Annotated in this window: 150 protein-coding genes, 5 tRNA genes, 1 pseudogene and 1 riboswitch (1 of these 157 only partly in view); of the genes and pseudogenes, 105 read left to right on the top strand and 51 right to left on the bottom strand. The window is 29.3% G+C overall.

What is annotated here, in order from left to right; all coding sequences use genetic code 11:
• Positions 1-17 precede the first annotated feature (17 nt).
• From AB8B22_RS09070 to AB8B22_RS09050, 5 genes are all read left to right on the top strand, one after another.
• The gene (locus AB8B22_RS09070) at positions 18-713 is read left to right on the top strand and encodes an ABC transporter ATP-binding protein (RefSeq protein WP_369710868.1); all 696 of its coding nucleotides are present in this window, start codon (positions 18-20) and stop codon (positions 711-713) included.
• Positions 713-1,558 (top strand): ABC-2 transporter permease, encoded by an 846-nt coding sequence (locus AB8B22_RS09065; protein ID WP_369710867.1) that lies wholly within the window; start codon positions 713-715, stop codon positions 1,556-1,558. Before AB8B22_RS09070 ends, AB8B22_RS09065 begins: the two co-directional genes overlap by 1 nt.
• Positions 1,559-1,629: 71 nt before the next feature.
• A complete protein-coding gene (locus tag AB8B22_RS09060) occupies positions 1,630-3,432 on the top strand; it encodes a peptidylprolyl isomerase (protein WP_094079755.1) in 1,803 nt (600 codons plus the stop codon).
• 278 nt (positions 3,433-3,710) lie between these two features.
• Positions 3,711-4,268 carry a hypothetical protein gene (locus AB8B22_RS09055; protein ID WP_094079756.1) on the top strand — a complete coding sequence of 186 codons (558 nt, stop codon included), beginning with the start codon at positions 3,711-3,713 and terminating at the stop codon, positions 4,266-4,268.
• A gap of 55 nt (positions 4,269-4,323) precedes the next feature.
• Positions 4,324-5,262 (top strand): DUF4300 family protein, encoded by a 939-nt coding sequence (locus AB8B22_RS09050; protein WP_369710866.1) that lies wholly within the window; start codon positions 4,324-4,326, stop codon positions 5,260-5,262.
• 99 nt (positions 5,263-5,361) lie between these two features.
• Here the strand turns inward: AB8B22_RS09050 and AB8B22_RS09045 are convergent, their stop codons facing one another.
• The 13 genes from AB8B22_RS09045 to AB8B22_RS08985 all read right to left on the bottom strand — a co-directional run bounded on the left by AB8B22_RS09045 (position 5,362) and on the right by AB8B22_RS08985 (position 17,230).
• A complete protein-coding gene (locus AB8B22_RS09045; RefSeq protein WP_369710865.1) occupies positions 5,362-6,975 on the bottom strand; it encodes an Rqc2 family fibronectin-binding protein in 1,614 nt (537 codons plus the stop codon).
• 134 nt (positions 6,976-7,109) lie between these two features.
• A complete protein-coding gene (gene sppA / locus AB8B22_RS09040) occupies positions 7,110-8,900 on the bottom strand; it encodes a signal peptide peptidase SppA (RefSeq protein WP_369710864.1) in 1,791 nt (596 codons plus the stop codon).
• A gap of 69 nt (positions 8,901-8,969) precedes the next feature.
• The gene (locus AB8B22_RS09035) at positions 8,970-9,746 is read right to left on the bottom strand and encodes a polyphenol oxidase family protein (protein WP_369710863.1); all 777 of its coding nucleotides are present in this window, start codon (positions 9,744-9,746) and stop codon (positions 8,970-8,972) included.
• 11 nt (positions 9,747-9,757) lie between these two features.
• Entirely contained in the window at positions 9,758-10,459 is a 702-nt protein-coding gene (locus AB8B22_RS09030) for a hypothetical protein (protein ID WP_369710862.1), read from the bottom strand.
• 33 nt (positions 10,460-10,492) lie between these two features.
• On the bottom strand, positions 10,493-11,410 hold the full coding sequence (locus tag AB8B22_RS09025) for a polyprenyl synthetase family protein (protein WP_369710861.1): 918 nt from the start codon (positions 11,408-11,410) through the stop codon (positions 10,493-10,495).
• Positions 11,411-11,495: 85 nt separating this feature from the next.
• Positions 11,496-11,717, bottom strand: coding sequence for an exodeoxyribonuclease VII small subunit (gene xseB / locus AB8B22_RS09020; RefSeq protein ID WP_094079763.1), 222 nt, complete (start codon positions 11,715-11,717; stop codon positions 11,496-11,498).
• 36 nt (positions 11,718-11,753) lie between these two features.
• Entirely contained in the window at positions 11,754-12,305 is a 552-nt protein-coding gene (gene rsmD / locus AB8B22_RS09015; protein WP_369710860.1) for a 16S rRNA (guanine(966)-N(2))-methyltransferase RsmD, read from the bottom strand.
• A gap of 21 nt (positions 12,306-12,326) precedes the next feature.
• Entirely contained in the window at positions 12,327-13,064 is a 738-nt protein-coding gene (locus AB8B22_RS09010) for a hypothetical protein (protein ID WP_314082129.1), read from the bottom strand.
• A gap of 95 nt (positions 13,065-13,159) precedes the next feature.
• Positions 13,160-13,888, bottom strand: a complete 729-nt coding sequence (locus AB8B22_RS09005) for a tRNA1(Val) (adenine(37)-N6)-methyltransferase (protein ID WP_369710859.1) — start codon at positions 13,886-13,888, stop codon at positions 13,160-13,162.
• A gap of 163 nt (positions 13,889-14,051) precedes the next feature.
• Positions 14,052-14,714, bottom strand: coding sequence for a MarR family transcriptional regulator (locus AB8B22_RS09000; protein ID WP_094079767.1), 663 nt, complete (start codon positions 14,712-14,714; stop codon positions 14,052-14,054).
• A 16-nt stretch (positions 14,715-14,730) separates the two neighbouring features.
• Positions 14,731-15,366 carry a ribulose-phosphate 3-epimerase gene (gene rpe / locus AB8B22_RS08995; protein ID WP_369710858.1) on the bottom strand — a complete coding sequence of 212 codons (636 nt, stop codon included), beginning with the start codon at positions 15,364-15,366 and terminating at the stop codon, positions 14,731-14,733.
• Positions 15,367-15,392: 26 nt separating this feature from the next.
• Complete coding sequence (gene rsgA, locus AB8B22_RS08990) at positions 15,393-16,268, bottom strand: ribosome small subunit-dependent GTPase A (protein WP_369711951.1); 876 nt, start codon at positions 16,266-16,268, stop codon at positions 15,393-15,395.
• A 47-nt stretch (positions 16,269-16,315) separates the two neighbouring features.
• A complete protein-coding gene (locus tag AB8B22_RS08985) occupies positions 16,316-17,230 on the bottom strand; it encodes a PASTA domain-containing protein (protein WP_369711950.1) in 915 nt (304 codons plus the stop codon).
• Positions 17,231-17,498: 268 nt separating this feature from the next.
• On the opposite strand from AB8B22_RS08985, the gene AB8B22_RS08980 reads away from it, so the two are divergent.
• From AB8B22_RS08980 to AB8B22_RS08945, 8 genes and pseudogenes are all read left to right on the top strand, one after another.
• Entirely contained in the window at positions 17,499-18,623 is a 1,125-nt protein-coding gene (locus AB8B22_RS08980; RefSeq protein WP_369710857.1) for an SIMPL domain-containing protein, read from the top strand.
• 89 nt (positions 18,624-18,712) lie between these two features.
• A complete protein-coding gene (locus AB8B22_RS08975) occupies positions 18,713-19,795 on the top strand; it encodes an SIMPL domain-containing protein (RefSeq protein WP_369710856.1) in 1,083 nt (360 codons plus the stop codon).
• 46 nt (positions 19,796-19,841) lie between these two features.
• The gene (locus AB8B22_RS08970; protein WP_094079775.1) at positions 19,842-20,891 is read left to right on the top strand and encodes an SIMPL domain-containing protein; all 1,050 of its coding nucleotides are present in this window, start codon (positions 19,842-19,844) and stop codon (positions 20,889-20,891) included.
• A 104-nt stretch (positions 20,892-20,995) separates the two neighbouring features.
• Entirely contained in the window at positions 20,996-22,687 is a 1,692-nt protein-coding gene (treC, locus tag AB8B22_RS08965) for an alpha,alpha-phosphotrehalase (RefSeq protein ID WP_369710855.1), read from the top strand.
• 123 nt (positions 22,688-22,810) lie between these two features.
• Positions 22,811-24,061: pseudogene (locus AB8B22_RS08960) on the top strand (Glu/Leu/Phe/Val family dehydrogenase).
• Positions 24,062-24,211: 150 nt separating this feature from the next.
• Positions 24,212-25,888: a sensor histidine kinase gene (locus tag AB8B22_RS08955; RefSeq protein WP_094079778.1), complete on the top strand. Its 1,677-nt coding sequence runs from the start codon at positions 24,212-24,214 to the stop codon at positions 25,886-25,888.
• A gap of 132 nt (positions 25,889-26,020) precedes the next feature.
• Entirely contained in the window at positions 26,021-26,434 is a 414-nt protein-coding gene (locus AB8B22_RS08950; RefSeq protein WP_314082148.1) for a Fur family transcriptional regulator, read from the top strand.
• Between the two features lie 23 nt (positions 26,435-26,457).
• On the top strand, positions 26,458-26,955 hold the full coding sequence (locus tag AB8B22_RS08945) for a ferritin (RefSeq protein ID WP_314082151.1): 498 nt from the start codon (positions 26,458-26,460) through the stop codon (positions 26,953-26,955).
• A gap of 110 nt (positions 26,956-27,065) precedes the next feature.
• On the opposite strand, the gene AB8B22_RS08940 is transcribed toward AB8B22_RS08945, so the two are convergent.
• From AB8B22_RS08940 to AB8B22_RS08870, 15 genes are all read right to left on the bottom strand, one after another.
• Entirely contained in the window at positions 27,066-29,528 is a 2,463-nt protein-coding gene (locus tag AB8B22_RS08940; protein WP_094079781.1) for a glycogen/starch/alpha-glucan phosphorylase, read from the bottom strand.
• Between the two features lie 115 nt (positions 29,529-29,643).
• Positions 29,644-30,528 (bottom strand): 4-hydroxy-tetrahydrodipicolinate synthase, encoded by an 885-nt coding sequence (dapA, locus tag AB8B22_RS08935; RefSeq protein ID WP_094079782.1) that lies wholly within the window; start codon positions 30,526-30,528, stop codon positions 29,644-29,646.
• Positions 30,529-30,625: 97 nt separating this feature from the next.
• Entirely contained in the window at positions 30,626-31,390 is a 765-nt protein-coding gene (gene dapF, locus AB8B22_RS08930) for a diaminopimelate epimerase (protein ID WP_369710854.1), read from the bottom strand.
• A 40-nt stretch (positions 31,391-31,430) separates the two neighbouring features.
• The gene (locus AB8B22_RS08925; RefSeq protein ID WP_369710853.1) at positions 31,431-31,877 is read right to left on the bottom strand and encodes a hypothetical protein; all 447 of its coding nucleotides are present in this window, start codon (positions 31,875-31,877) and stop codon (positions 31,431-31,433) included.
• Positions 31,878-31,995: 118 nt separating this feature from the next.
• Positions 31,996-33,093, bottom strand: coding sequence for an RNA-guided endonuclease TnpB family protein (locus AB8B22_RS08920; protein ID WP_369710852.1), 1,098 nt, complete (start codon positions 33,091-33,093; stop codon positions 31,996-31,998).
• Between the two features lie 180 nt (positions 33,094-33,273).
• Entirely contained in the window at positions 33,274-33,453 is a 180-nt protein-coding gene (locus tag AB8B22_RS08915; RefSeq protein WP_369710851.1) for a hypothetical protein, read from the bottom strand.
• 11 nt (positions 33,454-33,464) lie between these two features.
• A complete protein-coding gene (locus AB8B22_RS08910; protein ID WP_369710850.1) occupies positions 33,465-34,682 on the bottom strand; it encodes an aspartate kinase in 1,218 nt (405 codons plus the stop codon).
• 37 nt (positions 34,683-34,719) lie between these two features.
• Positions 34,720-36,030: a diaminopimelate decarboxylase gene (lysA, locus tag AB8B22_RS08905; RefSeq protein ID WP_369710849.1), complete on the bottom strand. Its 1,311-nt coding sequence runs from the start codon at positions 36,028-36,030 to the stop codon at positions 34,720-34,722.
• 162 nt (positions 36,031-36,192) lie between these two features.
• Positions 36,193-36,369, bottom strand: a riboswitch (Lysine riboswitch).
• Between the two features lie 44 nt (positions 36,370-36,413).
• The gene (gene frr / locus AB8B22_RS08900) at positions 36,414-36,971 is read right to left on the bottom strand and encodes a ribosome recycling factor (RefSeq protein ID WP_094079787.1); all 558 of its coding nucleotides are present in this window, start codon (positions 36,969-36,971) and stop codon (positions 36,414-36,416) included.
• A 19-nt stretch (positions 36,972-36,990) separates the two neighbouring features.
• Positions 36,991-37,701, bottom strand: a complete 711-nt coding sequence (gene pyrH / locus AB8B22_RS08895) for a UMP kinase (RefSeq protein ID WP_369710848.1) — start codon at positions 37,699-37,701, stop codon at positions 36,991-36,993.
• A gap of 68 nt (positions 37,702-37,769) precedes the next feature.
• The gene (gene tsf, locus AB8B22_RS08890; RefSeq protein ID WP_094079789.1) at positions 37,770-38,651 is read right to left on the bottom strand and encodes a translation elongation factor Ts; all 882 of its coding nucleotides are present in this window, start codon (positions 38,649-38,651) and stop codon (positions 37,770-37,772) included.
• Positions 38,652-38,924: 273 nt separating this feature from the next.
• Positions 38,925-39,620, bottom strand: coding sequence for a tetratricopeptide repeat protein (locus AB8B22_RS08885; protein WP_094079790.1), 696 nt, complete (start codon positions 39,618-39,620; stop codon positions 38,925-38,927).
• Positions 39,621-39,769: 149 nt separating this feature from the next.
• Positions 39,770-39,967: a PspC domain-containing protein gene (locus tag AB8B22_RS08880; protein ID WP_314082183.1), complete on the bottom strand. Its 198-nt coding sequence runs from the start codon at positions 39,965-39,967 to the stop codon at positions 39,770-39,772.
• A 131-nt stretch (positions 39,968-40,098) separates the two neighbouring features.
• Positions 40,099-40,878: a 30S ribosomal protein S2 gene (gene rpsB / locus AB8B22_RS08875; protein ID WP_369710847.1), complete on the bottom strand. Its 780-nt coding sequence runs from the start codon at positions 40,876-40,878 to the stop codon at positions 40,099-40,101.
• 170 nt (positions 40,879-41,048) lie between these two features.
• Positions 41,049-42,389 (bottom strand): cobyrinate a,c-diamide synthase, encoded by a 1,341-nt coding sequence (locus AB8B22_RS08870; RefSeq protein WP_369711949.1) that lies wholly within the window; start codon positions 42,387-42,389, stop codon positions 41,049-41,051.
• A gap of 256 nt (positions 42,390-42,645) precedes the next feature.
• On the opposite strand from AB8B22_RS08870, the gene sufC reads away from it, so the two are divergent.
• From sufC to AB8B22_RS08795, 15 genes are all read left to right on the top strand, one after another.
• On the top strand, positions 42,646-43,392 hold the full coding sequence (sufC, locus tag AB8B22_RS08865) for a Fe-S cluster assembly ATPase SufC (RefSeq protein ID WP_369710846.1): 747 nt from the start codon (positions 42,646-42,648) through the stop codon (positions 43,390-43,392).
• 43 nt (positions 43,393-43,435) lie between these two features.
• The gene (gene sufB, locus AB8B22_RS08860) at positions 43,436-44,848 is read left to right on the top strand and encodes a Fe-S cluster assembly protein SufB (RefSeq protein WP_094079794.1); all 1,413 of its coding nucleotides are present in this window, start codon (positions 43,436-43,438) and stop codon (positions 44,846-44,848) included.
• A 51-nt stretch (positions 44,849-44,899) separates the two neighbouring features.
• On the top strand, positions 44,900-46,027 hold the full coding sequence (gene sufD, locus AB8B22_RS08855; protein WP_369710845.1) for a Fe-S cluster assembly protein SufD: 1,128 nt from the start codon (positions 44,900-44,902) through the stop codon (positions 46,025-46,027).
• Positions 46,028-46,271: 244 nt separating this feature from the next.
• Positions 46,272-47,471, top strand: a complete 1,200-nt coding sequence (locus AB8B22_RS08850; RefSeq protein ID WP_369710844.1) for a SufS family cysteine desulfurase — start codon at positions 46,272-46,274, stop codon at positions 47,469-47,471.
• A gap of 65 nt (positions 47,472-47,536) precedes the next feature.
• Positions 47,537-47,980 (top strand): Fe-S cluster assembly sulfur transfer protein SufU, encoded by a 444-nt coding sequence (gene sufU / locus AB8B22_RS08845; protein WP_369710843.1) that lies wholly within the window; start codon positions 47,537-47,539, stop codon positions 47,978-47,980.
• Positions 47,981-48,423: 443 nt separating this feature from the next.
• Positions 48,424-48,942 carry a peptide deformylase gene (gene def, locus AB8B22_RS08840; RefSeq protein ID WP_369711948.1) on the top strand — a complete coding sequence of 173 codons (519 nt, stop codon included), beginning with the start codon at positions 48,424-48,426 and terminating at the stop codon, positions 48,940-48,942.
• A 17-nt stretch (positions 48,943-48,959) separates the two neighbouring features.
• The gene (gene fmt / locus AB8B22_RS08835) at positions 48,960-49,892 is read left to right on the top strand and encodes a methionyl-tRNA formyltransferase (protein ID WP_369710842.1); all 933 of its coding nucleotides are present in this window, start codon (positions 48,960-48,962) and stop codon (positions 49,890-49,892) included.
• 64 nt (positions 49,893-49,956) lie between these two features.
• On the top strand, positions 49,957-50,604 hold the full coding sequence (locus tag AB8B22_RS08830; protein ID WP_369710841.1) for a redox-sensing transcriptional repressor Rex: 648 nt from the start codon (positions 49,957-49,959) through the stop codon (positions 50,602-50,604).
• 12 nt (positions 50,605-50,616) lie between these two features.
• Entirely contained in the window at positions 50,617-51,408 is a 792-nt protein-coding gene (locus tag AB8B22_RS08825; RefSeq protein WP_369710840.1) for a bifunctional 5,10-methylenetetrahydrofolate dehydrogenase/5,10-methenyltetrahydrofolate cyclohydrolase, read from the top strand.
• Between the two features lie 72 nt (positions 51,409-51,480).
• The gene (locus AB8B22_RS08820; RefSeq protein ID WP_369710839.1) at positions 51,481-51,615 is read left to right on the top strand and encodes a hypothetical protein; all 135 of its coding nucleotides are present in this window, start codon (positions 51,481-51,483) and stop codon (positions 51,613-51,615) included.
• Between the two features lie 143 nt (positions 51,616-51,758).
• Positions 51,759-52,235 (top strand): acetyl-CoA carboxylase biotin carboxyl carrier protein, encoded by a 477-nt coding sequence (gene accB / locus AB8B22_RS08815; protein WP_369710838.1) that lies wholly within the window; start codon positions 51,759-51,761, stop codon positions 52,233-52,235.
• 40 nt (positions 52,236-52,275) lie between these two features.
• Positions 52,276-53,562 carry a hemolysin family protein gene (locus AB8B22_RS08810; protein WP_369710837.1) on the top strand — a complete coding sequence of 429 codons (1,287 nt, stop codon included), beginning with the start codon at positions 52,276-52,278 and terminating at the stop codon, positions 53,560-53,562.
• Positions 53,563-53,575: 13 nt separating this feature from the next.
• Positions 53,576-54,028, top strand: coding sequence for an NUDIX domain-containing protein (locus AB8B22_RS08805; RefSeq protein ID WP_094079802.1), 453 nt, complete (start codon positions 53,576-53,578; stop codon positions 54,026-54,028).
• A gap of 33 nt (positions 54,029-54,061) precedes the next feature.
• Positions 54,062-54,592 (top strand): adenine phosphoribosyltransferase, encoded by a 531-nt coding sequence (locus AB8B22_RS08800; RefSeq protein WP_369710836.1) that lies wholly within the window; start codon positions 54,062-54,064, stop codon positions 54,590-54,592.
• A gap of 84 nt (positions 54,593-54,676) precedes the next feature.
• Positions 54,677-55,003, top strand: coding sequence for a hypothetical protein (locus AB8B22_RS08795; RefSeq protein WP_314083148.1), 327 nt, complete (start codon positions 54,677-54,679; stop codon positions 55,001-55,003).
• Positions 55,004-55,198: 195 nt separating this feature from the next.
• On the opposite strand, the gene bioB is transcribed toward AB8B22_RS08795, so the two are convergent.
• Together bioB and AB8B22_RS08785 are read right to left on the bottom strand one after the other, a co-directional pair.
• The gene (gene bioB / locus AB8B22_RS08790; protein WP_369710835.1) at positions 55,199-56,218 is read right to left on the bottom strand and encodes a biotin synthase BioB; all 1,020 of its coding nucleotides are present in this window, start codon (positions 56,216-56,218) and stop codon (positions 55,199-55,201) included.
• Between the two features lie 113 nt (positions 56,219-56,331).
• Positions 56,332-56,907 (bottom strand): biotin transporter BioY, encoded by a 576-nt coding sequence (locus tag AB8B22_RS08785; RefSeq protein WP_094079806.1) that lies wholly within the window; start codon positions 56,905-56,907, stop codon positions 56,332-56,334.
• A 237-nt stretch (positions 56,908-57,144) separates the two neighbouring features.
• Here AB8B22_RS08785 and AB8B22_RS08780 point away from each other — a divergent pair, with 237 nt between their 5' ends.
• From AB8B22_RS08780 to AB8B22_RS08760, 5 genes are all read left to right on the top strand, one after another.
• A complete protein-coding gene (locus AB8B22_RS08780; protein ID WP_369710834.1) occupies positions 57,145-58,242 on the top strand; it encodes an RNA-guided endonuclease TnpB family protein in 1,098 nt (365 codons plus the stop codon).
• 291 nt (positions 58,243-58,533) lie between these two features.
• On the top strand, positions 58,534-59,013 hold the full coding sequence (locus tag AB8B22_RS08775; protein ID WP_369710833.1) for a hypothetical protein: 480 nt from the start codon (positions 58,534-58,536) through the stop codon (positions 59,011-59,013).
• Between the two features lie 70 nt (positions 59,014-59,083).
• Positions 59,084-60,037: an FAD:protein FMN transferase gene (locus AB8B22_RS08770; protein WP_369711947.1), complete on the top strand. Its 954-nt coding sequence runs from the start codon at positions 59,084-59,086 to the stop codon at positions 60,035-60,037.
• A gap of 53 nt (positions 60,038-60,090) precedes the next feature.
• Positions 60,091-61,392: an electron transport complex subunit RsxC gene (rsxC, locus tag AB8B22_RS08765; protein ID WP_369710832.1), complete on the top strand. Its 1,302-nt coding sequence runs from the start codon at positions 60,091-60,093 to the stop codon at positions 61,390-61,392.
• Positions 61,392-62,462 carry an RnfABCDGE type electron transport complex subunit D gene (locus AB8B22_RS08760; protein ID WP_369710831.1) on the top strand — a complete coding sequence of 357 codons (1,071 nt, stop codon included), beginning with the start codon at positions 61,392-61,394 and terminating at the stop codon, positions 62,460-62,462. The genes rsxC and AB8B22_RS08760 overlap by 1 nt, the downstream gene beginning before the upstream one ends.
• A 78-nt stretch (positions 62,463-62,540) precedes the next feature.
• Here AB8B22_RS08760 and AB8B22_RS08755 read toward each other — a convergent pair whose 3' ends face one another.
• The 3 genes from AB8B22_RS08755 to cobD all read right to left on the bottom strand — a co-directional run bounded on the left by AB8B22_RS08755 (position 62,541) and on the right by cobD (position 65,715).
• Entirely contained in the window at positions 62,541-63,473 is a 933-nt protein-coding gene (locus AB8B22_RS08755) for a dihydroorotate oxidase (protein WP_369710830.1), read from the bottom strand.
• A gap of 21 nt (positions 63,474-63,494) precedes the next feature.
• Positions 63,495-64,532, bottom strand: a complete 1,038-nt coding sequence (locus tag AB8B22_RS08750) for a tetratricopeptide repeat protein (protein WP_094079811.1) — start codon at positions 64,530-64,532, stop codon at positions 63,495-63,497.
• A 91-nt stretch (positions 64,533-64,623) separates the two neighbouring features.
• The gene (gene cobD / locus AB8B22_RS08745; RefSeq protein ID WP_369710829.1) at positions 64,624-65,715 is read right to left on the bottom strand and encodes a threonine-phosphate decarboxylase CobD; all 1,092 of its coding nucleotides are present in this window, start codon (positions 65,713-65,715) and stop codon (positions 64,624-64,626) included.
• 225 nt (positions 65,716-65,940) lie between these two features.
• On the opposite strand from cobD, the gene AB8B22_RS08740 reads away from it, so the two are divergent.
• From AB8B22_RS08740 to AB8B22_RS08720, 5 genes are all read left to right on the top strand, one after another.
• Positions 65,941-66,017, top strand: a tRNA-Pro gene (locus AB8B22_RS08740).
• A 6-nt stretch (positions 66,018-66,023) separates the two neighbouring features.
• Positions 66,024-66,099: transfer RNA gene (locus AB8B22_RS08735), tRNA-Gly, on the top strand.
• 38 nt (positions 66,100-66,137) lie between these two features.
• Positions 66,138-66,213: transfer RNA gene (locus AB8B22_RS08730), tRNA-His, on the top strand.
• A gap of 6 nt (positions 66,214-66,219) precedes the next feature.
• Positions 66,220-66,295: transfer RNA gene (locus AB8B22_RS08725), tRNA-Lys, on the top strand.
• Between the two features lie 15 nt (positions 66,296-66,310).
• Positions 66,311-66,394, top strand: a tRNA-Leu gene (locus tag AB8B22_RS08720).
• A 24-nt stretch (positions 66,395-66,418) separates the two neighbouring features.
• Here the strand turns inward: AB8B22_RS08720 and AB8B22_RS08715 are convergent.
• The 12 genes from AB8B22_RS08715 to AB8B22_RS08660 all read right to left on the bottom strand — a co-directional run bounded on the left by AB8B22_RS08715 (position 66,419) and on the right by AB8B22_RS08660 (position 72,438).
• The gene (locus AB8B22_RS08715; protein ID WP_369710828.1) at positions 66,419-67,777 is read right to left on the bottom strand and encodes a recombinase family protein; all 1,359 of its coding nucleotides are present in this window, start codon (positions 67,775-67,777) and stop codon (positions 66,419-66,421) included.
• 74 nt (positions 67,778-67,851) lie between these two features.
• Entirely contained in the window at positions 67,852-68,046 is a 195-nt protein-coding gene (locus AB8B22_RS08710; RefSeq protein ID WP_369710827.1) for a hypothetical protein, read from the bottom strand.
• On the bottom strand, positions 68,043-68,432 hold the full coding sequence (locus tag AB8B22_RS08705) for a YopX family protein (RefSeq protein ID WP_369710826.1): 390 nt from the start codon (positions 68,430-68,432) through the stop codon (positions 68,043-68,045). The genes AB8B22_RS08710 and AB8B22_RS08705 overlap by 4 nt, the downstream gene beginning before the upstream one ends.
• Complete coding sequence (locus AB8B22_RS08700; RefSeq protein ID WP_369710825.1) at positions 68,432-68,617, bottom strand: hypothetical protein; 186 nt, start codon at positions 68,615-68,617, stop codon at positions 68,432-68,434. The genes AB8B22_RS08705 and AB8B22_RS08700 overlap by 1 nt, the downstream gene beginning before the upstream one ends.
• A gap of 40 nt (positions 68,618-68,657) precedes the next feature.
• Positions 68,658-69,161: a siphovirus Gp157 family protein gene (locus AB8B22_RS08695; protein WP_369710824.1), complete on the bottom strand. Its 504-nt coding sequence runs from the start codon at positions 69,159-69,161 to the stop codon at positions 68,658-68,660.
• Positions 69,162-69,202: 41 nt separating this feature from the next.
• Entirely contained in the window at positions 69,203-69,538 is a 336-nt protein-coding gene (locus tag AB8B22_RS08690) for a single-stranded DNA-binding protein (RefSeq protein ID WP_369710823.1), read from the bottom strand.
• Between the two features lie 5 nt (positions 69,539-69,543).
• A complete protein-coding gene (locus AB8B22_RS08685) occupies positions 69,544-70,134 on the bottom strand; it encodes an ERF family protein (protein ID WP_369710822.1) in 591 nt (196 codons plus the stop codon).
• A gap of 4 nt (positions 70,135-70,138) precedes the next feature.
• On the bottom strand, positions 70,139-70,405 hold the full coding sequence (locus AB8B22_RS08680; RefSeq protein WP_369710821.1) for a hypothetical protein: 267 nt from the start codon (positions 70,403-70,405) through the stop codon (positions 70,139-70,141).
• Between the two features lies 1 nt (position 70,406).
• Positions 70,407-71,174: a hypothetical protein gene (locus tag AB8B22_RS08675; protein WP_369710820.1), complete on the bottom strand. Its 768-nt coding sequence runs from the start codon at positions 71,172-71,174 to the stop codon at positions 70,407-70,409.
• A gap of 9 nt (positions 71,175-71,183) precedes the next feature.
• Positions 71,184-71,381: a hypothetical protein gene (locus AB8B22_RS08670; protein ID WP_369710819.1), complete on the bottom strand. Its 198-nt coding sequence runs from the start codon at positions 71,379-71,381 to the stop codon at positions 71,184-71,186.
• A gap of 8 nt (positions 71,382-71,389) precedes the next feature.
• A complete protein-coding gene (locus AB8B22_RS08665; protein WP_369710818.1) occupies positions 71,390-72,070 on the bottom strand; it encodes a Rha family transcriptional regulator in 681 nt (226 codons plus the stop codon).
• A complete protein-coding gene (locus tag AB8B22_RS08660) occupies positions 72,067-72,438 on the bottom strand; it encodes a hypothetical protein (RefSeq protein ID WP_369710817.1) in 372 nt (123 codons plus the stop codon). Before AB8B22_RS08660 ends, AB8B22_RS08665 begins: the two co-directional genes overlap by 4 nt.
• A 414-nt stretch (positions 72,439-72,852) precedes the next feature.
• On the opposite strand from AB8B22_RS08660, the gene AB8B22_RS08655 reads away from it, so the two are divergent.
• Complete coding sequence (locus AB8B22_RS08655; protein ID WP_314081084.1) at positions 72,853-73,101, top strand: hypothetical protein; 249 nt, start codon at positions 72,853-72,855, stop codon at positions 73,099-73,101.
• 230 nt (positions 73,102-73,331) lie between these two features.
• On the opposite strand, the gene AB8B22_RS08650 is transcribed toward AB8B22_RS08655, so the two are convergent.
• Both AB8B22_RS08650 and AB8B22_RS08645 read right to left on the bottom strand, forming a co-directional pair.
• Positions 73,332-73,610 carry a hypothetical protein gene (locus AB8B22_RS08650; protein ID WP_369710816.1) on the bottom strand — a complete coding sequence of 93 codons (279 nt, stop codon included), beginning with the start codon at positions 73,608-73,610 and terminating at the stop codon, positions 73,332-73,334.
• On the bottom strand, positions 73,607-73,930 hold the full coding sequence (locus tag AB8B22_RS08645) for a hypothetical protein (RefSeq protein ID WP_369710815.1): 324 nt from the start codon (positions 73,928-73,930) through the stop codon (positions 73,607-73,609). The genes AB8B22_RS08650 and AB8B22_RS08645 overlap by 4 nt, the downstream gene beginning before the upstream one ends.
• Before the next feature lie 235 nt (positions 73,931-74,165).
• On the opposite strand from AB8B22_RS08645, the gene AB8B22_RS08640 reads away from it, so the two are divergent.
• From AB8B22_RS08640 to AB8B22_RS08590, 11 genes are all read left to right on the top strand, one after another.
• Positions 74,166-74,624, top strand: a complete 459-nt coding sequence (locus AB8B22_RS08640; protein WP_369710814.1) for a helix-turn-helix domain-containing protein — start codon at positions 74,166-74,168, stop codon at positions 74,622-74,624.
• Between the two features lie 9 nt (positions 74,625-74,633).
• Entirely contained in the window at positions 74,634-75,059 is a 426-nt protein-coding gene (locus tag AB8B22_RS08635) for an ImmA/IrrE family metallo-endopeptidase (RefSeq protein WP_369710813.1), read from the top strand.
• A 35-nt stretch (positions 75,060-75,094) separates the two neighbouring features.
• Entirely contained in the window at positions 75,095-75,610 is a 516-nt protein-coding gene (locus AB8B22_RS08630) for a DUF6978 family protein (protein WP_369710812.1), read from the top strand.
• Positions 75,611-75,624: 14 nt separating this feature from the next.
• On the top strand, positions 75,625-75,771 hold the full coding sequence (locus AB8B22_RS08625; RefSeq protein ID WP_369710811.1) for a hypothetical protein: 147 nt from the start codon (positions 75,625-75,627) through the stop codon (positions 75,769-75,771).
• Positions 75,772-75,805: 34 nt separating this feature from the next.
• Entirely contained in the window at positions 75,806-75,937 is a 132-nt protein-coding gene (locus tag AB8B22_RS08620) for a hypothetical protein (RefSeq protein WP_369710810.1), read from the top strand.
• Between the two features lie 145 nt (positions 75,938-76,082).
• Positions 76,083-76,370: a DUF1829 domain-containing protein gene (locus AB8B22_RS08615; protein WP_369710809.1), complete on the top strand. Its 288-nt coding sequence runs from the start codon at positions 76,083-76,085 to the stop codon at positions 76,368-76,370.
• A gap of 82 nt (positions 76,371-76,452) precedes the next feature.
• On the top strand, positions 76,453-76,638 hold the full coding sequence (locus tag AB8B22_RS08610; protein WP_082729362.1) for an excalibur calcium-binding domain-containing protein: 186 nt from the start codon (positions 76,453-76,455) through the stop codon (positions 76,636-76,638).
• Entirely contained in the window at positions 76,625-77,068 is a 444-nt protein-coding gene (locus tag AB8B22_RS08605) for a hypothetical protein (protein ID WP_369710808.1), read from the top strand. The genes AB8B22_RS08610 and AB8B22_RS08605 overlap by 14 nt, the downstream gene beginning before the upstream one ends.
• Positions 77,069-77,100: 32 nt before the next feature.
• On the top strand, positions 77,101-77,535 hold the full coding sequence (locus tag AB8B22_RS08600) for an OB-fold protein (RefSeq protein WP_369710807.1): 435 nt from the start codon (positions 77,101-77,103) through the stop codon (positions 77,533-77,535).
• A 113-nt stretch (positions 77,536-77,648) separates the two neighbouring features.
• The gene (locus AB8B22_RS08595) at positions 77,649-77,882 is read left to right on the top strand and encodes a helix-turn-helix domain-containing protein (protein ID WP_068157173.1); all 234 of its coding nucleotides are present in this window, start codon (positions 77,649-77,651) and stop codon (positions 77,880-77,882) included.
• Between the two features lie 39 nt (positions 77,883-77,921).
• A complete protein-coding gene (locus AB8B22_RS08590) occupies positions 77,922-78,089 on the top strand; it encodes a hypothetical protein (protein ID WP_369710806.1) in 168 nt (55 codons plus the stop codon).
• Between the two features lie 44 nt (positions 78,090-78,133).
• On the opposite strand, the gene AB8B22_RS08585 is transcribed toward AB8B22_RS08590, so the two are convergent.
• Complete coding sequence (locus tag AB8B22_RS08585; RefSeq protein ID WP_369710805.1) at positions 78,134-78,325, bottom strand: hypothetical protein; 192 nt, start codon at positions 78,323-78,325, stop codon at positions 78,134-78,136.
• Positions 78,326-78,413: 88 nt separating this feature from the next.
• Between AB8B22_RS08585 and AB8B22_RS08580 the strand changes: the two genes are divergently transcribed.
• Positions 78,414-78,647, top strand: a complete 234-nt coding sequence (locus AB8B22_RS08580; RefSeq protein WP_369710804.1) for a hypothetical protein — start codon at positions 78,414-78,416, stop codon at positions 78,645-78,647.
• On the opposite strand, the gene AB8B22_RS08575 is transcribed toward AB8B22_RS08580, so the two are convergent.
• On the bottom strand, positions 78,634-78,870 hold the full coding sequence (locus AB8B22_RS08575; protein WP_369710803.1) for a hypothetical protein: 237 nt from the start codon (positions 78,868-78,870) through the stop codon (positions 78,634-78,636). The genes AB8B22_RS08580 and AB8B22_RS08575 overlap by 14 nt on opposite strands.
• 102 nt (positions 78,871-78,972) lie before the next feature.
• On the opposite strand from AB8B22_RS08575, the gene AB8B22_RS08570 reads away from it, so the two are divergent.
• Positions 78,973-79,266, top strand: coding sequence for a hypothetical protein (locus tag AB8B22_RS08570; RefSeq protein ID WP_369710802.1), 294 nt, complete (start codon positions 78,973-78,975; stop codon positions 79,264-79,266).
• 2 nt (positions 79,267-79,268) lie between these two features.
• Here the strand turns inward: AB8B22_RS08570 and AB8B22_RS08565 are convergent, their stop codons facing one another.
• Entirely contained in the window at positions 79,269-79,502 is a 234-nt protein-coding gene (locus AB8B22_RS08565) for a hypothetical protein (RefSeq protein WP_021744336.1), read from the bottom strand.
• A gap of 88 nt (positions 79,503-79,590) precedes the next feature.
• Between AB8B22_RS08565 and AB8B22_RS08560 the strand changes: the two genes are divergently transcribed.
• The 32 genes from AB8B22_RS08560 to AB8B22_RS08405 all read left to right on the top strand — a co-directional run bounded on the left by AB8B22_RS08560 (position 79,591) and on the right by AB8B22_RS08405 (position 97,346).
• The gene (locus AB8B22_RS08560) at positions 79,591-79,803 is read left to right on the top strand and encodes a hypothetical protein (RefSeq protein ID WP_369710801.1); all 213 of its coding nucleotides are present in this window, start codon (positions 79,591-79,593) and stop codon (positions 79,801-79,803) included.
• Positions 79,804-79,913: 110 nt separating this feature from the next.
• The gene (locus AB8B22_RS08555; protein WP_369710800.1) at positions 79,914-80,777 is read left to right on the top strand and encodes a helix-turn-helix domain-containing protein; all 864 of its coding nucleotides are present in this window, start codon (positions 79,914-79,916) and stop codon (positions 80,775-80,777) included.
• Positions 80,770-81,399 carry a hypothetical protein gene (locus AB8B22_RS08550; protein WP_369710799.1) on the top strand — a complete coding sequence of 210 codons (630 nt, stop codon included), beginning with the start codon at positions 80,770-80,772 and terminating at the stop codon, positions 81,397-81,399. The genes AB8B22_RS08555 and AB8B22_RS08550 overlap by 8 nt, the downstream gene beginning before the upstream one ends.
• Before the next feature lie 6 nt (positions 81,400-81,405).
• Positions 81,406-81,606 carry a hypothetical protein gene (locus tag AB8B22_RS08545; protein ID WP_369710798.1) on the top strand — a complete coding sequence of 67 codons (201 nt, stop codon included), beginning with the start codon at positions 81,406-81,408 and terminating at the stop codon, positions 81,604-81,606.
• Positions 81,560-81,811, top strand: a complete 252-nt coding sequence (locus AB8B22_RS08540) for a hypothetical protein (RefSeq protein WP_369710797.1) — start codon at positions 81,560-81,562, stop codon at positions 81,809-81,811. The genes AB8B22_RS08545 and AB8B22_RS08540 overlap by 47 nt, the downstream gene beginning before the upstream one ends.
• Positions 81,804-82,190 (top strand): hypothetical protein, encoded by a 387-nt coding sequence (locus AB8B22_RS08535; protein WP_369710796.1) that lies wholly within the window; start codon positions 81,804-81,806, stop codon positions 82,188-82,190. The genes AB8B22_RS08540 and AB8B22_RS08535 overlap by 8 nt, the downstream gene beginning before the upstream one ends.
• Complete coding sequence (locus AB8B22_RS08530) at positions 82,191-82,706, top strand: dUTP diphosphatase (RefSeq protein ID WP_369710795.1); 516 nt, start codon at positions 82,191-82,193, stop codon at positions 82,704-82,706.
• 51 nt (positions 82,707-82,757) lie between these two features.
• Positions 82,758-83,549, top strand: coding sequence for an ORF6N domain-containing protein (locus AB8B22_RS08525; RefSeq protein WP_369710794.1), 792 nt, complete (start codon positions 82,758-82,760; stop codon positions 83,547-83,549).
• A gap of 107 nt (positions 83,550-83,656) precedes the next feature.
• On the top strand, positions 83,657-83,911 hold the full coding sequence (locus tag AB8B22_RS08520; protein ID WP_369710793.1) for an AbrB/MazE/SpoVT family DNA-binding domain-containing protein: 255 nt from the start codon (positions 83,657-83,659) through the stop codon (positions 83,909-83,911).
• Complete coding sequence (locus tag AB8B22_RS08515) at positions 83,905-84,234, top strand: type II toxin-antitoxin system PemK/MazF family toxin (protein WP_369710792.1); 330 nt, start codon at positions 83,905-83,907, stop codon at positions 84,232-84,234. The genes AB8B22_RS08520 and AB8B22_RS08515 overlap by 7 nt, the downstream gene beginning before the upstream one ends.
• A gap of 62 nt (positions 84,235-84,296) precedes the next feature.
• Complete coding sequence (locus AB8B22_RS08510; RefSeq protein WP_369710791.1) at positions 84,297-84,455, top strand: hypothetical protein; 159 nt, start codon at positions 84,297-84,299, stop codon at positions 84,453-84,455.
• A complete protein-coding gene (locus tag AB8B22_RS08505) occupies positions 84,440-85,246 on the top strand; it encodes a putative HNHc nuclease (protein ID WP_369710790.1) in 807 nt (268 codons plus the stop codon). The genes AB8B22_RS08510 and AB8B22_RS08505 overlap by 16 nt, the downstream gene beginning before the upstream one ends.
• Positions 85,247-85,363: 117 nt before the next feature.
• Positions 85,364-85,510 carry a hypothetical protein gene (locus tag AB8B22_RS08500; RefSeq protein WP_369710789.1) on the top strand — a complete coding sequence of 49 codons (147 nt, stop codon included), beginning with the start codon at positions 85,364-85,366 and terminating at the stop codon, positions 85,508-85,510.
• A gap of 24 nt (positions 85,511-85,534) precedes the next feature.
• Positions 85,535-85,807 (top strand): hypothetical protein, encoded by a 273-nt coding sequence (locus tag AB8B22_RS08495; RefSeq protein WP_369710788.1) that lies wholly within the window; start codon positions 85,535-85,537, stop codon positions 85,805-85,807.
• On the top strand, positions 85,808-86,029 hold the full coding sequence (locus AB8B22_RS08490) for a hypothetical protein (protein ID WP_369710787.1): 222 nt from the start codon (positions 85,808-85,810) through the stop codon (positions 86,027-86,029). It begins immediately after the preceding gene.
• Positions 86,030-86,075: 46 nt separating this feature from the next.
• Positions 86,076-86,237: a hypothetical protein gene (locus tag AB8B22_RS08485; RefSeq protein ID WP_369710786.1), complete on the top strand. Its 162-nt coding sequence runs from the start codon at positions 86,076-86,078 to the stop codon at positions 86,235-86,237.
• A 198-nt stretch (positions 86,238-86,435) separates the two neighbouring features.
• A complete protein-coding gene (locus tag AB8B22_RS08480) occupies positions 86,436-86,966 on the top strand; it encodes a MerR family transcriptional regulator (protein WP_369710785.1) in 531 nt (176 codons plus the stop codon).
• The gene (locus AB8B22_RS08475) at positions 86,935-88,791 is read left to right on the top strand and encodes a phage terminase large subunit family protein (RefSeq protein WP_369710784.1); all 1,857 of its coding nucleotides are present in this window, start codon (positions 86,935-86,937) and stop codon (positions 88,789-88,791) included. Before AB8B22_RS08480 ends, AB8B22_RS08475 begins: the two co-directional genes overlap by 32 nt.
• Before the next feature lie 9 nt (positions 88,792-88,800).
• Entirely contained in the window at positions 88,801-89,031 is a 231-nt protein-coding gene (locus AB8B22_RS08470) for a DUF6148 family protein (protein ID WP_369710783.1), read from the top strand.
• A gap of 14 nt (positions 89,032-89,045) precedes the next feature.
• Positions 89,046-90,599 (top strand): phage portal protein, encoded by a 1,554-nt coding sequence (locus AB8B22_RS08465; RefSeq protein WP_369710782.1) that lies wholly within the window; start codon positions 89,046-89,048, stop codon positions 90,597-90,599.
• Positions 90,559-91,629: a head maturation protease, ClpP-related gene (locus AB8B22_RS08460; protein ID WP_369710781.1), complete on the top strand. Its 1,071-nt coding sequence runs from the start codon at positions 90,559-90,561 to the stop codon at positions 91,627-91,629. Before AB8B22_RS08465 ends, AB8B22_RS08460 begins: the two co-directional genes overlap by 41 nt.
• Entirely contained in the window at positions 91,630-91,965 is a 336-nt protein-coding gene (locus AB8B22_RS08455; protein WP_369710780.1) for a hypothetical protein, read from the top strand.
• Entirely contained in the window at positions 91,965-92,978 is a 1,014-nt protein-coding gene (locus AB8B22_RS08450) for a major capsid protein (protein ID WP_369710779.1), read from the top strand. The genes AB8B22_RS08455 and AB8B22_RS08450 overlap by 1 nt, the downstream gene beginning before the upstream one ends.
• Before the next feature lie 9 nt (positions 92,979-92,987).
• On the top strand, positions 92,988-93,188 hold the full coding sequence (locus AB8B22_RS08445) for a GTP-binding protein LepA (protein ID WP_369710778.1): 201 nt from the start codon (positions 92,988-92,990) through the stop codon (positions 93,186-93,188).
• A 9-nt stretch (positions 93,189-93,197) separates the two neighbouring features.
• Entirely contained in the window at positions 93,198-93,527 is a 330-nt protein-coding gene (locus AB8B22_RS08440; protein WP_369710777.1) for a hypothetical protein, read from the top strand.
• The gene (locus tag AB8B22_RS08435; protein ID WP_369711945.1) at positions 93,527-94,075 is read left to right on the top strand and encodes a phage tail protein; all 549 of its coding nucleotides are present in this window, start codon (positions 93,527-93,529) and stop codon (positions 94,073-94,075) included. The genes AB8B22_RS08440 and AB8B22_RS08435 overlap by 1 nt, the downstream gene beginning before the upstream one ends.
• Positions 94,072-94,566: a hypothetical protein gene (locus tag AB8B22_RS08430; protein ID WP_178937266.1), complete on the top strand. Its 495-nt coding sequence runs from the start codon at positions 94,072-94,074 to the stop codon at positions 94,564-94,566. The genes AB8B22_RS08435 and AB8B22_RS08430 overlap by 4 nt, the downstream gene beginning before the upstream one ends.
• A gap of 10 nt (positions 94,567-94,576) precedes the next feature.
• Entirely contained in the window at positions 94,577-94,822 is a 246-nt protein-coding gene (locus AB8B22_RS08425; RefSeq protein ID WP_178937267.1) for a hypothetical protein, read from the top strand.
• Positions 94,812-96,260 carry a phage tail sheath protein gene (locus AB8B22_RS08420; RefSeq protein WP_369710776.1) on the top strand — a complete coding sequence of 483 codons (1,449 nt, stop codon included), beginning with the start codon at positions 94,812-94,814 and terminating at the stop codon, positions 96,258-96,260. The genes AB8B22_RS08425 and AB8B22_RS08420 overlap by 11 nt, the downstream gene beginning before the upstream one ends.
• Before the next feature lie 17 nt (positions 96,261-96,277).
• Positions 96,278-96,805 (top strand): phage major tail tube protein, encoded by a 528-nt coding sequence (locus tag AB8B22_RS08415; protein ID WP_178937269.1) that lies wholly within the window; start codon positions 96,278-96,280, stop codon positions 96,803-96,805.
• A gap of 14 nt (positions 96,806-96,819) precedes the next feature.
• Positions 96,820-97,152: a hypothetical protein gene (locus AB8B22_RS08410; protein ID WP_369710775.1), complete on the top strand. Its 333-nt coding sequence runs from the start codon at positions 96,820-96,822 to the stop codon at positions 97,150-97,152.
• A gap of 14 nt (positions 97,153-97,166) precedes the next feature.
• Positions 97,167-97,346: a hypothetical protein gene (locus AB8B22_RS08405; RefSeq protein WP_369710774.1), complete on the top strand. Its 180-nt coding sequence runs from the start codon at positions 97,167-97,169 to the stop codon at positions 97,344-97,346.
• Positions 97,347-97,360: 14 nt separating this feature from the next.
• On the opposite strand, the gene AB8B22_RS08400 is transcribed toward AB8B22_RS08405, so the two are convergent.
• Positions 97,361-97,675 (bottom strand): hypothetical protein, encoded by a 315-nt coding sequence (locus AB8B22_RS08400; RefSeq protein ID WP_369710773.1) that lies wholly within the window; start codon positions 97,673-97,675, stop codon positions 97,361-97,363.
• Between the two features lie 79 nt (positions 97,676-97,754).
• On the opposite strand from AB8B22_RS08400, the gene AB8B22_RS08395 reads away from it, so the two are divergent.
• The 21 genes from AB8B22_RS08395 to AB8B22_RS08295 all read left to right on the top strand — a co-directional run.
• The gene (locus tag AB8B22_RS08395) at positions 97,755-100,187 is read left to right on the top strand and encodes a phage tail tape measure protein (protein WP_369710772.1); all 2,433 of its coding nucleotides are present in this window, start codon (positions 97,755-97,757) and stop codon (positions 100,185-100,187) included.
• Complete coding sequence (locus tag AB8B22_RS08390) at positions 100,127-100,708, top strand: hypothetical protein (protein WP_369710771.1); 582 nt, start codon at positions 100,127-100,129, stop codon at positions 100,706-100,708. The genes AB8B22_RS08395 and AB8B22_RS08390 overlap by 61 nt, the downstream gene beginning before the upstream one ends.
• A complete protein-coding gene (locus AB8B22_RS08385; protein WP_369710770.1) occupies positions 100,708-100,929 on the top strand; it encodes a tail protein X in 222 nt (73 codons plus the stop codon). The genes AB8B22_RS08390 and AB8B22_RS08385 overlap by 1 nt, the downstream gene beginning before the upstream one ends.
• Positions 100,930-100,953: 24 nt before the next feature.
• On the top strand, positions 100,954-101,715 hold the full coding sequence (locus tag AB8B22_RS08380) for a phage late control D family protein (protein ID WP_369710769.1): 762 nt from the start codon (positions 100,954-100,956) through the stop codon (positions 101,713-101,715).
• Between the two features lie 29 nt (positions 101,716-101,744).
• The gene (locus AB8B22_RS08375) at positions 101,745-102,281 is read left to right on the top strand and encodes an XkdQ/YqbQ family protein (RefSeq protein WP_369710768.1); all 537 of its coding nucleotides are present in this window, start codon (positions 101,745-101,747) and stop codon (positions 102,279-102,281) included.
• Positions 102,282-102,795: 514 nt separating this feature from the next.
• Positions 102,796-103,812 carry an STAS-like domain-containing protein gene (locus tag AB8B22_RS08370; RefSeq protein ID WP_369710767.1) on the top strand — a complete coding sequence of 339 codons (1,017 nt, stop codon included), beginning with the start codon at positions 102,796-102,798 and terminating at the stop codon, positions 103,810-103,812.
• A gap of 78 nt (positions 103,813-103,890) precedes the next feature.
• Positions 103,891-104,358: a phage baseplate protein gene (locus tag AB8B22_RS08365; protein WP_369710766.1), complete on the top strand. Its 468-nt coding sequence runs from the start codon at positions 103,891-103,893 to the stop codon at positions 104,356-104,358.
• Between the two features lie 23 nt (positions 104,359-104,381).
• Entirely contained in the window at positions 104,382-105,149 is a 768-nt protein-coding gene (locus AB8B22_RS08360) for a hypothetical protein (RefSeq protein WP_369710765.1), read from the top strand.
• On the top strand, positions 105,149-105,463 hold the full coding sequence (locus AB8B22_RS08355) for a hypothetical protein (RefSeq protein ID WP_369710764.1): 315 nt from the start codon (positions 105,149-105,151) through the stop codon (positions 105,461-105,463). The genes AB8B22_RS08360 and AB8B22_RS08355 overlap by 1 nt, the downstream gene beginning before the upstream one ends.
• Positions 105,456-106,574 carry a baseplate assembly protein gene (locus tag AB8B22_RS08350; protein WP_369710763.1) on the top strand — a complete coding sequence of 373 codons (1,119 nt, stop codon included), beginning with the start codon at positions 105,456-105,458 and terminating at the stop codon, positions 106,572-106,574. The genes AB8B22_RS08355 and AB8B22_RS08350 overlap by 8 nt, the downstream gene beginning before the upstream one ends.
• The gene (locus AB8B22_RS08345; protein WP_369710762.1) at positions 106,571-107,209 is read left to right on the top strand and encodes a phage tail protein I; all 639 of its coding nucleotides are present in this window, start codon (positions 106,571-106,573) and stop codon (positions 107,207-107,209) included. The genes AB8B22_RS08350 and AB8B22_RS08345 overlap by 4 nt, the downstream gene beginning before the upstream one ends.
• Before the next feature lie 10 nt (positions 107,210-107,219).
• A complete protein-coding gene (locus AB8B22_RS08340) occupies positions 107,220-108,203 on the top strand; it encodes a phage tail protein (RefSeq protein ID WP_369710761.1) in 984 nt (327 codons plus the stop codon).
• A gap of 159 nt (positions 108,204-108,362) precedes the next feature.
• Positions 108,363-108,938, top strand: coding sequence for a hypothetical protein (locus tag AB8B22_RS08335; protein ID WP_369710760.1), 576 nt, complete (start codon positions 108,363-108,365; stop codon positions 108,936-108,938).
• Positions 108,939-108,947: 9 nt separating this feature from the next.
• Positions 108,948-109,100 carry a hypothetical protein gene (locus AB8B22_RS08330; protein WP_369710759.1) on the top strand — a complete coding sequence of 51 codons (153 nt, stop codon included), beginning with the start codon at positions 108,948-108,950 and terminating at the stop codon, positions 109,098-109,100.
• Positions 109,101-109,116: 16 nt separating this feature from the next.
• Positions 109,117-109,242 (top strand): hypothetical protein, encoded by a 126-nt coding sequence (locus AB8B22_RS08325; RefSeq protein ID WP_257720971.1) that lies wholly within the window; start codon positions 109,117-109,119, stop codon positions 109,240-109,242.
• Entirely contained in the window at positions 109,243-109,452 is a 210-nt protein-coding gene (locus AB8B22_RS08320) for a Thoeris anti-defense Tad2 family protein (RefSeq protein WP_369710758.1), read from the top strand.
• Entirely contained in the window at positions 109,453-109,971 is a 519-nt protein-coding gene (locus AB8B22_RS08315; protein ID WP_369710757.1) for a glycoside hydrolase family 108 protein, read from the top strand. It abuts the gene before it with no gap.
• A gap of 48 nt (positions 109,972-110,019) precedes the next feature.
• A complete protein-coding gene (locus tag AB8B22_RS08310) occupies positions 110,020-110,442 on the top strand; it encodes a universal stress protein (RefSeq protein ID WP_369710756.1) in 423 nt (140 codons plus the stop codon).
• 8 nt (positions 110,443-110,450) lie between these two features.
• Complete coding sequence (locus AB8B22_RS08305) at positions 110,451-110,825, top strand: hypothetical protein (protein ID WP_068154687.1); 375 nt, start codon at positions 110,451-110,453, stop codon at positions 110,823-110,825.
• The gene (locus tag AB8B22_RS08300; RefSeq protein WP_369710755.1) at positions 110,803-111,114 is read left to right on the top strand and encodes a hypothetical protein; all 312 of its coding nucleotides are present in this window, start codon (positions 110,803-110,805) and stop codon (positions 111,112-111,114) included. Before AB8B22_RS08305 ends, AB8B22_RS08300 begins: the two co-directional genes overlap by 23 nt.
• Positions 111,115-111,324: 210 nt before the next feature.
• A protein-coding gene (locus AB8B22_RS08295) for a helix-turn-helix domain-containing protein (protein ID WP_369710754.1) crosses the window boundary here: on the top strand, positions 111,325-111,467 show its start. It continues 232 nt past the right edge of the window; only the first 143 of its 375 coding nucleotides appear in the window; its start codon is at positions 111,325-111,327; its stop codon lies off the right edge, out of view.

Raw genomic sequence — 111,467 nt, 5'->3', positions numbered from 1 at the left:
AGAAAGGAAGTAAAATTATGGAAAAAATAGTGGAGTGCAAAGATTTAAAAAAATCGTATAAAAATAATGTGGCACTAAATAGTATTAATTTATCCATTAATAAAAATAAAATAATCGGATTACTTGGTCCAAACGGGAGTGGAAAAACGACTTTTATTAAACTTGCGGTGGGACTTTTAAAGCCGACTTCGGGAGAAATTTTAATTGATGGATTGCCGATTGGCGTGGAGACTAAAAAGATAATCTCGTATCTTCCAGACAGGGATTATTTAGATAAAAATCAAAGTATTGATTCCTTGATTCAGTTATTTTTGGATTTTTATCCCGATTTTGATGAAAATGTGGCAAGAGAGATGTTAAAAGATTTGAAAATTGACACAGACGCAAAATTTAAGGCATTGTCAAAGGGAAATAGAGAAAAAGTGCAACTTATTTTGGCAATGAGCAGAAAAGCGAAGCTGTTTCTATTAGATGAGCCAATAGCGGGTGTTGATCCTGTTACGAGAGATTATATTTTAAATACTATAGTTAAAAATTATAGCAAAGATGCGACACTTATTATTTCAACTCATTTAATTAACGATGTTGAAAAGATTTTAGATGAAGTGATTTTTGTAAATAATGGAGATATTTTACTTTACGATTCGATTGAAAATATTAGAAAAGAGCATAATGTCAGTATTGACGAATATTTTAGGGAGGTGTTTAAATAATGTTAAAATTGTTTAAATATGATTTTAGAGCGATTAGCAGACGGCTTGTGCCACTTTATTTGGTGGCAATTATAATTGGAGTGGTAAATCAAATATGTACAGCGTTTGTCATACATTTAAGTGTCAATGTATCACAAGAAAATGTAAGCTTTATTATATTCTATATTTTAAAAATGATATTTTCACTTTCATTTTTTTTGATAATGTCATATGTTTCTATTTTAACTCTTTTTATTTTAATAACGAATTTCAATAATTCGGTTTATGGAAATGAAGGATATTTGATAAATTCTTTGCCAATAAGTTCAAAAAATTTAATTTTGGCAAAATATTTGAATTTTATATTTTGGACATTTGTTTCAGCGATATTCTACATAGTTTTTTACATAATTGGAATAGTTAATGGAATACTTGTAAGTGGTCAAAATTTAAAAACTTTGAGCTCAGAAATAAATATATTAAAACAGCAGATTTTTCATAATCCATATAGTGGAAAGATTGTGGGAATAATGATAATTGTGGTAATCTGTCTGATTTTACAACATCTTTTAAATTCTTGGATTTTTATGATGTGCGTAACTTTTGCAAATTTAGTAAAATCTAATAAACTTGTTATGGGAATAGTTACATATGTTGTCACAGGTATAATAATTGGAATATTTTATTTTTCGTTATTAGCGAGTTTTTTAGTAAAATTGGATTCTGACATTAGTATAAGAGAAACAATAATTTTTGATCTATTAAGAAATTATGGAATAACCTATATAATTTTTGTAATTCTTTTAAATATTGGAATTTTCTTTCTTGTAAATTATATTCATTCTAAAAAAATAGATTTGGAATAGAAAAAAGTTTCAGAATGTGCTATAATAAATGATAGTTAAAAATCGGAAAATTTTAAGGAAGGAAATTGAAAATGGGAAACAGCAGAAAAATGATTAAGAAATTGTCCATTATTATGATAGTAGTGTTTGCAATTGGAATGCTTGCAAGTGCGATACTTTTTTTAAAAAATACTATTTTTGGACAAATGTCAAACAGGGAAGTTATTGTAACGGTTAATAATGAGAAAATTTATAAAGATCAGTTTGAATCATATAGACAGATATTAAAAGATCAATTGTCACAACTAAATCAGCAAAAGGCACAGATGGGAATCCCTCAAGAAAATTTGCAAGATGTGCCAGATAGCATAACAGATGAAATAATTTTGCAAAATCTTATAAGTAAAGCGCTTTTAATTTCAGCGGCATCTGATTTTAAAATAAAAGTGCCAAACGGGGAAATTAATAGACAAGTAAATAAGGAAATTAAAGGTGTGAAAAAAGAAGAGCTTATGAATGCGTTGGCAGCTCGTGGCTATAGAAACTTAACTGATTATAAAAATGCAATAAAACAGAGTAAAATTATGCAAAAATTACAGGAAAAAATGTTTGGAAAATACCAGCTTTCTGATGCGGATGTGAAAAAAGCATTTGACAGAGAACAATACGCTGGACTTGCTGGAAAAGATTACAATGATATAAAAGTTAAGTTAAAAGAAAGTTTGCAACAAGATAGAAATGATGCATTGTTAAATTCTTATCTAGTAAAATTGAATGAAAAAGCGAAAATTGAATTTAAAAATCCTGAAATAAAAAAAATATATAACGATTCTAAAGTGATTGTAGCAAGAAATGGCGAATATAAAATATTAAATAAAACAGTAAATGAAAGAGTTTTAAAAGCTATTTCAGAGTCACAAGATGGATATTCTGAAAAATTATTAAACGATATAAAAGCTAATTTAAAAGTGGAATTGGATAAGTTAGTAAAAATTTCAGTAAAAGCAAAAGCTGCTGGATTAAAACCAGATCCAGAACTTGTCGGAGTTGACCAATTACAAGATTTGTCTAAAAGATATTACAATTCTTTAATTGACAACTTTAAAGTTGACGATGCGACACTAAAAGCTAAATTTGAACAGAAAAAAGATAGTTACAGCATTCAAAGCAGTGTTGGCGGATATGTAATAGGTGATGAATATCAGCCAAGTTCACAAGATTTGGAAAATGCTAAAAAACAGGCGCAAGAAATTATGAAGACAACAAATAAAAATAATTTTGCGCAAAAAGCTAAAGAATTCTCAAAAGATCCAGGTTCGGCCACTAAAGGAGGAAGCTTGGGAGAAACAACTGATCTATCTGGACTTGTCCCAGAATTTGCAAATGCGGTTAAAAATGGAAAAGCTGGAGATATAGTGGGACCTATTCAAACACAGTTTGGATACCACATTATTTATATTGAATCAAAAGATGCAAATAATCCAAATGTAGCAAAAGTTAGTCACATTCTGATTACACCAAATATATCAGAAGCTACAAAACAAAAAGTTGCACAAAAAGTTAATGACTTAAAAGCGCAGGTTCAAAGCGGAAAAGTTACTTGGGATCAAGTTGAAAAACAAGACAGATTTAACTTTAATGTAAAAGAGAGATTTAAAAAATTATTAAAAGGTGAAACCGTTCCAGGAATTGGAAAAGATGATGAATTAGTAAATAAATTATTTGCTTCTAAACTGAATGAAATAATAGAAAAAAATCTTCCAGTTGGTTATTTTCTAGTTGTAAAAACTTCAGAAATACCATTTACACCTGCAACTTTTGAAAATTCAAAAGAAAGAGCAAGATTGGAATTGGCGCACGAATTTGCCGAAAAAACTCTTGCAAGTATAAATTAATTAAATTATGAAAAGGACAGCTAAAATTAAATTTGTAAAAAAACTTTATTCAGTGAATAAGGTTTTTTTTATAATTGAAGTGTACCAAGATTTTGAACATAAACAAGGCAGGAGGTGTAGATAATATAATTTTCAATTCTTTGTAAAATACTGGTAAATTACAAGATTTTTTAAGGAAAAAAACAAAATTTTGACAAAAATATGATATATAATATAGTAAATAGTAAAAATAATAAAATATTTAAATATAAAATATTTAAAGAATAGGAGGAATTGCTATGAAAATAAAAACTTTAGGAAATGTAGTGCTTGGAGCTTTGATTGCATTAGTTGGATTTGTAATATTGACTGAAAGTAAGGATAATCATATTGATATAAAAATTGCAGATAAAGGAAATTTGAATGTAAATAATGTAAAAAATGTAACGGCAATAACTGAAAAAAAAGGTTCTGGAAAAAAAGTAAAAGCTGTTGTCATCGAATTTGACAAGTCTTTAAAGAATGAAAAATTGTCAAAAAATGCAGTTACAGTAACTCAAAAACATATTTCTAAAAAGATAAAAGAAGATAAAGGCGATGAACCAATAGTTAATAATACAACAGAAACAAAAGTAAACAGAGAAGTTTCTAAAATATACACAAGTGATAAAATAGACGATGAAAATGCAGAAGCAAAAGATGGAAAATATTTGTATCTAGAATTGAGTGAAGATAAAAATTCCAATAAAGAAGCAGCTCAAAATGATACGGAAGATTTGAAAATATCAGTTTCACAAAATAAAAAAAATTATTTTACAAATAATAGCAAAAGTTTTAATATAAACAGTAAATTGTAATTGTAAATATTAAGTTATAAAATAAAAAATATTTATTAGTTAAGATGGAGATTAAATGAAAAATAAAAAAATGTTATTGATTTTTACAGCAATTATTTTTTCGTTAAGCTGTTCCAATGAAAATGGCGTTAAAAATAATAATATAAAAAATATAAAAAATTTAAAAACAGAACAAGAATATTTGAAAAGTATAGATTATTCAAATATTGCGGATAAAGTCACTCAAAATAAAATTCATGAAATTTTAGAAAATGCAAAAGTTGATTCTGACAATATAGATCTTTTTCTGAAAAGTGTAAATTATTATAATGAAGCGACTGAAAATAAAGGATTGATAAAATCAGGATTTTTAAATTCTAAAAATATAAATCCGAATTACGACGAAGCGGCAATTCAGCAAATTTGGGACAAAAAAAATAAAAATTTTCCTGGATTTAACTGTCGAATAACGGCATTTACATTGATGAAAGATTATATAAAAATGGAAAAGCCAGTTATAAAAGCAGGAGAAATGCTTTTTATGGATATGGAGTCATTGAAAAATGTGCCATTTAAGTTATTTTCTCAAAATGAAAAAGATAAATTTGTTAATTTATTTTCAGAAATTCCGACAGAGATGACTAAAGATGTGAGAGTTCACGCTAAAAATGTAAAAGATGCTTGGAAAGAGCGAGGAATTGTATTTGATAAAAATAGTAAAATTTCGATGATTTCTGTATTTTTCCATTTTAACGATGATCCAAAGGAGAATATTTTATTTGTAGGACATGTTGGGATTCTAGTTCCTGAGAAAGATGGAAAATTATTATTTATTGAAAAATTGGCGTTTCAGCAGCCTTATCAAGCATTGAAATTTAATAATCGGACTGAACTTAATGATTATTTGATGAATAAGTATGACACTGCGTGGGGACAGCCTGTGGCTAAGCCGTTTATTATGGAAAATGATGAATTGCTTAAAGAATATAGAATTAATCCAAATAATAAAAACTAAAAATTTTAAAGCTCTAAAAATATAAAAAGACTATTTCATAAAATCTTATTTTTATGGATAGCCTTTTTTATTTTTTATTTTATTCTATTCTATTCTATTCTATTCTACTTCGACCAAAATTGAATGAAAATTTGTATAAATGACATTTCCAGGTTTGCTATTTTTAATTTTTTTGACAAATTTTCGCTGACAATAATCAACTGTGACTTTGTCACCTTTTTGTGCTTTTGAATGTTCACAAGCCAATTTTGCTGCATAAAAAATGACATCTTCACTTGGAACTCGATTTCCACAGAGAATTAGCACATGGCTTCCAGGAATATCCTTTATATGAAGCCAAATATCGTTTGGTTCTCCTTTTGCAAAGGAAATTTCCTCATTTTCTTTATTATTTCTTCCAACAAAAATTTTAAAGCCGTCATATTCAAATGAAAGGAGTTCTCTTTTTTTATGTTTATTAAGTTTAATTTTTTTAGTGTGAGTGAAATTTGACATTTTTAACTCTGACTCAATTTCTTCAATTCCAATAAAATCATTCTCTTTTTCAATAAACATCTTAATTTGCTCAAAATATTTAATTTCATCTTGAATGTCAATAAGTCTTTCGTTTAGTGCCGTAAGTGTTCTTTTTCCTTTGTTATACTTATTATAATAAAAATTTAAATTATCTTTTGGCGAAAGAGTTGGATCAAGATTTATTGTAATTTCTTCATTTGCATAAAAGTCAATAACAGTGACTTTTTTCATTCCATATTTTAATTTATGCATGTTTGCAGCTAAAATATCGCCAATATTTTTATATTTTTGATAATTTTCATTTTTTTTCAAATCAATATTTATATTTTTATTTATTTTCTTAAATTTTTTAATTTGCGTGTCGACATATTTTAGCAAATTTTTTTTCTTTTCATTAAGCACATTTGAAGTAATCGTTGCTTTAAAATATTCGTTAAGACCTTCGTTCAAAGTTTCATAATATTCATTTTCTCCAACTTTTTTTTTCTCAAATTCAGAAAATTCATTGTAAGTAAAAACTTTTTGTATTTTTTTATTTTTTGAAATTTTATAAATCACAGGTTTATAATTTTCCAAATATTTTTTAAAAGTGTCATAATTACTTGCACACTGCACAGCAAATGGAATTCCAGCGCCTTCACATTTTTTCAAAAAATCATCCGTTTCAAAAGGAAAATTTTCGTTCTCAAAATAAATTGGCGGAATTTTCTTTTCTTCAAATGGCAAAGTGTATTTTGCACCAGTCATAATGACACGATTTCCAACTTCAAGTGTAGTAAAATAAAGTGCAGCTAAAATTTTATCTCTGCAAGTGAGAAAGACATTACTCGCTTTTCCCATTATTTCAATAATAAGTGTATATTTTTCAATATCTCCAAATTGATTGAGTTTTTCAAAATCAAAATATACAATTCTGTCAAAACTTTCCTGTCTTATATTTATTAAAACTGAATTTTGCAAATATTTTTTCAGAGATAATAAAAACTTTGACTGATAATCTGTATTTAAATCTTTTTCATTTTTTAAATAAAAAATTGTAGAATTATCTTTCACTTGAAAAATCAAATTATTTTTTCCGAAAAAAAGTGAAAATGAATTTCTGTCATATTGAAAAATTTTTGTAATTTTATATCTTAAAATTTTTTCTTTAATCTCCTTAACCAAAAATGAAATTCCAATTCCATCCAAATAAAGCATATTACCTCCTTTTAATTTAATTTTAAAATATATTAAAATTATTTTTAATTTGAAAAATAGAACTTCTTGTTATTACAATATTATTATTATTATTTAATTTTTATTTTTTAATTATAATTTTTTAATTATAATTTTTAATAAAGTTCTAGTTTATACGGCAAGTAATAAAGCGGTTTATTTTTATTCGCAAGAGCCACATCATATGCTTCAAGTGCCGTTTTAGCTCCAGGAATTTTTTCTTTCAATTCAGTTGATAACTTAAATTTTTCGGAAACTTTTGAAGTCAGCATTTGTAATTTTGTCATAAAGTCTTCTTCCAAATAAATATTTTCAACCGCATAATCTCTTTTATCAATTCCCAAATCTTTTGCCATAGTTTTAATAACTTCATCAAGACTAGCAATTCCGTCAACTAAATGTATATTTTTAGCTTCATCCCCAAGCCAAATTCTTCCTTGCGCATAATTTTCCAATACATTTTCGTCAATTTTTCTATTATTTGTAACTCGAGATTTAAATTCAGCATAAGTTTGCTGCATTGACTGAACAAGTTTTTGTTTTGATTCCTCAGATAATGGTGTAAAACTGTTGTCAATATCTGAATATTTCCCTTTGCTTATGCTATTTGATGAAATCCCCAATTTATTTTGAGTGTTATATAATTTTGGAACCATTGAAACGACACCGATAGAACCTGTTATTGTCGCATTGTCGGCAAATACTTTTTTTCCTGACATTGAGATGTAATAACCACCAGACGCTGCCATATCAGACATTGAAACATAAACTGGAATATTTATTTTAGAAAGTTCCTGATAGATGACTTCTGAAGCCAGAGCCGAACCTCCGCCAGAATTTACACGAAGTACAATTCCCATCAAATTTTTAGTTTTCATCGCTTTTTCAAGTTTTTGAGTGATATTATCAGGAGTGATTACACCTTGTGTAACGCCACTTGCATCGTACAAAATTGAACCTTCTGCATAAATCACAGCAATTGTCCCATTTGAGCCATTTCCAACTTTTGTATCTTTAACTTTTTTTTCATAGTAATCGTAAATATCTGAAACATTGTCCTCTTTAATATTTAACCTTTTCGTAAAGTCAGAAAAATGTTCCAATTTATCGACTAATTTTTTATCCCTTGCATCAAAAATTGATAGATTAGTATCTACACCACTTACAATATCGTCATTTAAAGCATTTTTATCAATATTTCTATTTTTTGAAATATCAGTTACAAATTTTTGGTATCTATTTTCAAAAATTCTTGTAAGTTCTGATTTTAGTTCAGGCGACATCTGATTGGAAACGTAGTTCTCTCCATAAGATTTATAGTTTCCGATTCTTACAACTTCCATATCTACACCAAGTTTGTCAAGAAGCCCTTTCATATAAATATCAGAATAGTTGTAGCCAGTTAAATTTACACTAGCTGAAGCTGATGGAACTGCCACGATTTCATCGGCAATGGATGCCAGTTTATAATTCGCATTTGTGATGTATGCTCCAAAAGCGTATATTTTTTTATTGTTTTGCTTAATTTCTAAAAACTTTTTCGTAAGTTCTTCAATTTTAGAAGAAGATAAATTAATGTTGTCCAGCGACAAAATAACTCCTTTTATAGAATTATCATTTTTTATTGCATCCAAACTTTGCAAAATATCCATATATGATATATCTTTTTTGTCAGAAAGAAAATCTGAACCGATAACTTTGTCTTCTACAACATCTGAAACATTAAATAGCACGTAATCATTATTTTTCTTGACTTTTTCGCCATTTAATTTAGAATCTAGAATTGCCACAGTTGAAAATCCTATAATAAAAATTAAGATTATCAATAATGTCAGCTTCAAAAAAAATGAATAAGTTTCTTTTAAAGTGAACCAAAAAAATTTTTTTATAAAATCAAAAAATTTCATCTTTTACCTCCAATTTAAGTTGTTTAAAATTATAACATTTTAAAAATGAAATATCAAATATAGAAGTTTTTAAATAAAACTAATCATAGCCGTAGCTCTTCCACTCATTTTTCCCTCTCTTCTGTAAGAATGAAATCTTGGATCAAAAGTATCTTCATTTGAGATAATTAAGTTTTCTTTTAAAATGCCCAGTTTTAGTGCCATAATTTCATTAAATTTTGTATTGTCAAAGTGGTATTTTTTTGTATTTTCGTTCCAGCAAAAAGATTTTTTTATAAACTCAGTTTCTTTTCCAAATTTATCCGAAAACTTTTCATAAAATTCTATTCCAACTTCATAATATTTTTGTTGCATCCCAATTCCAAGTCCCATTAAGACATCTTTTAGATTAGTTTTGTAAATCTCTTTCATTTTGTCAAGTCCACTTTTCATCATTTCTTTAAATGTTCCTGGCCAACCTGAGTGCCACACTCCAATTACCTTATTTTTTTTGTCGTACACAAAAATTGGAAGACAATCCGCATAAAAAGTAAAAATGACGATGTCTTTTCTCTTTGTAAGAAATCCGTCGATGTCGCACTCCTTTTCATAATAATATTTTGTTGTATTTTCATCAATTACAAAAACATTTGCAGAATGCGTTTGAAACGCCATAACGGACTTCTTATTTTCAAATCCAAACTGCTCCAATAATTTTTTTCTGTTTTCTTTTTGAATTCCTTCAATTTGATTTTCAATGGGACAGTAATCTGACATATTTCCAGCATTTTTTTTTGTGTAAATCGCTTTTACTCCCAGTTTTTCAAATTCTTCTATGTAGAAATAATTTTCTTTTTCAACAAACATTGTTTTCCCCTTTATTTTATAATGGCTTGTGATAAATTTGAAAATATAATTTCTATATTTTTAATTTGTTCATTCAAATCTTTAATTTGCCATTTTCCGTTAATTTTTTCCATATTCACAGTTGCACTTACTTGTGTGTAATTTTCTTCTTTTTTCATTTCATCGTCCATAACTTCGGCAATTCCGTTCATAATTTTAGAAGTACCTTCGTTTTTGTCCATTGATTGCATTTTAGAAATCATGTCATTTACATCTTTATATTTTAGTTTTTTTGCCACAAGATCAAAAAGTACGCCTTCATTTTGAAGTTTCTGAATTTTAGAGTTGTCTAAAATTTTCACTTTTTGAGAAATTTGAGCGTCTTTATCACTGAAAAATTTTATTTCTTCGATTTTTGATTTTTGATATTCAATTCCTTTTTCAATCATTCTAACTGCCATTTGTTTAGCAGTTTGAAGACTTAGGTCATCGCCACCGTTTTTAGTTGATTTTATTTGTTCTTCAATCACTTTTGTCGCAAGTTCTTTCACTTTTTCCTTAAATTTTTTCTGATCTTCTTCAAACGCTTTTTTCACTTCCAAAGAATTTTTTTTCATCTTTTTTTCAGAAATTTTATAATTTTCACTTTTGGTTACATTGTAATCTAATTTTAGGTCAGGACCACACATTTGTATTGACATAGCAAGTAAAAAAATCATAAATAGTTTTTTCATAAAGTTCCCACTTTCTTTTTAAATAAAATTTTTTTATTTTTTTCTGTTCTCAAAATATTGCGTAAGTTCCATAAGCAATTCATTTCCGTAAAAATCGTTTTTTATAATTTCATTCGCTTCTTTAAGACATTTATCTAACATCTCTTTGCTTTTTTTAAAACCAAACAAACTTGGATAAGTCAATTTTCCATTTTCCACATCGTTTGATTTTTTTCCAGTATTTTCAAATTCTCCTTCAATATCCAAAATATCGTCTTTTATCTGAAAAGCAAGTCCAATAAGTTTTGAATATTCCACTAATTTTTCTCTTTTTTCTTTTTGTGTATCAAAAGCAATTAGCGGCAATTCAATTGCAGCGGTTAAAAGTTTTCCTGTCTTATGGGTGTGAATGTATTTTAATATTTTTTTATTTTCTTCAATATTTATATTTTTTTTGATATTTTTTTCTGTGTCTAAATTTAGTATTTTTTCAGATTCAACATCTTTATATTGTCCGCCAACCATTCCGTAGAATCCTGCATATTCTGAAAGTTTTAAAATTATCGCAACTTTATTTTTATCGCTAATTTTCGTTGAACTGGAAATGATATTAAACGCTTCCGTCAAAAGCACATCTCCCACTAAAATAGCCGTCGCTTCATCAAATTTTATGTGAGTTGTCAATTTTCCACGGCGATACATATCGTTGTCCATCGCTGGTAAATCGTCGTGAACAAGCGAATAGCAGTGAATAAACTCAAGTGCAGATGCAATATCTTCCACATTTTCATAACTTTTTTGAAATAAGTCGCACATCATATACATAAGAATGGGACGAATTCTTTTTCCACCGTTCATAACAGCATAATTCATCGCTTCGGAAAGTCTTTCTGGATATTCATATTTTTTCAATTTTTTTCGTAAATTTTTTTCTACAATTTCTTTTTTTTCTTTTAAATAATCTTTTAACATAGTTTTTACACCGTTTCACATTCGTATATTTTTGAGATTTTTTTGTTTTTTAAATTAAAATAATTTTTTAAAAATAGCTTTAAAGTTAATCCAAATCTTCAACTTCTATTTTCCCATTTTTTTCCAAAACTTTTAGCACTTTTCCTTCACCAATTTCTAGTAATTTTTCCGAATCTTTTATAAGTTTTATCGCTTTTTCATATTCTTCAATCGAATCGTCAAGCGACAATTCTTCACTTTCTAATTTTTCCAAAATTTTATCAATTTGTTCAATATTTTCTTCATAAGTTTGTTTTTTTGCTGCCATTTTTTCTCCTTTATTTAATTTAATTTCTAAATTTTTTTATTCAAAATTATAAAAGCTGACAATTTTTTTATTATAATTTCTCTCGTCATATTTTACAAATTTTTCTATTTTTTCCGGCATTTTTTCATAAACGCCATGTTCTGAAATAATAATTCCATTTTCGTCAAGTATTTCGCACTCAAAAATTTTCTTAATTGTCTTTACTGAAATATTTTCTTTATATGGCGGATCTAAAAAAATTATGTCAAATTTTTCATTTTTTCTGCCAAGTATTTCTATCGCACGAAAAACATCATTTTTGTAAGCTCTGCAATTGTCTGCTAAATTTAAATTATTTATATTTTCGATAATTATTCTCAGTGCTTCTTTGTCTTTTTCAATCATGACAGCTCTTTTAGCTCCACGGCTCAGTGCTTCAATCGCAATATTTCCAGTTCCCGAATATAAATCTAAAAATCTTGCATTTTCAATTTGTTCGCCAAGTATGCTAAATACCGCTTCTTTAATTCTTTCTAAAGTCGGTCTCGTATCTCTTCCTTCCCTTGAGTAAATTTTTCTGTTTTTTAATTTTCCAGCAACAATTCTCATTTTTCTCCTTTCATCAATTAATTAATAAAAATATATGACCATTTTATCGTCCAAATTTACACTTCCCGCAAGAAGTTCAAAATGTTCCTTGTTTTTATTTGTACTTATATTTTTAAATTCATAGCCTTTGTAATCTATACTTTTTATTTTTTTTAATGATTTATTGTAAATATTTACATAAAAAATTTCCACTTTATTTTTATTTAAAAAATTGTTCACTAAATCAAAACTGTATGTAAAATTTTTTGTCCGCAAGAAATCTGTGTTTTTTAAATCATAAGAAAGATAAAGTTTCCCTTCTTTATTTGGTTCTATAGTTTTTGAAATTGCAAACCATTCTCTTTGAATGTCTTCTCCATTTTGATTTTTGTAAATATTTTCGTCAAATTTTATAACCGCTCTCAAATTTTGAGATTTTTTGTAATCAGAGAAAAATTTTATATTGTTAATATATTTTCCACGATTATTCGTATTTTTATTGCTAAAATCTTCTTTTTCAACTTTTTCTATATTTGAATCCAGCCAAAAAAGAAAAGTTGATTTTACATTATAATTTCCAACATTCTCAAAAGTGTAAAAACTTTCAACTTTTATAGTGTTATCTTTTTCAATTGTAATATTAAGATCTTCTCTTTTAATTGCAAGTGGCTCTTGCCGCACAATTTTCACATTTCCAACTGCCAAAAATTTACTATTTTGAGCAAATGTTATGACGCTAAATAAAAAAAATGTCGTTAAAATTAATATTTTTTTAAACATATTTACCTTTCTAAATTTATTTATTTAATTAATTATATAAAAATTATCATAGACTAAAGTAAATGTCAAGATATAACTAAATTTTTCTAAATATTTTATTTATACAGATTTTCAATATATTCACTTTTTTTCCCATTTTTATCATAAACAAAAATTGGCATTTCAATCAAAAGTCCGCTATTTGCATCTTTAATCGCTTCAATCATGCAAATTTTGGCATTTTCGTTCCATTTAGTATAACAGTTTTTCATTCTCTTTGGCTCCAAATTATATTTTTTCAAAAGTTCCAAAATTTCAATTAGCCGCTCACTCCGAAAAACTATCGAAAAACTTCCCATATTTTTTAATAAATATGCTGAAATTTTTATAATTTCTTCAATCGTCAAATTCATATTATGTCTAGCACAAGCCAATTGCTTCAAGTCATTAATTTGAGAAAAATCTCCCTTAAATTCAAAATATGGTGGATTTGTGACGATTGTGTCAAACTGCGCTTCTGAAAAAGTTTTTTTATAATTTTTAATATCTTCGTTCACAATCGAAATTTGTTCATAAAAACCGTTATTTTTAACATTTTCTTTCGCAATTTCAGCCATTGTTTCCAAAAGTTCAATTCCAGTAATTTTTGCTTTACTTCGTTTTGCCAAAAGAATTGAAATAATTCCACAGCCAGTTCCAATATCAAGAATTTTTTTTGTCTTTCTGTTGATTTTCACAAAATCAGAAATTAGTACAGAATCTAAAGTGAAATTTTGAAAATCGTTTCTTTGAATAATTTTCAAATCTTTAATCGGTGTTGTCGTTTTCTCTCCATTTTTTTTCATGATTTTTTGTAAAATTTTTTACCTTTCTCATTTTTTAAACTTTTTTTCAAATTTTTTTAAATTTTTTCAATTTCTTTTTTTTCAGAAAAATAAAAACTCTTTCTTTAATTATTATTCTTTAATAATCGAAAAAATGCAAGAAAGAGTTTTTAAGTTTAAAAAATTACAGAGAGTTTTTTCTAACCATTATATTTTCTGCATCTTCCACATTTAAAATTTTTTCATCTCCGTCAACTAACATCGTAATCAAAAATTTGTCGATATTTATGATTTTTATAAGAGATTTTATCAAGACTCCCTTTTCATTTAAATATTTTCTTATTGCAACACTTCCTTTGATGGAAGAAACTTGAACGGTGTCGCCTTCTTCAAAAGTTAAAATTGATTCAGGCTGAATATCTTTTTTTATCACTTCCAAATTGTTTAAAATGGTTTCAAAAGTTGTGACAAAAGCCTTTAGTTCTTCTTTTGGAATATTTTCTGTAATTTTTTCTAAAATTGTTGAATGAAAATTCCCGTGATAATTTAACGCCATTTCCCCTTTTTTAGAAAGTTTTACAAAAACTTTTCTTCTGTCTTCGTCGGAACGAATTCGCTCAATAAATTGCTTCTCGTTTAGTTTATTTATGGCAATTGACGCAGTTCCCATTGTAATTCCAAGTTTTTCAGCCAGTTCGTTCATTGTGATTTTATCTTGTCCGATGGCTTCAATTACATGTATTTCAGTAGTCGTGAGACATTTTATAACTTGATTTAAATTAATTTCTTCAATTTTATAATATGTTTTATAAAATTGATCCAATAAGTTTTCTATTTTATTATACATTTATTTTTCCCTCTCTTTAAAATTTTAATGAGTTAATTTTATTTTTATAATTTCCGCTAAATATGTAAGAACCTGCAACTAATATATTTGCTCCAGCTTGGACTGCCAGTTTTCCAGTTTTGTCATTTATTCCGCCATCCACTTGAATGTCAATTTCTGGTGCTAAATTTCTTAGCTCTTTTATTTTAGGAAGCATTTCAGGAATAAATCTTTGCCCGCCAAAACCAGGATTTACCGTCATAATTAAAACCATGTCAATATTGTCTAAATCATATTTTATAAAATCCAGCGGAGTTGACGGATTAAGAGCAACTCCAACTTTTTTTCCAAAAGATTTTACCAGTTGAATGGTTCTGTTCAAATGTTTCGTGCTTTCTGCGTGAACAGTTATGATGTCCGCACAGTCTTTAAATAGATGAATCAGACAGTCGGGATTCTCAACCATCAAATGAACATCAAAAACAAGTTTTGTGTGTGGTCTTATCGCTTCTAAAATTGGAGAGCCGAAACTGATATTTGGCACAAAATTTCCGTCCATTACATCAAGATGAAGAAAATCCGCTCCAAATTTTTCCACTTCTTGAATTTCCTTTTTTAAATTGCTAAAATCTGCTGCTAGTAGAGAAGGCGCAACGATTATTTCTTTTCCCATCAAAATTTCCTCTTTTCTTTTTAAATTTATTTGATTTTTATATTTTTTAGTGAATAAAGATAAAAGTCATATCGTTTCTTATGAATTTTATGATTTTGAACATTTTCTTTAATTGCGCAATTAGGTTCATTTGTATGAATGCAGTCACGAAATTTACAATTTTTCAAAAATTCCAAAAATTCTGGAAAAAGCAGCTCTAGTTCCTTTTTGCTTTTCAATCTTGGAAAATCAAGCGTAGAAAATCCTGGCGTATCAATTATATAAGAATGCTCATCCGTCATAAAAAATCTACTCTCTGTAGTCGTGTGTCGTCCTTTTTTTGTCTTTTGACTGACATCATTTGTGGCAAGTAGCTCTTCTCCCATTAAAGAGTTAATAAGTGAAGATTTTCCTGCGCCAGACGGTCCTGAAATTACGATGGATTTCCTCTTTATATAATCTTTTAATTCTTTTATTCCAAAATTCCCTTTTATAGAAATTGGAAAAACACGGACTGTGTTTCCAAAAATTTTTAGAAACTCTTCTAAAAATTGGTTTAATTCATCTTTAGAAACAAGGTCAATCTTTGATAAAATCAAAATACACGGAATATTTTGATAATTTGAATTTAATAGCATTTTTTGAAAATTAATAAAATCAAACTTAGGATTTTCAATTGCAAATAGAATTCCAATAAAATCTATATTTGAGAGAAGTGGTCTGTGTAAATAATTTTTTCTCTCAAAAATTTTAGTTATAACTTTTTCATCTTCGTCAAATTCGACCACATCTCCAATAATACAGTTTAGTTTACTGTTTTTCACTTTTAAGCTGCCTCTCAATTTGCACTCAAAAATATTTTCTTTGCTCAAATTTTTGGCATCTTCTTTTATGACATAATAAAAACCTTTAATTTTTCTAATAACTTTTCCTTTAATTTTTTCTTTTATGATTTAGTCCCCTTTCTTTTTTATTCTCCACTGTCATCTTCCGATTGCTGACTATCTGAATTATTTCCTTGCGATGGATTATCTCCGCTGTTTCCGTCATTTCCACTATTTGTCGGATTATTTGTGCTGTTATTATTTCCAGAATTACTGTTATCAATTTTATTAATTGTGTCATCAATTGCTTTTTCTATTCCGTTTTTATTAATGTCATTTTTTGATCTATTTATTATTTCTTCAGTTGTTTGACGTCTTCTGGCACGAGAAGCTGTATTTATGACAACTGATACATTTTGTCCCCGCTGAATTCTAGCTCCTGCTGCAGGATTTGTAGAAATAATAGTATTTAGCGGCAAAGTCTGATCGCTTGTGTAAGATACATTTTGAATATTTATCCCAACTTGTTTTGCAAGTTCTCTTGCATCATTTAAATCAAGTCCAACTATATTTGGCATAACAGACGGATCTATCATCTGCTGTGAAGATACAAGTATTGAAATTTTTTGATTGATTTCAAGTTTTGTTCCAGGTTTTGGATAAACTCCTAAAATTGTATTATATTTTTGGTTTGAAGGATAATAATCAATTGTTTCAATTTGAATATTTTGTCCTTTTAACTTTGATCTAGCTTCTAAAAGTTCGAGTCCAATTATATTTGGGACAACTTGATTTTGACCGTTGTTTACCCAAATCTTTATAACTCTATTTACTTTAACTTTTTTCCCAGGTCGTGGATCCTGATTGTGAACCACATTTAGTGGTACTTTTTCGGTTTTTGAATGAATGACTTTAACTTTCAGTCCAGCTTCCTTTAAATATTTTATCGCTTCTTTTTCATTTAAGTTCATAACATTTGGAATAACGGTCATGCGAGTGTTAAAAAAATGTCTATCGAATACACCTCGTCCAAAAATTCCTAGTGTCACTAAACAAATCATCACAATAACAAATCTTATTATTTTACCGGGATTTAATTTTTTTTGTTGACATCACACACCTCATATTTTTATAGATTTTATTTTAATAAATTACTCATTTATATAATATCACAATTAATAAATAAATACAATTTTTAAATGAAAGATTGTAAACTAAAAAATCAACTCTGAAATTATAACTTTTAAAATAAAGAAAATATGGTATAATTATGATTAAGATAATAAAAAAAATAAATAAAATTTAAAAAATAAAAAAAAGGAGGATTTTATGAAAAAAATAATGATGTCTTTGCTTATTTTAAGCAGTTTTAATTTATTTTCAACAAGCGAAAATCTCATAAGAAAAATAAGCGTGACTGGAAATTCTGAAAAAGAAGTTATGCCAGATATTGCGGTTATAAATTTTTTGATTTCAGAAAAAGACAAAGATTTGAATGTGGCGACCAAAAAGACAAAAGATGCGCTGGAAAATTTTAAAAAAGAACTTGGCGCTAGAAAAATTCAAACGGGAGAAATTGAGACAATTTCATTTTACGACACAAAAAATACGGAGTATGAAGAAGATGTAAAGCCAAAAAATTTAAAGAATCAAAAACAAAAAAGTGAAATAAAAACGCCAGTTTCTTATACCGCTGAAATTGAGATTTTGGTAAAAAATATTGATTTTAATAGATTAAGTGGATTAATTGGCGTAGACGGGGAAAAAAATTTTAGTAAAATTGAAAAAAATTTTTCTCAAAATGCTTATTCTGTAAGTTTAAAAGAAACTGATAAAACTGTGGATACAGCTTTGAATAAATTATTTGTCAAAGTAAACGATGTAAAAGAAAAATTGCAAAATTTGAGTGAAACTAAAAACGATGTCGTCTTTGGCGGATATAAAATTACTGAAAATTTTACAAATGACAGCAAAACTCCTGTTGACATGTATTATGTAAATCATAATTTAAAATTGACAGTAAAAAATTTAAAAAATTTGAATACGATAATTTCTATTGCTGCGGACAATGATATTAATATAAATGGCTCAATTCAATTTGACTTGTCAAATAAAGATGAAATTGAGCGGCAGATGTATAAACAGGCATTTAATGAAGCCGAGAAGAAAGCTAAAAGCATTTTGAAGTCAAGTGTGCTAAAACTTGGAAAGCCAATTATAGTCAGCGAAGATTTGGATTTTCAGCAAAAAATGATAGATAAAATTGACAGTCAGTGGGAAGTGAAAGCAGTAACAAACACAGCAGAACTTTCAGCGCCAGTAGCAGAGAGTTATCTTGAAGATCGTGTCAACTATTATAGTACATCAAAAAGGGCGGTAAATACAAAAGTTGATTACACTCCAAAACCACTAAAATTGGAGCAAAATGTGTCTGTGATGTATGAGATAAAATGATTTTTATAAAAGAAGAAAGAAAAAAATAAAAAGTCAATAGAAAAGTGATCAATTGGTAAAATTGTAAAGTCTTTAAAGGAGATATAAACATGAAAAAAATATTAGTGGCACTTTTTGCATTATTAAGTCTAAATATTTTTTCTGCAAATGAAGATAATGTAAAAAAAATAAGCGTGACGGGAAATGCACAAAGAGAAATCATGCCAGATATGGCAACATTGAGTTTTCAAATTAAGGATAAGGACAAAAGTTTGAGTGCAGCGTCTTCAAAAGTGAAACAAAAATTAGAAAAATTTAAGAAAGATTTGAGAACAAAAAATTTAGTGTCTGGCGATGTTGAAACAGTTTCTATTTCAGATAGAAAAATTAAAGATAAAAATTATTCAGACAATAAAAATGTGTCTTCATATTCTGGTCAAATGAGTGTTTTCGTAAAAAATGTAGATTTTGAAAAGCTGGGAGAACTCATTGAACTAAATAACGGAGATAAATTTCAAAGCGTGAAAAAGGACGAGAAAGAAAATGTTTACGAAATTAAGTTAAAAGAAAGCGATAAGACATTAAATGGCACTTTGAATAAATTATTTTCAAAACTGGATATTTTGAGAAATAAACTAAAAACAATAAATGCAACAAAAAATAATGTTTTTTTTGGAGATTATGAAATTAAAGAAAATGCCGAAAATTATAAAGAAACGGAAGTTTATGAAGTAATTCAAAATTTAAAAGTTACAACAAAAAATTTAAAAGATTTGAATACGATAATAACTTTGGCAGACACCGATGGTCTTAATATAGCAGGTTCGATAAAATTTGACTTGTCCAACAGAAATGAAATCGAGTCGCAAATGTACAGCGATGCCTATAATGAAGCAAGACAAAAGGCAGAAAGTATCTTAAAGTCAAGTAATTTAAAAGTTGGAGATGTGATTGTCGTAAGCGAAGATGTGGACTTTCAGCAAAAAATGATAGACAGGATTGACAGCCAATGGGAAGTGAAAACACAAGCTGCTGATTTAACAGAAGAAAGAAATTCTTCAGGAATGCAGATAAGAGGTGGATATGATTTTAATAGAGGCTATAAAGTTGGTAAAACAAGAGTTGACTACACTCCAAAACCTTTAAAAATAGAGCAAAATATATCTGTGATGTATGAGATGCAAAAAAAATAAATGAAGGGAGATAAAATTATTTAAATAATAATTTTAAAATGAAAAAATGAAAAAAATAATGACATTTTTATTTATGATGACTTGTGTTTTGACATTTTCTGATGTCGTTTCTGGAAAAAGAATACAAGTTAGAGGAATTGCAAAAAAAGAAATATTTCCAAATTTAGCAAAAGTGCAGCTTACAATAAAAACTCAAGATGAAAATTTGGATAAAGCAAGTCGGGAAAATTCACAAAGACTTGAAAAATTTAAAAGTTTACTGAGTAAATCTGGTGGAAAATATGAAAAAATAGATTCAGTTTCTTATTTTACCGATAAATCTTACGATTGGGAATATGAAACAGTCAACAAAGGAGCAAAGGAATACGAAACAGTTCTGACAATTGAAGCAAATAAAATTGAGTTAAATAGTTTAAAAGACTTTTTGCAGATTTTATCAAATGAAAAAATTTATAAAGTGGAAATAAATTCACAAGGAATAAATACTTTCGAGATAAAAGCAAGGGATAAAACAGCTAAAGTTGCTTACCAGAAAGCGATTGATAAATTTAATGATTTGCAAAAAAAACTTGGCACAAAAGGACTTGGAAATATTATAAAAATTGCTGGATTTAAAAATGACGAAGTCAGTCTTGAAAAAAGAGAAAGTGTAAAAAAAGAAGTTAACACAGTTACTCACAATGTGGAAGTTACAACTAGAGATATGAAAAGTCTGGGAAATATAATAAGCGTTGCATATGCAGTTGGAATTGGAACAAACGGATATATTGAGTATGATATTGATAACAAGCAGAAATTGGAAGATGAACTATATGAAAGCGCTTACAAGGAAGCGTTAAAAAAAGCGCAAGTTATTTTGGGAAAAACTAATTTGAACTTAAAAAATCCTGTTACAATAACTGACAAGTCAAATGGTATAATCCGAGCATATTCTGACTACGATTACAGCTACAATTTATATGCTTCAATTGATTCAAAAATTTTAGAAAAAAGCGACAAAGAGCTAATGGACAAAGTTTTGGAGAAAAATGTTGTGATAAATCCATCGAAACTTAATATTTCAAAAGAAGTTTACATTGAATTTGAGATGAATTAATTTTTTTAAAGGGAATGAAAAAAAATTCCCTTTTTTTGTGGTATAATTATGATGAAATAATTAAATTTTAAAAATAAAAATTAAAAATAGGGAGAGTGAAATTAATGGAAAAAAATTTTGAGCAAAAATGGTGGCATAAATCAGTAGTTTACCAAATTTACCCAAAAAGTTTTAATGACACGACTGGAAGTGGACAAGGAGATATAAAAGGAATTACAGAAAAATTAGATTATTTAAAAAAATTAGGAGTGGAAGTGCTGTGGCTAACACCAATGTATAAATCTCCACAAAATGATAACGGTTATGACATAAGCGACTATTACAGCATAGATGAGAGCTATGGGACAATGGAAGATTTTGAAGAAATGTTAAAAGACGCTCACAAAAGGGATATAAAAATAGTGATGGACATTGTCGTAAACCATTCTTCAACTGAAAATGAGTGGTTTAAAAAATCTGAAGCAGGTGACCCTGAATACAAGGATTTCTATATTTGGAAAGATGAAGTGGATGGAAAAGAACCGACAAACTGGCAGTCAAAATTTGGTGGAAGTGCTTGGAAGTGGAGTGAAAAAAGAAAACAGTATTATTTGCACTTATTTGATGTGACTCAAGCTGATTTGAACTGGGAAAATGAAAATGTGAGAAAAAAAGTTTATGAAATGATAAAATATTGGCTTAACAAAGGAGTTGACGGATTTAGATTTGACGTGATTAACTTAATTTCAAAAGACCAGAGATTTTTAAATGACGATGGAAGTGACACAAGATTTGTGCCTGATGGGAGAAGATTTTATACAGATGGTCCTAAAATTCACGAATATTTGAAGGAAATTCACAAAGAGGCATTTGGAGAAAGCGATTTACTGACTGTTGGAGAAATGTCATCAACGAGTCTTGAAAATTGTGTAAGATATTCAAATCCTGAAGAAAAAGAACTTTCAATGGCTTTTTCATTTCATCATTTAAAAGTGGATTACCCAAATGGAGAAAAATGGGTAAAAGCGCCATTCGATTTTGTAGAACTTAAAAAAATACTTTCAAAATGGCAGATTGGAATGTATGAAGGAAATGGATGGAATGCAACTTTCTGGACTAATCACGATCAGCCAAGAGCTTTATCAAGATTTGGAGATGACAAAAATTTTCATGAAAAATCAGGGAAAATGCTTGCAACTGTACTTCATGGGCTTCAAGGAACTCCGTATATTTATCAAGGGGAAGAATTTGGAATGACAAATCCATATTTTGATAAAATTGAAAAATATAGGGATGTGGAGTCTAAAAATATGTATAAAATATTGAGAGATAAAGGACTTTCTGAAAAAGAAGTGCTTGATATTCTGATGCAAAAATCAAGAGATAACTCAAGAACGCCAGTTCAATGGGATGATACAAAAAATTCCGGATTTACAAGTGGCACTCCGTGGATTGAAATTCCAGAAAATTATAAGAAGATAAATGCCGAGAATGCACTAAAAGACAGCAATTCAATATTTTATCACTACCAAAATCTAATTCAGTTAAGAAGAACAGAAGAGCTTTTAATTACTGGAAGATATGAAGATATTGATTTAGAAAACAAAAAAGTTTACGCTTATAAGAGAGTAGGAGAAGATGCAGAATTGATAATAATTGCCAATTTTTATGACAAAGTTACTGAATTTGATGTAAAAGGGATGGATTTGGAAGAAGCCTTTATTTTACTTTCAAATTATGTGCAAAGTCCTGAAATAAATGGGAATAAACTTATTTTAAAGCCATATGAGGCAATAATTTTCAAAAAAGTAAAATAAGTTTAAAAGTAATTGAAGATAAAAATTTTGAAAAAATTTAAAAAAAAACTTGCAAAATTTCAAATTTTATAGTATAAAATATTTGTTAATCGAAATATATTTTGAAGATAAGGAGAAAGAATTATGGCAAAAGAAACATTAAATCCGTTTGAAATTGCACAAAAGCAGATTAAATCAGCTTGTGATAAATTAAATGCAGATCCAGCTGTGTATGAAATTTTGAAAAACCCTCAAAGAGTATTGGAAGTATCATTTCCAGTAAAAATGGATAATGGAGATATTAAAACGTTTATAGGTTACAGATCTCAGCATAATAACGCAGTAGGACCTTACAAAGGTGGACTTAGATTTCATCCAGGTGTTACAAGAGATGAAGTAAAAGCTCTGTCTACTTGGATGACATTCAAATGCTCTGTTGCAGGAATTCCTTACGGTGGTGGAAAAGGTGGAATGGCAATAGATCCTAAAGATTACTCAAAAGGTGAATTAGAAAGAATTTCAAAAGGATTTGCAAAAGCAATTTCGCCAGTAATTGGAGAAAAAGTCGATATCCCAGCTCCAGATGTCAACACTAATGGACAAATTATGTCTTGGATGGTTGAAGCTTATGAAGAAAAAGTTGGAAGATCAGCGAAAGGAATTTTCACAGGAAAACCATTGGAATTTGGAGGTTCATTAGCTAGAACTGAAGCTACTGGATACGGAGTTAACTTAAATGCTAAAAAAGTACTTGAAAAATTAGGAATTGATATAAAAGGAGCAACTTACGCGGTTCAAGGATTTGGGAATGTAGGATTTTATACAGCTTATTACGCCCACAAAGACGGAGCAAAAATCGTAGCTTTCTCAAATACCGATGTGGCAATTTACAATGAAAATGGAATCGATATGGAAAAAGTTATCAAAGATTTTGAAGAAAATGGTCGTATCATTGAAAATAAAGGTTATGGAAAAGACATCACAAATGCTGAATTATTAGAATTGGAAGTTGATGTACTTGCACCTTGTGCACTAGAAAATCAAATTACTTCTGAAAATGCAGACAGAATTAAAGCTAAAGTGATTACAGAAGGAGCAAACGTATACTACTCCAGAAGCTGATGAAATTTTATTTAAAAAGGAATTACAGTAATTCCTGATATACTTGCAAATTCAGGTGGAGTTGTAGTTTCATACTTTGAATGGGTACAAAACTTGCAAAGCTATTACTGGTCATTTGATGAAGTTCAGCAAAAAGAAGATGCGCTATTGTCAAAAGCATTTGAAGATGTGTGGAAAATAGCTGATGAATATAAAGTAGATCTAAGAAATGCAGCTTATATGAAGAGTATTGATACAATTTCTAAAGCAATGAAAGTAAGAGGTTGGTATTAAAAAATCTAGTTTTTATAATTTAATAATAAAAAAGGCTTATTCTTTGTGATAAGTCTTTTTTTAGAAAAATAAATTTAATTTTTATAAAAAAATTTTGAGAATGAGTGATAATATTGTATAATAAGCATATCTTATAAAAAGAGGAGGAAAATGAGAGTTTTTGGGAAAATAAAGTTTAAAAATAAAATATTTTTTAAACTGCTTTCTTATTTTGGTTTATCGCTTCTTGTGTTTTCAATTGTAGTGGGGATTTTCTTTTATTATGTCTTTCGGCAAAATACTATTTTGTTGCATAAAAAGAATTTGGAAGAACGAGCCATAAAAATATCAGAGACTTTGTCGGATATGTGGTTTTCCCCAAGACCTAAGGAGTTTTTGAAAGACGGTGGAAAAAAAATGGAAAAAGAAAAAAGGAAGTTTCCAAAGCCTCCTGATTTTCCAAATGCAATCGGAAATTTAAATAATCAAAATTTTCAAAATGATAATTCTCCAAAAGTAGAAGAGATTCCTAAAATAGGCGAAGAAGAAAATAATAAAAATTTGCATGAAGTTGACGAAGAGCAGGAAAATAGCTTTAGAATTTTTAGAAGTATGAAAATGATTGAAAATATTGCGATGGCAGAAGTGTGGATTTTGGATGCAAAGACAAGAAATATAGTACAGGGAGAAAAAAATCAATTAATTTCTTATTTTAAACTTCCGCCAAATGCTGAAGATACTATAAAAAAAGCATTAGATGGAAAAGTTACAACTACTGAAAATTTTAATGATTATTTGAGTGAGAATTCGATAACTGTTGCAGTTCCCATAAAGAATGGCACAAAGATTGAAGGAGTGGTTCTACTGCATTCTCCTATAAAATACTTGTCTCTTTCTTTGAAAAGTGGAACTTATACTCTTGTTCTAAGTATAATCATCGCTTTATTTTTAGCGAGTATTGCGGCAATTTGGCTGTCTGCAAGTTTTACAAATCCACTTAATAAAATAAAAAATACTACTTTGGAACTTGCAAAAGGAAATTATGAAATTAAAACGAATGTGAAACAGAGTGATGAAATAGGGGAGTTAGCTAGAAGCATTGATATTCTTGCACTGAAATTGGATAAATCTTTAAAAGAGCGAGAGAGATTTGAAAAAATGAGGCAAAATTTTATAGCAAATGTGTCACATGAGCTAAGAACGCCAATAACAGTTATAAGAGGGTCAATAGAAGCCATTTGTGATGGAATTATAAATGATTCTAAACAACTTGATGAATATAATCATCAAATTTTAGCGGACAGTATTCATATGCAACACTTGATAAATGATTTAATTGATTTAACAAAATTACAAAATTTGGATTTTTCGATAAAAGAAGAGATAATAAGCTTAAAAGATATAATAAACGATGTGGTAAGAAGTATGAAACAAATTTCTTCTAAAAAAAATATAAAAATTAATTTTGAGTTTGAAAATTTGAAAGAGAATTATTTATTTCGTGGAGATTATCAAAGAATTAGACAGATGATAATAATTGTTGTTGACAATGCAATAAAATTTTCTAAAGAAAATCAGAAAATTGATATTTTTTTGAAAACGCTCAAAAAAAAAGATAAATATGAATTAAAAATTATTGACACAGGAGCTGGAATTGATTCTAAAAACATTGGAGAAATTTTTAATCGCTATCATAAGTCAAACAGTACTGAAAATAAAAATGGAATGGGACTCGGACTTGCAATAGCAAAGGAGATAGCACAGCGTCACGAGATTTTGATAAATGTTGAAAGTGAGCCAAATGTTAAGACGATATTTACATTTTTTATAAAAAAATTAAAAATTTGAGAATAAAATTAAATATAAAGATTGACAAATCTTCAAAAAAAGTATAAAATTGTAATAGATACAAATAAGTTATTGAAATACCTTCATAAATTAATTAAATAAAATAATATAAATAAAATCAAGGAGGAAAATATGCACGTAGAAAATGTAAGTGAATATTTAAAAGGAAATGGTATAAAACCTTCTGTCCAAAGAATGAGAATATTTCAATATTTGCTAGATCATCATACGCATCCAACAGTTGATGATATTTTCAAAAATTTGTCACCTGAGATGCCGACCTTATCAAAGACTACTGTTTATAATACGCTGAATATATTTGTGCAAAATCATATTGTTCAAGAAATTATAATCGAAGAAAATGAAGTTAGATATGATGTAGTAACAAAAAGTCACGGTCATTTTAAATGTAAAAAATGCGGAGAAATATTGGATTTTGATGTAGATTTGTCAAAGTTTGATTTGTCGTCATTAGGTGATGTGGAGGTAAATGAGATGCATTTTTATCTAAAAGGAACTTGTTCTAAATGTTTAAACAAAAATTAAAATAAAAGAGGAGAGATAAAAAAATGAAATTAAATGATGAATTAAAAGCATTATTAAACGCACAAGTAAACATGGAAATTGAAGCGGCATACCAATACAAAGCTATGTCAGCTTATTTTGAAGGAAGAGAATTAGAAGGATTTGCAAAATGGATGGATGCTCAAGTACAAGAAGAATTAGGACATTCTAAAAAATTCTATGATTATCTTTTAAAAAGAGAAGGAAAAATCGAATATTTTGAGTTAAATAAGCCTAAAGCTGATTTTTCTTCAGTAAAAGAAGTATTTGAAGTGGCATTGGCACACGAGCAAAAAGTTACAGCATCTATTGAAAATATTTACAAAGTTGCAAGAAATTTGGGTGATTTTGGAGTAGAAAACTTTTTAGATTTCTTTATCGAAGAACAGGAAGAAGAAGAAGAAACAGTTAAAAAAATAATTGATAAAATCACTTTGTTAAATGTTGACAACAAAAATGTTGAATTATATTTGTTGGATAAAGAAATGGGAGAAAGAAAATAATAAATTATTTGACTTTCTAGCTACACCTTTTTAGGTGTAGCTTTTTTTTAAAAGAATAAAAAAAGAACCCCAAAATAAATTTGAGATTCTTTGTTATTATTGAATCCTAATTAGTCAATGTAATCATTTACTTCAATTGGTTCAATATTCCAAATTTCTTTTGCATATTCTGCAATTGTTCTGTCAGAACTGAATTTACCAGCATTTGCAATATTTTTAAGAGCTTTTCTAGTCCATTCTCTCTTATCTTTAAATGCGTTTTGAAGTTTATCCTGAGCTTCCCTGTAAGATGCAAAATCTTTTAATAGGAAGTAAACATCAGGTCTTGAACCGTCTACACCGTATAACAATGAATTCTGCAATTCTTTAAAGATACCTGTGTGATTGTCGTCATAAGTTCCGTCTGCCAATTGGTCAATAACTTTTTTAAGACCTTCTACATTCACATATTCTTCATAGGGATTGTATTCATTATTAGCTTCGTAAGCTTCTACTTCTTGAGCTGAAAGTCCGAAAATAAATGCATTGTCATCTCCAACTTCTTCAACGATTTCCACATTTGCTCCATCCATTGTTCCTAGTGTCAATGCACCATTTAACATAAATTTCATATTTCCAGTTCCTGAAGCTTCTTTACTTGCAGTTGAAATTTGTTCTGATACATCGGCTGCTGGGAATATTTTTTCAGCAAGTGAAACTCTATAATTTTCTAAGAACACAACTTTAATTTTTCCGTTGATAGATGAGTCGTTGTTAATAACTTCTGCGATAGAATTAATCAATTTGATAATTCCTTTGGCTCTTCTATATCCAGCGGCTGCTTTTGCACCAAAGATGAAAGTTCTTGGTTCTACATCTAAATATGGATTATCTTTTAATTTATTATATAAGTCCATAATGTGTAAAACATTTAGTAATTGTCTTTTATATTCATGTAATCTTTTTACTTGAATGTCAAAGATAGAATGCGGGTCGACTACAATACCAGTTGTTTCTTTTATATAATTTGCTAATCTTTGTTTGTTGTTAAATTTAATTTCAGAAACTCTATTTAAGATGTTGTCGTCATCTAAATATTTTTCTAATTTTTTAAGTTCATATAAGTCAGTAATCCATTTATCTCCGATTAACTCGGTGATTAAAGAAGCTAGTTCAGGATTTGCTTTTAGAAGCCATCTTCTTTGAGTGATTCCGTTTGTTTTATTTAAGAATTTTTCAGGATACAATTCGTTCCATTCTTTTAATTCAGAATTTTTTAGAATTTCTGTATGAAGCTCAGCAACTCCATTTACTTTGTGTGAACCTACGATTGCAAGCCACGCCATTCTAATTTGTCCATTTCCGATAATTGACATTTTGTTAATTCTATGCCAGTCTCCTGGATATTTTTGTTGTAATTCAGTAATGAATCTTCTATTGATTTCTTCTATAATTTGATAAATTCTTGGTAAAAGTGGTTGGAATAAAGGAATATCCCATTTTTCTAATGCTTCTGATAAAATTGTATGGTTTGTATAAGCAAATACTTTTTTACAAATGTTCCAAGATTCGTCCCAACCTAATTTTTCTATATCTAAGAAAATTCTCATAAGTTCAGGAATTGCAACAACTGGATGTGTATCATTCAATTGAATTGCAATTTTGTCAGCAAATCTTGAGAAATCGTTTCCATAGATTGATTTGTATCTTCTTACAATATCCTGTAATGATGCTGAAGTAAAGAAATATTGCTGTTTTAATCTTAATTGTTTTCCATCTTTTTTAGTATCATTTGGATATAATACTCTTGAAATATCTTCAGCTTCTACCGCTTTTGCCGAAGCTTGTAAATAAGTTTGGTCATTGAATAGTTTTAGATCAAATCCTTCAGGCGATCTTGCTTCCCACAATCTTAGCGTGTTTACAGTATCGTTTCCATATCCGATTACAGGCACATCGTAAGGAACTGCAAGAACAGTTTCAGTATTTATCATTTTATAATATTCTTTTCCATATTCATCTTTATGGACTTCAATTTGTCCTCCAAATTTTACTTCAAACATTCTGTCAACTCTTTTAATTGACCAAGGATCGCCGTATTTTGTCCAATCGTCAGGGTATTCCACCTGGAATCCATTTTCGATTTTTTGCTCAAACATTCCGTATTTGTAACGAAGTCCATATCCGTGTCCAGGTAATTTTAAAGTTGCAAGTGAATCTAAAAAACAGGCAGCAAGTCTACCAAGTCCACCATTTCCAAGTCCAGCGTCCATTTCAGAATCTTCAAGTTTGTTAATATCCACTCCAAATTCGTCCAAAGTTTCTCTAATAACATCATTAATTCTTAAGTTAATCAAGTTGTTTCCCATAAATCTTCCCATTAAAAATTCAGCAGAAAGATAATAAGTTTGTTTTGCCTGTTTTTTGGCATAAGTTTTTTTAGTGTTGTACCATTTTTCTACAACATATTCCAAAGCCGCACGAGAAACTGCATAATATAATTCATATTCATGAGCTTCTTCGATAGTTTTACCAAAATTTGCTCTTAATTCTCTGGTAATACTTTTTTTTAATTCATTTTTATTAATCGTCATTTTTCCTCCTAAAAGACTTTTATTTTTTTCAATTGCTATTTTACCCTTTTTTTCAATTTTTTTCAATTAAAATATAATTAAAATTATCGTATAAGGATAAAGTTAAATTATAATTTTATAAAATTCCTTTTTCTTTAAAAACTTTTGTCAATTGTTCATAAGTTTTTTGTTCTGCCGAAACAAGTGGCAATCTTACATCGTCGTTGTCTATCATTTTTAAAATTTTCATAGCAGCTTTCACTGTGACAGGATTTCCTTCCAAAAACATATTTTTACTTACGTCGTAAAGTTTTGTGTGTAGATCAAAAGCCTTTGCAAAATTTTTGTTTAAAAATGAACTGATTAAATCATTCATTTCTTGCGGCATAATATTTGCAACAACAGATACTACTCCTTTTGCTCCAATTGATAACATTGGTAAAATTAGATGATCTTCGCCTGATAAAATTTCAATTTTATCGCCACACAAGTTTTGAATTTTAATCATTTGTTCAAGACTTCCAGTTGCTTCTTTTACAGCCACAATTTCTGGAATTTCGGCTAACCTTGCGATTGTTTCAGGCTCAATATTTGTCCCAGTTCTTCCAGGAACATTGTATAGCATTACAGGAAATTTTGAATCATTTGCAATTTTTTTGTAATGTTCATAAAGTCCACGTTGACTTGGTTTATTATAATAAGGACAAGTGCTAAGTGCAGCATCCGCTCCCAATTCTTTTGCATATTTTGTAAGTTCTATTGCTCTATTTGTGTTATTTGAACCAGCTCCAGCAATAACTTGTATTCTTCCTTTCACTTCTTCCACAACAATTCTAATAACTTTTTCATGCTCAGCAAATGTAAGTGTAGGTGCTTCTCCAGTCGTCCCACAAGGCACAATTCCAGCTGTCCCATTTTCAATGTGATAATTTACTAATTCACGCAATTTATCTTCGTCTAATTCGGTTCCATTATTTTTAAATGGTGTAATTAGAGCTACATAAGATCCTTCAAATTTCATTTTTTTGTCCTTTCAATTTTTTTATCTTTTATATTTATAAAATCCTTCAGCAACTTTTTCACTAGGCCCAGTCATAAAAGCGTCATCACCTTCTTTGTCATATTCTATGACAAGCTGTCCACACTTTTACATTGACCTTGTATTCTGTATAGCCAAAAATTCTTGATAGAACAGCAGCGGCAGTGACACCTGTCCCACAGGCAAGAGTTCTTCCAGCTCCTCTCTCCCAGGTGATAACTTCAATATGAGTCTTGTCATACACTTTTACAAAATTTACATTAACTTTTTTTGGAAATAATTCAGTATAATTTTCAATTTTTTTTCCAAAAGTATTAATAATTTTGTCGTCAAATTCATTGACGAAAATTACACTGTGATCAGTTCCAGTAAAAATGTAAGAAATTTCAAATTCTTTTCCATCAACTGTAATTTTTTCTTTTAAAAATCTCTCTTTTTCTGTATTAATTAATTTATTTGCATCAAAAACAGGTTTCCCCATATTCACACGAGCTGTAAAAATATCATTTTCATCATCATAACTTGTTCTGATGTTTAAATCAACAGTTTTTACTGTAAATTCATTTCCTTCAACTAAATGATTGTTAATTAGATATTGAGAAAAACATCTAATTCCATTTCCACACATAGGCGCTTGGCTTCCATCTGAGTTAAAGAAGAACATAAATGGCATATTTGCCACATATTTTAAAATTATAAGTCCATCTGCACCAATACCATAATGTCTATCACAAATTTGAGCTGCAAACTCGTTATAATCTGGAATTCCTTTTTCAATCAAATCTCTTTCATTTACAATGACAAAATCATTTCCAGCTCCTTGATATTTTTCAAATTTTAACATAATTTAACCTCCATTAACTTCTTAATTTTAATAAATTATTTTAATTATTTTTATAGTTTTCTAGAAAATTTTTTAGTATGTAATTTGAAATACTTTCTTTTGGAATCCATTCATTTTCTTCTAATTCAAATTTTAATTCAATGTCTATAATTTCTGTGATATTTTTATCATTTTTCATTAATTCTTTTGAATAGATATCTAAATATTGAGATATTTCAGATTTTATTTTTTCATTTAAAAGTATGTCCAAATCTACTTGACCATTTTTTCCATATTTTTTTAACATATATTCTTTTAATTTATTTAAAGCATCAAGTGCATCTACAAATTTTAATTCAAGAGTTCCATTTGCCTTGTTTTTTGATATATTTGTAATATCATATAATTCAATTTTTGAATTATAGATAATATTTTTTAAGTGTTGTTCTGTAATCATTTCCATCAAGATTCTAAATGATTTTTGTTTCTTTTTATCTGCCACTTCCATACCGGTGAACTACTCCCGCTTTTAGAAGTGGGAGCTTCTTGGGAAGTATCTGCTTTTGTTAGCCAAATATATTTACCAAGCTCTTCGGGTAGTTCCTACCCTGTCTTTTTTTATTTTCCTAATATTTCAACATCAATTTTCCAATATTTTTTATATTCAATGCCGCATTGTAATCTCTATCAATTTCAATTCCACAGCACTCACATTTATAACTCCTTTCTGATAATTTCAATTTCTCTTTAACGTTTCCACATTTACTACAAGTTTTCGATGATGGAAACCACTTATCTATTTTCAAAAATTGTTTCCCTAAAAACATCAGTTTATACTCAAGCATTCTCAAAAACATTCCCCATCCATTATCTCCTACACTTTTCCCAAAATTTAATGCCTGACTCATCCCTTTCATATTCAAATCCTCAACAACCACAGCATTATAATCTTCAGATAATTTTTTCGATAATTTATGCAAAAAATCTCTTCGACAATTCTTGATATACTCATGTAATTTTGATATTTTCATTTTTTGTTTATACCAATTTCTAGAAAATTTCACTTTTTTTGACAACGATTTCTGTAATTTTTTCAATTTTTTCTCCAACATTCTAAAATATCTTGGATAATCAGCCCTTTGGTTTTCAGAACTGAAAAATAATTCAGACATTGAAAAATCAAGTCCCATTACTTTATCATTACTAGCTACCTTTTGGATTTCTTTTTCAAATTCTGTCGAAATAGAAACATAGTAATTTCCATTACTGTTTGTTAGTGTTACCGACTTTATTCTGTAATCCTTTGGTATTTCTCTATGATATTTCAATTTTACTTTTTTCAATTTTGGCAAAACCAAATATTTGTTTTCCTCAATTCGTATTGAATTATTCACACAATTTGTCGTGTAACTTTTAATATTATTCTTTTTAGATTTGAACCTTGGAAATTTTGCCCTCTTCTGAAAAAAATTCGTAAACGATCGTTTTACATTCAATTGAGCATTTGAAAGTGCCAGACTGTCTACTTCTTTCAAAAATTGGTTTTCACTTTTCAAACTGGCAGGTGTAATTATTTTATTTTTCCCAGTTTCTTCATAAATTTTATTAGCAGTATACAAAATCGTATTGTAAACAAAACGAACACATCCAAAAGTCTTATTTATCAATAATTCCTGCTCTTTATTTGGATAAATTCTGTATTTGAATGCTAAATTATATTTCATAGAATTACACCTCCTTTTGATTTTGAATATTATTTTTAATTATTTCTTTAGAGATTTTATCATCAATAAGTTCTCTTCAATATTTTATACAAAAATTGTATCATGGATGTATCCTTTTTTCAATTTTTTTTACAAAAAAAGCAATTCATTTCCCACTTGTAGAAAGCCTACGACTTCTTGCTATCTTTTTGTTAAAACAGATTTTTTTTTAATCATTTCATTAAATAATTTATTTTTTTCAGTTTCATTAAACTGATTTATTGTTTTATTTATTGCTGAATTTAATTGAGCTTTATCATTAAATTCACTAAAAGATAGAATGTTAATAAACAACAGTAAAAATAATAATATTTTTTTCAATGCAAGGTCTCCTATAAATCAAATTCTTTAGCAAATAATTCAGCCACTCTTTTTCCCATCACTTCATCGACAATTAGAGAAATACTTATTTCTGAAGTTGAAATTTGGTGAAAACTTATGTCGTTTTCTGCTAAAATTTTGAACATTTTTGAAGCTACACCTACATTACTTATTAATCCTATTCCTACGATTGAAACTTTCGTAACATAAGGGTTTATTATAAAAGATGTATTTTCGTATTTTGCTTCAATTTTTTCTCCAATTTTTTCAAGCGCCGCCATATCAGTTTTTGGACAAGTAAAGGCAAAGCTTCCGTGATGGCTTGAAACATCGTTTTGACTTATCATATCTACATTTATTCCGCTTTTTTCTGCTTTTTCAAAAATTTCGTAGACGTTTTGCGCATTTGTCGGGATTTCCTCCACATTTACCATTATTGTATTTTCGTTTATTGACACTCCTGTGATTACTTTTTGTTCCATTTTTTTATTCTCCTTTATTTTTTCGATTGAAGTTATTATCGTTCCATTTTTTTCACCCAATGATTTTCCTACGTAAATTTCAACGCCATATTTTCCACCTAGTTCAACGGCACGGGGTTCCATCACTCCAGCTCCCAAATAAGCCAATTCCATCATTTCATCATAAGAAATAAATGGCAATTTTTTTGCATCACTATAAACTCTTGGGTCAATTGAATAAATTCCGTCAACATCTGTATAAATCTCGCATTTTCCTTTTAACGCTGATGCTAGTGCCACTGCTGATGTGTCAGAACCTCCACGTCCTAGAGTTGTTACATCTCCAACTTCATTCACTCCTTGAAATCCAGCTACTACAACGATCTTTCCACTATCTAAATGTTTTTTTATAGACTCGGCATCAATATCGACAATTCTGTTTTTCATATAATGTCCGATTGTTTTAATTCCCGCTTGTGCTCCTGTTAATGAAATTGCGTCATATCCCAAAGTTTTTAGAGCAATACTTAAAAGAGAAATTGTCTGCTGTTCTCCTGTTGACATAAGTCTGTCCATTTCTCTTGAATCTGGATTTTCTGTTATTTCGTGAGCTAGTTTAATTAATGCGTCAGTTGCTTTTCCCATCGCAGAAACTACGACAACAACATCATTTCCAGCGTCTTTTACCCGTCCTAAATATTTAGCAATGTTCATAATTTTTTCTGTTGTGGCAACTGAAGTACCACCATATTTATGCACAATAATCACAATAAATACACCTTCCTTTTTTATTTTTTAATTTTTATTATAATTCAAAAATTTCATCATTTTTTATTAAATCTTCATAGTTTTCTCTTCTAACTGCCACCTTAGCTTTTCCATCTTTTACAAATACAACTGCTGGTGTTACCATTCTATTATAGTGGCTTGACATTGTGTAACAGTATGCTCCAGTTGTCCCAACTGCCACTATATCTCCAATTTTAGTTGATTTTGGCAATTTTCCCTTGTTTATGATAATATCTCCCGATTCGCATAGTTTTCCAGCAAGTGTGATTTCTCTTGTGTCGGTGTCATTTGGATTATTTACAACACAGGCTTCGTATTCAGCTTGGTAAAGCGCAGTTCTTATATTATCTGACATTCCTCCGTCGATGAACACATAAGTTTTTCCGCCGACAGTTTCTTTTATTCCACCGACTTCGTAAAGAGTAGTTCCTGCATTTCCGACAATACTTCTTCCTGGTTCAATACAAAGTTCTTTAAATCCAATTTGGTATTTAATTTCCATTGCTTCTGTGTAGGTAATTATTTCAGATAGCACGTCTTCAATAGGTTTAGGGTCATCTCCCTCTTTGTAGTAAACTCCAAATCCACCACCCATATTTACAGTATGAACGATTATTCCTAACTCTTTTTTTAATTTATCCAAATATTTGAAAATTTCTTCCAATGCAAAAATAAAAAATTTTGATTGAAAAATTTGTGAACCAATGTGAGTGTGAAATCCTTTAAAATCAATATAGGGACTATCGTTTAATCTTTTTACAATGTCAATTAAGTTTTCTTGAAATAATGAAATTCCAAATTTTGAAGTAAGTCCAGAAGTTTTGATGTAATGGTGCGTATGAGCTTCGATTCCAGGATCAATTCTCAGTAAAACCGCCTGTTTTTTTCCTTTTTCTAGACAAACTTTTTCAATTTTAGAAATTTCATCTTCATTATCTACAACAATTGTGTCAATTCCATATTCAACAGCCATTTCAATCTCATTTATAAGTTTGTTGTTTCCATGCAAATGCACTCGTTTCATTGGAAATCCAGCTTTGTAGGCAGTATATAATTCTCCACCTGAAACAACATCTAAATCAAGTCCTTTTGATTCAATTAATTTAATCATTCCAGTTGTAAGAAATGCCTTTCCAGCGTAAGCTATTCTCGTTTTAAATCTTGTCGAATGAAAAGCGTGTTTCATTTTGTCAATAGTAGTTTCAATAAGTTCCTGATCCATCACATAAAGAGGTGTATTAAACTCTTTTACAAGTTCTAGCGCATCAACTCCGCCGATGGACAAGTTTCCTTTTTCATTAATTTTTGAAGTTCCAAATAATTTCATTTAATTATTATCCTTTCATATTATTTAATTTATTTTTTTATTTTATTCAGCACCTTAAAGAAGTAATAAACTAAAAAAATTAATAATTAAAAATGCTGATAATAGCATATCAGCATATAAAACATACATTTATCTTTAACCTTTAATTTTAAATAATGAATTATATCTGACAGCTCCCCATTATCTTTGTGATAATGACAGTTCTACGGATATTCTCCACAGCCCCAGTATCAAAGCTGGTCAAACTTTGTACTTCGGCAATTATTCCTTTCAATTTATTTCATCAAATTGACCATTCTCCGTAAATCTACTTATAATAATTGCACCTCTATCTTTTTTATATTTATTATTATAACTAATTTTTTAACTTTTGTAAAGAATTTTTACACAGTTAATAATTCTTTTTCTTTTGCAGCAAGAGCTGTATCAATTGCAGCAATAAATTTATCTGTTGTTTTTTGAACTTTTTCTTCACTTGATTTTAGTTCATCTTCTGTAATTTCACTATCTTTCTCAAGTTTTCTTAATTTATTGTTGACATCTTTTCTTATGTTTCTTATGGCAACTTTTCCTTCTTCAGCTTCTTTTTTTACCATTTTTACATATTCTTTTCTTCTTTCTTCAGTTAATTCAGGCACCACTAATCTTATGATATTTCCGTCGTTTGAAGGATTAAATCCTAAATTTGCCTGTAAAATTGTTTTTTCAATGGTTTTTATTAGTGATTTGTCCCATGGGTCGATTACTAAAAGTCTTGCTTCTGGAGCTGAAATTGTCCCAACTTGATTAAGAGGAGTTGGTGCGCCATAGGCTTCAACTGTAACACCATCAAGCATAGATACATTTGCTCTGCCTGCTCTTGTGTGAGAAAATCTTTCTTTTGTATTTTCAACTGATTTTGACATTTTTTCTTCAACTTCTTTTAAAATTGTATTTAGCATTTTTTTACCACCTTTTTATTTATTTTTTTACTGTTGTTCCGATAGTTTCCCCTTGCGCCATTTTTAAAATATTACCTTCTTGAAGTGCGTTAAAAACTACGATTGGCATTTGATTTTCCCTGCAAAGAGAAAGTGCGGCCGTGTCCATCACGCCTAAATTTTTTGAAATTGCTTCGTCAAATGAAACTGTATCATATTTTATTGCGTCATCAAATTTCATAGGGTCTTTGTCATAAATACCGTCAACTTTTGTACCTTTGGCAAGTACATCAGCCTGTATTTCCACAGCTCTTAGCGCTCCCGATGAATCTGTCGTAAAATAAGGGTTACTTGTTCCTCCCGCAAAAATTACAACTCTTCCTTTTTCCAAATGTCTTATAGCTTTTCTTCTGATAAAAGGTTCAGCTACTTGTGGCATTTGAAGTGCAGTCATAACACGAGTTGGCACTCCCAGATTTTCAATTGCATTTTGGAGTGCAAGTCCATTCATGATAGTTGCAAGCATTCCCATTGTGTCGCCAGTAACTCTGTCAAAACCTTTCTCCATACCACTTATTCCGCGAAAAATATTTCCTCCACCGATTACGATAGCCACTTCCACACCTTTTTCGTGAACCTCTTTAATTTGCTTTGCAAAGCTTTCCAAGACTTCGTTTGAAAATCCAAATTCCTTGTTTCCTGCAAGTGCTTCACCACTTAATTTTAAAAGTATTCTTTTATATTTTAACACAAAATTCAACCCTTTCGTAAACTTTTTTAAAAAAAGGGGACTTTATCCCCTTAGAGTAATTTAAATTATTATTGTCCCAATTGTGCAGCCACTTCTGCAGCAAAATCTACTTCTTCTTTTTCGATTCCTTCTCCAACTTTAAATCTGTCAAATGAAATAATTGTGCTTGGAGCGATAAATTTTTCAACAGTAACTTTGTCATCTCTTACATATTTTTGTTGAACTAGACAATTTTCTTCATAAAATTTTCTCATTTTACCTTCCAATATTTTTTCAATTATATTTGCAGGTTTTCCTTCAGCTGTTAATTGATGTCTTGCAATTTCTTTTTCTCTATCCAGGTCAGCAGTTGTAACTTGTGATTTGTCCAAATATTTAGGATCCATTGCAGCCACATGCATTGCAACACCTTTTGCTTTTTCAATATTTTCGTCAGTTGCTTCACCGTTTACATTTAATAAAACTCCAATTTTTCCGCCTAAGTGAATGTAAGTTTCGATAAATCCTGTAGTTGCAACTAATTTTAATCTTCTGATGTTCATGTTTTCACCAATTTTAGCGATTAATTCTGTCAAGTGAGTTTCGATAGTTTTTCCTTCGTGTTCAAATGCTTTTAATTCATCTTCACTTGTCAAATCGTGTTCCAAAGTTAATGTAACTAATTTTTCTCCAAAAGATTTAAATTCGTCATTTTTAGCAACGAAGTCAGTTTCAGAGTTGAATTCCAAAATAGCTCCTTTTTTTCTATCTTCAGAAACTGCTGCGAATACTAATCCTTCAGCTGCTACTCTTCCTGATTTTTTAGCTGCTTTAGCAATTCCTTTTTCTCTTAACCAGTCAATTGCTTTTTCGATGTCTCCATCATTTTCTCCTAGAGCTTTTTTACAGTCAAGCATTCCTGCTCCAGTTCTTTCTCTTAATTCTTTAATAAGTGCTGTTGTAATTGCCACTTTATTTTCCTCCTATATTATTTATTTCTAATTTTTGTTTTTTTTATTTTGTTTAATAATCAATTTATTAGTGAACTGCTCCAACTTTTAGAAGTTAGAAATTCTTGGGAATTATTTGCTTTTATTAGCCAAATATATTTACCAAGCTCTACGGACAGTCCCTGTCCTGATATATTTAGTATAATAAACTTTGTTATGAATATCAAGCAAAAATGCAATTCATCTCCCACTTATAGAAGTTGGAAACTTCTTGCTATCTTTTTGTTAAAAAAATTATTTTGAAATATTTTTTAATATATTTAAGATTTCTGGATTTGTTTTATCAAATTCTAAAAATTCCTTTGCATATTTTTCTGCCATCTTATGATTTTTAGTACCACTATAATAAATTGCTAATCTATATATAGAATATGCATTACCAATTAATGCCATTTGTTTGTGTTCTCTAAGTTCTTTAAGTTTATCATGCGTAAAGCCGGCATCCGACAGTTGCTTTTCATATTTGTCTACTATGCTATTTTTTTCATTTTTCTCTTTAACAGTCAAATTTAATGATTTTAGATAATCTTCGTCACTGTATAATAAAAACAGTGAGTACACTCCTGTGTCGTCATCTCCTAATTCAATTGCTTTTAAATAATACTTCTCTGCCTCTTTTTGATTACCTAGTATATCATAATCAGTTCCTATCTCTTCATAAGCGTAAGCATCATTTGGATATTTTTTAACATATTCTTTTAATAATGCAATCAGATTTTTCTTATCTCTCTTTTGAGTTAAAGCCATGTATTTATTTTTAAATTCAGTTTTTTCTTTTGAATACATATTCATAAGGCTTCCATCTACTGCAAAATATTGATTATCTATATTTGCAGTATAATTTGAAGTGCTCGTAGTTTTTTTCTGGCTATTTGCACCTAGAACACTTAAACTTGCTATTAAAAATAGTCCAATCAAAACTTTTTTCATAATCGCTCACCGTTTCTTTTTTATTTTTGACCAATAAAAATGTGAGTTCGTTTTTTATTAATTTAAACTTGCTATTTTTACAAGAACAGGGAAATGACTTTATTTCCCTATTGTATTTTATCTATCTAGCAAAGAATTAATTACTTTAATTATTGATATTCAGATGGATTATCACTTAAAATTAAAGCGCAAATAATGTATGCCAATATTCCAGTTCCAAATCCAAATGCAAATATAACCCAGATTATTCTTATAACATTTGAATCAATATTAAGATATTCAGCAATTCCTCCGCAAACTCCTGCTATTTTCCTATCTTTTAATGATTTATATAATTTTTTTTCCATAATATTTCCTCCTAAAATACATTTCATGGTAAATTATTTAACTAAAAGAAAAAGCAAATCTTTTCTAAAAAATTAAATAATTTTGTATTTTGGCACATCAAATTTTATATAGTATTTTTGATTTTTAAAAATTATTCTTCAGTTACTACTTCTTCTTCCACAACTTCTTCAGTAACTTCAAATTCTTCATCTAATGGAGCAGCAGTTTGGTCAGCGTTAGCTTCAACTCCACCGTTAGCTTCGATTGCAGCGTTTGCTATAACTTGAGAAAATAATCTTACTGATCTTATAGCGTCATCATTTGCAGGGATTTTGTAAGTTACTAAATCAGGATCTACATTTGTATCGATTAATGCAATTACAGGAATTCCCAATTTTTTAGCTTCTTCCAATGCCAAAAATTCTTTTTTGATGTCAACAACGAATAGTGCCGCTGGCAAAGTGTTCATTTCTTTAATTCCACCAATATTTTTAGAAAGTTTTGCCATTTCTTTTCTTAATAATCCAGCTTCTTTTTTAGTGTAAGCTTCGTCTAAAGTTCCATCAGCATCCATTTCTTCTAATTCTTTTAATCTTTTTACTCTTTTTTTAATAGTTTCTAGGTTAGTTAAAAGTCCTCCTAGCCATCTGTGGTTTACATAAAATCCTCCAGCTCTTTGGGCTTCTTCTTTAATAGATTCTTGAGCTTGTTTTTTAGTTCCTACGAATAAGATTTTTCCACCTTCTTCAGAAATTTGTCTTACAAATTCATAAGCTTTTTCAGTTGCTTCTAAAGTTTGGTGTAAATCCAAAATGTGGATTCCGTTTCTTTCTGTGAAAATATAAGGTTTCATTTTTGGATTCCATCTTTTTGCCTGATGTCCAAAATGTGCTCCTACTTCTAATAATTGTTTCATTGTAATTACTGCCATTACTAATTTCCTCCTAAATTTTTTGGTTTTTTCTCCCACTTTTCTTTTGCAACAGATTGCAGAATTTGCAACACCCTATTGCAAAATAATGCAAAGTGTGATTAATTCATAGTATTATAACATTGATATGTATTTTTTGTCAAATATAAAAATAAAATTAATTAATAGAATCACAATTCTTCAACTAAAAATTTAAAAAATTTTAGATTTGAGAAAAAAGAAATATGTGGATAACCTGCAAGAATATTTTTTTTCCTATATCCGCAATCCCATTTTCTATCGTCATTTTTACAAATTTTATAAAATGTGTAATTCTCTTTATTCTTAACTATTTCAGAATAGTGAAATTCATGTCCTTTTAACTTTATTCCGTTTTCTGTCTCAATATTTATGTATCCGAAACGCTTGATATTAAGAGTTTCCCGCATTTTTATCTCCAAATCAAGAATTCCACAAAAGTTATAATTCTCGCCATCTAACAGATGGATTTTTTTAGCTAAGTACATAAATCCGCCACATTCCGCATAAATTTTTGTTCCTTTTTCAAATTCTTCCAAAATGCTTTTTTTCATAGAAATATTGTCTTGCAGCTCTTTTGCAAAAAGTTCTGGATAACCACCGCCAAAGTAAATAAAATCAATATTTTCTGGAATTTTTTTATCGAAAATCGGACTAAATTCAGTTATTTCAAAGCCACAAAATTTTAATAAGTCAAGATTTTCCTGATAATAAAAAGAAAAAGCTCTGTCTTTTGCAATTGCAACTTTTTTGCCAAAGTATTTATTTTTCAAATTTTTAATTTTTTCCCAGTTCTCAAAAGTCATTTTTGGCTCAAAATTTTTAGCGATTTTTTTAATTTTTTTCAAATCCAAATATTTTTCTCCAATTTCACAAAATAATTTTTTTCGCTGCAAAATCTTTTTTTCATTTTCTTCAAATGCCAATTTCAGTCCCAAATGTCGACTTTCAAGCGCCAAACTCTCATTTTTTGGAACATACCCGAGACATTCAATATTTGCATATTTCTCTATAGCTTCTTTTAAGCTCAAATAGTGTCTTTGTGAACTCATATTATTTAAGATAACGCCGCATATATTTATTCTAGGATCTAGTATTTTAAAGCCAAGAGCGATGGCGGCACAGCTTGTAGAAATCGCTTTAGCACTGATTACCAAAATCACTGGAATATCTAAAATTCTTGCAACATGCGCTGTACTAAAATTGTCAAATTCATTGGAAAGTCCGTCAAAAAGTCCCATAACTCCTTCAATAACCGCAATATTTTTATTTTGTGAATAAATTTCAAAAATGTTTCTCATATTTTCTTCGCCAACCATAAAAATATCCAAATTATGTGACTTATTTCCTGTAAAAATTTCGTGATAAGTTGTGTCGATGTAGTCAGGACCCACTTTAAAAGGAGCGACATTTGCTAGACAAGACATAAGAATGCTTGTAACTGTTGTTTTTCCGCTTCCACTATTTGTTCCAGCAATCAATACTTTTTTTATTTTTTTCATTTTTTCTTTTTCCCTTTCTTTAATTTTATTTATTTTTTTATAAAAATTAATTTTTTTTATATTATTATACTTTATTTTTTTATGAATTTAAAATAAAATAATTTTAAAATTTTAATTATTTTAAATTTATAAAAAAAATAAATTATTTCATAATTGATTTTGTTACAATTTTTTGGTAAAATATAATTGTCAATTTTGTTTGATAAAAAAATATTTATAAATAAAATATTTAGGAGGTAAAAATAAAATGAGTTTATTACAGTTAAAAGATATAAGATCTGAAGTTGAGGGGAAAGAGATTTTAAAAGGTCTTAATTTAAATATCAACAAGGGGGAAGTCCATGTTATAATGGGACCAAATGGTGCCGGAAAATCTACGCTTGCAAGTATTCTGGTGGGAAATCCGAAACATAAGTTAATCGATGGAGATATTATTTTGGATGGAGAAAATATTAACGATAATACTGTTGATGAGAGAGCAAAAAAAGGAATTTTCTTGTCATTTCAATATCCTGAAGAAATTCCGGGGCTAACAGTAGAAGATTTTTTGAGAACGGCAAAAGAAGCTGTAACTGGAGAAAAACAATATTTGATGCAGTTTCATAATGAATTAGAAGAAAAGATGGAAAAACTCCACATTAATCCAGAATACGCTCAAAGACATTTGAATGTTGGATTTTCTGGAGGTGAAAAAAAGAAAAATGAAATTTTACAGATGGCGGTTCTTGAGCCAAAATTAGCGATTTTAGACGAAACTGATTCAGGGCTTGACATCGATGCGACAAAAATTGTGTTTGAAGGTGTGCAAAAATTAAAGACAAATGATACAGCGCTTTTAATTATAACACACTACGACAAAGTTTTGGACTATTTAGATCCAGATTTTGTGCATATTCTGATGGATGGAAAAATTGTGAGAACTGGTGGAAAGGAAATAGTTGAAGAAATTGAAAAAAATGGTTATGGAAAAATGAAAAAGCAATTTGGGTTATAGAATTTTAAGAGAAAAAATTAAAAAATGGAAAGTGTAGGAAATTATGGAAACAAGAAAAAAAACATATGTCGCAGATATTGAACGGGGAGTCTATGACATAAAAGACGAAGTTAAATACAGATATAAAGTTCAAAAGGGGTTGACAGAAGAAATAATTAGAAAAATTTCTGCTAGAAAAAATGAGCCGGAATGGATGTTAAATTTTAGACTAAAAGCGCTAGAAGTGTATAATTCAAAGCCGATGACTGACTGGGGTCCAGATTTGTCAGACTTGGATATGAATGACATAATTCACTATTTGGAGCCAGATTCTGCGCCAATGAATGAAAATTGGGACGATGTGCCAAGTTATATAAGAGATACTTTTGATAGGCTTGGAATTCCTGAGGCGGAAAAACAGTCGCTTGCAGGAGTTGGAGCGCAATATGATTCAGAAGTTGTGTATCACAGTATTCATAAGGAATTAACTGAGCAAGGTGTCATTTATACGGATATTGAAACAGCCATCAAAGAATATGAAGATATTCTAAAAGAATATTTTATGACTTTGATTACAGTAAATGATCACAAGTTTTCAGCGCTTCACGGGGCTGTTTGGTCGGGAGGCTCGTTTATCTATGTGCCAAAAGGCGTGAAAGTCAATATGCCGCTTCAATCTTATTTTAGATTAAATGCGCCAGAAGCTGGACAGTTTGAACATACACTAATAATTGTTGACGAAGGAGCGGACTTACATTTTATTGAAGGATGCTCTGCGCCAAAATATCAGAAAAATGCGCTTCACGCTGGAGCGGTTGAGCTTTTTGTGAGAAAAGGGGCTAGACTTAGATATTCTACGATAGAAAACTGGTCGAGAAACATGTATAATCTTAATACTAAAAGAGCACTAGTTGAAGAAGATGGTGTAATTGAGTGGGTTTCAGGCTCATTTGGGTCAAGAATTTCAATGCTTTATCCGATGAGTATTTTAAAAGGAGACCGTGCTAGATGTGAATTTACTGGAGTTACTTTTGCTTCAAGCGGACAGAACCTGGATACTGGTTGTAAAATTGTCCATATTGGAAAAAATACAACTTCAACAGTGCATTCAAAATCGATTTCTAAAAATGGAGGAGCTTCTTTTTATAGAGGACTATTAAGAGTTATGCCAGAAGCGACTGGAACTAAAGCGACAGTTGAATGTGAATCGCTTATGTTAGATAATATTTCGTCTTCAGATACGATACCTATAATCGACATAAGAAATGACAGCGTCGATATTGGGCATGAAGCTAAAATTGGAAGAATTAGTGATGAGGCAATTTTTTACTTGATGACGAGGGGAATTAATGAAGATGAGGCAAAAGCAATGATTGTAAGAGGATTTGTTGAGCCAATCTCAAAAGAGTTGCCGCTGGAATATGCAGTTGAGTTAAATAAACTTATTGAATTGGAATTGGAAGGGACAATTGGATAAATTTTTATATAAATAAGTAATTAAATTATTAATTTATAAAGGAGAAATGGGATGCTAGAAAAGACAAGTTTAGAAAATCTTGAAAATAGCGAATACAGGCTAAAAGTTTTTGAAAAATATAAAGACTTGAAAAAACCTGACTGGAAAAGAGTTAAATATAAATATGAAGAACCGCAAGAATTTAAAAAGTTTGATAATTTTTCAACAAAAAATGAAAACCAGGAAGGTATGGAAGTAAAAGGGATTAATGATTCCCTAGAAGATTTGGAAAGATTGAAAAGTAATTATGAATACGGACTTGGAGAGTTTTTCAAATTGCAAAATTTTGCTTTTTATAATCAGGGACAATTTATTAAAATAAAAGAGAGAAAAAAAATTGAACATCCAATTTATTTGACTTATGTGGCAGATAAAGAAAATAATTTTTTAGTTGACTACAATGTGATTGAAGTAGAAGATTTTGCAAGTGCTACAATTATTATAAGCTATAATTCAAGTGACGATGCCGAAAGTTATCACAACGGAGTTATAAAAGTGTTTGCTGGAGCAAATTCAAATGTGAAAATAATAAAAATTCAAACATTGAATACAAAAAGCAGAAATTTTGAAAGCTCTAAAATTGAAGTGAAAGGGCAGGGAATCGTAAATTATTACAGCGTTGAACTGGGGGCGCAAGTAAATGCAGTTAGCCACACTTCATATTTATTGGAAGATAATTCACAGGCTTATGTATTTCCAGGATATTTGGCTGACGGAGATAGAAAAGTTGACTTGGAATATTCAACAGTATTTTACGGCAGAAAAACATTGGGAGACATTCACGGAAGAGGAGCTGTAAAAGACACAGCAACCAAAGTATTTCGTGGAAATATGTACTTTAAGCAAGGGGCTTCAAAATCGGAAGGAAGAGAAGGAGAATTTGCCATTTTGCTGGACAAAAATATAAATGTTCACTCAATTCCGACATTATTTTGTGACGAAGACGATGTAATTGGAGAACATTATGCGTCAATTGGAAAAGTCAATGAATCACAGCTGTTTTATTTGATGAGCCGTGGATTATCTGAGAGCAGAGCAAAAAAATTAATTGTGGAATCGTCATTTAAACCAATATTAAATAATATCGATGATGAAGCATTAAGAGAGCATTTATTAGAAGAATTGGAAGAAAGAATATAAAAAAGAATATAAAAAAATATAAAATTTGAAAAAATACCCACTGAGTGCTATACTTTAAGTAGTAGTGAAGTGGGTTAAATTATATTTTTTAATAATTTAAAATAAAAAAATAAATAAAAAATACAAATAATATAAAAAATACAAATAATATAAAAAATAAAAAAATTTAAAATAAAATAATATGATTTAATTTAAAATAAAATAAAATAAAATAAAACTCTTAAGAAAGGAAAAAAAAATAAAAATGAATTATAAAAATAAATTTCCGATATTTTCAAATATAGAAAATCATTATTTAGACACAGCTGCAACTTCTCAAAAGCCAAAAGTTGTGCTGGATAAAATTAGAGAATATTATGAAAAGTATAATGGAAACCCTGGACGAGGGTCACATAAATTATCTGTGGAAGCACAGTCGCTGTTAAGTAATGCAAGAGAATGTGTGAGAAAATTTATAAATGCAAAAAGAGCCGAAGAAGTGATTTTTACAAAAAATACGACTGAAAGTATAAATTTAGTCGCTTATACTTATGGAATGAATTTTATAAGTGAAAACGATGAGATTATTTTAGGAATTTCAAATCATCACGCCAATATCGTGCCGTGGCAATTTGTGGCAAAACAAAAAAAAGCTAAGTTAAAATATATTTATCTTACAGAAAATGGACAATTTGACTTGGAAGATTTAAAAAGTAAAATTTCTGATAGAACTAAAATTGTCGCAATTTCTGCGGTTGTGAATGTAACAGGTGTAATTCAGCCGATAAAAGAAATAATTGAGATAGCTCACAGTAAAAATGCTCTGGTTTTGGTTGATGCAGCACAGTCAATGCTTCATTTTAAACATGATGTGCAAGAATTAGATGCAGATTTTTTGGTATTTTCAGGACATAAAATTTTTGCACCTATGGGAATTGGTGTGATGTATGGGAAAAAAGAGATTTTGGATAAAATGCCACCATTTTTGTATGGCGGGGATATGATTGAATTTGTTACAGAACAGGAATCAACTTTTGCGCAGTTACCGAATAAATTTGAAGGTGGGACTCAAAATGTGGAAGGAGCTGTGACTCTGGAAGAGGCGATTAAGTTTATTTGCGAAATTGGGTATGAAAAAATTGAAAAAATTGAGGAAAATTTGGCAAATAAAGCACTAGAAGAATTAAATAAACTTGATTTTGTGGAAACTTATTTTACAAAAGATGTGGAAAGAACAGGAGTTATTGCGTTTAATGTGATTGGAGTTCATTCGCACGATGTTGCATTCATCTTGGATTCTTTTGATGTAGCCGTGAGATCAGGTCATCACTGCGCACAGCCACTTATGAAATATATTGGAGTTGCGTCATGTTGTCGTGCTAGTTTTAGCATTTACAATGATGAAAGTGATATTCAAAAATTAATTGAAGGACTTTTGAAAGTAAAGGAAGTTTTTAAATTGTAAAAAATCGAAAATTAAAAATTACAAATTTTTGGAAATAAAAAATAATAAAAAAGGAGATATAAAAAATGGATTTGGAGAGAATTTATCAGCAGACAATATTGGAATATAGCCGTAGAAAAGAATTAAATCACGAAATGGAAAATCCGACTTATGTGGAGAGAGGTCATAATCCCAATTGTGGAGATGACTTGACATTGGAATTAAAAGTGGAAAATAATGTCATTGTGGATGCGGCATTTATCGGCTCTGGGTGTGCTATTTCAACTGCTTCAATGGCAATGTTAATTGATTTGATAAAAGGAAAAACTTTGGAAGAAGCAAAAGAAAAAGTTGACATTTTTTTTAAAATGATGAGCATAGACGAAAATAAAGAAAAATTGACAAAGGAAGAAATGAAAAAATTAGGAGATGCAGTGCTTTTGGAATATGTGGCTAAAATGCCTGCTCGAGTAAAATGTGCTACACTTAGTTGGCACTCGCTAAAAGTGATTGTAGAAAGCAAAAAATAGAAAATTATTTAAAAAAATATAAAGAATAATAAATTTTGAATTTTTTTAGTATTTTTATAAAATGAATAGAGTATTTAAGGTAAATAAAAACTTCATAAAAGTGTCGTGATTTTTTGGGAGTAAAGACGACTGTTTGAACGAAGTGAGTTTCGGCTTTGCTTCCAAAAAATGCTTAGACGAGCGTGGGGATTATAAGGGGAAATGGCGGCCCTTTCCCCTTATGTAAAAAAATAAAAAACTATACTAAATAAAATAACATCTTGTAGACAAAAATAAATTAAAAAATATTGAAATTAAAATTTGCCCGTAAAATTTTTACGCTATCTTTATAAAATAAAAAAATTGTAAAAATTTTTAAATATATGGTAAAATAATAATAAAAAAGAAAAATACAAAAACAAGAAAATAAAATTAAGGAGAAAAAATTAAATATAATGAAAGAATTGAAAATAGTTTTATTTGGACATCCAACTTTGAAAAAAGTTGCCGAGAAGGTGGAAAATTTTGATGATGAACTGAGAGAAACATTGAGTGAGATGGTTAATTTGATGAGAAAAGCTAATGGAGTGGGACTTGCTGCAAATCAGGTCGACATTCCTAAAAGATTTTTTGTGCTGGAATACGAAGGAGTTTTAAAAAAGGTCGTTAATCCGGAAATATTGGAATTTAGTGAAGAAAAAGTGGATTTTGAAGAAGGATGCTTGAGTATTCCTGGAATTTATAAAAAGGTTATAAGACCTAAAAAAATTAAAGTTAAATATTTTGATGAAAATGGGATTGAAGTTCAAGAAGAACTTGATGAAATGTGGGCTAGAGCATTTCAGCACGAACTTGATCATTTGGACGGAATTTTGTTTACAGAGCGACTTTCTGTTATGAATAAAAGGCTTGTTGCAAAAAAAATAGAAGTTTTGAAAAAAGATTTTAGCAAAGGTAGAATTTATAGGGAAGATTTGGATTAAAAAAGGAGTGAATTTTTTTGAAAACAATATTTATGGGAACGCCAGAATTTGCAATTCCAAGTTTGAAAGTTGTGTCAAAAAATACGGATTTGAGAGCAATTTTTACAAAGGAAGATAAAGTAAATGCCAGAGGAAATAAAATAATCTTTTCGCCAGTGAAGCAGTTTGGAATTGATAACGAAATTGAAGTTATTCAGCCAAAAAAAGTTAAAGATGAAAAAATAATCAAAAAAATAAAAGAGATAAATCCAGATTTAATCGTAGTTGTGGCTTACGGAAAGATTTTGCCAAAAGAAATTATAGATATACCAAAATATGGAATAATCAATGTCCATTCTTCACTTTTACCAAAATACAGAGGTGCTTCTCCGATTCACTCGGCAATTTTAAACGGCGACACGAAAAGTGGTGTGAGCATAATGTACATTGAGGAAGGACTGGATTCTGGCGATGTGATATTGCAAGAAAGCTGTGATATTTTGGAGAGTGATACGCTTGGAACTTTGCATGACAAATTAAAGGACTTGGGAGCGATAGTACTTGAAAAGGCGCTAAAATTGATTGAAGAGGGAAAAGTTGAAGCTACAAAACAGGATGAAAGTCTTGCAACATTTGTAAAACCAATTACGAAAGAACAGACTAAAATTGATTGGAACAATACAAAAGAAGTGATTTTTAATCAAATTCGAGGGTTAAATCCATTTCCGGCGGCACACACTTTTAATGAAAAAAATGAAAATATAAAAATTTATAAAACTGAAAAATTAGATAAAGAATACGAAGGAAAAAATGGTCAGATTGTCGATATTATAAATAAAAAAGGACCTGTTGTAAAAGTTAAAAATGGAGCTTTAGTTTTGCTCGAAGTGAAATTTCAAGGAAAAAAACTGCAAAGAGGAGCAGATGTCATTAATGGTAGAAAAATGGCTATTGGTGAGTGTTTAAAATAGTTGTTTAGTAAAAATAAATTATAAATATTATAAAATTTTGCATATTTTTGAAAGGAGTGGTGGAATGAAATTTAAAAAATTAGAGATTTCAGAAAAAGTGATTCAGAGATTGACGGAATATCTATCAATTTTAAAAGATGTTCAAAAATATGAAAATGAGATTAACTCGATTGAACTTTCCAAAATAATGAATACGACATCAGCTCAAGTCAGAAAAGATTTATCAACTTTTGGAGATTTTGGTGTGCGTGGAAAAGGATATGATATTTCTAAATTGATTGAAATCATCGAAGATATTTTGGGAATAAATAAAGTTAATAATGTCATAATCGTTGGACACGGAAAAATGGGAGAAATGATCTCGTCTAACAGAAATGTCTTGGGAAAAGGTTTTCAGATTGTTGGAATTTTTGACAAAGATAAAAATAAAATAGGAAAAGTTGTTTCTGACAATCTTGAAATTCGTGATGTCAACGGTGTAAAAGAATTTAGAGAAAATTTCTGCGGGGAAGTTGATACGGCAATTCTTGCGGTTGTAAAGGAACAGGCGCAATTTGCGGCAGAACAGCTTGTGAAAAATGGAATAAAAGCTATTTTGAATATGACGACTTATAAACTTGAGCTAGGTTCAGATATAACAGTTGTAAATATTGATATTTCGGCAAAATTGCAAGAATTAAATTTTTGGAGATTGAATAAAGAAGAAAAATAAAATGGAGGTCTTATGGGAAAAATTATTGATGGAAAAGCGCTTTCGCAAAAAATTTTTGAAGATATAAAAAAGGAACACGATAAAATTAAAGAAAAAGTCGGGCGAAGTGCGGGACTTGCGGTGATTATAGTTGGAGAAAATGCGGCTTCACAAGTATATGTGAGAAATAAAATAAGAGCTTGTGAAAAAGTTGGATTTTATTCTGAAACTATAAGATTGCCAGAGGACATTACGCAAGAAGAATTGCTTTGCAAAATAAGAAAATTAAATGAAAATAAAAAAATTGACGGAATTTTGGTGCAATTGCCGCTTCCAAAACATATTGATGAGCTAAAAGTCATAAATGAAATTGCAAGCTCAAAAGATGTGGACGGATTTCATACTGAAAATATTGGAAAAATGATGATAGGCGATAAAACAGGGTTTTTACCATGCACGCCATACGGAATTATGCAGATGTTTGAAGAATATGGCATTGAGCTTTCTGGAAAAGATGCAGTAATTGTTGGGAGAAGCAATATAGTTGGAAAGCCACTTGCGCTGCTTTTAATTCAAAGTGGAGCAACTGTCCAAGTTTGTAATTCAAAGACTAAAAATTTGAGCGAGAAATTACAAAAAGCTGACATAGTTGTCGCAGCCGTTGGAGTTCCAAAATTGATAAAAGGTAGAGATATAAAAGAAAATGCGGTTGTGATTGACGTTGGAATAAATCGTGTGGATGGAAAGCTTTGTGGAGATGTGGATTTTGACGAAATTTTTGAAAAAGCTAGTTTTATAACTCCAGTTCCTGGAGAAAATTTATGACAATTGCAAGTCTTATAAAGAATACATTTAAAAGTTATAAAAGTAAATTATAAAAAAGGAAGTGCATTAATTATGCCAACATATACAATTAGAATAAAAGATAGACAGACAGGAAAAATATTAATGATTAAAATAGCGGCAAAATCTATTCAAGAAGCAAAACAAATAGCGGCAAAAGATTATGGAGTTGCTTATGAAATTTTATAATTAATATTTTGAATAAAGATCAGTAAAAAACTGGTCTTTTTTTATAAAAATAATAATTGATTAATATTTTTATTGTTATTTATTTAAAATCAATGTATAATATAGGGGTAAAAAATTATGAAAAAAAGAAAGCGAGAAAATTAATGAAAGAAAAAATTAAATTTATTAAAGAACTGGCACAGAGTATGAATGAAAATAAAATTGAAACAGTAAAATATGAAGAAAATAATTTTGAAATTATACTAAGTAAAAAGAAAAAAGAAAAAAATGTTATAGTCAGTGCAGGAGCGGTTCCTCAAAACATAGTTTCAAATACAGTGCCAACACAAGAACAAGTTGTGGAAGTGCAAGAGTCAAAAACAAGTGAAGAAACTGAAGAAATTACGGGAAATAAAATTACTTCACCGATGGTTGGGACTTTTTATTCGGCACCGTCGCCAAATATGCCACCGTTTGTAAAAGAAGGGGTAAAAGTAGAAAAGGGACAGACACTTTGTATTGTTGAAGCAATGAAACTTATGAATGAAGTAAAATCAACAGTTTCAGGAACAGTAAAAAAAGTATTAGTAAAAGATGGAGAGGCAATAAAAAAAGGACAAACTTTAATGATAATTAAATAATATTTTTTGAATAGGTTTATTAAAAAAGAAGGGATAAGATTTGGAAGAGAAAATAATATCAATAGATATTGTGTTATTAATAGTTATGCTGTTTTTTACAGCATTTTTATCAACGGCTGAATCAGCTCTTTTGTCACTTAGGCAAATTCATTTAATTGATGGTGACAACGAAAAGAATGTAAAAGAAGAAAAACTTTTAAAATTATGGCTAAAAAATCCAAATGAGCTTTTGACGACACTTTTATTTGTAAAAACAATTTTGTGTTCTTTTCTAATTTTTTTAGAAATAAATTTAATAAGGCAATTTTTTGAGAAAAAATTATATTTTTATTTAGCATTTTTTGTTTTCTCAATAATAATTTTAATATTTGCTGAAATGATTCCAAGACTTATTGCGAGAGTGAAAGTATATGAAATTTCAAAAGCTGCGATAATTCCGTTAAATACATTAAGAATTGCGATAAAACCGATTATTTCACTTTTTATCCATATTTCACGGTTTGTTATGAAAATATTTAAAATAGAAGTGAAAGATCAGATGTTTGAAATAACAGAAGAAGAAATTTTGACATTTGTAAAAGCAGGAACTCAAAGTGGAGCGATTGAAGAGGGCGAAGAAGAAATGATTTCAAGCATAATAGAATTTGCTGATATGACTGTGAAAGAAATTTTGACACCGAGAAGAGATATTTTTGCGCTGGATTCTGAAAGCAAGCTAGAAGATGTCTGGGAAGAAATTTTAGAGCAGGAATTTACTCGAATGCCGATTTATACTGGAACAATTGACAACATTGTAGGAACGGTTCACATAAAAGATTTACTTCGTTATGCAAATGACAAGAGCAGTGGCAATCTTTTGATGAAAGAATTTATGAAAGAAGCATATTATGTGCCGATTACAAAGTCTCTTGTGGAACTTTTGGAAGAATTTAAGACAAAACAGCTTCATATGGCAATTGTGATTGACGAATATGGTGGAACGCAGGGAATTGTAACAATCGAAGACTTGCTAGAAGAAATTGTTGGAGAAATTAGGGATGAATTTGACAAGGAAGAAGAAAGTATTCAGAAAATTCGAGAAAAGATATTTGATGTAAAAGGTGATACACTTATTGAGGAAATAAATGAAAAACTTGATTTAGATATTCCGCTATCTGAGGAATATGACACAATATCAGGTTACATTCAAGATAAATTGGGAAAAGTTGCCGATGTCTTTGACCAGATTAAAGAAGATAACTTTGTTATGAAGGTGCTGGATACTGACAATAAAAGAGTGGAAAGAGTTAGAATAGTTATTTTAGAAAAAAAAGAAGAAGAAGAATAGGAGAAGTAAAAAAATGGAAGAGCTAAGACCTCGCATAAGGGTAGCAGGAATACTTATTGAAGATGATAAAATCTTATTAATTCAGCATCAAAAAAATGATAAAAAATATTGGCTAATTCCAGGTGGTGGAAATGACTGGGGAGAGAGCACAAAAGAAGCTGTAATTCGTGAATATAAAGAAGAAACAAATCTTGATATAAAAGTCGACAAATTTCTCTTTTTTTCTGAAACAATTTCGCCAGATAAAAGTCGACATGTGCTAAATTTATTTTACAGAGTTCACAGGGGAAATAGAGATAATAAATTTATGAAATTGGGAGATGAAGCTGTACTTGCAGATTTAAAATTTTTTGGAAAAGATGAGATAAAAGATTTGACAATTTATCCAAATATTAAAGATAATCTTGTAAAAATAATGAATGGAGAAAAAGTTGAAAGTTATTTGGGAAATTTATGGAATGACTAGAAAAATAAAAAAAGAAAAAGAGGACAAAAAGAGATGAATAAAAAAGAAAAAGAATTTGTTAAAAATTTAGTGAGAAGTGTAGAGAACTTCCCTGAAAAAGGTGTAATTTTTAGAGATATTACAACGGCTCTTAAAAATAAAAAGGGATTACAAATTATTATAAAAGATTTGACAGAGAGATATAAAGATAAAGGAATTGACTATGTCGTAGGAGCTGATGCCAGAGGATTTATTTTCGGTGCTGCAATTGCTTATAATATCGGAGCAGGATTTGTTCCGGCAAGAAAACCTGGAAAACTCCCTGCCGAAGTTGAAAGCGTGGAATATAGCTTGGAATATGGTAAAAATAGTATAGAAATTCATAAAGACGCTTTTTCAAAAGGTGATAGAATTTTAATAGTTGACGATTTACTGGCAACTGGTGGAACTGCCAAAGCAATGGTTCAATTGGTGGAAAAATTAGGAGCTAAAGTCGTGGAATTAGCATTTATGATAGAACTTGCAGATTTAAAAGGAAGAGAACTTTTAGATGGATATGAAGTATATTCTCAGCTAGTTTATTAATATCAAAAAAAGTTTAATATAATTTAAAACAAAGAAAACAGGAGTATACTTATTTAAATAAAAAAAAGAAGCGGAGGAATAAAAATGAAAATAAAAAAATATATACTAGTATTTTTAGTTATGGGATCAGCACTAAGCTTTTCATCTTCTAGAAGATTAAAAAGATTGGGAAAAAGAATTTCAAATATAGTTAAAAAAGATAAAGACAAAGAAACAACTAATAAACAAGGTACAGGTGATATTTTTAAAAAAATTGAGAAAAAAGATAAAAACAAAAAAGATAAAGAAGACGAAAATGTTAATAGAGCTGGAATAGATGAAGCGATTAAGAAGAAAAAAGCCGATGAAAATTCGCCAAAAACAAATATCAAAGGTACTTCGGAAGGTAATCGCTACAAAAATAATCAATAATTTGAGAGTGTCTGGAATTTTGTTCAAACTCAAAATGCAATATATGGTACAGGATGATAAGTTTTATCATCCTGTTTTTCAATTCATTTAAAACATTTAACAAGCACTTGCTTGGTTCACTTTATCCTATCCAGAATCCTAGAACCTCCTTAAGTAAAAATAATTCTTAAGCATATCTTTAATATCATTTATATTTTAAATTTTATAGCCTAATTCTGTTACCATATTCTTATCTTTTTCTATTGTTGTTCCTGTAGTTGTTAAGAAATTTCCTGTAAGTGCAGAATTAATTCCACATTTTAAACCAGTTTTTACATAATTTCCTAATTTAATTCTTCCTCCAGCATATCTTAAATGAGTTTTAGGCATAATAAAACGGTAAATAGATATAGTCTTTAAAATTTCTAATGGCTCTACTGCTTTATTATTCTCAAATGGAGTTCCAGGAATTGGAGTTAAAATATTTATCGGAACAGAATTGACTTTTAATTCTTTTAAATCAAATGCCATATCAATTCTATCTTCAATAGTTTCCCCTAATCCAAATATTCCTCCACTGCAAACGTTTAATCCAATTGCTTTTGCATTTTTTATCGTATTAACTCTATCATCATAAGTGTGAGATGTACAGACATTAGGATAAAATCTTCTCGATGTTTCTAAATTGTGATGATACATCGAAATACCTGCATTAGCCAATTTTTGTAACGCTTCTTTTGTACAGATGCCATGAGAAGCGCAAAGACTTAATTTTTTAGTGTGTTCTCGCATAAATTCATAAATTTCAGCTAATTTATACAATTCTTTTTCATTTCCATTAAATCCTCTATCGCTTGTTACAAGTGAAAATCTATGAGCGCCTTCGTTTTCATTTCTTTTGGCTTCACAAAGTGCTGTTTCTTTTGAAATAAGACCGTAGACATTTACTGCTGTTTTAAAATGAGTTGACTGTGCACAGAATTTGCAATTTTCAGAGCATTTCCCAGATTTTGCGTTAATAATAGTGCATAAATCAAAATTTTCTCCACAAAATTTTTCTCTAATTTGATTCGCTGCTTCAAAAAGCAAGTTTAAAGTTTCGATATCATCATTAGGAATTTTTGATAAAAAGATTGCTTCTTCATGAGTTATATCGTATTTTTCATTTATAATTTTATTTTTTAAATTTGATATAAATTTAACTAGTTCAGTTTGATTATTATTATTTTTCGACATTTCTTTTTTTCCTTTCTTTGTATTCAAAAAATTGTATTAAGTAAAAATATGATAATTAAATAAAAGATCTCCTAAAAATTGCTTTAAAGGAGATTCTTTGTTTAACAAATAACTTAATTTTTATTTTTTTTTATAAATTTCCATAATCTTGGAAATAAAAGAGTTGCAGCAACTGCTTTTAACATATCTCCAGGAATAAAAGGAAGTACACCGGCCATAAATACATTTTTAATAGGCACAAATAACATCAATACTAATGCACCTAATACAAAAATAATGACACTTACAAGTAATAGTGAAAGAAATGTCTTTACATAAGATTTTGCAATACCTTTATCGAATAAAAAACCTAAAATTAATGCAGCTGCAATATATCCTAAAATATATCCTCCTGTTGGTGAAAATAACGAACCTGCTTTAAATCCAGCAAAAATCGGAGCTCCTAAACTACCCGCTGCAACATAGGAAAGCACAGTTGCTGTTCCCAATTTTCTACCGTATAACAATGCTATTAACATTACTCCAAATGATCCTAGTGAAATAGGTACAGGAGTAAAATAAAGTGGTATTATAAGTTGCGACATTATTGATAAAAATATAACTCCGCTTAATACCAAAAAGATACTTTTTAAAAATTCTTTTTCTTTTGTTTTAATTTTTATACTGTTACTTAAAATATTTTGTTTCATAAAAATACCTCCATTATTTTTAATTTTGTAGTATTATAACACCTGTTATATAAAAAGTCAATAAATTTTTTTAACAAAAAGACAGCAAGAAGTCGTAGGCTTTCTATAAGTGGGAGATGAATTGCTTTTTTTGTAAAAAAATTGAAAAAAGGATACACCTATGATACAATTTTTGTGTAAAATATTGAAGAGAAGTCATTAAAAATAATATTCAAAATTAAAAGGAGGTGTAATTTTATGAAATATAATTTAGCATTCAAATACAGAATTTATCCAAATAAGGAGCAGGAATTATTGATAAACAAGACTTTTGGATGTGTTCGTTTTGTCTACAATACGATTTTGTACACTGCTAATAAAATTTATGAAGAAACTGGAAAAAATAAAATAATTACACCTGCCAGTTTGAAAAGTGAAAATCAATTTTTAAAAGAAGTGGACAGTCTGGCACTTTCAAATGCTCAATTGAATGTAAAACGATCGTTTACAAATTTTTTTCAAAAGAGAGCAAAGTTTCCAAAGTTCAAATCTAAAAAGAATAATGTTAAAAGTTATACGACAAATTGTGTGAATAATTCAATACGAATTGAGGAAAACAAATATTTAGTTTTGCCAAAATTAAAAAGAATAAAATTAAAATATCATAGAGAAATACCAAAGGATTACAGAATAAAGTCGGTAACATTAACAAACAGTAATGGAAATTACTATGTTTCTATTTTGACAGAATTTGAAAAAGAAATTCAAAAAAATCCAAATAGCGATAAAGTAATTGGACTTGATTTTTCAATGCCTGAATTATTTGTCAGTTCTGAAAACCAAAGGGCTGATTATCCAAGATATTTTAGGATGTTGGAAGAAGAATTGAAAAAATTACAGAAATCATTGTCAAGAAAAGTGAAATTTTCTAAAAATTGGTATAAACAAAAAATGAAAATATCAAAATTACATGAGTATATCAAAAATTGTCGAAGAGATTTTCTACATAAATTATCGAAAAAATTGTCTGAAGCGTATAATGCTGTGGTTGTTGAGGATTTGAATATGAAAGGGATGAGCCAGGCATTAAATTTTGGGAAAAGTGTAGGAGATAATGGGTGGGGAATTTTTTTGAGAATGCTTGAGTATAAGTTGATGTTTTTAGGGAAACAATTTTTGAAGATAGATAAGTGGTTTCCATCATCGAAAACTTGTAGTAGATGTGGAAATGTTAAAGAGGAACTGAAATTATCAGAAAGAAGTTATAAATGTGAGTGCTGTGGAATTGAGATTGATAGGGATTACAATGCGGCATTGAATATAAGAGATGTTGGAAAAGAAATGTTGAAATATTAGGAAATAAAAAAACAGGTCAGGAACTGCCCGAAGAGCTTGGTAAATATATTTGGCTAGCAAAAGCAGATACTTCCCAAGAAGCTCCCGCTTCTAAAAGCGGGAGTAGTTCACTTAATGCTTAATTGCTGTTAAACAATATAATAATAAATCAAGTGCAACAAAAAGCAAAAATTTTTTATTCAGTTTAAATTCATTTTTTTATACATATGAAATGAAATAAAATAATTTAAAAAAGTAAAAACAAAGAAAAGTGGACTATAATATTTTGATAAAAATGAAATGGAGATAAAAATGAAAAATATAAAAAAAATAATATTATTTTTAGGAGCAATAGCTCTTATCGGATGGGGAAACTACGTCAAACAAAAATCTAAAATAGTAGAAGTGACCACAAATAATCCTTCTGGAAATATAAATTCTTTAGGAAATAGCACAACTATTGAAAATAAATTACCTGAGAGTTCAACTTCTTCTGAAGGAAAAGATGAAAATAAAAATTTCATAAAAAAAGAAAATAAAAGAGCCGAAAGAGCTTCATCTTCTTCTAAAGTACAAAAAGAAGTTAAGCAAAATAATGAAAAGATTGAACAAAAAACAAAAGAAAGAGCAACTTCTTCCAAGAATGAAAATCAAAATAAAAATCCAGAAAATAAAAATAATTTAGAAATTCAAAAAGAAAATAAAGATTCTGGAAAAGCATCTAATGAAGAGAAAAAAACAAACCCAATTGAAGTAAAAAGTTCTGAAGGAACAGCTTCTAATAAAAATTAATAAAATTTATAAAAAAATTATAAAATTGTTCAAGGAAAAAAATGGAAAGAGAATATAAAGTGCAAACTAGATTTTTATTTACACAAATATTAAGATAAAAATTCCTGATAGCTTTGAAAATAAAGTTTTTGATGAACTATTTGAAATTTTGGAAGATGTGAATAAAAATTATAATTCGTATTCAAAAAATTCTTACATTGATAAGATTAATAAAAATAACGGAAAATTTGTGCAAGTGAATGAAGAAACTGTGAATTTATTGGAAAAAGTAGTGCATTTTTCTGAAATTATGAATGGAGAATATGACATAACTATAATGCCACTTATAAAACTATGGGGATTTTATAAAGAAAATTCTGATAAAATTCCAGAAAATCTTGAAATTAAAAAAATAAAAAAATTGGTGGATTATAAAAAAATTATTATCGATAAAAAAAATTTAAAAGTAAAAATTGATAAAAATCAAGAAATTATAACAGGTTCTTTTATAAAAGCATATGCGATTGATAAAGCTATTCAAAAAATGAAAGAACTTAAAATTGACGATGCCATAATTAATGCTGGTGGAAGCAGTATTGTGGCTATTAACGGATGGGGAATTATTGTAGAAAATCCTGAACCTGAGAAAAAATTGTTAAAAAATGATGATGGAAAAATTTTGAAAATTACAAAAGAAAAGTATGAAGGAAATGACGAATATAATGATTTATTTGAGATAGAAATAAAAGACTTAACATATTCTACTTCAAATCAGGTAAATACATTTTTGGAAATTGATGGTGAAAAATATGGTCACATAATCAGTCCCAAAACAGGATTTCCTGCAAAAAACAAACAGATTGGAATCATTACTGAAAATGCTTTTTTTGGAGATATGATTTCAACTGGACTTTATAATCAAACTCCTAAAAATTTTCATGAAATAATAAAAAAACTTTCAAAAGAAATAAAAATTGAAGGATATTTGATTGATGAAAATGGGGAAATACATTATACTGACGGATTTTTAGAATATGTTAAATAAAAAATTTAAAAATTTTAAATTTAAATTATAAAAAAGAAAAAAATGGAGAGAAAATGAGTAAAGATATAATGAAAATTGAGTCAATGAAACATATGACAAAAGTTTTGGAAATAGAAAAATTGCAAGATCCAAAAATTTTTCATATTTATTTGGTACAGCATATCGGACAAATTTCAAAAGAAACAGTAAAAGTTGGAGATTTTGTAAAAAGATATGAAAAAATTGGGGAAATGCAAGGAAATATTTCTTCACCTGTTCACTCGCCTGTGTCTGGTCAAGTTATTGATATAAAAGAAATGATTTTACCAAATAAAAAAATGGCTAAAACTATTGTTATAAAAAATGATTTTAAAAATGAGGAAATTGAAAAAGAAAAAAGAGAAATTTCAGAGTTAGAAAATTATAAAAAAGAAAAAATTATTGAAATTATTAAAAATAGTGGAATTGTTGGAGAAGGTGGAGCGCAGTTTCCAACTTATGTCAAATATGACATAAAAAATAAAAAAGTTAAAACTTTTATTATAAACGGCGCAGAATGTGAACCTTACTTGACTTCGGATTACTCAGTTATTAAAAGTTTTGCAAATGAATTAATAAAGGGTATAAAAATTGTAAAATATCTCATCAATCCTAAAAATATCGTCATTGGGATTGAAAAAGAAAATCTGGAATTGAAGCAAATTTTAAAAAAAGCGATTTTGGAAGAAAAAATGAAGATTAAAATAAAAATACTTCCAACTTCATATCCACAAGGGAGCGAATTACAACTTATTGCATCAGTTACTGGGAAAAAAATAAAAAAAGGAGAGCTTCCCATAAATAAAGGCGTTGTGGTAAGCAATGTAAGCACCGTAAAATCAGTTTACGATGCCTTTTTTAAAGGAGCTCCGCTAGTTGAAAGAATTGTCACTGTTTCAGGGGAAAATCTAGAAAAAATTGGAAATTATTTGATAAAAATAGGAACACCGCTTGAGCACATAATTAAAATATTGGAGCCGAATGAAAACTCAAAAATCATTTTTGGCGGACCTATGATGGGGCAGGAAATATTTGATAAGTCAACGGCAACTATAAAGGGAACCTCAGGAATTTTATTTTTAAAAAATGAAGGAGAAATTGAGAGAAACAACTGTATTTCATGTGGATATTGCGTCGAAGTCTGTCCGATGAATTTAATGCCTTTTGAATTCGCTGAATTTTACGAAAAAAAAGAATATAAAATGATGGCAAAAACTAATATAATGAATTGTATTGAGTGCGGTGCCTGTGAATATGCATGTCCATCGAGGGTACCTTTGATTGAGAGTATAAAAAATGGAAAAGAAAATTTAATGAAAATGGAGGTAAATAAATAATGGAGTTAAAAAATAGTTACACGCCTTATATAAGAACAAGAGATGATATAAAAGCTGTAATGTTTGACGTAATTTTAGCTCTTACACCGGCAATATTACTCTCACTTTTAGTTTATGGACTATCTTCATTTTTAATCATGGTAATTTGCGTTTTGTCAGCAGTTTTGACAGAAATTGTTTTTTCAAAAATATTTTTTAACGAAATAACTAGCATAAAAAATTTGTCAGCTATAGTTACGGGAATTTTACTGGCATTTATATTGGCACCATACACTCCAATTTATGTAGCTGCATTTGGCGCTGCAATGGCGATAATCTTTGGAAAATTAATTTTCGGCGGAATTGGAAAAAATAGATTAAATCCCGCTGTTGTAGGAAGAGAGTTTATGACGGTATTTTTTCCGCTTGTTATGACTTCACCTGCGATATGGTCTGGAAATTCACTAAATATTTCAGAATTAAAAATATTTTCTTTTATAAATAACAACGATTTTACAAATTATTTGGATAAAATGCTGCTAAATCCAACGGGTGCGCTAGGAGAAGTCTCAGTTTTAGCACTTATTGTGGGGGGAATTTATTTACTTATAAAAAATAGAATTTCTTGGCACATTCCAGCAGCTTTATTCTCTACAGTTTTTATAGTTTCACTTTTTATAAAAGAGATCGAAATTTCAATGGGAGGTCTTATGCTCACAGGAATTTTTATGGCGACAGATATGCCTACAAGTCCAACATATTCTTTTGGGAAATTTTATTACGGAATGATGATGGGACTGACAATGGCTATATTTTGGAAACTTGGTATTCAGTTTGAAACATTGTCATATTCAATAATTGTTTTAAATATCTTTTCAAAAATGATTAACAAAGTTTTTAGACCTGTAGTTTTTGGTTACAAATTAAATTTAATAAAAAAAATATTTGAAGTTTTAAAAATTTCAGTATTAATATTACTTTTTGATGTGTTATGGGCGTTTTTACATAGATTTGAGTTAATTCCTTACATCGTGTTTATTTATATTTTTGTAATATCTATAAAACTTATCGCTTCAAAAAAAATAAAATAATATAACTAAAAGGATTGAATTCTACAAAAATCAATCCTTTTTTTAAAATTTTTATATGTCTGACAGTTCTTTTTCTTTTTATAAATATTTTAGTTTTCCTTTAAATTCTTCGATACTTTTGTATCCTTTTTTTTCCATAATTTCTTTTAATTCACTTGTAATTCTTGAAAATGCACTTACTCCTTCTTTATGTAAAGTTGTCCCAATTTGAACCATACTTGCACCGCATAGAATATGTTCAAATGCATCTCTTCCTGATAAAATTCCCCCAGTTCCAATAATCTGAATACTTGGCTTTAATCTTTGATAAAAAGCATGAACATTTGCAAGAGCGGTTGGTTTTACATATTCTCCACCAATTCCTCCAAATCCATTTTTAGGTTTTATAACCACCTTCTCATCTTCGATTATAATTCCATTTCCAATGCTGTTCACACAGTTTACAAAAGATAGTGGAAATTTGTTAAAAACAGCTGCTGCTTGGTCAAAATGCACTAAATCAAAATATGGCGGCAATTTTATTCCAAGTGGCTTCTTAAAATATGAAAAAATGTCTGTCAATAGTTTTTCAGTTGTTTCCAAATCGTAAGCTATCTGCGGTTTTCCTGGCACATTTGGACACGACAGGTTAAGTTCTGTTATTCCGTCAAAATTACTTTCTTGCACTTTTCTTAACAATGTGTGAGTATCATTTTGCGACATTCCCACAAGTGAAAAGAAAAAGGTTCTTTTGGGATGAGTTTTCTTTAATTCTAATAAATAGTCAAGGTAGTAGTCAAATCCCAAATTAGGAAGACCCATTGAATTAATACTTCCCAACCTTGTGTCATGGTATCGAGGTTCTGGATTTCCCTCTCTTGGTTCTAGAGTCGCTGTCTTTGTAACAAATGTTCCAGCTGCAGAATTTAATATTTTCGCCAGTTCATCTTTGTCATAGCACAAAACTCCTGCCGCATTCATAATACAGTTGTCAAATTCAAAATTCGCAATTTTTGTCTTTGTAGAAGTCATAAATTTAATATCCTTTCTTTTTTATTGAATGTGAAGCGCTAATTTATAGTATTCAATAGCATTTTTAAATTGATTCGCTGATTCATATAATTTTGCCACTTCGATAATATTTTCATTTTCACACAGATATTTGTTTTCTTTGAAACATTCTTCAGCAATGTCAAATTTCCCAAGTGAAACACAGCTTTTACCGTAATTGAATTTTAATTTTTCTTTATCAATTCTGTCCATATAAAATGTAGGTTTTTCTTTTAGATGGGATGTTGCATTAAAAAAGTTATTGTAGTTTGAAAATGCAAGTCCATAATTTTTTTCTTGCGTAAAAATATCTCCCAATTTTACAAATGCATCTAAATTATTTTTGTCGGCAAGTAGCGATAAATAATGTTTTCTTAATGTTAAATTATCTTTGTAGTAGTCAACTAATTTTTTTTGTGCTTTTTTATCATCATATTCATCAGCTGCAATTTTCCAATTGTTTTCAGCTAGAGTCAGTTCATTTTTTTCTTCATATAAGTTTCCTAAATAATAATAAGCTTTTGCGTTGTCTTTCGCAGCACTGAAATATTGCTGTGCCAGGTCAATTTGTCCTAAATCCTTGTAAATTTTGGCAAGTAAAACTTGCGCTTGCTGATCCTGTTCCTGATCCGCTGCAATTTTTAAATTTTCTGTCGCCAAATTATTTTTTTTGTATTCATAATAAAGTTTTCCCAAATTGTAATGCGCTTTTTTATTCCCATTTCCAATTGCTAATTTAAAATAATATTCTGCGAGTTCAAAATTCGCTTTTTTTCTATAAACTTCACCCAGTTTATTTTGAAACTCAAAATCTCCTCCATCAGCAAGAGGTTTTAAATATTTTTCTGCAATGTTAGTTCTATCATCTTTTAAGAATATGTCAAAAAGCAATAAAAATGCTTCTCTATTTCCAGATTTTGTCGCCTTTTTTAAATATTTTTCAGCTAAAACAAAATCCCCTTTTTCAAAGTATCTTTTTCCTTCTTCAAAAAAACGTCCCAAATCATTATTATCTAAATTTTCCAAATTAATCCCTTCCATAATCATCACCTATTTTAATTTATATTAAAATAATTATAACAAAAAAAAGTGAGAATATCAACAGATTGAGTGATGAAATATTAAATTATATTTATTTTTTTTCAAAAGAAAAAATCAATGATAATTTCTCCAAAACAAAATCATTATTTCTTCTATCTTTTATTGCAAGTCTAAAAAAATTTTTATTCAAAAAAATAAAATTTGAAGCATCTCTAATTAAAATTCCATGTTCCAGCATCTTTTCCTGTAATTTTTTTGAGTTCATTCCTTTTTTTATTTTTGCTAGAATAAAGTTTACTTCTGTTTCAAAAACTTCAAGTTCTTTAATTTTTGATAATTGTTCAAACATATATTTCTTTTCTAACTGTATCCAATTTTCTGTTTTTTTTATATATTCTAAATCATCGATTACGTAAGTTCCAGCAATTTCAGCAAGGCTGTTGACGCTCCACGGCTCTTTTTTAGCGTTTACTTTAAAAATGTCTTCTTTGTCAAAAAAAATTCCATATCCAAGTCTTAATCCAGGTATTGCAAAAAATTTCGTAAATGCTCGGATTATAAATAAATTTTTTTTATCAATTTTTGTCTGTGCAATTGTTTTTTCCTTCCAATTTTCAACAAATTCAATAAATGCTTCATCCACAAGAAGTTTTGTATTTTTTTTGTTACACTTTTCCAAAATTTTTTCCATTTCATCTCTTTGTAAAAATTTTCCCGTCGGATTATTTGGATTACAAATTATAACCAAATCATAATTTTTTTCCATTTCCATCTCAAATTTTTTTTGATTAAATTTAAAATTTTCCTTTTCTTCGAGTTTAAAATATTGAATCGCAATATCATCTTGCAAACTTTTTACCGCTCTTTCATATTCTCCAAAAGTTGGTGCCGCAATCAAAACTTTTTTTGGATTTAAAACTTTTGTAATTAAAAATATAATTTCTGTTGCCCCATTTCCCAAAATTATATTTTCTAAATGAACGCCATTTTTTTTTGCAATTTTTTTTCTCAGCTCAAAATAGTCGGGGTCAGGATATTTTTCCAGAGTCTCCAAATTTTCTAAAATAAGTTTTTTTAAGTTTTCTGGTATCCCAAATGGATTGATATTCGAACTGTAATCTAGTATATTTTTAATTTTTCTTTCTCTAAAAATTTTGTAAATATTTCCACCATGAAAATCCATATCTCCTCCTTAATATAAAAAAGTATATCAAAATTTTGATTTTTTATCCATAAAAGTAAAAATAATTTTTTAGTTCTCTTAAACTCTTTTATTTTAAGAGGTTTTTTAAAAATTAAGAAAAACACAAAAAAAATTTAAAAAAAGTGTTGACAAAAAAGAATAATTATGATATTATATTTCTTGTCCAACAGGTATTAAGAAAATAAAAAACTTATTACTTAGGAGCGGTGTATAGCGCAGTTCGGTAGCGCACCTGCCTTGGGAGCAGGGGGTCGTAGGTTCAAATCCTACTACACCGACCACTAATTGCGGGAGTAGCTCAGTTGGTAGAGCGTCAGCCTTCCAAGCTGAATGTCGCGAGTTCGACCCTCGTCTCCCGCTCCATTTTATTTGAAAATTAAAATAAAACTTTCATATATATGGTGATCGTAGTTCAGTTGGTAGAGCGCCAGTTTGTGGCACTGGTTGTCGCGGGTTCAAGTCCCGTCGATCACCCCATGATATGAGCCATTAGCTCAGTCGGTAGAGCACTTGACTTTTAATCAAGGTGTCACTGGTTCGATCCCAGTATGGCTCACCATTTAAAAAAATTTTTGCGAGAGTGGCGAAATTGGCATACGCACTAGACTTAGGATCTAGCGTCTTTGACATGTGGGTTCGAGTCCCACCTTTCGCACCATAAAAGCCCACACGAAATAGTGGATTAGTTTAGTAATATCAGCACTTCTAAAGGTTGATATTTTTTTATTTTTACCTTTTTTATCAGCATTCTCAACATCAAAAATAAATTATACCTGTCTGTTTCGTCCATATTTTCAAGCACTTCTTTTAAAATTTTTATATTGTCCATTTTTTCTTCGCTTATTGTCTTGTCTTTTATTATTCTATCAATATCATTTAAGGAATCTTCAAATACTCGTTTTCTATTTTTGAGTTCCTCAAGTTTATCATTTAATTCAAATTCATTTATCAATTCTTTTGCAAATAATTCTAAATATTTAGTTCTTTCTTTATCTATTTTTTTAATTTGTTTATCTATATTCTCTCTATCTTTTGTATATTTTTCTAAATTAGGTTTTTCATTCAAAAACTCTAATTCTTTTAAGTTTAATAATTTATGTATTATAAACTTTTCAGCCTTATTCATAGATATTGCTTTTTTACATTTGTCACATCTATAATTAACACCATTTTTGAACATTTTACCGCCACAGGTACACTCTAATATACCTGTGAATAAAAACTTTCCTTCTTTACGTATTACACGTTGTTTAAATAACATTTGCCGTTGTACTTCCCTAAAAACTTCTTCACTTATTAATGCTTTGTGATTTCCTTTAAATATCGTTATTTTTTTGTTTATTTTCACTTCTCCAGTATTAATATTATTTTCTTTTCTTCCGTACATCAGATTTCCAATGTAAAATTCATTTTGCAAAATCCATTTGACAGATGAAATGTTTTTGTTGAAAATATTTGCTGTTTCAGATAGACTTTTAGTATTTAAGTATGTGTTAAAAATGCTTATAACATCTTCAGAAGTTTCAGGATCTATTGTAATATTGTTGTGTTCATCTTTTTTATAACCAATCGGAATAATAGTTCCGCCTTGCCATATTCCTGCTTTGGCTCTAGCCCATTTGTTTGATTTCACCCTCATTGATATTTGCTTTCTCTCATAATCTGCCAATACAGCGAATATTTGAAAGAACAGCATACCAGTAGGGGTTGTTGTATTTATTTCAGACTGTGAAATAGATACAAATTTTATATTGCTTTTTTGCAGCTCTAAAACAAAATTTAACATAGTTAAAGTTACACGAGAGATACGGGAGCTCTCATAAACTACAAGCACATCAAACGATTTCTTTTTGATTTCTTGCTGTAGTTTAAGAAAGCCTTCACGATTATCGTTGCCTCCGCTCTCCACATCCTGTATAACTTCCTTGAGCTTATAACCGCTCATTTTACAAAAATCTTCACATTTTCTTATCTGAAACTCAAGTGAACGCCCCTCTTCCTGAATTTCTGTACTAACTCTTGCATATATAATTGCTTTCATTTACTTTCTCCTTTTGTCCTGTTCTGCTTTAATTTTGTATAATAGTTTTAATACCTCTTCTTTGTTTTTCATCATTATCCCTCCGTTTCTGTCATATCAAAATAATTTGATATAACGTATTCTTCGCTTATTAAATATTCAACAACTTTTTCTAAATAATTGCTACTAAAACTATCTATCATTTCGTCTCTATAAGTGACATACATTTTTGCTATATATCTTATTTCATTTTCAATTTTGATTTTGTGTATTTCAGCATATTTTATCAATTGTTTTCCTCCAAAAGGTTTTTGCTTTCGTAAATATTCCCAACAACTTCTAAAAATTTAGCTTCCACATTTGATAAATCCTCCCTCAGACTCCAACCTTCTAATCTGTAGCTGCTATGTTCGTATCTAACAATACACATATTATCAATTTCGATGTTGTTAAGCACCACAACATCCCCCTCATAAATTTCTTTGTCGTTTTTGTCTTTTAATCCTGTATATTGCATTAACTCAACATCATCAAAGCTCACTCTTCTTAAAAGATATGCATTAATAAATTCATTCTTTTTTAAACATCGTATAGTTTTATCTGTAAAATCCATTGTTTTGACATTTTCCATTTTCTTGTCTTCTTTAAGCCAAGCTCTGAATTTTATTTCTCTCATTATTTATCCTCCCATTTTTCCAAATTTAAGTCAGGTCCAAAAAATCTCATTTTTGAACCATCTTTGAATTCTAGAAATATAACAGGTTCTAAAACAGTCCATCCACCCATAATTATTTTTCTCGGTTTTACACTAACGCATTTTAAGTTTTCTTTTAAATATTTTTCTACATTTTCTCTTTCCATTTTTATCCTCCTTTTTCTCTCAAACATTCCCTCACTTTTATTATTTTACTAATAAACTTTGAGTTGTTTCTAAATGCACTCCTGGTATTTCCACACCGTTTTTAATTTCTTTTTTTATCTCATTTTTCTCAATTTTTTTAGTTTGCACAAAAGTTGTAAACTTTTGCGGTATTAAATTCTCATCATCGATTATTAAAGACGGTGTGTTATTTCTGATTGTAAATGTCCCTGTTGCAGTTTCTATTTTCTTAGTGTCAAGTTTTTGCATCGCTCCAAGGATTAATTCCTTGAGTATTTTTTTCTTTTCGTTTGAATATTTCGCTTTTTTAGCATAAAAATCAGCAATTTCTTTGCATTTTTCTTCTTTCGCTTCTAGTTCTTTTAATATTAACTCTAATTGCTCTGATTTTTCTTCTAAAAGCAATTCTACACTTTCTTTTGTGTCGTTTATTGTTTCTTCGTCTAATTCGTTATTTTCGCTGTCTAAAAAATTTGCGATATTATTTATTTCTTTTAACTCATATTTTATTAAACTTAAACTCATATCTTTTTCTCCTGTTTTTATTTTTTAATCCCCCCTATTTTTTAGCTGAAAGGAAATTCGTCGTCATCAGCATATTTCTTTTTGCTGCTTTCGATAAATTCAAATCGGCTTATTAAAATATCAGTTGTATAAATAGTTTGACCGTTCTTTTCATAACTTCCTGTTCTAATACTTCCTTGAACTAGAATTCTTTGACCTTTTTTAAAATACTCAGCTATTGTTTCAGCTGTTTTCTCCCAAGCAACGCAGTTTATAAAATCAGCTCCTTCTCCGATTCTATTTACTGCTATTGCAAACCTTGTAAATGCTTTTCCATTTTGGCTGTAATTTAGTTCCACATCTCTTGTTAATCTTCCCATCAATATTGCATTGTTCATATTTTTTATTCTCCTTTTTCACTAAATTTTTTTATTTTTTTCGCAAGTTCAGAATCATTTTTTGCTTTTTTATGCATAAATTTTTTGAATTTTATAACTTGAAATGGTTCTAAATCTGCTATTTGTTTAGCATTATTTATTAACAAAAAATCACTTAACTCTCTTTCGAAAAATTGGTGAAATGTGTTAATTGCTTTAATTGCTTTTTCATACTCTTCTTTATCAATCGTCGACTCAAAGTCATCATTTGCAATTATTTCTAAAGCATTGTAGTAGCAGTATCTTTTTAAATATGTATGAGTTGAGCCTATTTGCTGTAAAACATTTTGTCCTTTCGTCTCTATTTTTGCAATAGGTGTCACAAAAGTTTCTTTTTCTTCTAAATTCTCAGAGTTAATAATAGTTAAAATTCCTTCGTTTTCAGTCAAATCAAATTTTGAAAACAATTTTAATTCACTGAAAATTGTATTCACTCGTGGTAAAAAATCTTTTAATTCAAAATAATCAAAACCTGCAAATTTATTATGCCCACTTTTTTTAAGTCCGCTTTTTTGTAATTCTACTCTTGCTTGTTGTATTTTTTCGTAAATATTCATATCTTTATCCTTTCATTTCTTTCAATTTTTTTATTAAATTATTTAATTTTTCAACACAATCGTCTTTGTCTAAATATAAATAACTTTCATTCATTTTTTTTCTTCCTTCTTCAGTTTTTATCCAGTGTTCCCACCCGCTTTCATAAGCGTGAACACAAATTTCATTTGTATGACCAGAAAACTCAACAAAAATTGTATTTTTTTCTCTTGAGTTTATTTCAAGAGCTAAATCCATTATTTTCATCACTTTTTCCTTAATTTCTTTTTTCATCTTATCCGCTAATCCTTTCGTATTTTTTTCTAGCTTTTAATGCTTCTTTTCTGCTATATCCTACCCATTTAATTTTGATTCCAGCTTCTTCAAAAGCTAGTAGGCTTAACGCCTCTTTTTCAAAGTCAATTTCCCCACTTTCTACGATGACCTCTTCCATTTCTTTGATTTTTTTATCTGTTTTTGTTATCAAAGTTTTGATATACATTCTATTTTTTTTATCAAAATCTTTTATTTTGTTGCAAATTTGTGCTTTAAATATGTTATAGTATGCAAATATTACAAGTATCTGTTTTAGCGCATTTTCTGTTTCTTCGTATCTAGTTTTTAGATATTTATCAAATTTAATTTTTAAATTTATCAATTCTTTTTGATAAATTTTTGAAAATTCGACGACTACAAATTCATTTTTAAAGTCTTTTATTTTTCGCTGATTTGGATTTTGCAAATCTTCATAATCATATTCCTCTATGAGTCTTGTCAATGTCCTGAAACTTCGTTGTATGATGTCCTCAAGTTCAAAGCTGCACCATAAAGTTTGTTCTTCCAACAGTTTTGATATTTTAGTATCACCTTTTACAAGATTTTTGTCTGTAATGTTTGGAATACTGAAGTAGTTTCTATAATATTTACACAAATTTGACAACGCCATCATCGAGAAAACTTTTGTCTTTTCGTTTTCATCTAGCACAAATTTTGTGTAATCCATTGCTTTTTCAGTTATTTCCTCTTTAAACTTTTTCTTTTTAATTTTTCTCAAACTACTCATAATTTTCTCCTACTTTCTCAACATTTCTTTAACCATTGAAGGCAAAAGCCAAAACAGCATTCCGCACAGCGCTGGAATAAAAGTTTCTCCACCGCCAATCACTCCTAAAAAATACCCTCTTTCTATCGCAGCATATTTATAAGCTGCAATAGTTAATGCGATAGTTAAAATCACTTTTACAGTATTTTTAAATATTCTCTTTTTCATTTTTCCTCCTAAATATATTTTTTGATTTCGTCAATTACATTATCGTAATATCTAAAACTTTCCACCTGCTTGTTGCTATATTTTGCTTTGTCGTAAGCCCAAAATCCAAATTCTTCTGTCTTTAAATTATGCTTTTTAGCTATGCTTCCGACTTTCATTGATGTAATTCCTAACTTGTTGCCGACTTCTGTTGCTGTGTAGCTTTTCTTTTTAACAGCTGGAAGTTCTAGAATCGGATCATCATAGAGAGCATTTGCACTATAAATTTGTAAAGTTTCTCGGTATTTTTCGTTCGTAAACGATTGAGACAATTCCTTTAAAATTCTGCTTTTTTCTAATCTGATTTTGTCTTTTTCGATGTCAAGCAAATCATTTTTAAATGTATTTTCTTTAGTTTTAACAGTTTCTTTTTTTGTTACTTTCTCAATCAATTTGTATCTAACATCAGCACTGTATCTTGCTCCCAGCTGTAATATTCCTTGTATATTTGCTACATACATTGGTAATTTTCGACCTGTTGTATCTTTGTACTCACTCAACTCAAAAATGAGTTCAGCTCTTTCGGTTCCTAATTTACTGATTTCGTCTTTAATATCTCTCAAGACATTGTAATGTTCCTTACCTGTAATTTCTGCAATTTCCAATGATGTCATTGTTCCTTTTGATTCTAATAATTGCAATTCTTTCATTTTTCCTCCTGTTTTCCTTTATTTTCTATCAAATCAGTTCTTAGCTTCATTAATACAAAAAATGCTTCCGCCTTAGTTTTAAAATAATTTCCTTCTTCTTTTCGCTCTTTATCTGATGTTCTGTCTTTATCCACAGTTGAAGAAATAACAAATCTGTTTTTGTGAAGATTAATAAACCAGTAAAGATTTTTATAGTCTTCTGAATAAATAAGGCTTAATTCATCATCTAAAATAATACGTATAATGCCTAGCATGCCATGTAAATTTTGCGATTCAGGATCTTTAAAAGTTTTTCCTTGTCTCATTAACAAATCAACTTCTCTGTGCAGTATTTCTTCCATTTCTCTAATTTGTTCTTCTGTTTTCATAAATTCCTCCTATTTTTTTATCTCAAACCAGCAATTCTAGAATTGCTTAATTGTTTAATTGATAAGTGCTTTTGTTACTCAGACATGTTATTTATGCTGATTTTAAGATATATTTTGTATTGACTTAATTGTGCCATCTGCTTTTAAAAATTAAATAAATATTAGAAAAGAAGATTTATTATGACAGCTCTACATATTCTAGTAGCTATGCCTTGCGCAAAAATATGCAGTGTCATCAGATGGCACGATTAAATTAACGCTTTTTATTGATTTTTTAAAATTAATATTGTAAAATTATTAAGTAAAATCGGTTTTGGCTAAACCGTTTCATATCTGTTGTTTAATAAGTTCTGACTGTCAAAAGATAGTCAGTTTTTGAATAAACATAATTTAACTTAAAAGGAGTATTTATTTATGTCGAATGATTATAAAGATATTTGCCGTTCTATAGAAAAATTAGAAAAAGCAATATCTAAATTACCTAAAGAGTTTAAAGATAACAAAGATGTAGTAAGAATGCTTGAAAAACATTTAAGGGAGTTTCAGAAGTCTAATAAATTTGAAATTCAGAAAGAAATCGGAAACTCCAAACAGTTTCGGCTAACATTAATTTTATCTATAATAAGCATTGTAATATCTGTAATCGCATTATTTAAGCAATAATTTTATAATTACTAATATCAAGGCAATCATGTTCAAGACCAATAAATCAAAATATGTTTTTGGTCTTATTTTTTCCCAAAATTTTTTTAAAAATTTCATATAGTTTATCTCCTTACTTTTTAAATAATTTTTTTATTCTGTTCACTAACTTTTTGCTATTTTCTTTTCTTACTTTATTACTGTTCTTATTCACCATTTCCAATGCTTCATATTTCATTTTAAATTCCTCCTTATCTAACTTTGTTGATTTTTGTTATCGGAAAGCCTTTTTCTGTAATATATGTAACCAGAGCTATAAGGCTTTCGGAGGTTACACTTTCATCCTCAAGTTCTTCACCATCTTCATAGAAATATCCTTGATATTTTACAGAGGGGATACTGAAAGAATAGTCTTCTTCTACTCTTTCGTACACTAAACTTTGAACTTCTTCAGAAAGTGCAACCTGATCTATCTCGGCATATTTTTCTAATTTAGTCAATTTCTTTGTGTTTTTCATTTCTATCATCATCTCCCTTCAATTCTTTTCATCTCAAAATAATTTATTCTCGTTTCCCCTGTATCATACCAATCAATTCTACCATTACAGTCTTTATAAGGTATGCTGACTTCCTCTTCCTCTTCAAAACTGTAATTCTTGAAACATTCTTTTATGACTTTCTGTTCTTCCGAATCCCAGCCGTTCTCAGCAAATTCTTGAAGAGTTTGTTCAAGCTGTTCATCAGTAAATTCAATTGTACCTTCATCGTAATTTTTGACGAAAGTACCGTCTGCGATTTGACGCTGTATTTCGTCAGAGACAACATCTTTTATTTCTTCTAGTTCTGTCATTTTCATCACTCCTATTGTTATTGTAACTTTAAATAAATTTTGTATCTAAAATTTAGTTACGAATTTTTTCAAAAAAAATTAAAGTTATTTGTTTTTCCTATTTACAAACATATTGTAACTTATTTTTAGTTACAAGTCAAGTATTTTTTTGAATTTTTTTAAATTTTTTCTAGGAAGTGCGAAAAAATGTGGTAAAATAATAATGTAAATTAATGAACGAAGGGAAGTTGAATCCATGAGTTATCAAATAGAAAAATTTTTGACAGAATTTTTGAATAAGAAAAATATGACTTTAACAGAATTTTCAAAAAAAATGGAAGTTACACATGTTTATGTATCCAACATAAAAAACGGTAAAAAAACAGCTTCCAAGAAATTTGTTGAAAACTTAATAAGGAAATTTCCAGAGTGTGCAAAAAAAGAAGAAGAATTAATAGCTATGTTAGAAAAAGATAAAAAAATTGAAAAATTAAAAAAATTAGAAAAACAAAGAAGGGAAACAATTGGCAAAAGCGAAGAACTTGACAGGATTTCAAGATTAAACAAGAGGGAGAGAGTACAACTAGATGAAGTTATGAACAGTGCAGCCTACTTTTTTAATGATAACAGTATAAGTGATGAGGATAAGAAAAGATTACACGACAGTCTGCAAGAACTTTTTTTTGATGCTAAAATGAAAAATAAGAGAAAATAGAGGATTCGTATGAAGAAACATAAAAATATGAAACGTAGAGTAAAAAACTTAGTAGAGAAATACAATACGAGCAATCCGTATTTATTATGTAAAAAGTTGAATATTGAAATAAAATACGATTACTTTAAAGATATAAAAGGTTTTTTCAGAAGGATATTAAGAAGAAAATATATTGTCATAAATGAAAATTTGGATGAATATTCGCGTTTAGTTGTCCTATGCCATGAGTTAGGACATGCACTCTATCATAGTTCTAAAAATACACTTCTTTTAAAAAATAATTTTCTGTGCTATGCTCCCGAATTAGAAAACGAAGCAAATGAATTTGCTGTAGAATTGATGAAGTATCAAGAAGAAGTTAGCTATGAAACTGCTAGAGATTGTGATTTGGGATTGCGGATATTGGAAGAGATGAAAAGATACACTAAGAATTGAAAATGTTTGAAATTTTATGAAAGATAAGGTAAAATATGGATATAACACAAGATGAAATAAATAAACTTTTAGAAATTGAAAAAATCGAAAAAGATAATAAAGATTTAGTGATAACATGCATTAGGAAGCAAATATTTGAATTAAAAGCAGCAGAAAACAATAAAATAAAATTTATATTAAACACATTTTTTTCTGGAAACATAAAAGGTAGATATACACTGAATTTAAATTATCCTTTGTATGGAATAAATTTGTGCAGAATAGATATAAACGGTCATGAACATAGGAATCCTAATTATACCACAGGTAACTTGCTATTAGATGAATATAAAGGAGCTATCATTTCAAAGAATCATATTCATATCGCAAATATTGGAGATAAAAAAGTGGGAAATTGGGCTATTCCTTTGTCAAGAGTTTTTGATACAAAAGATATTGAGGAAATTAAGAAAGTCGTTAATTTTTATAAAAAAGAAATAAATTTAAAAAATGATATAGTTTTTTATAAGAAAAATAAAGTAGAAAAATATGAATATCAAAATCTTTTTTAAACAAAGGAGGTAAAATGATGGAAATAAATAGTATAGTAAACGAATACTTGAAATGGATAAGAGAAAATACTAAAATAAAAAATAAGAATGGTATAGATATAATTACTACACCTTTTGCACTTTCAAATAATGATTTGATTGATATAATTGTAAAAAAATAATAACGAAATCATTTTATCTGATGATGGCGAAACTTTGTTTAATTTAGAAATTTCTGGAGTGAATATTGTAAAAAGAAAAGAGATCTTTGAAAAATTTTTAAGATCTTATGGACTTAATAAAACATCTGAAGATGAAATCATAAAAAAAGTAGTTATCAAAATATAGGAAGAGATATTAATGATTTTATACAAGGAATATTATCAATAGATGATATGTTTTTAACTTCCTCTAATAATGTGAAACATTTTTTCAAAGAAGATGTTGCTTTATTTTTGAAAAAAATGATTTTTACCCTAGTCCTGATATAAAATTGGTTGGAAAAAATAATTTAGAATATAACATTGATTATATTATCAATAGGACTAAAAATAAAAAAGAAAAATTAATACGGGTTATTAATTCTAACAATAAAGATAAAATTATTTCTGCTATATTTGCTTTTGAAGATTTAGAAGAAAGAAATTCAGAAAATATAATAATCTTTAACAATACAGAACGAAAATTGAGCAACGAATTAGAAGAGGTATTAAAAAAGAAAAAAATCGAGGTGTTAAATTGGACACAAAAAGAAAAATGGATTAAAGAAATGATAGCATAAGATATACAAGAATACTAAATACATAATAAATTTAAGCAGGGTTAATTTTGGTTTCAAAATATAAAAAGATGGAGGAATCAAAATGAAAAAATTATTTGTAATTTTAACATTAGCATTTGTTAGTGCTAACACATTCACAGAAACACTGTACTTTAAAAACTGTAAGGAAGCAAAAGCGAAAGGGTACAAAAATATCAAGAGAGGGCAACCAGGATACAGACCTAAATTAGACAGAGATAAAGATGGAATAGCTTGTGAAAGTAAATAAATTTTTAAAAACAGGAAATGGCGAAAAAATTATTCATGTATTTTTATCAATATTTGCTGGTTCAATGATTTATATATTATTTCGAGAAAAAAATTTGTTAATGTTTAAATGGTTTAAATTTTTGAAATTGGATTTTATAATAAATTTTTTGAGAGATAATTTTTATAAATACAGAATATATATTCCCAAAAGTGTCTTATTTTCTTTACCTGACGCTTTGTGGGTATATTCATTTACAATGTTTTTAAGCATTTATTTTAAAAATAGAATTATGCTTTCATCAATATTTGCTGGAAGTATAATAACAGAAATATTACAACTTTGGTTTGTAACTGGAACATTTGATATATATGATGTTATATATATGTTTGTATTGTATTTAATTGCAATGTATTTTATAAAAAAAATTGAGGTGGAAGAAAAAATATGAAAAAGAAAATAGGTTTATTGATTGGATGTGCTTTGTTTGTAATTTTAGCAGTTGGAAGTGTTGGGGGTAATGATTCAAAATCAGATTCAAATTCTGGCACAAATAATATAAGTACTGAGAAAAAAGCGGTTACGTATGAAAAAATAACGGCTAAACAATTAGTTAGTGACTTGGAAGGAAATGCTTTAAAAGCTGCTCAAGCTCATAAGGGTAAAGATTATGAAATTACAGGAGTTTTAGGTAATATTGACGCACAAGGAGATTATGTAACGATTGAACCTTCAGGTAATGACCTTACACTTACAGGAGTTCAGGCATTTGTAAAAAATGATGATCAAAAAAAAGTGATTGCTGAACTTTCTAAAGGTGATAAAATAACTGTAAAGGGTAAAGTTAAAGACGTTGGAGAGGTTATGGGATATTCAGTTGATATTGATGAAATATCTAAAGCTACAAGTAAAAAATAATAAATTTATAAAGAAGCTGGGAAATGCTTCTTTTTTGTTGCTTTTTGTAAAAATTTAAAAAAACACTTGACTTGTAACTAAAAATAAATTACAATATATAGGAGGTGAGAATAATGACAATGAGCGAATATCATAAAAATGTTTATGCAAATATAGAATTTGCAAGGAATCAAAAAGGTTTAAGCAAAGGAGAGTTAGCTAATAAAATTGGAATATCAAAGTCAGCGTTATCTTTTGTTTTGAATAGATTAAAAAACGGAAAAACTATAAATACTAAAACTCTTGAAAAGTGGGCAGTTGCTTTAAATGTACCTTTCTCATTTTTTTTTGAAGTTAAATGTAACTAAAAATAAATTACAGAAAAATATTGAGAGAGGAGGTTTGAGATGGGAGAAATAAAATTTAACGAAAAAATAAAGAAATGTAAATCAATAAAAGAAATATTTAAGCAAATATTGCAAAAAAATGATGTTACTTTAAATGAATTTGAAACAATTTCCGATTGGATAAAAACGGAATTTAAGGAAGAAGCGACATTTAAAAAAGAGGCATAAAAGCCTCCCAAAAATAAAAATGTAATATTTTTTGTTTTAAAATATTATTCTGGTTTAATAAAAATAATATGTTTAAAATTTAATAGATAAACTTTATTTTCATAAACGATAATAAGAGAGTTTTCTAATACTTGTTCAATATCGCAAGAAGGAAAAATATTAGATGTAGTTTGAATTGTAACAGGATTTTGAACATCGTATTTTTTTAAATAAAGTTCTATATCATTCAAGGACATAAGATTACCTCCTTTTAGTTATTATTCGACAGTAATATTATAACACAAAGTGGAGGATTATAAAATGAGAAAAGGAAGGAGGTGTGAGATGAAAATTTATTTACCTACACAGGGAGAAATAGAAACTGATAAAGTAATAGCTGGAATAGAAGCGTTAAAAGGGCTTACAGAATTAGAATTTAAAGAAGTGGTAAGATCTATTGAAAAATATTTTAAGGAAAAAAAAGAGAAACTCACCTTTGATGTTGAAGTTACAGAAGATGAGTTTCTAAAAAAAATAAAAGATTATTATAGAAATTCTAAAGGAACTATTCTTCTATAGTAATTTGAATGTGTACTGGACTTAAAAAATATTTTTTATCTTTATGAATAATTTGGACTATTGGCATATCATAAAAACTGTTTTCTATAAAATCATGAGTATTTTTGATATATCCATCTTTAGCCCAATTATATGGAGAAAAAAACTGATTATTATATCCAATTTGATAATCTTCAGTAAGTTCAGTCCATTGTCCAAGCAGACAAGCATAAACTTTATACATAACTATAAACCTTCCTTCTTCTTGATAATTTGTTTTGGTGAATAAATTATAGCACAAAGTGAAGGATTATAAAATAAGAAATGAGAGGAGGTGTAAGAGTGTATGGAAAAAAGATTAATAGAAAAATGTTATGAAGAAATGTTAGTTTTTTTGAAAGATAATTTTGTTGAAAAGTCGGGAATAGAATCACTGGAAGATGAAAATAATATTACTGATATTATACACATTTTTACTGCAATGAGAAAAAGTAAATATAGAGATTTCGAAAAAGAAAAGGAAATAAAACAAGAAATTTATAAAAATTTATACAAATGTACGGAATTGAAAGATTTTAGAAATAGAAATAGAAGATGTGTCCTTTTGTTAGATGCATTGAATCGCAAGGACACATATTAAAACTAATTCAAGAAAGACAATGCGATTTCCAAAGAACAAAAATCTTCAATAAATCCTGTACAAATTTCGTTATTATACTCAAAAGTTACACCGCCAAGACCAAAATCTTGGATAAAGATTTCATCTTCTAAATGTAATTTTTCAGTAGTTTCCATAGGAGCAAATTCTCCGTTAGGAAGTAACAGAACTTTAAAATCATTAACTTTTGAAATCGCATAAACGATAGCTTTAACCATAATAACACCTCCTTTCTTGTGGATTTAATTTATTTGGCGATAATATTATAACTCAAAAGGGGGTAAAAATGAAATAAGGAGGTTAGAAATGCAAAGAGGTACAAATCCTAAGCCATCAACTTCTAAGCCGTCGAATCCGAGAATACAGCGATTATATACTGAACCAAGAAAAAATATAAAAAGAATATATGATATAAGTCTAAAAGTTTTGAAGATAATTGAAGATGAAAGAGTAACTGAAGATGAGTTTTATATAATAGAAAAAATGATAAAAAACGAGTTTAAAAGATTAAAAGAATAAAACAAAAAAAGCACTCCGAAGAGCGCTAACAAAAATTTTTAAAATACTATATCTTGTGTTAATTATAACATAAATTTGATAAGAACACAAGATGTAGGGAGAGGAAAAAGATGGAAAAACCTAATTATTATGGAATATTACCAGCGAATGTAAGATATGATAAAGAATTAAAACCAATGGAAAAAATATTATTTACTGAAATTTCATCACTTACAAGCAAAGAAGGATATTGTTACGCCAAAAATTCGTATTTTGCTGAACTATATGATGTTCATAAAAATACGGTAGGAAACTGGATAAACAATCTTGTAAAAAGAGGTTATTTAAAATCAGTAATTATTTATGAAAAAGGAACAAAAAACATACAGGAAAGAAGATTATACATTACTACCCCTACAAACGAAAAGACTGATACCTCTATCAATAAAAAGATTGACACCTGTCAATCAAAAAATTTAGAGGGTATCAACGAAAAAATTGATACCCCTATCAACGAAAAGATTGAGGATAATAATACAAGTATTAATAATACAAGTTTATTATTAAATAATAATAATATACATGTGAAAAATGAATTTTCACAATCGTGTGAAAAAATAAAAAACCAATGGATAAAAATTGCTTATGAATTTGATTTATCAGGTAAACAATTAAAAATAACTGACAAGCGAAAGAGAGCTATTAACAATTTGCTAAAAGAGTATTCGCTGGAAGAAATGTTACGGGCTATGGGAAAAATCCGTACATCTAATTTCTTGCAAGGAAACAATAAAACAGGGTGGCAAATATCATTCGACTGGTTTACTAACAAATCGAATTTCTTAAAAGTGCTCGAAGGAAATTATGACGATAAAGCAAGTATTAATAATTCTGAAAAAGAAAAAAAATCTAAAAATTATCAAGAAAAAGACTTTGTTGGAGTAACTAACGAAAGCATTGCAAATTTATTAGGAGGATTGACGGGAAATGAATAATCAAGAATTTAACGAAGTATTTAAACTGCTTTTAGCAGCTTATCCAAATACAAAAGACAAGGAAAGTGTCGCAACTATTTATTTTTTGACAATTGCAAATGAGCTGACTAAAAAAGAATTTGCAGAAGCAGTTGTTAAAATCTTAAAAACGAGAAAAAGCGGATTTATACCACAACCAGCTGAAATTTTAGAAGTTGCAAAAAAGACTGCTAACATCGAACATCAAGTGATTTTAGCTAAAAAAATGTTGATTGAAGGGGTTAGAAAAGTCGGCAGTTCAGGAATGGTGGCTTTTGAGGACAAAGGTCTTCACGCTGTAATTGATTTCCTTGGTTGGCGTAGAATTTGCACAATGGACAAAGTTGAATTTGATAATTTTTTAAATTTTCAGTTTGATGGAATTTACAAGGATTTTTTAGAAAATCCATACAAAACAAAAAATTATTACACAGGTACATACAAAATTATTGGGCAAACACAACCAAAGCTCGTTACTTATGCAAGTGTCGGTGTAAAAAATACTGAAAATCTTAATTTTATTAAGCTAGAATATAAGCCGCAAAATGAAGTTAGAGCAGTTGATTTTAGTGAACTTAGAGAAAAAATGCTGATAGGAGGATAAATAGAAATGACAAAAGAACGATTGAAATTGATGAAGCAAATCAGTTTTGAAACGGCGAAAAAAGTCGAAGAAAAAGTTGTAAATATAACAGATTTTGAAATTGATTTTTTTGTTGAGCATTTGAAAAATGAATTAAAAAAAATGAGACATGGAGGAATAAATGCTAAAAGAAAATGTAAAAGCGAAAGTAATAGTGATAGATTTTGAAAATAAAAAAGGTTGGAAAATCTATCACAACGAAGATTTATACGGAAATACAGAAATTAAGGATAGCAGATTCTGGAATGATGTCCAGAACGGTTATTATAGATTTGTCAAAGGGACAACATTGGTCGCTGACATCGACTGCCCTTGGAAAATTGAAGAACCTTTAAAAATTCTGAAGGTACATGAGGTGATTTATAGTGATTAAGCTGGAATTGCCAGTTTACTGGCAGACTAGAAAAAATAAAATAACTCTAATGAGCCTAAACTGGTACAGAAATGAGAATGAGCATGTTAAGAACAAAATAAAACATGAATATCATGACCTGATTAGATTAAAACTTTTAAAAAACAAGGAAAAAATAAAAGGGAAATATCAGGTCCGATACCGTTATTTTTACAAAAATTCAGCTAGCGACCTTGAAAATGTAGCTTCAGTAATTGGGAAATTTCTGAACGATGCATTAAAGGAACTAGGAATAATTGTAGATGACAGTGTTAAATATTTAGTCAATAGTCAACTAATAGTTGACAGTTGCGATAAGAAAAATCCGAGGATTGAGATAGAAGTGGAGGAGCTGAAATAGATGGAAGCGTTAAAAACATTTGATGTAAAAGAATTGCTAAGAAGACAGGCAATGCTGGATGAGAAATTTAAAGATAAAATGGGGACGGAAGAAATTGATCCTAACAAAATTAGAGTGGCTTATATAGATGAGGTTGGCGAATTTATTCACGAATTAAAGCCAAAATGGTGTTACTGGAAAAATAATTTTAAAGAGATGGACAAAAGAAAAACATTAGAAGAATTAAGTGATTGCATGCATTTTGCATTAAGTCTTAAAAATAATAAGAAAGGACAAGATTTCTTGAGTGAAACAGTTTGGAGCGAATTTTTAGGAGGGGCAGTTGTTCTAAGTGATAAAATAGAAGAAAATTTAATTCAATTAAGTAATATTTTAAATCTTGAATTTTTAAGTATATGGTTTGAGTTAGTCGGGAAAATATTAGAAAATTTAGATGTTTCTCAAGAAGAGTTTTTGCAAATACATCACGAAAAGTGGCTTAAAAATATGAACGAGAGAACGAAAGAAAGTTATTAACTTATGTATACACAAGTTAAAGTGCATAAGAAAAAATTAGGAGGAATATTAATGAATGAATTGATAAAAATTGAAAGCAAAGAAATTACAGCAAACGAATTTAAAGAACAAAGAATTTTAACAGCTTGGGATATTGCAAAATTACATGAGAGAGAAGTTCGAGAAGTTACACAAAATTTCAACTATGTAAAAAGAAAATTAATTTTAGGAGAAGATTATTTTTTAATTGCAAGGGATAAAATTTCTGAATCAAAAATTCTGATTCAGGATTACATACCAAATAATGTTAAAGAGATACCGATATTTACCGAAAGCGGCTATTTAATGTTAGTAAAAACTTTTGAGGACGACTTAAGTTGGAGAATTCAAAGAGAGTTGGTTAAGAATTATTTTAGAAAAATGAATAATACGCCAAAATCTTTTAAAGAAGCTCTTTTCTTAGCATATCAACAAGCTGAAAAAATAGAAAAGCTTGAAGCGGAAAAAGAAAAAATGTCTTCGGAGCTAGAATACAAGACAGAAGTTATAACAGGCGTAACAGATAATATAGATGTTTATCAAAAACAAAAGATATTAAATAGAGTTGTAAAACATAAAGGAAGCAATTTTAGCAGTAGATGGAATGAACTGTATACAGTTTTTAGAGAAACATACAGTATAGATTTGAAAGCTAGGCGGAAAGGGTATGACTTAAAGCAAATTAAAAACGGTGACAAATGTAAAAGTGTGTTGGATTACGCTGTAAAATTTGGACATTTAGATAATTTGTATAATATAGCTTTGAAATTGTATGAGACTGATATGGACGAGATTATTCATAATATCAAAATTGGATTGAATTAAGAGAAGGAAGGACAATGGCAACTGAATAGTAACTGTGATAAAAAATTTATTGACTTTTTATAATTTAATGTATATACTATATATATACGAATAAAGGAGGTATCTTTATGACATTATCAACAACTATCTCCAAATGGGGAAATGGACAGGGAATAAGAGTGCCAAAGACTCTTATGGAACTTTTGGAATGGAAAAATAACGATAAGTTAGAAATTGTTGTAGAAGAAGGCAACATAAGAATCAGAAAAGTTGAAAATAAAAGAAAAAGAAAGAGCATAGAGGAACTTTTTGCAAATTATAAAGGGGAATATAAAAATCAAGAAATAGATTGGGGAGAACCAAAAGGAGAAGAAGTATGGTAAAACAAGGAGACATTATAAAAATAAATTTTAATCCACAGGCAGGACATGAACAGGCTGGCTATCGTCCTGCTATTGTAGTAAGCAACAACTTCTTCAACGAAAAGACGAATTTAACGATTGTATGCCCTATAACAAACACAGAAAGCAATTTTCCGCTTCACGTAAGTTTAGATGGACGTACAACTACAACAGGATTTATTATGTGTCAACATTTAAAGGCTCTTGATATAAATGCGAGACCGTATAAATTTGTTGAATCAGCTCCTGAAGATATTTTAGAGAATGTGATTAATATTATTTTTTCTGAAATTGAGATTAGCTAAAAAGGATAAAAACTATAGAATCACAGTTATTAATTTAGCTGTGATTTTTTTATGGAGGGAAAATGGATGAGAATATATACAAAAAAGTAAAAGACAAACTTTTGAACGGAATTGAGATAAGCGAAAATGATTCAAGATATATAAAACTGAATGCCAATCGGTTCAAGAATATTAAATTTATTAAGAAAAGGAAGGCTAAGAGAAAATGTCTAAGAGAATGAGCAGGGAAAACCAAAAACTAATTTACTGGTTTATAGACTGCTACGCTTATCATCTGAAAGGTGTAGACATAAATTGGCAGACTAGCAAGCAAAAGCCTGTCATTTCCGATTATTTTTTATACAAAGCAAAGGAAGGCTTGAAAAAACTTTATATCAGGCACAGTGGCAAGAATATAAAGGGATATGAGCCTTTCAGAAATATGGAGAGCAAGCTAAAAGACAGAATCGGAGATATAATTGACAAGAATTATACGAAAGAAAGTAAAATCAATATAATCACGAACGATTTAATGGATTTTGTAACTGACGAGATTCAAATGTTGTTTATCAAGTTGAATGATACTTTTAGCTTGGCACTTAAATTAATGAGTAATGTCGAAGCTGTGGCATTTACTAATTTCCTGTTTGACTATTTTTTGCAGAATGATATAGCAATGTGGGAAGAAATACACGAACTGTATAGACAACAGGAAAACAGGAACTGGGTGTACTGGATGTTAAAAAAGAAAATATGTGTTATTACAGGAAAGCCAAATGCACAGCTGGCACATATTTCAAAAAGTGCTGGAGCATTAGGAGGTTACAAATATGACAAAGGGATAGGAAACAGTTATTTACCGTTATCATCAGAGTGGCATATAGGAGTAGATCATGGAGTTGGTGGGGGCAGAAACAAATTAATGGCAAAACTGAAAGAGCTGAATATAGAGCCTTTTGAGATAAGGACTGAGGAAGAAGTTAAGGAATTGAAGAAAATATATAAAGGGCATTTTAAAGCGTTTAAGGAATAAAAAAGTTCAGTCGCAGAAAGTCGTTTTGGCTGTAATAACAGCTCGAAATGTAGTATTTATAAGGAAAAATGACAGTCGTGAAAAGTCGTTTTTATTAGAGAAAGGTTAGGAGGAAAAATGTTAAAGAAAATAATAAGAATGATAATTTGTTTTATATTATTATTCATAGGAGTTGTATCCATCTCACAAGCTAAAGATTTTTTGGATTTAAGTAAATTAGTTCTAAGTTTTGCATTTGGTATGTGGGTATCGAAATGGATTTAAAATAATTTAAGAAAGGGAATTGAAATGAAAAAAATATTATTAGGAATTGCAATTTTAGGATTATTAGGAAGTTGTGCAAGATGGGAAGACAGTCAAAAAGATTGGAAAAGCGATACAAGTGGATTAAAAAGAACTGTAACGGTTTATACTCTAGACGGGAAACTCTTAAAAGAATATAAAGGAATGATAAGAGTAAGAGATTCGGATGAGAGCGGAAGAATATCATTAAACTTAATAAGTGAGAATAATCGCAGAGTTACAATTGATAATGCAATCGTGATAACAGAGGAGGAATAAATGGGAATAATAATGAGAATGATAAATGGGCTAATTACAGTAACGGCTGTATTAGTGCTAGTAAGATACATATATAGATTAGTTATAATATTTAAAAACAAAGCAAAAACATTTAAATTTAATATAAGCAATATAATAGCATTTTTGATTGCTATGATTGTAAATTTGTTTGTGATTTATGGATTGATTTGGATTATAAAGTTTTTTGTAATTAGGGTGTGAAAAAGGTTGCAAATACATAAAAAATAAGGTATAATTAGGAGGTAGAATGCTTACTAAAGAGCAGATAAAACAAATTGAAAATGATAAAAAACTATTTTTCTTTATTATCGAACTTTTGAAATTGAAATCAGAAGCTAGAGAGGTCGAAGTGACTGCTGTTTTAAAAAACGGAAAGATAATAAAGAGGAAAAAGTTATTAATTGAATAAAGGTAAGAACATAGAATTTGTGAGCCGATTTATATGTAGATTAGAAATAGTCTATTTATAAGTCGGCTCTTTTTTGTCTAAAAACTAAAAAGGTACTGTGAGAGAATTTTGAGCGTTACGGGTCTGGCGAGAGCCCAGCTTGTGTAAATTTTTTGTTAAATTTTGTGATTTTGTCATGGCTTAAGGAGGTGGTGTTTATTGGTAAATGTAATTGATTTTGATGAGACAACTAAGTTAAAAGAGTTAGCAAAAGTCATAGGTTTAAGTGAAAGGCATTTACAGCGGTTATCTCAAGAAGGGATTATAAAAAAGAACGACAAAGGGAAGTATTTGTTGTATGAAAGTATTAGGAGTTATATTAATTATTTAAAAGAGATTGAGAGTACACCACAACAGCTTCAGGAAGAAAAATTAAAAAATGAAATAGAATATTTGAAAACTAGAGATAGAAAAGAAAATATCAAAATCAAAATACTTGAAGCTGATTTGCATGAAGCGAGTGATGTGAAAAGAGTGATGAATAATATAATTTCAGGGTTTAAAGGTCAGTTACAGACGATACCGTATAAATTAGCACCGCTTGTTATTGGGATTGATAATTTAGGAGAAATACAGGAAATAATAACGAATAACATTAATAGTGTTTTACTGGAGTTATCTGAATATGATAGGAGTAAATTCTTAAAAAATAGGGAGTATGTCAATAACGATGATGAAGAAGGACAATGATATATTCAAAGAATTAAATATAAAGCAGAAAACGATAGATTTATTTTCAGAAATTTTAAAAGAATTGGCTCCTCCACCTAAACTTACAATAGATCAATGGGCTGACAAATATAGAATATTAAGTTCTAAATCAAGTGCAGAACCAGGAAGATGGAGTACTGATAGAGCACCTTATCAGCGTGGGATAATGCAGGCAATTTCAGATAGTAAAACAGAAATGATAGTACTAAAAATGGGAGCACAGGTAGGAAAAACTGAAATCTCATTGAATACATTGGGTTATTTTATTGATTATTTGCCCAGTTCAATTATGTATCTAATGCCTACAAAAGAGTTTGCTCAAGAATTTGCTTCGACTAGATTTATGGATATGGTAAGAAGTACTCCAAGATTGAGAAATAAAATAATTGTCGAAGAAACTGGAAGAGATACAAAAAAAATCAAAGAATTTTCAGGAGGATATGTTGTCTTTACTGGATCAGGGAGTGCTAGTGAATTAGCAAGTAGACCAATAAGAGTAATTTTAGCTGATGAAGTAGATAGATTTGAAAAATCAGTTGGAACTGAGGGTGATGTTGTAGAATTGGCTATAAAAAGGACTCAAACTTTTAAAGGGAGTAGAAAAATTGTGCTAGTGTCAACTCCTACTGTGAAAGGAGATAGTAAGATAGATTCAATGTTTCAAATTGGGACTCAAGAAAGTTTTTATGTCCCATGTCCTTGTTGTGGAAGTTATCAAAAATTTGTTTGGAAGAATTTTGATTTTGAAACTTGCGGTATGAAATGCGAGGATTGCGGCGAGATTTCTGATGAAATTAGCTGGAAGAAGAACAGGGTGTATGGTGAATGGTTAGCAGAAAATCCTGATGTGAAAGATGAAGAAGGGAATATTAATTTTAAAATTCGTTCGTTTCATCTTAATGAATTTTATAGTTCTTGGAGTGACTGGAAAGATATAAAGGAAAATTTTCAAAGGTCGAAAGGAAATATTGAAATGATGAAAGTATTTACGAATACAGTACTGGCGGAAACTTTTGAAGAAAAAGAAGATACTTTAGATTGGCAGAAAATACTTAATAGGCGTGAATATTATCATTGTGAAATACCTGAAAATGTAAATGCATTAACTTGTGGAGTAGATGTTCAAGATAATAGATTGGAATATGAAATAGTAGGCTGGGCAAAAGATGAGGAATGTTATGGTATTAAATATGGTACTATTTACGGAAATCCTGGTGAGAGTTTTGTTTGGGATGAATTGGATGAAGTTTTAGATAAAGAATATCCATATAAAAATGGTGAAAAAATAAAAATATTATGTACTTGTATAGATTCAGGTGGACATTTTACTTCTGAAGTATACGCTTTTGTAAAAATAAGAGAGCATAGAAGGGTATTTGCTATAAAAGGTATGGCGGGAACTCGTGAACTTGTGTCAAAACCTAGCAGAAACAACAAAGGAAATATTGCCTTGTTTCCAATAGGAGTAGATAGTGGGAAAGATACGATATTTTCAAGATTGCAGATTGAGACTGCTGGAAAATACTATTTTCATTACCCTATAGAATCAGAAAAAGGTTATGATGAAGCTTACTTTAAAGGATTGACAAGTGAAAAAAGAGTGAATGTAGTTAAAAGAGGTATTAGAAAAACTGAATGGAAGATAATTAGCGGGAGAAGAAACGAACCTTTGGATTTACGAAATTATGCTCTTGCCGCGCTGAGAATAGCTAATCCAAATCTTGAAAAAAGATATTCAACTGGTAATATGAGAGCAAAAACCGTTATTAGAAAAAGAAAAATATATTCTAAAGGAATTAAATAAGGAGGTAAGATGCCAATTTCAAGATATTCGAGAGAAATTATAGAAAAAAAATTACAGAAATATTTAGATGCAGAAGATGCATTACTTTCTGGTAAAAGTTATAAAATAGGAACTCGTGAGTTGACGAGATTAGATTTAAAAGAAATTCAAATAGGTAGAGCTTATTGGGAAAATGAACTCAACAAGCTAGATAAAAAAAACAATAGGCGAGTGAAAATCGGAGTGCACAGAAGTATATAGGATAGGAGGTGTTTATGAACCTAATAGATAGAATTGTTATGGCAATTGATCCCAAAAAAGGAATAGAAAGGTATTATGCTAGAAAAAAAATAGAAATATTGAATACTGGATATTCTAATCATGGAGCTTCAACTACTAAAAAAACCATGATAGGTTGGCAAAGTGCAGGTGGCGGAGTAAAAAAAGATATTTATAAAAATCGAAAAAAACTTGTAGAGCGTTCAAGAGATTTGTATATGGGAGTAGCTACGGCTACTGGTGCACTTAAAACCATTAATACAAATGTAATAGGTAGCGGGTTGAGATTAAAAGCAGCTATTGACAATGAAACTATAGGAATAAGCGATGAAGAAGCTGAAAAAGTAGAAAATTTGATTGAAAGAGAATTTGATTTATGGGCGAATGACAAAATAGATAATTTGGGAATCATGAATTTTTATCAATTGCAAGAACTTGTATTCTTGACGGTTTTGATGAACGGTGAATGTTTTATTAAGTTAAATTATTTTGAGACACCAAAACAGCCTTATAATTTAAAATTGGAAGTTTTAGAACCAGATAGAGTTTACACTCCAAATAGTCTTTTATCAGATAAAAGCGTAGTTGAAGGTGTAAAAATTGATAAAAATGGTCGTATTGAAGGGTATTATATTTCCTCTGAACATCCTTTAGATGCAACTGGATTAGTTACAGAAAAATATATAAAAACATATGGTAATGAAAATCAAAGAAATTTAATTCATTTGTTGTTTACTGAAAGACCTGAGCAAATAAGAGGTATCCCTGTATTATCACCAGTTATTGAACCTTTGAGGCAACTCGGAAATTATACAGAAGCAGAATTGACGGCTGCGGTAATAAGTGGATTATATGCAGTATTTATTGAAAGTGATGCTAATAACATAGAAGGTGCTGATACTGGAGAACTAGAATCTGTAAGAAATGATCTTCTAGTAGATGGTGAAGATGATACCACAATAGAGCTTGCACCAGGAATGGTAATAGGTCTTAATCCAGGGGAAAAAGCAAATACAGCTAATCCTGGTCGTCCTAATACAAATTTTGACCCATTTGTTACAAGTATCTTAAGACAAATAGGGAGTGCTTTGGAAGTTCCTTATGAGTTGTTGATTAAAAATTTTACTTCTAGTTACAGTGCAAGTAGAGCAGCACTTTTGGAAGCATGGAAAATGTTTAGGAAGCGTAGAGAGTGGTTTGCTGCTAATTTTACACAAATAGTATATGAGGAGTGGCTAAATGAAGCCTTTTTACTTGGGAGAATAGATTTAAAAAATTATGGCACAGATATTCTTATAGATAAGGCTTGGAGTAAATCACAATGGAATGGACCTTCACAAGGACAGATCGACCCACTAAAAGAGGCTAATGCTGCTGTTATAAGAATTAATAATGGATTATCAACTAGAACTAGAGAAACAGCAGAGCTTAATGGTGGAGATTTTGAACAAAATGTAAGAATTTTAGCAAAAGAAAATAAATTATTAAAAGAGAAAGGAGTGGCAATAAATGCCGAAACAACTAAAATTTTGGAATCTAGTGAAGATTGATGAAGAAAAAACGGCAGAACTTATACTTTATGGGAGTATAGGAAGTGATGAGTATTGGGATGATGTATCCGATAAGGTATTTAAACAAGATATAGAAAACCTTGGAGATGTGGAAAATATTACTTTACATATAAATAGTCCAGGTGGGAGTGTATTTAGTGCTGTGGCAATAGCAAATACTCTTAAAAATCACAAAGCTAAAGTGACGGCAAATATTGATGGTTTGGCAGCAAGTGCTGCAACTATTATAACAAGTGCTTGTGATACTGTAAGAATGCCTAAAAATGCTTTATTTATGATTCACAATCCAATTACTTTTGCTTATGGGAACAATCAAGAAATGCAAAAAACTGTTGAAATGCTTGATAAGGTTAAGAATAGCATTATTGAAACATATTTAAATAAAACAAAAACAGATAAGGAAACTTTATCTGAACTAATGGATAATGAAACTTGGATGGATGCAGAAACAGCTAAGGAATATGGTTTTATTGATGAAATTGTGAATGAAGAAGTAGGAAAAGAATTTTTAGAAAATAAATTAATTATAAATAACATGGCTTTTGATATTTCAAAATTTAAAAATTTTAGAAAGGCAAAAGATACCGTTGTTGATAATAAAAAAAATACTAAGGAGGTAAAAATGACTTTAGAGGAGTTAAAAAATCGGTTTCCTGATTTGTATGATTGTGTATTAAATGAGGGAAAAAAGATTGGAAAAGAGGAAGAAAGGGAAAGAATAAAAGCTATTGATGATATAGGAGTCAATAATTATTCCGAATTAATAGAAAATGCTAAATATGTTAATCCTATGTCAGCTAGTGAATTGGCTATTAATATTTTGAAAAAGCAAAAAGAAGAAAAAGCTCAGAAGTTGCAAAATATTAAAAACGAAAGTCAAGATAATTTTACACCACCAGCTATGAACGATGGGACATCGCCTGGTAAAAAAGAAGAAAAACGGTTTATGGGAATTGATATTATGACTATTTTTTCCAGAATGAACAAAAAAACAGAGGAGGGAAAATAAATGGATTTTGTAGTAAAAGGTAACGAATATACCAGTGAACAATTTTTGAGCGGTACAGGACACAAATATATGGAATTTGAAGTTCCACAAGGTAAAAGTGTAAAAAGAGGTGATGCTGTAAATGCAACTGCTGAACTTTCAGACGGAACCGATTTATTTGGAATAGTTATGGAAAATGCTGACGGAACAACGGCAAAAACTAAAACAACTGTAGCTATTTCAGGGGAATTTATTTTTGAGGGATTAAATGTGAAAGCAGGTACACAAAAAGCAGATTTTACAAAAGCAGCTAGAGATAAAGGTATTGTAATAAAAGGATTAGGAGGTAAGGAATAATGCCAGCAGTAATAGAATTTATTGGGTTGTATGATCAGAATGTGATTAGACCGAAATCATTTATAAAAGACAGTTATTTTAAAAATAGGAAAACATCAGAAAATCAAAAAATGGAAATAGAATTTAGAAAAGGAAGACAGCTTGTTGCACCTTTTGTATCTGAATTTATTCCAGGAACAGAAATGGTAAAAAACACTTACGAAAGTAAATTTTTTCAAGCTCCAAAAGTAGCACCGAAAAGAACTTTTTCAGCTTTTGAGTTATTTTTTAACAAAACAGCAGGGGAAACAATTTATGGCGGGAAAAGCCCTGAAGAACGAAAAGCAGACTTACTTGCAGAATCTTTTGCGGAATTTGAGGAACAAATTACAAGACGTGAAGAAATTATGTGTACTGAAGCTTTGTTTAATGGAAAAGTAATCGTGGAAGGTGAAGGAATAAAAGGAGAAATAAAATTTGGAACAGTTGAAGAAATTACTCCTGCTACTTTATGGACACAGCCTAATGCTGATATAATAGGAGATTTACAGGCGGCTATAACAAAAATTGGGGAAACTACAGGATTAAGACCTGAAATGATTTTAATGGATCCTGTGGCTGCAAAATTATTTGTAGAAAATGAAAAAATTCAGAAATTACTGGATATTAGAAATTATCATGCGGGAGAAATCAATCCTAGAGAAATTGCAGGTGGAGCAATCTATATAGGAACTTTAGCACCATTTGGACTTCCAATTTATTCTTACCAGTCGCAACATTCTGTATTAAAAGCTGATGGAAAAACATACGAAAGTAAGCCAATTATTCCCGAAGGTAAAGTGTTGCTAGCACCTAGCAACAATACGATCATTTACGGTCCTGCGGCAGATGTAAAACAAGGAATTATTGTGGCAGAACGTTCAGTATTTACTGATGAAGATTCAAAATCTAACACAGTAGAAATCAGAACAGAATCAAGACCGCTTCCTGTGGTTTATGATATTGAAGCTATAAAAATATTGAAAGTTAAATAGGAGGTTGACATGAAGTACAGGGTATTGAGTCCTTTGGTGTATGCCGGAACAGCATATAACGCTGGACAGGAAGTTGATATTATTGAAAATACAGTTGCTAAGGATTGTATTGAAAGAGGTATTATAGAGAAAATTACAGAAAATAAATCTAATAAAGTTGAAAAGAAAATTGGAACTTTAGAAGAAACTGATAACAAAAGTAAAAAATAGGTGATATTCATGGGATTTAAAGATGTAATCAAATCGGATATAGCAAATGTATTTCTGAATAGTAACGAATTTGGAACGGAGCACACATTGAATGGAAGAAAAGTTATATGTGTGGTTGATGAAGAAAAATTTCAGAATAAACAGAAAAATGGACTTATTTCAACGGAGGAAGGAGTTTTTCAGAACGGATTTACTTTATTTATAGGTTATCCGTATCTGAAACTTCAACCGCACACCGGCGAAAGTATAACAATAGATGGTGTAAAGTATGAAGTTGCAGCTAGTAAATCAGATATGGATATGTTTGAGATAGATTTGTTTAGAAATGAGGAAATGTGATGTTCGAGATAAAAATAGATGAAAGTCAATTAAGGTTTATCGAATCGAACTTTGGCAACTTAAAAGGCAAAATGCCAAACGCTCTTGCTAATGCCATTAATAGAAGTATGGAAATGGTAAAAACAGAAGCGCTGAGACAAGCTACATCGAAATATACAATAAAAAAAGGAGAATTGAGTGATTCAATTAAATTCACACGGTCATCTGGTGGAAATTTAACAGCTAGAATAGTTTCAACTGGTAGTGTTATAGGGCTGGATCATTTTAAATTAACACCTAAAACTAGAGGAAAATATAAAAAGACTGTTAATTCAACAGTAAAAAAAGGAGAAGGCGGAAGTATACCAAATGCTTTTATTGCTTATTCTGATGGAAGATTAGGAGCTTTTAAAAGAAAAAGCGAGAAGAGATTACCAATAGAAAGATTAATGGGACCTTCTGCTCCACAGATGTTAGGTGAGGATAGTATATTAGAATATTTGCAAGGATTTATGGAAGAAAAATTAAACATGCGTTTTGAACATGAAATTGAAAGGTTAATGGGATGATAAAACATACAGAGGAAAAAATATTTGAATTTCTCGATAAAGAACTTTCAAATAAAGGAATCAAAGTATATAGGGGATTTTTACCACAAAAGAGTTTTGAGGATAGGGAAAATGGAAATTATAAAGAGAATTTTCCTTATGTTACATTAAGAATAGTTGAATTTAAGCAAGAAAGAGCTGGAATAGATTACTATGATTCTCCTGTTGAGTTTGAAATATGGGTAGCCACAAAAGAAAATGGTGAAAATGATTATTTAGAAAATTTATCTTTAGCAAATGAAATAATGGAAAAATTATTGGAAGAAACTACGAAACCAGTAAAAGATAAATTATTAAACATTGATAATCAAGGTTCAGGGTTTGTAATAGATCAAACCAAGGAATTTAAAGTTTCATTTCATTCTGATCAATACAGACCATATTTTTTCTCAAGAATATCGTTTTCAGTTTATGGAGAAGCAATTTCATCAGTTTATACTAATAAATTATAAGGAGGTAAATATGGAAAAAAAGCAATACATATATTTAGGTAATAATATAGAATTTAAAAATTTTAGTTTTTCAAAAGGAGTAGTTTATTTTGAAAACGACAAGATAAAAGAAATAATGGAAAAATTTCCTTTGATAAAAAAAATACTAATTGATATTGAAGTAATTGGAAAAATAGAAAGAAATGAAAATATCTTTACTGTTATTACAAATCAATTAAAAGAACAAATAAAAGAGGAGGATAGAAATGGCTTATAAACATGGTACATACCAATCTGAAACTGCGAGTGATTTAATCATGCCTGTTACACTTGATTACGGTCATTTTATTGTTGGAATGGCACCAATTCATAAATTGAAGAAAGAAAATAGAAAAACAAACGAAGTTGTAAGAGTCGGAACTTATAAAGAGGGTATTCAATATTTTGGTGACACTTATGATTTAGATTTTTCAATTTCACAAGCTATCAAAATATTTTTTGAACTTTATGCTGTAGCACCTTTATATATTGTGAATATCCTAGATGTTGAAAAACATAAAACAGATAATAAGAAAACTATGATGGCTATAGAACTTAAATCAGGAAAAACAGTAATTAATAATCATAAGATAATCACAGATACTTTAGTAGTAAAAGATAATGCGACAAGTTTACCAATATCGGATGATATAACAATTTGGACTGCTGAAGGATTAGAAATTTATGCAACGCCGTCATCAGGAAACAAAATAGATATTGAATTTAATGAGATAGATTTATCAAAAGTTAATAAGAATGAGGCGATAGGCGGATATGACACAAATACAATGAGAAGAACAGGCTTGGAGCTTGTAGATGAAGTATATTCAAAATTCTCAGAATTACCTGCTTTTATAGATATTCCAGATTTTTCTCACGAAAGTGAAGTTGCGGCGGTTATGGAAACAAAAGCAGGAAATATAAATACAGGAATGTTTGAAGCAATAGCTTTAATAAACGCACCTAACAATAAAAGATATGATGAAATCCCAAGTTGGAAAGATGAAAAAAATATAATATCAAAGGATCAAATCGTGCTTTATGGAAATATTAAACTTGCTGACAATGTTTATTTTCCGTCATTACATTATGCGGCACTTTCTTTGAAAACCGATTCTGAATTTGACGGAATACCTTCTCAAACTCCTTCTAATTATTCGTATAAAATGGATGCATTAGCTTATAAAAATGCAGATGGAGTATTTGAAGAAATTAGATTAGACAAGGAACAGCAGGCTAATTTTTTGAATAAAAATGGGGCAATTACTGCGATTAACTTCAAAGACTGGAGATGTTGGGGGTCTGAAACGGCTAAAAATCCGTTAGCAACAGATCCAAAAGATAAGTTTACATACACACGTCGAATGTTTAAATATGTGGGTAATGAACTGGTTATTACATATTTTAATTCAGTTGACCAAAAATTCTCTTTAAAATTAGCTGAAACGGTTACAAAATCTGTAAATATTCGGCTTAAAGGTTTGGTGTCAGCTAATCACTTTTTATCAGCTGAAGCTGTTTTGTCCGAAGAAGATAATACTTTAGAAAATGTAATAAATGGGGATATAACATGGACAATCAATCTTGGAGTAATACCAGCAATGAAATCTATGACATTTAAGAAGAAATATGATGTAAAAGCATTGGAGACATTTGCTCAAGCATTAAAACAATAATTTAAGGAGGTAAAATAATGGGAAAACACCAAATACCAACGGCGTTAAATGATGTTGAAATATATATAAACGGATCAAGTAAACTCGCAGGGGTTGGAGAGGTAGAATTGCCTAATCTCGAAACTTCATCTGTTAATATCGAACAAATTGGGATGGTATCAGAATACGAAGCAGCACTTACTGGGCATTATAAAAAACTTGAAGCAAAAATAAAAATGGACTGTGTGGATGAAACACTTTTAAATTTCAATAACAACAATGAACTTTTAATTGAGTGTAAAGGAGTTATTCAAAAAATGAACAAACTCACACATGCTCCTACTTTTGTGGGAATAGATGCTACTTTTAAGGGAATGATTAAGAAGTTCGATGGTCCAAAATTAAAACCAGGATCTAAACTTGAAGCTTCTTTTGATTTAACAGTAAGTTATTACAAAATGGAAATAGACGGAAAAGAAATAGCTAATATTGATGTATTCAATAGAATAAGTAATGTAAATGGGCAAACTAACAGTAAAATTAGAAGATTGCTAGGATTAATATAAAATAGGAGGATAGAATGATTGTAAAATTATCAAAAGAATATAGTTTAGGGAGTAAAAAATATAAAGAAATTAATTTAGATTTGGAAGAGATGACAGGTTTAACATTAATTGAAGCTGAAAGGGAGTATTATACAAGAAATAAAAATTCAATGATAAAAGAGTTGGAATATGGATGGTATCTAACAGTTGCTTCAGAATCAAGCGGAATTAAATATGGAGATTTCTTGAAATTAAATGCTAGAGATTGCGTGAAAATTGTAAATGCTGTTAGGGTTTTTTTACAAAGTACGGACTCGGAAGAAATAGAGGAAGCAGAAGTAGTAGAAACCTTAGGGTCGATAGAGTAGAAGAGATACTAGATTTGCAAGATTGTATTACAACTTTAGTAGAAGTTTTAAATTATTCAGATGAAAATAAAACGAGTATAAATGTAAGTTATGAAACTTTAATTAATTGCAGATTGTATGAATTAGAATATTGGAATTTGAGAGCTGAAAAGTTGTTAGAAGATTCAGAAAAGAGAATTTCTGAAAGTGAATAAAAAAAGAGGACTCATCAGTCCTCTAAATCGTTTGAAAAGAAAGCATACATAATGGATGTACTTAGTGAAAGGTAGATAGCAACCCAAAAAGGTCCAAAAATAAAAATTAATGGAAAAGATATAAGAGCTATAAGGAATGAAGCAAGAGCTATAAAAATTTTTAGTCCTGTATTAGTTTCTTTTTTAGAAAAATTCTTTTTTGCTGATTTTTCAGTAATATTCTTAAAATAATTTTTTATTTTATCTTCGTATGGTTTAACTTCATCTTTTGTTAAATATTTAAAAAAGTTTATAATATAAATTTTGTATTTATCGTATATTTTTTTCATAACAAACACCTCTTTTTATATTTATATATTAAATTATACAACGAAAACATCAAAAATACAATGGATGGAAGGAGGTAAAATGGCAAAAGATTTAACACTTAATATAGTTGCGGCAGCTTCGGTAGCTGGTGCTGTTAAAGGGCTTTCAGAATTATCGAAAAGTTTTAAAACTTTGAAAGATAATACAGAAAATTTGTCAAAAACATCTAAAAAATTAGAAAATTTTGATAAAGTTAGAGAAAAACTAACTAAAGTTAATGCTGAGTATAAAACTTCATCTGAAGCTCTTAAAAAACTGAAACAGGAATATAATAGTACAGGTCAAGGAAATGCGGAATTTGCTAAAACTGTCAAAGATGCTGAAAAGCATGTAAATAAATTGGCTAATGAAAAATCAAAATTAACAAATGCTTTTTCAAATGCAAAACAGGCTATAGAAAGTGAAGGACACAGTTTAAAAGATTACAGAGACACTCTTCATAAAGTAAATAAAGAATTAGAAGTAAATAAACAGTTAAAAAGTATTCAGAATCAACATCAAAATAGACTTGAAGCTATAGATAAAGTTGAAAGTTTTGGTGATAGGGCAACTGTTAGAGGTTTAGCTGCTGGAGCTGCGACAGTTCTCCCTTTGAAATTAAAAATAGAATTGGAAGAAGCACAGGCAGATTTGAGAAAAGTTGCTGAATTTGGCTCTAAACAATTAGAAAAAGAATTTTATCAGGCAATGAGGAATTTGAGTGACAATTCCCCACTATCTCAAAAAGAATTGTTTGAAATAGCTGGAGCAGGAGCACAAGCTGGGATAAACACACGAGAATTAGCACAATATACAAAAGATGCTTCAAAAATAAAAGTTGCCTTTGATATGGACACACAAGCGGCAGGGAATTTCTTGGCTAAAACAAGAGCTCAGTTTGGCATAGGGCAAAAAGAAGTTATGGAATATGCAGATGTTATAAATTATTTGGCGAATAGTGTGGCAGTAACTGCTCCTGAGTTAGTTGATATATCACAAAGGGTAGCAGGGCTTGGTGGAATTGCTGGTATTTCTAAAGAAAGTGTTATGGCAATGGGAGCAACCTTGATTGCAAGCGGAGTGAACTCAGAAGTGGCAGCAACAGGTTTAAAGAATTTTTCTTTGGGATTAGTTGCCGGAACAAGTGCAACGAATACACAAAAAAAGGCATTTGAAAGTTTGGGATTAAGTGCCGAGCAAGTAGCAAAAGATATGCAAGTTAATGCAGATAAAACGATAATTAATGTATTATCAAAAGTAAAACAGCTTCCTGAACATTTAAGAGCTGCAACTTTGAAAAATTTATTTGGTAAAGAGAGTATACAGTCAGTAACAGAGTTGATGAATCATTTAGATGATTTAGGAGGAGCTTTTGAAAATGTTCATAATAAAGCAAAAACAGCAGGAAGTGTGGATAAGGAGTATGCCGATAGATTAAAGACTTTAAAAACAGCATTAGATACGCTAAAAAACAATTTAGTTAATATAGGAATTGACTTAGGATCTGCTCTGGCACCATCATTATTGAGTTTAACAAATAGTTTAAAGCCAGTTGTAAAAAGTATTGCAGATTTCGTGCAAAAAAATCCACAACTTGCAGCAGGTATTATGAAAGCAGTTGGAGCTTTTGCATTATTTAATTTAGGAGTAGGTGGAGCTATTAAAGTTGGAGCACCTCTTGCCAGAACTTTAAGTTCAACCGTTTCAATTTTTCAGAAGCTATCAGCTGTTAAGGGATTGGGATTTACAGCAGGAATAGCTAAAGCATTTCCGACAGTTGCAAAATTAGGAAGTGTATTTAAAGGAGTAGGTTCTATTGCTGTAAAATCTTTTGGTGGGTTAGGTAAAATCGCATTAAAATCATTAAATCCGTTTAATGCTATAAAATTAGCGGTTAATGGACTGGGTAAAGGATTTTCAGGTTCGTTAAAAATTTTTTCAATGTTTGCTCATCCTTTAGCTACTTTTAAAAAATTAATAAGTGTAATAAAAATGGTTGGAATAGCTTTGAAAGGAGCATTTTTAGCAAATCCTGTAGGAGTGATAGTTGGTGCATTAGTTGGATTAGTTGCCATTTTTGTAATTTTATATAAAAAGTCAACTTGGTTTAGAAACGGTGTGAATAATGCAATGAAGCAAATTGCACCGCATGTAAAAGAATTGGGCAGAGTTTTAAAGCAAACCTTAGGTCAGGCAATACAACGGGTAAAGAGTTTAATGGTTTCTTCAGCACCTGCAATGAGAGCGGTATGGAATAGTTTAAAACCAGTTATTTCAGCAATAGGAACTGTTATTAAAGTGGTATTGATTATTGCAATTAGAGTAGCAATAGCAGCTGTGAAATCACTAGGAAATACTTTTAAACTTATTATTGCAGTAGTTAGAGGTGTAATGCAAATGGTTTCGGGAGCGTTTAGAGTTGCAGTGGGAATATGGAAAGGAATTTTTCAATTATTTGTTGCTTTTTTACTGGAAAATGGAATGAAATTCTAATTGTAAGTGGAGTGTGGAATGCAGTTAAAGGTGGTATAAGTTCATTTGTAGGCGGTGCCAAAACTATATTGAGCGGATTATTTAATTGGTTTAAAGACCAGTGGAACAATTTAAAAAACTTAGCTTCAAATATAGGAGGAGTTTTAGGTTTTGGAAAACATTGGACGGGAACTAACTATTTTGAAGGTGGGTATACTACTGTAGCAGAGCGTGGAGCGGAACTTATCAAGGTTCCAGGACAACTCGCATTCCTGGCTGAACATGAAATGATGTTAAATTTACCAAAAGGAACTCAAATTTTGAATAATTCCCAAACGAGAAATACTCTTAGCGATAGAATAGGAAAGGTTAAAGAAAGAGTTAGTAAATCTAAAAATAATGGAGGAAATAGTTTTGGTGGAGATACAATTAATATAGCGATAACGGTTGGTAATGGTTCTAATCCTAATGCAATAGCACAAGCTGTCGAAAGAGTTTTAAGAGACAGAGAAAACCGTAAAAGAAGGGTGGCATTTGGATAATGGCAAAAACGAGAGTATACAGAACTAAAAATGGTGACACTTGGGATTTGATTTCGTACAAAGTATACGGCACAGAAGGTTATTTTCACGATTTAATAAGGGCTAATCTAAATCTTATAGATATTGCTATATTCGATTCTAACATACCTATTATTATTCCAGATTTTGTAGATACTGGAGCTAATGAGGATATAGATAAGTTGCCACCGTGGAAAAGATAAAAAAGATAAAAGAGGTGATAAAGTATGGGATATGCAAGAAATATAAAGGTCTTAGTGTTTTTCAACAAAAAGGATATTTCAGAAGAAATAGCACATTCCATTTCTTCTGTCACTTATACTGACAACTCAAAAAACGCTATTGACGATTTAGAAATAGAATTGGAGAATTTAGATTATAGATGGTTAAAAGAATGGTATCCTGATGAAAATGCACAGCTTGTGGTTGGAATATTTGAAGATTTGGGTGAATCTGATGGAAAATTTTTGGAATTGGGAACATTTTATGTAGATGAACCAACTTTTGACAATGATAGAGTAACATTAAAATGTATTGCCTTGCCTTTGAATCAAAATATAAGAGATCAGAAAAATAGCAGAGCTTGGGAAAATGTAACACTTAAAGAATTGGTTACCCAAATAGCGAGTAAACATGAAATGAGTGCTGAAATACATTGTGAAGATGAATTTTATAAAAGGCTGGATCAAGACAAAGAAACAGACTTGGAATTTATCAATCGTGTTGTGAAGGAAACAGGACTTAATATGAAATTATCTGACGATAAAATAATTATTTTTGATGACGAAAAGATGGAAGAAAATGAAACAATAGAAAAGTGGAATATACACGATTACAGGATAAGAAGTTTTTCATTGAAGAAGAAAAATAAGGAAATTTATGACAAGGTTGAAGTTAGTTATTATGATGCAGATAAGAAAAAGATAATTAGGGAAATAATTACAAAAGAAGAATTAGAAAAACGAAATAATGTAGAAACTGATTCATAAAAATTAAATAGCAAAAAGAAGTGATGTGAATGGCAACAAATAAGAAAAACAGTAAAACTACTATTAAAAGCAGTAAAGAGAAATTGAAACAAAAGGCAGAATCTAAACCTAAAACAACCAAAAAAGAAAAGACAAAAAAGATAACGACTAAAGGTAAAAGTACTGCCAAAAAAGTAGCTAAAAAGACTTTAAAAGACAACTTAAAACAGGAGTGTCAAGTAACATTGACCGTAGATGGTTCAACTGATTATGTCGCAGGTGGAATTATTGAACTCGATGAAAGTTGGGGTGAGTTTGAAGGAAAATATATCATTGATAAAGTTACTCACACTGTAAATGGGGATTACACTTGTGAAATGGAAATGATGAAAATAGGTGCTAGAGAAAAGGCTACCGAAAAAGCTAAACAGCAGACTAAGGAAGAGCAGAAGAAAAAGGAAGCTGAAAAAGCTAAAAAGAAAGGTTCTAAAAAGTCAAAAAGTAAGAAAAGTACAAAGAAAACAGGCAAAAAAGTGAGAGATAGGAAAAATAGTAAGAGCACTAAAAAATCTGGTAAAAAGAAATAGAGTTTTGTAGGACAATGACAATATAAAATTATATACAATTATTGTAATGATTGGAAAGGAGCAGAATGGATTTAGAAAGTTTTATAAAAATCATTACATTAGTTTTAGAAATAATTTTAGAAGTTCTAAAATATTACAATAAAAAACAAAAAACTAAAAAAAGGAAGAAAAAATAAAATGAAAAATTTTGAAATGATATTAAATATTTTGGTACTAATTGTAATTGTTATTCATTGGGTACTAAGATACATAGAACATAAAAAGAAAGACAAATAAAAAAAGCCCTAGCTGTAAAAGGGCTTAATTGAAAGTCTTATTAATCATTACAATATAATTGTATCATATTTTATAAAAATGTCAAGAAAAATACGGACAATGACAACTAAATATAATAACTGTGATTAATAAAAAGTAGTTGACTTTAACAAAAAAGTAATGTATACTTAAATTGTAAACTTAAAATTTTAAAATATTTATTTAAGTTTACATACTTCTATATTAGGAGGTTAAGAGTATGAGCTTTAGTAAAAAGTACAGAGAAGAAATAAAAGACTTTATCATAGAAACAATTTATAAAAATGGAAATGTTTTTAAAGAAGTGCTTGAAAAATATCCTATTAGTAGGCAAACGGTATCTAAATATATAAAAGAATTTATTGATAAAGACATAGTTGAAAAAGAGTCAAAGAGCAAGTACAGATTAAAATTTTATGTTAATGAGACTAAGCAATATGATAACATAAATTTAGAAGAAGATGTTGTTTATGAAGACTTTATTTCAAAGTATGAAAAGGATAAGAAAGAAAATGTAAGGGATCTTCTAGTGTATACTTTTACAGAAATGCTAAATAATGCTATAGAACATTCAGGTGGTGATAAAATTTCAATTTTATATGCTGAAAATTACAAAGAAATTGTTGTATGTATACAGGATAATGGAATTGGAATATTTAAGAAAATTAAAAAAGACCATAATTTAGAAAATGAAAATCAAGCAATATTTGAATTGAGAAAAGGAAAACTAACTTCGGATTCAGTAAACCATAGTGGAGAAGGAATATTCTTTACATCCAAAGTAGTTGATGACTTTTTTATAAATTCTTTTGATAAGGAATTTTTTACTGGTAATAGACATGAATTGTATAATTTTGAAAGCGTTGGAATTGAAGATAAAGTTGAAGGGACAAGAGTGTTATTTTTCTTGAATAAAGATACTGATAGAACAGCACACGAAGTATTTGAAAAATATACAAATGATGAGTATATTTTCGATAGGACAACTATAACTGTTCACTTGGCAAAAGAGTATCTAGGTGAATCGTTTGTGTCTCGTTCAAAAGCGAAAAGAATATTGCTGAATGCAGATAAATTTAAAGTAATATTTTTAGATTTTGACGGTATTAAAACAATAGGTCAAGGATTTGCGGATGAAATCTTTAGAGTATATAAGAATAAAAATCCAGAGATACAAATAATACCAATAAATGCAAATGCTGAAGTTGATTTTATGATAAAGAGAAGTCAAAAATAATAAAAGAAAATTGAAGTCACAGTTATTAATTTAGCTGTGATTTTTTGTTGCAAAATTTTTGAAAGGTGGTGAAAATAGATGGATTTAATAAAACAGGGAGAAATAAACAGTATTGATGTAAAAAATGGAAAAGCAAGAGTTATTTTCCTTGATAGAGATAACAAAGTAAGTGACTGGCTTAATATATTAGTTCCTTTTTCCGACAGTCACAGCGATTCTTATAATCTAGCTGTAGGTCAAAGTGTATTGGTTTTATCACTTCCAGATATGCCTGAAGTTGGTTATATCCTTGGCTGTCCAATGAGAGCTAGTGAAATCAAGGAGGGTGAAGTGAAAAGAACTTTTTCAGATGGAGGGTTTTACAGCTATTCAAATGGAACTTTAACACTTAATCCTGTATCGGAAGTTGTAATTAATGCAAATACTACTGTTAATGGGAATTTGACTGTCAGTGGAACTACTATCACAGGTGGAAGTATTAATCTTAATACTCATAAGCACGATGGTGTTACCGCCGGCGGAGATAAGACAGGAGGTCCTGAATAATGGTAGGAAGTTTTTGAGATGTGGTGTTTGAAATATCTGATAAAAAAGTATTTTCAATTAATAACGAAATAAATAGAGCATACAAATCTAAAATATCCGAACATACAGCAATATTTGGACCAGGTATGATAAGACATCAGGGAAGGGAATTAACAGAATTGAGTTTTGGTATTTCTTTAGTTGCTTCGTTAATACCTGATGCAACTCCATCAGAACAGCTTGATAAAATAAAAACTATGTGGGAGTTTGGGAAGTATGACTATTTAACATTAGGTGGGCAGACATTTGGAGCTTTTCCGTTTTTGATAATAGATATGAGTGAAAAAAGTTCTTATTTTAATAAAGAGACTTCCAACTTTGATTTTATAAATTTGGAATTGACATTAAAAGAATATATAGATAATCCGCAAAAATACAACAAAATAATAGAACAGTTAAAAATTCAAAAAAAGGAGCAAGAAAAACTCACAGAAGCAGAAACTATAAATGTGGAAGCTGAACAGAAATCAAAATTACAGGAATTTGCAGAAAAAATAGAAAACAAGGTTAATGATATAGTTGAAAAAGTAGATAAAGCTATCGAAATTGCTGAAAATAAGAAAAAAGAAATATTAAGTCAACTTGAGAAAATAAAAAAAGACGCAAAAGTTGATGAATTGATGGATTTGGTAAGAGCAGGAATGATTACAGCGGATAAAGCTAACGAAATGATAGATTATGCTAAAAATTTTTCTAAGACTGACAGAGAGATTTTGTTGAATTTTTTGAGAAATCAGACTGGAGGTAAATAATGATATATATTTCATCCAACCAAGAAATTAATTACAATCCTCAAAATACATTGGAGGAAGTAAAAACAAATGTTGGAATGATTTTAAGAGTGTGTAAGGAAGAGCAGCCGCTCAATCGTGATTTCAGTTTTGACAGCGATTTAATAGATAAAAATATTAATATCGTAGAAAATAGATTGACTTCGCATTTGCTTAAAGCATTTAGAAAGTATGAACCTAGAGCATCATTGAAACAAACTAGAATCATTATGAAAGATACATATAATAATGATTTTGACATTGAATTAGGAATTGAGGTGGTAAACATTGAGTGAAATATCAAATGAAGAATATGAAATTATAGATGCAGATTCGTGGGAACTTAAAAGAGATATGATTGACAAGTTCCAGGAGCTGAGCGGAAGGCAATTAACTGAATCAAGTCCAGAAACGCTTATCTTTGAAACGGTAGCGTATTTATTTGGATTAAGAGAAGAAAAATATAACGATGAAATGAAACAGAATTATTTAAGATTTGCAAGAAATGAGCGGTTAGATTTGAAAGGAGAATTCTATGGAAATAGAGGTAAAAGACTTGTAGAACAACCAGCCGTGGCAACATTTAGATTTTATATTACTGATATTCAAGCAACGGACATAATAATTCCAAAAGGGTCAAGGATTCAATACAATGAGTTGTATTTTTCGACAGATGAACAATATAAAATAGAAAAAGGTGATCTGTATGTAGACGGAATTGCGACTTGCAATACTTCAGGAACTGTTGGGAATGATATTCCAGTCGGACAAATTAATACAATGGTCGACATTTTTCCGCATTACGATAAAGTCGAGAACATTACAGCATCAAATAATGGAGCTGAAATAGAGCAAGACGGCAATTATAGAGCTAGAATCAGAGAAATCCCTGAAAGTTTCACAACGGCTGGAAGTAAAGGGGCTTATGAATTTTGGGCTAAGTCAACAAGTACAAATATTGTTGATGTCGTAGCATATAGTCCGAGCGCAACAAATGTAGATATTTATGTTTTAACTGATTCTCTAACACTTACGAATGAGCTTAAAAAGAGAATTGAAGAAATGTTGAATACTGACAACATAAGACCATTGACAGACAATGTCGCAATAAAACAGGCAATAAAGACATCATACACAATTGATTTTGACTACTACATTGATAAGTCTAATGAAACGCTTGTAAATGTTATTAAAAATAATGTTGAAAAAGCTGTAAAAGATTTTAAAACTTGGCAGCAAAACAAAATGGGGAGAGATATTAATCCAGATGAGCTTATAAAATTGCTAAAATTAGCTGGAGTAAAAAGAGTTGTGTTAAGAAATCCCGCTTTTAAAGTTTTAGATTTTAATGAAATAGCAGAAAACACAAGCGTTACAAGTAATTATTTAGGAGTTGAAAATATATGATAACTATTGATAATTTGAACTTAACAGATATAGCAGCGAAGTCAACTTTAAATGATAAAACAACACTTTGGATTTATGAATCTATAAATTTTGCTATTAAAAAGAAGCATGATGCGATTAAAAGAAAATTTTTCTTGGAATTATCAGAGTTAAATGATGTAGAATTAGACTTTTTGATGTGGGAATATCATGTTGATTATATCGATTCAAATATAACAAGAGAAACAAAAATAAAACTGATAAAAAGGTCTGTTTTTTCGCATTTTAATAAAGGTACTGTCGGCGGAATTAAAGAAATTTGTGAAATCTTATTTAGTGGAAATGTTGAAATAATAGAATGGTTCAAGTATAGCGGCAATCCAGGATATTTTAAAGTCAATACTAATGGTAACTTATCGAATTATGAAGGCTACAAGAAAATAATCGAAGTTGTAGAGCAGTATAAAAATATTCGTTCTTGGCTCGAAGGAATAAGACTTTTAAGAAAAGAAAAAAAGACAAACTTTTATGGTTTTATCGAAAAAAATAAAAAGAAATATTACTTAGGTTCAACTGATATAAATATTCCAAACGAGATTATAACGACAAATTTTGGAACGGTACACAGAACAAGAGTACTGAGAGAAATAAGATAGGAGGTAAATTATGGCAAAATTCAATGGATTTATTTTAACGGAAAAAGGAAGAGAACTATTAGCAAAAGGATTAGCAGGAGAAACAATAACATTCACTAAAATGGCGATAGGAGATGGAACATCATTAACTTCCGAAAGAGAAAGGACAGAGTTAGTCAATCAAATCACAACATTGCCAATCTTGAATATAAATGTAAAAAGAAACGGAACTTGTGAAATCAATGCGTTATTGACCAACAAATCTGTAACAACAGGGTTTTATATCAAAGAGTTAGGAATATTTGCACATGGGAATGATAATGTTGAAATACTTTATGCTTACAATATATCAACTAGCCCAGATTTTGTGCCACCTTTTTCAGCTAACAATGTCGTAGAAATTGAATATGTAGGTACGATTATTGTAGATCAAGTGGCAAACGTAACAGCTGTTATTGATCCGAGTATCACGTATATTACTAAAAAATATGCGGACGAAAATTATTTAGTTAGTTCTAAATTAACTGAAATTTTAGGACTAGAATTTGGTGGAAACATACAGGACATCGGCAATAAAACGAAAGGTAAATTTTATTATGACAGTGTAACGAAATTCTACTACGAATGCATCGAGGATAATTCTTTAACTTACAACGATAGCGGAAAATTTAGAGCTATTTCTAATAAGCCGATTTCGGACAAAGTGGAAAATTTATCCAATGTTGAAACTTACGTAATAGACCCGAGACTTACAGTCGGATTAATTTACAAAATCGGGAACATTTGTATCTTAATTTTAGATACAAACGAAGTGTATAACGGTCGGAGTTATGGAGATGTCCTTTTTAACATCCCTGAAAAATTTCGTCCAATTTTTAGAATACCAGTTCCAGTCGGATTAATCAATTCCACAAGTGGCGGGGCGGCTCACATTGAGACAGATGGTAATGTTATATGGCGTGGTTCAAAAACGATTTCTGCGTTGTATATTAACGCTGTTTATTTAGCTAAGTAGTTAATCTATAAATTTGTGAAGAATTTTGAAAATATTTAACGATTTTATTGACTTTATAAATATTCAACTAATATGAGATTAATCGTGAGAAATTAGTGCAAATTCATAAGTTGGCACAGAATAAAAATCATAAAAAATTAAAGAAATGGAGTGATAAAAATGACAGTAATTTACATTTATTTAATTGCGACAATGGAGTGTATAGCAAAACCAGTTGTCACAACAGTGGGAGAATTCAAAGAAAATCCTATATTATTTTACCCAGACTGGAATGACGAAACGATGAAATTTTCTGAAACTTTATTAAATAATCCGATTATTGATTCAAAAAATGGAGAACTTAGAGAAATGGCAGAGGTAGAAAAAATAAAAGCTGGGAAAAGAGTTTTAGACGACGGAAGTTATTTGGATGAAGTTAATGAAACAATCGTAACAATTGCAAAGCCGAACGAGTGGAGTGTATGGGATAAAGACTCTCACACTTGGAAAGTTGACAATGATTTGTTAAATAAAAAATTGAAAGAATTAAGAGAAAAAGCATTAAAAGACTTAGCCGAAGCTAAATCAAGCTTTTTGAACCAGCCGCTTGAAATCGAAAAAGATAGCAAAAAATATACTTTTGAGAACAATGAAAAAAACAGAAATAGTTTGTCTCTAAAAATGTCTTTGATGTGGACTTTAGAGCAAGAAAAAATCGAAAAAGTAAAAGTTTTAAATGATAAAAAAATGGTTTAGTTTATTGAATTGGACAGGTCAGAATTAAAAGTTTTGGCTAAAAAAATTCAGGATATTTTAGAAATTGCTGACATGGCAGAGCAAATGGCAGTTGTTGGGATTAGTAGATACACTATTGATCAGATGTTAGAGCTTAATGTAAGTGATTTTTTTCAGAATTAGAAAAGGAGTGATTTAAATGAATATAGAAAAACTTATATGTACAGAAATTGAATTAGACGGTAAAAAATATAAAGTTGTTGGGATAAAATTTGAAAAAGATAATATAATATTAAATGTCGAAGAAGTAAAGGAAGTGGTATAGATGAATTTTGGGAAAGCATTTGAAGAAGTAAAAAAAGGAAAAGTAATGAGATTGCCGCAATGGAGCAAGGATGTAGTGATAAAAGCACAATTTCCTGATGAAAATAGTAAAATGACAGCTCCATATCTATATGTGGAATCCAGATACGGTAGAATGCCTTGGAAAGAAACTATGATTGAATTATTTAGTGAAGAATGGGAAGTGATTTAAATGGACAGATTTGAAAAAATATTTGATTATTTGCTGAAAGTTGAGGGTGGATACTCAAACGACAAAAATGATAGAGGAGGTAAAACAAAATATGGAATTATAGAATCAGAAGCTAGAAAATATGGATACAAAGGTGAAATGAGAGACATGCCACTTGAGATAGCAAGAGATATTTATAATAAGAAATACTATCATAGAAATGGGCTTGATACCTTAAAATCAGACAAGATAGCGTTATCAGTATGTGATTTTATAGTAAATGCTGGAAACTGGGGAGCTAAAAAAGCACAAGCTGCACTTAATGAATTAGGATTTGATTTAAGAGTAGATGGAATTTTAGGAGAAAAAAGTTTAGCTGCGTTAAATGAAGTTGATGAAAATAAATTTTTGGAAAAATATCATGATTTGCAGAGAAGATATTATAAAGTGATAGCAGCAAATAGACCATCGCAAAAAGTTTTTTTGAAAGGATGGCTCAACAGAGTGGACAGAAAAGAAAATTATTTAAAATCGCTCTAAAAACGGCTTTGACACAGGCTGAATAAGAGCATAAAAGGAATACTTTTGATGTTGAAGTTACCTAATGAGTTGATTTGTCTTAAAACGCTTGTTAGGTGGCTTAGAATGAATATTAAGAAAAATAACAAAATAGGAGTGATAAAAATGGATAAAATGGTAGAAATATGGATAATTAATAAGGCAGCAGAGATGGTTGTTACTAAAATTTATAAAAATGAAATTGTAAACAAAGCAAAAACTGGAGCAGAAAAATTTGATATTATAGCAAAAGATTTTTGGGAAAAATTAGAAAGTTATATTTTAAAAGAAAAAGAGATTGACAGAAAATGGATTCCAAATTTTATTGAAGAAACTGGAGAGGAAGCAATTTTATCTTGTATAAGAGAATTAAAAACTAAACTTATTCCATCTGAGTTTATTCAAGAAATATTTGATTTTGAAAAAAAGAAGGATAAAAAGAACATATTGTAGGAGCATAAATGATAGAGGACTTAAAAATAATAATTGACAATCACGGACTTTTCTTGATCTTATTTTTTAGCGGAGTATTATTTGGTGTAGTGGCTCAAAAAATGGTTGACAACAAGCCTGTCAAGCCATATTTGAAAAGAATAGCAGTTGCTGGGATGACTATGTCAATAACATTGTCTTTAAACAAGATAATAGGACATTTTTCGGCAGAATACCTGTATCCGTGGAGTCCAGTTTTTGGATTTTTTGGAGAGGCATTGCTGGAAACGATAAACCAAAAAAGATATGGCATTAGTACAGGCTTTTTAGAATTGCTGCTGGAAAAGCTGGGGTTTGTCAAAAAGGATAAAGGTGATGATAATGGAAAAGCATCGCAAAAGTAGAAAATTAGCGTTTATTACGCTAGCCGTTATATTTTTAAATTCGGTTTTGACATTGAAGTTAAGAAATTATCAAAGACATCAGAACTTGAATTTATTAAGAAGCAGGTTAAAAAGTGAAAGCAATAAAGAAATCTTTGATAATATTGAAGAAAAATCAAAAAAAGAGGATATGTTGCTTTTGATAGGAACAAATATAGTGGCATTGATAATTATTGCTGGATTTGATAGACAAAGAGTAATTGATGAGAATAAAGATAAAGAAAGAGCTGTCAAAGTGTTTGGGAGATAGCCAGAAATGGCTATCTTTTTTTGTGGAATGAAAAAGTCACGATATTTTTTAAATACATTGACAAAAAACTGCCGTCGATATATCAGAAATGGTGATTTTTTTTTAATACAATATAATTTTACAAAATTGTAAATTTTTTATTCAAAACTGTTGACAAAAATTAGGATATTTGATATAATTTATTCAAAAGAAAGAAAGTAGGGAGAAATTATGAAAACTAAAGGAGTTACAAATTTAGGAAAAAAACTCAGAAAAATTAGAATTGATAATGATGAAATTTCTTCTGATATGGCTCGTAAACTTGAAATTTCTGTTTCATATTTATCAGCAATCGAAAACGGAAAACGAAATAT

The sequence above is a fragment of the Leptotrichia rugosa genome (assembly GCF_041200005.1).
GTDB classification, from domain to species: Bacteria; Fusobacteriota; Fusobacteriia; order Fusobacteriales; family Leptotrichiaceae; genus Leptotrichia; species Leptotrichia rugosa.
This window is presented reverse-complemented; position numbering and strand designations above follow the sequence as displayed.

Coding starts and splice junctions, on each gene's coding strand:
- AB8B22_RS08325 (WP_257720971.1), top strand. CDS start 109,117: ATGAATATAGAAAAACTTATATGTACAGAAATTGAATTAGACGGTAAA.
- AB8B22_RS08560 (WP_369710801.1), top strand. CDS start 79,591: ATGCAAAGAGGTACAAATCCTAAGCCATCAACTTCTAAGCCGTCGAAT.
- AB8B22_RS08660 (WP_369710817.1), bottom strand. CDS start 72,438: ATGAAAACAGAAGAACAAATTAGAGAAATGGAAGAAATACTGCACAGA.
- AB8B22_RS09070 (WP_369710868.1), top strand. CDS start 18: ATGGAAAAAATAGTGGAGTGCAAAGATTTAAAAAAATCGTATAAAAAT.
- AB8B22_RS08570 (WP_369710802.1), top strand. CDS start 78,973: ATGGAAAAAAGATTAATAGAAAAATGTTATGAAGAAATGTTAGTTTTT.
- dapF (WP_369710854.1), bottom strand. CDS start 31,390: ATGTTAAAATTTGAAAAATATCAAGGAGCTGGAAATGATTTTGTCATT.
- AB8B22_RS08645 (WP_369710815.1), bottom strand. CDS start 73,930: ATGACAGAACTAGAAGAAATAAAAGATGTTGTCTCTGACGAAATACAG.
- AB8B22_RS08925 (WP_369710853.1), bottom strand. CDS start 31,877: ATGGAAGTGGCAGATAAAAAGAAACAAAAATCATTTAGAATCTTGATG.
- AB8B22_RS08670 (WP_369710819.1), bottom strand. CDS start 71,381: ATGAAAAAGAGAATATTTAAAAATACTGTAAAAGTGATTTTAACTATC.
- AB8B22_RS08755 (WP_369710830.1), bottom strand. CDS start 63,473: ATGACTTCTACAAAGACAAAAATTGCGAATTTTGAATTTGACAACTGT.
- AB8B22_RS09030 (WP_369710862.1), bottom strand. CDS start 10,459: ATGAAAAAACTATTTATGATTTTTTTACTTGCTATGTCAATACAAATG.
- AB8B22_RS09005 (WP_369710859.1), bottom strand. CDS start 13,888: ATGAAAAAAAATGGAGAGAAAACGACAACACCGATTAAAGATTTGAAA.
- AB8B22_RS08695 (WP_369710824.1), bottom strand. CDS start 69,161: ATGAGTTTAAGTTTAATAAAATATGAGTTAAAAGAAATAAATAATATC.
- AB8B22_RS08785 (WP_094079806.1), bottom strand. CDS start 56,907: ATGAAACAAAATATTTTAAGTAACAGTATAAAAATTAAAACAAAAGAA.
- AB8B22_RS08340 (WP_369710761.1), top strand. CDS start 107,220: ATGGCAAAATTCAATGGATTTATTTTAACGGAAAAAGGAAGAGAACTA.
- AB8B22_RS08920 (WP_369710852.1), bottom strand. CDS start 33,093: ATGAAATATAATTTAGCATTCAAATACAGAATTTATCCAAATAAAGAG.
- AB8B22_RS08885 (WP_094079790.1), bottom strand. CDS start 39,620: ATGAAAAAAGTTTTGATTGGACTATTTTTAATAGCAAGTTTAAGTGTT.
- AB8B22_RS08515 (WP_369710792.1), top strand. CDS start 83,905: ATGGTAAAACAAGGAGACATTATAAAAATAAATTTTAATCCACAGGCA.
- treC (WP_369710855.1), top strand. CDS start 20,996: ATGGAAAAAAATTTTGAGCAAAAATGGTGGCATAAATCAGTAGTTTAC.
- AB8B22_RS08955 (WP_094079778.1), top strand. CDS start 24,212: ATGAGAGTTTTTGGGAAAATAAAGTTTAAAAATAAAATATTTTTTAAA.
- AB8B22_RS09055 (WP_094079756.1), top strand. CDS start 3,711: ATGAAAATAAAAACTTTAGGAAATGTAGTGCTTGGAGCTTTGATTGCA.
- AB8B22_RS08830 (WP_369710841.1), top strand. CDS start 49,957: ATGAAATTTAAAAAATTAGAGATTTCAGAAAAAGTGATTCAGAGATTG.
- AB8B22_RS09065 (WP_369710867.1), top strand. CDS start 713: ATGTTAAAATTGTTTAAATATGATTTTAGAGCGATTAGCAGACGGCTT.
- AB8B22_RS08545 (WP_369710798.1), top strand. CDS start 81,406: ATGACAAAAGAACGATTGAAATTGATGAAGCAAATCAGTTTTGAAACG.
- AB8B22_RS08950 (WP_314082148.1), top strand. CDS start 26,021: ATGCACGTAGAAAATGTAAGTGAATATTTAAAAGGAAATGGTATAAAA.
- AB8B22_RS08580 (WP_369710804.1), top strand. CDS start 78,414: ATGAAAATTTATTTACCTACACAGGGAGAAATAGAAACTGATAAAGTA.
- AB8B22_RS08380 (WP_369710769.1), top strand. CDS start 100,954: ATGGGATATGCAAGAAATATAAAGGTCTTAGTGTTTTTCAACAAAAAG.
- AB8B22_RS08490 (WP_369710787.1), top strand. CDS start 85,808: ATGGGAATAATAATGAGAATGATAAATGGGCTAATTACAGTAACGGCT.
- AB8B22_RS08650 (WP_369710816.1), bottom strand. CDS start 73,610: ATGATGATAGAAATGAAAAACACAAAGAAATTGACTAAATTAGAAAAA.
- AB8B22_RS08980 (WP_369710857.1), top strand. CDS start 17,499: ATGAAAAAAATAATGATGTCTTTGCTTATTTTAAGCAGTTTTAATTTA.
- AB8B22_RS09045 (WP_369710865.1), bottom strand. CDS start 6,975: ATGCTTTATTTGGATGGAATTGGAATTTCATTTTTGGTTAAGGAGATT.
- xseB (WP_094079763.1), bottom strand. CDS start 11,717: ATGGCAGCAAAAAAACAAACTTATGAAGAAAATATTGAACAAATTGAT.
- AB8B22_RS08555 (WP_369710800.1), top strand. CDS start 79,914: ATGGAAAAACCTAATTATTATGGAATATTACCAGCGAATGTAAGATAT.
- AB8B22_RS08370 (WP_369710767.1), top strand. CDS start 102,796: ATGAGCTTTAGTAAAAAGTACAGAGAAGAAATAAAAGACTTTATCATA.
- sufC (WP_369710846.1), top strand. CDS start 42,646: ATGAGTTTATTACAGTTAAAAGATATAAGATCTGAAGTTGAGGGGAAA.
- AB8B22_RS08335 (WP_369710760.1), top strand. CDS start 108,363: ATGACAGTAATTTACATTTATTTAATTGCGACAATGGAGTGTATAGCA.
- AB8B22_RS08985 (WP_369711950.1), bottom strand. CDS start 17,230: ATGATTTGTTTAGTGACACTAGGAATTTTTGGACGAGGTGTATTCGAT.
- AB8B22_RS08460 (WP_369710781.1), top strand. CDS start 90,559: ATGCCGAAACAACTAAAATTTTGGAATCTAGTGAAGATTGATGAAGAA.
- AB8B22_RS08445 (WP_369710778.1), top strand. CDS start 92,988: ATGAAGTACAGGGTATTGAGTCCTTTGGTGTATGCCGGAACAGCATAT.
- dapA (WP_094079782.1), bottom strand. CDS start 30,528: ATGAAATTTGAAGGATCTTATGTAGCTCTAATTACACCATTTAAAAAT.
- AB8B22_RS08455 (WP_369710780.1), top strand. CDS start 91,630: ATGGATTTTGTAGTAAAAGGTAACGAATATACCAGTGAACAATTTTTG.
- AB8B22_RS08525 (WP_369710794.1), top strand. CDS start 82,758: ATGAATGAATTGATAAAAATTGAAAGCAAAGAAATTACAGCAAACGAA.
- rpe (WP_369710858.1), bottom strand. CDS start 15,366: ATGGGAAAAGAAATAATCGTTGCGCCTTCTCTACTAGCAGCAGATTTT.
- AB8B22_RS08470 (WP_369710783.1), top strand. CDS start 88,801: ATGCCAATTTCAAGATATTCGAGAGAAATTATAGAAAAAAAATTACAG.
- AB8B22_RS08420 (WP_369710776.1), top strand. CDS start 94,812: ATGGCTTATAAACATGGTACATACCAATCTGAAACTGCGAGTGATTTA.
- AB8B22_RS08530 (WP_369710795.1), top strand. CDS start 82,191: ATGGAAGCGTTAAAAACATTTGATGTAAAAGAATTGCTAAGAAGACAG.
- AB8B22_RS08495 (WP_369710788.1), top strand. CDS start 85,535: ATGAAAAAAATATTATTAGGAATTGCAATTTTAGGATTATTAGGAAGT.
- AB8B22_RS08395 (WP_369710772.1), top strand. CDS start 97,755: ATGGCAAAAGATTTAACACTTAATATAGTTGCGGCAGCTTCGGTAGCT.
- AB8B22_RS08680 (WP_369710821.1), bottom strand. CDS start 70,405: ATGAAAAAAGAAATTAAGGAAAAAGTGATGAAAATAATGGATTTAGCT.
- AB8B22_RS08970 (WP_094079775.1), top strand. CDS start 19,842: ATGAAAAAAATAATGACATTTTTATTTATGATGACTTGTGTTTTGACA.
- AB8B22_RS08595 (WP_068157173.1), top strand. CDS start 77,649: ATGACAATGAGCGAATATCATAAAAATGTTTATGCAAATATAGAATTT.
- sufU (WP_369710843.1), top strand. CDS start 47,537: ATGGATTTGGAGAGAATTTATCAGCAGACAATATTGGAATATAGCCGT.
- AB8B22_RS09010 (WP_314082129.1), bottom strand. CDS start 13,064: ATGTTTAAAAAAATATTAATTTTAACGACATTTTTTTTATTTAGCGTC.
- AB8B22_RS08685 (WP_369710822.1), bottom strand. CDS start 70,134: ATGAATATTTACGAAAAAATACAACAAGCAAGAGTAGAATTACAAAAA.
- AB8B22_RS08635 (WP_369710813.1), top strand. CDS start 74,634: ATGAAGAAACATAAAAATATGAAACGTAGAGTAAAAAACTTAGTAGAG.
- AB8B22_RS08610 (WP_082729362.1), top strand. CDS start 76,453: ATGAAAAAATTATTTGTAATTTTAACATTAGCATTTGTTAGTGCTAAC.
- AB8B22_RS08625 (WP_369710811.1), top strand. CDS start 75,625: ATGATGGAAATAAATAGTATAGTAAACGAATACTTGAAATGGATAAGA.
- AB8B22_RS08750 (WP_094079811.1), bottom strand. CDS start 64,532: ATGGAAGGGATTAATTTGGAAAATTTAGATAATAATGATTTGGGACGT.
- AB8B22_RS08805 (WP_094079802.1), top strand. CDS start 53,576: ATGGAAGAGCTAAGACCTCGCATAAGGGTAGCAGGAATACTTATTGAA.
- AB8B22_RS08410 (WP_369710775.1), top strand. CDS start 96,820: ATGATTGTAAAATTATCAAAAGAATATAGTTTAGGGAGTAAAAAATAT.
- AB8B22_RS08355 (WP_369710764.1), top strand. CDS start 105,149: ATGATATATATTTCATCCAACCAAGAAATTAATTACAATCCTCAAAAT.
- AB8B22_RS08520 (WP_369710793.1), top strand. CDS start 83,657: ATGACATTATCAACAACTATCTCCAAATGGGGAAATGGACAGGGAATA.
- AB8B22_RS08425 (WP_178937267.1), top strand. CDS start 94,577: ATGGAAAAAAAGCAATACATATATTTAGGTAATAATATAGAATTTAAA.
- AB8B22_RS08320 (WP_369710758.1), top strand. CDS start 109,243: ATGAATTTTGGGAAAGCATTTGAAGAAGTAAAAAAAGGAAAAGTAATG.
- AB8B22_RS08700 (WP_369710825.1), bottom strand. CDS start 68,617: ATGGAAAGAGAAAATGTAGAAAAATATTTAAAAGAAAACTTAAAATGC.
- cobD (WP_369710829.1), bottom strand. CDS start 65,715: ATGGATTTTCATGGTGGAAATATTTACAAAATTTTTAGAGAAAGAAAA.
- AB8B22_RS08715 (WP_369710828.1), bottom strand. CDS start 67,777: ATGAAAGCAATTATATATGCAAGAGTTAGTACAGAAATTCAGGAAGAG.
- AB8B22_RS09025 (WP_369710861.1), bottom strand. CDS start 11,410: ATGTTAAAAGATTATTTAAAAGAAAAAAAAGAAATTGTAGAAAAAAAT.
- AB8B22_RS09060 (WP_094079755.1), top strand. CDS start 1,630: ATGGGAAACAGCAGAAAAATGATTAAGAAATTGTCCATTATTATGATA.
- sppA (WP_369710864.1), bottom strand. CDS start 8,900: ATGAAATTTTTTGATTTTATAAAAAAATTTTTTTGGTTCACTTTAAAA.
- rpsB (WP_369710847.1), bottom strand. CDS start 40,878: ATGGCAGTAATTACAATGAAACAATTATTAGAAGTAGGAGCACATTTT.
- AB8B22_RS08390 (WP_369710771.1), top strand. CDS start 100,127: ATGGAAAGGAATTTTTCAATTATTTGTTGCTTTTTTACTGGAAAATGG.
- AB8B22_RS08415 (WP_178937269.1), top strand. CDS start 96,278: ATGGGAAAACACCAAATACCAACGGCGTTAAATGATGTTGAAATATAT.
- AB8B22_RS08375 (WP_369710768.1), top strand. CDS start 101,745: ATGGCAACAAATAAGAAAAACAGTAAAACTACTATTAAAAGCAGTAAA.
- AB8B22_RS08540 (WP_369710797.1), top strand. CDS start 81,560: ATGCTAAAAGAAAATGTAAAAGCGAAAGTAATAGTGATAGATTTTGAA.
- AB8B22_RS08550 (WP_369710799.1), top strand. CDS start 80,770: ATGAATAATCAAGAATTTAACGAAGTATTTAAACTGCTTTTAGCAGCT.
- AB8B22_RS08365 (WP_369710766.1), top strand. CDS start 103,891: ATGGATTTAATAAAACAGGGAGAAATAAACAGTATTGATGTAAAAAAT.
- AB8B22_RS08440 (WP_369710777.1), top strand. CDS start 93,198: ATGGGATTTAAAGATGTAATCAAATCGGATATAGCAAATGTATTTCTG.
- AB8B22_RS08435 (WP_369711945.1), top strand. CDS start 93,527: ATGTTCGAGATAAAAATAGATGAAAGTCAATTAAGGTTTATCGAATCG.
- AB8B22_RS08430 (WP_178937266.1), top strand. CDS start 94,072: ATGATAAAACATACAGAGGAAAAAATATTTGAATTTCTCGATAAAGAA.
- AB8B22_RS08400 (WP_369710773.1), bottom strand. CDS start 97,675: ATGAAAAAAATATACGATAAATACAAAATTTATATTATAAACTTTTTT.
- AB8B22_RS08300 (WP_369710755.1), top strand. CDS start 110,803: ATGGAAAAGCATCGCAAAAGTAGAAAATTAGCGTTTATTACGCTAGCC.
- rsmD (WP_369710860.1), bottom strand. CDS start 12,305: ATGAGAATTGTTGCTGGAAAATTAAAAAACAGAAAAATTTACTCAAGG.
- AB8B22_RS08505 (WP_369710790.1), top strand. CDS start 84,440: ATGTCTAAGAGAATGAGCAGGGAAAACCAAAAACTAATTTACTGGTTT.
- AB8B22_RS08690 (WP_369710823.1), bottom strand. CDS start 69,538: ATGAACAATGCAATATTGATGGGAAGATTAACAAGAGATGTGGAACTA.
- sufD (WP_369710845.1), top strand. CDS start 44,900: ATGCTAGAAAAGACAAGTTTAGAAAATCTTGAAAATAGCGAATACAGG.
- AB8B22_RS09035 (WP_369710863.1), bottom strand. CDS start 9,746: ATGTTTGTTGAAAAAGAAAATTATTTCTACATAGAAGAATTTGAAAAA.
- AB8B22_RS08510 (WP_369710791.1), top strand. CDS start 84,297: ATGGATGAGAATATATACAAAAAAGTAAAAGACAAACTTTTGAACGGA.
- AB8B22_RS08450 (WP_369710779.1), top strand. CDS start 91,965: ATGCCAGCAGTAATAGAATTTATTGGGTTGTATGATCAGAATGTGATT.
- frr (WP_094079787.1), bottom strand. CDS start 36,971: ATGCTAAATACAATTTTAAAAGAAGTTGAAGAAAAAATGTCAAAATCA.
- AB8B22_RS08630 (WP_369710812.1), top strand. CDS start 75,095: ATGGATATAACACAAGATGAAATAAATAAACTTTTAGAAATTGAAAAA.
- rsxC (WP_369710832.1), top strand. CDS start 60,091: ATGAGTAAAGATATAATGAAAATTGAGTCAATGAAACATATGACAAAA.
- AB8B22_RS08665 (WP_369710818.1), bottom strand. CDS start 72,070: ATGAAAGAATTGCAATTATTAGAATCAAAAGGAACAATGACATCATTG.
- AB8B22_RS08485 (WP_369710786.1), top strand. CDS start 86,076: ATGCTTACTAAAGAGCAGATAAAACAAATTGAAAATGATAAAAAACTA.
- AB8B22_RS08500 (WP_369710789.1), top strand. CDS start 85,364: ATGTTAAAGAAAATAATAAGAATGATAATTTGTTTTATATTATTATTC.
- AB8B22_RS08565 (WP_021744336.1), bottom strand. CDS start 79,502: ATGGTTAAAGCTATCGTTTATGCGATTTCAAAAGTTAATGATTTTAAA.
- AB8B22_RS08345 (WP_369710762.1), top strand. CDS start 106,571: ATGATAACTATTGATAATTTGAACTTAACAGATATAGCAGCGAAGTCA.
- AB8B22_RS08310 (WP_369710756.1), top strand. CDS start 110,020: ATGTTGAAGTTACCTAATGAGTTGATTTGTCTTAAAACGCTTGTTAGG.
- AB8B22_RS08820 (WP_369710839.1), top strand. CDS start 51,481: ATGCCAACATATACAATTAGAATAAAAGATAGACAGACAGGAAAAATA.
- AB8B22_RS08850 (WP_369710844.1), top strand. CDS start 46,272: ATGAATTATAAAAATAAATTTCCGATATTTTCAAATATAGAAAATCAT.
- AB8B22_RS08475 (WP_369710784.1), top strand. CDS start 86,935: ATGTCAATAACGATGATGAAGAAGGACAATGATATATTCAAAGAATTA.
- AB8B22_RS08590 (WP_369710806.1), top strand. CDS start 77,922: ATGGGAGAAATAAAATTTAACGAAAAAATAAAGAAATGTAAATCAATA.
- AB8B22_RS08940 (WP_094079781.1), bottom strand. CDS start 29,528: ATGACGATTAATAAAAATGAATTAAAAAAAAGTATTACCAGAGAATTA.
- AB8B22_RS09050 (WP_369710866.1), top strand. CDS start 4,324: ATGAAAAATAAAAAAATGTTATTGATTTTTACAGCAATTATTTTTTCG.
- AB8B22_RS08795 (WP_314083148.1), top strand. CDS start 54,677: ATGAAAATAAAAAAATATATACTAGTATTTTTAGTTATGGGATCAGCA.
- AB8B22_RS08640 (WP_369710814.1), top strand. CDS start 74,166: ATGAGTTATCAAATAGAAAAATTTTTGACAGAATTTTTGAATAAGAAA.
- accB (WP_369710838.1), top strand. CDS start 51,759: ATGAAAGAAAAAATTAAATTTATTAAAGAACTGGCACAGAGTATGAAT.
- AB8B22_RS08465 (WP_369710782.1), top strand. CDS start 89,046: ATGAACCTAATAGATAGAATTGTTATGGCAATTGATCCCAAAAAAGGA.
- AB8B22_RS08675 (WP_369710820.1), bottom strand. CDS start 71,174: ATGAGTAGTTTGAGAAAAATTAAAAAGAAAAAGTTTAAAGAGGAAATA.
- AB8B22_RS08385 (WP_369710770.1), top strand. CDS start 100,708: ATGGCAAAAACGAGAGTATACAGAACTAAAAATGGTGACACTTGGGAT.
- AB8B22_RS08705 (WP_369710826.1), bottom strand. CDS start 68,432: ATGAGAGAAATAAAATTCAGAGCTTGGCTTAAAGAAGACAAGAAAATG.
- AB8B22_RS08800 (WP_369710836.1), top strand. CDS start 54,062: ATGAATAAAAAAGAAAAAGAATTTGTTAAAAATTTAGTGAGAAGTGTA.
- AB8B22_RS08585 (WP_369710805.1), bottom strand. CDS start 78,325: ATGTCCTTGAATGATATAGAACTTTATTTAAAAAAATACGATGTTCAA.
- AB8B22_RS08315 (WP_369710757.1), top strand. CDS start 109,453: ATGGACAGATTTGAAAAAATATTTGATTATTTGCTGAAAGTTGAGGGT.
- AB8B22_RS08775 (WP_369710833.1), top strand. CDS start 58,534: ATGAAAAATATAAAAAAAATAATATTATTTTTAGGAGCAATAGCTCTT.
- AB8B22_RS08945 (WP_314082151.1), top strand. CDS start 26,458: ATGAAATTAAATGATGAATTAAAAGCATTATTAAACGCACAAGTAAAC.
- AB8B22_RS08880 (WP_314082183.1), bottom strand. CDS start 39,967: ATGGAAAAAAAATTATATAAATCATTAAAAGATAGGAAAATAGCAGGA.
- AB8B22_RS09000 (WP_094079767.1), bottom strand. CDS start 14,714: ATGTATAATAAAATAGAAAACTTATTGGATCAATTTTATAAAACATAT.
- bioB (WP_369710835.1), bottom strand. CDS start 56,218: ATGTCGAAAAATAATAATAATCAAACTGAACTAGTTAAATTTATATCA.
- AB8B22_RS08575 (WP_369710803.1), bottom strand. CDS start 78,870: ATGTATAAAGTTTATGCTTGTCTGCTTGGACAATGGACTGAACTTACT.
- AB8B22_RS08780 (WP_369710834.1), top strand. CDS start 57,145: ATGAAATATAATTTAGCATTCAAATACAGAATTTATCCAAATAAGGAG.
- AB8B22_RS08655 (WP_314081084.1), top strand. CDS start 72,853: ATGTCGAATGATTATAAAGATATTTGCCGTTCTATAGAAAAATTAGAA.
- lysA (WP_369710849.1), bottom strand. CDS start 36,030: ATGAAATTATTTGGAACTTCAAAAATTAATGAAAAAGGAAACTTGTCC.
- AB8B22_RS08305 (WP_068154687.1), top strand. CDS start 110,451: ATGATAGAGGACTTAAAAATAATAATTGACAATCACGGACTTTTCTTG.
- AB8B22_RS08975 (WP_369710856.1), top strand. CDS start 18,713: ATGAAAAAAATATTAGTGGCACTTTTTGCATTATTAAGTCTAAATATT.
- AB8B22_RS08760 (WP_369710831.1), top strand. CDS start 61,392: ATGGAGTTAAAAAATAGTTACACGCCTTATATAAGAACAAGAGATGAT.
- sufB (WP_094079794.1), top strand. CDS start 43,436: ATGGAAACAAGAAAAAAAACATATGTCGCAGATATTGAACGGGGAGTC.
- AB8B22_RS08825 (WP_369710840.1), top strand. CDS start 50,617: ATGGGAAAAATTATTGATGGAAAAGCGCTTTCGCAAAAAATTTTTGAA.